The organism is Rathayibacter sp. VKM Ac-2857, assembly GCF_013205025.1.
Classification (GTDB): Bacteria; Actinomycetota; Actinomycetes; order Actinomycetales; family Microbacteriaceae; genus Rathayibacter.
Genome location: NZ_JABMLE010000002.1, coordinates 110,330 through 222,585 on the forward strand (window position 1 = coordinate 110,330; position 112,256 = coordinate 222,585).

Sequence of the window (112,256 nt, forward strand, 5' to 3'; positions counted from 1 at the left end):
GTGTCGGCGAGTACGAGGGGGCCTGGCGGATGGCGTACGTCCGCGGACCGGAGGGCGTCATCGTCGCGCTCAGCGAGCGGCTGGCCTGAGGCGCTCCTCCGCTCGGATCGATCCGTCGCGAAGGGCTGTCTCGCTCGCTTCGATCCGTCGCGGACGGCTCTCTCGCGTGCTCCGGCACGTGCTTCCCCGACGGATCGATCGGTGCCTCGGCGGTGCGGCCGGGTGCGGCCGGGTGCGGGTCGGCGTAGCGTCGGGCCATGGGTGCATGGAGTGGGGAGCCGTTCGGCAACGACACGGCGAGCGACTGGGTCTACGAGCTCGACGAGGCCGGCGACTGGCAGTACGTCCGCGAGGCGCTGGACGCCGCCGTCGCGCCGACGCAGGTGGACGCGGATGCGGCGACCTGCGCGATCGCGGCCGCCGAGGTCGTCGCGCGCGGGCTCGGCCGCGAGGGCGGCCCGCACGCCGACACGATCGCGCACTTCGTGCAGCGGGCCGGGCGACCCGACGACGAGCTCGTGGCGCTCGCCCTCGCCGCGCTGGCCGCCTCCGACTCGCCCGGGAGCGAGCTCACCGAGCTCTGGGAAGAAGCGGACCCGGAGGAGTGGCGCGAGGCCAACGACGCGGTGCGGAGTGTGCTCGAGGAGGCCTGATCGCGAGAGAAGCCCGCGGGCGACGACGCGCGCGCGCGACTAGCGTGGCGGAGGCGACCGCACCCGGTCGCGACGAGAGCGACGAGGGGCCACGATGCCGGACTTCACCACGGACGACGGGGTCCGGCTGAGCTGGACCGAGCAGGGCGACCCGGCCGGGCGGCCGGTGGTGCTGATCGCCGGATTCAAGGCGCCGGCGACGAGCTGGAAGCCGCAGCAGGGGCCGCTCGCGGAGGCCGGCTACCGGGTGATCTCGTTCGACCGGCGGGGGCACGGGCTGTCCGAGCGGACGGAGGCCGGCGCGACGATGCTCCGGCACGGCGAGGATCTCGCGCAGCTGCTCCGGCACCTGGACCTGGAGGGCGCGGCGCTGGTCGGCGGCTCGATGGGCGGCAACTCGATCTGGGCGTTCCTGGCGGGCTCCGCGGGAGGCACGGCAGGAAGCACCGACGAGAGCACCGTCGAGAGCACCGACGCGAGCCGTGTCGACCGCATCGTGATCGTCGACCAGACGCCGCGGATGCTCAACGGCGGCGACTGGCCCTACGGCTTCTACGACTACACCGAGGCGAACCGCGACACCCTCTTCGCGACGACCATCCCCGATCCGGGGCGCTGGAGCATCGCCTCGAAGGGGCCGGTGCGGATCGCGCGGCTGCTGAAGGCGCTCGGCGGCGGCGAGCGCCGGGAGCTCACCGAGACCGAGCGGCGGCTGCTGAACGACCACGCGCGGGCCGACTGGCGGCCGGTGATCGCGCGGACGAGCGTGCCGGTGCTCTTCGTCGCCGGGCGCGAGAGCGAGTTCTGGCCGGCCGAGCACGCGGCGGCCGCGGCCTCGCTCGCCCCGCACGGCGACTCCCTCGTCATCGAGAAGGACGGCCACGCGGCGAACATCGAGCAGCCGAAGGTCTTCACCGAGGCGCTGCTGGAGTTCCTGGGGCGCTGATCCCGGGAGAACCGACAGCGGGGCTTCAGCCCGGGAACGCCTTGCCCGGGTTGAGCACGCCGAGCGGATCGAGCGCGTCCTTGATCGAGCGGTGCATCCCGAGGACGCGCGGGCCGAGCTCGTCGGCCGCCCCCGGCAGCTTGAGCCGGCCCACGCCGTGCTCGCCGGTGACCGTGCCGCCGAGGTCCAGGCAGTCGTCGACGATGCGGTCGAAGGCGCTCTTCGCGCGGGCCTTCGCAGCTTCGTCGCCCTCGGGCGCGATGATCAGCGGGTGCAGGTTGCCGTCGCCGGCGTGCGCGATCGTCGCGATGACCACGTCGTGGTCGGCGGCGGCCGAGCGGATCCGCGCGAGCATCTCGGGGACGGCCCCGCGCGGGACGCAGACGTCCTCGGTGAGCACCGGGCCCAGGCGCTCGAGCGCCGGGTAGGCGAGGCGGCGGGCGAGGAAGAGCCGGTCGACCTCGTCCTGGTCGGTGGCCTGCTCGACGGAGAGCGCGCGGGCGCCGGCCATCAGCGCCTCGACGCGGTCGGCGGCGGTGCGGCCCGCCTCCCCCGGCTCGTCGACCTTGGCGAGCAGCAGCGTGTCGACGCCGTGCGGCAGCCCGAGGTGCTGCCAATCGTCGACGGCGCGCAGGCAGGTGCTGTCGATGATCTCGAGGGCGGAGGGGATGATCCCGGCGGCCGAGATCGCGGCGACCGCGACTCCCGCGTCCTCGAGCGAGCCGAAGGAGCCGACGATCGCGCGCTGCTCGCGGCCGTCGAGCGGGAGCAGGCGCAGCGTCAGCTCGACGATGATGCCGAGCGTGCCCTCCGAGCCGACCATCAGGCCGGTGAGGTCGTAGCCGACGACGCCCTTCGCGGTGCGGCGGCCGAGGCTGACGAGCGAGCCGTCGGCGAGGACGACCTTCATCCCGAGCACGTAGTCGCGGGTGACGCCGTACTTCACGCAGCAGATGCCGCCGGCGTTGGTGGCGGCGTTGCCGCCGATGGTCGAGATGGCGGAGCTGGCCGGGTCCGGCGGGTACCAGAGTCGGGCCTCGGCGACGGCGGCCCGGAGCGCGTCGTTGATCACGCCGGGCTGGGCGACGACGAAGCGCTCGTCGGCATCGATCTCGAGGACGGCGTCCATCCGCTCGAGCGAGACGACGAGGCAGCCGGCGAGCGCGTTGGCTCCGCCGGAGAGGCCTGTACCCGCGCCGCGCGGGACCACGCTGAGACCCGCGCGCGCGGCGACGCGGACGGCGTGCGCCACGTCCTCCGCGCTCTCGGCGAGGACGACCGCGAGCGGCAGGCCGTACGGCGCCCACTCGGCGTCGTCGTGGCTGTACGCCTGGAGGACGTCGCGGTCGGTGACGACGCGCTCGCCGAGCCGCTCGCGCAGCTCGTCCAGAACGCGATCCCTGGCCGGCGGCCCGCCCTGGCTCCGCTCGCGATCCTGGGTCTGCACCGGCACCGTCTCCACGACGGACGAACCTACACCCGGCGCCTGCGGGTGCGCGGATCCGCCTCCCGCCGGATCGGAGCGCCCGAGCGCGACCTTCGGAGCCCCGCGCACGATGGGTGAAGGCGTGTTTCGATCATGAGAAATCACGCAGCGATCTCGCGGAAGGGGTTGCGCTGGTCCCGCGTTCTCGTTGGAATCGCGGGATGACCGAGACGACGAACGCCGCCGCCAGTGCCCCCGCGAAGGGCGGAGGGGCGCTGAAGAAGGTCATCACCGGCCCGCTGCTCTTCGCCTTCATCGTCGGCGACACCCTGGGCGCCGGCATCTACACGCTGGTCGGCACGATGGCCGCCGACGTCGGTGGGGTGATCTGGCTGCCGCTGCTGATCGCGCTCGTCATCGCGCTGCTGACGGCCGGCACCTACGCCGAGCTGATCACCAAGTACCCGCACGCCGGCGGCGCCGCCCGCTACGTGGACCGGGCGTTCGGCAAGCCGTACCTGTCGTTCCTGGTCGGCTTCCTGATGATGGCCTCCGGGATCACCACCGCCGCCTCGCTCGCCAACGCGTTCGCCGGCGACTACCTCGGTGCGCTGCTCGACGTGCCGCCCGTGCCGACCGCGATCGTCTTCATCGCGGTGCTCACGCTGATCAACCTGCGCGGGGTGAAGGAGTCGCTGACCGCGAACCTGGTCGCCTCGGTGATCGAGGTCAGCGGACTCGTGATCGTGATCGTCTGCGCGGCGATCTTCTTCGGCGGGGGCAACGGCGACGCCGGCCGCGTCCTGGAGTTCAACCCCGAGGTCGCCCCGTTGCAGGGCGCCTTCGCCGCCTCCATCGTCGCGTTCTTCTCATTCCTCGGCTTCGAGGCCGCGGCGAACATGGCGGAGGAGGTCCGCAACCCCTCGAAGGTCTACCCGCGTGCGCTGTTCGGCGCGCTGATCACCGCCGCCGTGGTCTACCTTCTGATCGCGCTCGGCGCGGTGATCGTGCTGCCGAACGAGGAGCTCGCGGCGTCGACCGGCCCGCTGCTCGACGTGGTCGCGGCCAGCGGAGTGGCGGTGCCGCCGTGGCTGTTCGGCCTGATCGCGCTCATCGCCATCGCCAACGGCGCGCTGCTCTTCATGGTGATGGCGAGCCGCGTCGGCTTCGGTCTGGCGAAGTCGGGGCTGCTGCCCAGCGCCTTCGGCCGCGTGCTGCCGAACCGCCGCACCCCCTGGGTCTCGATCGTCGTCGTCGGCGGCGTGACGATGCTGCTCAGCCTGATCGGCGACGTCGGCACGCTGGCCGAGACGACCGTGCTGCTGCTGCTCCTGGTCTTCATCTCGGCGAACATCTCGGTGCTGGTGCTGAAGAAGGACCGCGTGGACCACCCGCACTTCTCGGTGCCGCGGGTCGTCCCGATCCTCGCGATCATCACGAGCGTCGTGCTGCTGACGCAGCAGACCGGCGTGGTCTGGCTCGGGACCGCCGGCTACGTGGTGGTCGGGACGCTGCTGTTCCTGGCGACGCGCTTCGGCAAGAAGAAGCACGCGGAGCAGGTCGAGGCGGCGGAGAGCTCGGACCGCTCCTGAGCGGTGTCCGGCGCCGGAGCCGCGCGCAACATCAGCTGAGAGGGGCAAGCCTCCGCTGTGGGGCGAGGGTCCCTCGTCTCAGCTGATGTTGCGCGGCGGGTGTGCGAGCGTGGGGTCATGTCCGTCTCCGTCGCGCCGTTCCCGCCCGCCGAACTCGCCGAGTGGATGTCCCTCCAGCGCGCGACGTACATCGAGGACCGGATCCGCGCCGGCGACGACGAGGCCGCCGCCGTGCGGAACGCCGACGCGAACGACGAGCGGCTGTTCCCGGGCGGCGTCCTCGCCCCGGGCCACGACGTGCTGCGGGTCCTCGACGACGGGCGCCCGGTCGGCGTGATCTGGGTCGGCCCGCACCCGCAGGAGCTCGAGGGCGTCGCCTACATCTGGGACGTCGAGGTCGACCCTTCGGAGCGCGGCCGTGGCTTCGGCCGCGCGGCGATGCTGCTGGCGGAGGAGCACGCCCGCTCGCGCGGCTACCGGGCGCTCGCGCTGAACGTCTTCGGCTTCAACACCGCGGCGCGGGGACTGTACGAGTCGCTCGGCTACGAGCCGACGTCGCTCCAGATGCGCAAGGAGCTCGGCGCCGCGGAGGCGTGACTCACTTCGTCGCGTTCGGATGCCGGGTGTGCACCTGCTCGAGGAACACCGTCCGGCCCACCACGAAGAACCAGAGGCGCGCGTCGCCCTGCCGCGTCGGCTTGTGCTGCCAGCGCTCGTGCACGACGGCGCCCTTCGTCAGGGTGCCGAGCTCGCCCCGCAACCGGTAGTTCAACGGGGTCGTCGCCGCCGGCGTCCGCGTCAGGAAGTCCCACGCCTCCGCCAGGGCGTTCCGGCTGGTGGCGCAGAGGTCGGTCCAGCCCTTCTGCGCCTGCAGCGTCGCGAAGCGGATCTCGTACTCCGACTTCTTGAGAGGCCGCTCGACGCGGCTGTCCCTCGCCACGGCTATGGACGCTCGACGACGATGCCGGTCTCGAGCCAGTCGACCGGCATGATCGCGAGTCCGTCGGCGATCGCCGTGGCCGACTCCCGCCAGGAGACCAGCTCGGCCGCGGCCAGGTGCGCGTGACCGGTGGCGAAGGACGCGCGCGCCGTCGACAGCAGGTCCTTCGCGCACTGCTCCCGGTCCGGGCCGGACAGCGCGAGCATCCAGGGGAAGACCTGCGCCATCCGGTCGCCGAGCGTTCCCCGGTCGTCGGTCGAGACCGCGATGAGCTGGGCGGCCAGCTGCAGCAGCTGCTCGCGCGAATCCGCCTCGCGCTTGGACATCAGCACGAGGTCGTCCCCGTCGCGACGCGTGACGTCGACCGGCTGCTCCTCCGCTGCGGCGAAGACGGCACGGGCGTTCCGGCTCAGCTCGGAGGACTGGAACGTCGGGATCGGGGTGGTGGCCATTCCTCTATCATAGTTCAGAACGAATTCTGAAGTAGAGGAGGCGCGAGACATCGCGTGCACGAGCGCCGTCCGGCGTTCGGTGGACATCTTCGCGCGAGAAGGCTTCGGGAGCACCGCTGTAGGTTGGCTGGCATGCCCGATGACGACGTCCTCGACGCCCTCCGCGCCTTCGTCCGGGAGCGGGAGTGGGCGCAGTTCCACTCGCCGGAGAACCTCGCGAAGAGCATCAGCATCGAGTCGGGCGAGCTGCTCGAGTGCTTCCAGTGGGGCGAGGGCGACCTCCCCGCGGCGGTCGACGAGCTGGCGGACGTGCTGACGTACTGCTTCCTCCTCGCGGACCGGCTCGGAGTCGATCCCGGCGCGATCGTCCTCGACAAGCTCGAGAAGACGCGCGCGAAGTACCCGGTGGAGAAGGCGCGCGGCCGGAGCGAGAAGCATGACCGGCTTTGAGCTCGAGCGCCTGCCCTTCGACGGGGACCGGGTGCGCGCCTGGGGAGCCGCCGACCCCCGGCACCGCAACTGGCCCGTCGTGTACGTCCTCGACAGCGCCTCGGAGGTCTACGTCGGCGAGTCGCTCAACGCGGAGGCGCGACTGCGCCAGCACCTGGACTCACCGATCAAGAGCCGCCTCGATCGTGTGCGGGTGGTCTTCGACGACACGTTCAACAAGTCGGCCTGCCTCGATCTCGAGTCGTTCCTGCTGCGGATGCTCGCCGGCGAGGGTCGCCTGACGGTCCTCAATCAGAACGCCGGCATCACCGACGCCGACTACTTCGACCGCGCCTCCTACCGGGAGACCTTCGACGAGGTCTTCGAGGTGCTCCGCACCCAGGAGCACCTCTTCCAGCGGACGATCCCGGAGATCGTCAACAGCGACCTCTTCAAGCTGTCGCCGTTCAAAGCGCTCAACCACGATCAGGCCGTCGCCGTCGAGGACATCCTCGAGGGGCTGTTCGCCGACCTCGAGACTGGCGAGCGGAGCACCGTCGTCGTGCAGGGCGACCCAGGCACCGGGAAGACCGTCGTCGCGATCTACCTGCTGAAGCTCCTGCAGGACATCCGCCGGCACGATCCGGAGGAGCCGCTGGACGCCGACTCCGTCTTCAGCGAGTTCTTCACCCCGGGGCACGCCGAGCTGCTCGCGACACTGCGGGTAGGCCTCGTCGTGCCGCAGCAGTCGCTGCGCGGGTCGATCTCGCGGGTCTTCACCCTCACGCCGGGGCTGTCGAAGGACCTCGTGCTGACGCCGTTCCAGGTCGGCGAGAGCGAGGAGCCCTTCGATCTGCTGCTCGTGGACGAGGCGCACCGGCTCAGCCAGCGCGCGAATCAGCCGTCAGGGCCGCTGAACCGGAAGTTCATCGACATCAACGAGCGCCTCTTCGGCGCGGACTCGCCGGAGCACACGCAGCTCGACTGGATCCGCGCGCAGAGCCGGCACACGATCCTGATGCTCGACACCGCGCAGACCGTGCGCCCGGCGGACCTGCCCGCCACCGTCACCCGAGCCGTCCTGGCAAAGGCGTCGGCCGCGGGTCGGCTCTACCCGCTCCGCTCGCAGATGCGCATCGCCGCGGACAAGGACTACGTCGGCTACGTGCGCGCCGTGCTGTCCGACGATCCTCCCCCCGCGCGCGAGGACTTCGGCGGGTACGACCTCCGCTTCTTCGACGATCCGAGCGAGCTGCGGCGTGCCGTGGTGCAGCGCGACCGGGAGCACGGCCTCTCGCGCTTGGTCGCCGGCTACGCCTGGAAGTGGGTCACGAAGACGGACAAGAGCGCCTTCGACATCGTGATCGGCGACGAGTCCCTTCGCTGGAATCAGACGCAGCGGGACTGGATCAATTCCCCCGGCGCGATCGACGAGGTCGGCTCCATTCACACGGTGCAGGGCTACGACCTGAACTACGCCGGAGTGATCATCGGCCGGGATCTGCGCTACGACACCGCCTCGGGCCGCATCGTCTTCGATCGCGCGCACTCCTTCGACAAGAAGGGCCGCGAGAACAACAAGAAGCTCGGCATCACCTACAGCGACGAGGACCTGCTCGCGTACGTTCGCAATATTTACACGGTGCTGCTGACGCGCGGGATCAGGGGGACGTACGTGTACGTCTGCGACGAGGCGCTCCGGGCGCACCTGGCGCGCTACTTCTGAGCAGGGGATCGCGGAGCCGCAGACGTTCGGAGTCACATGACACGACGAAAAGCAGTACAGGTATACTAACCCTGTATTGAATTCTGCTGAGGGGAGGGCGAGCGTGGACGCGACGACTGTGCCGGACCTTCTCGACTACCGCGGTCTGGCTGCGCAAGGCCTCACCCGATACGGCCTCGACGGCTTGATCCGGACGGGCGAGTTCGAGCGCATCGCTCCCGGCCTGTTCCTCCGATCTGGGCTCGCCGACGACACGACGGCGGCGTGGATCGCGATCGCGGCGAAGAACGCCGACGCCACGCTGTGCCTCCTCACGGCGCTCTCGCTGCACGAGCTGACCGACGAGATCCCTTCTCGAAGCGACGTCGCTGTTCCACGCGGCGCTCAGACGGTCACCGTGCATCACGCCCTCCTCACCTGGCACCGGTTCGACGCCGGCACGTTCGGCGTCGGTCGCGGTGAACACGCACTCCCCGGCGGGATGTCGATCGGCCTCTACTCGGCCGAGCGCACCCTGATCGACGTCTTCCGGCTGCGGCACGTCTGGGGCGCCGACCTGGCGCTCGGCGCGCTCAAGCAGTGGCTCCGCAGGCGGGGCAGCAGCCCGGGTGCGCTGCTCGCGATGGCCGAGGACTTCCCGATGGCGCGTCCCGCACTCCAGCAGGCCCTGGAGGTTCTTCTGTGAGCCCTGGTCCGCAGCGCGGCACTCCGGAGGGCGACGCGACTCTCGCCATCCGCTCCTTCGCCCGGCGGTCCGGCGCGGACGTGCAGGAGCTGATGACTCTGTACGCGCTCGAGGGGCTGCTGGCGCGGATCGCGCTCTCCGAGTACCGCGAGGACTTCGTTCTCAAGGGCGGTGTGCTGCTCGCCGCGTTCGCTGCGCGCCGCCCGACGAAGGACATCGACCTCCAGGCGACCGGACTCGACAGTGACCCCGAGGAGGTCGCGGAGCGTGTTCGAGCGATCGCGGCGCTGGGGTGCGCCGACGGCCTCGTCTTCGACCCCTCCGCCGTCACCGCGACGACGATCCGCGACGAGGACGAGTACGCGGGCGTGCGAGTGAGACTGACCGCGCGGCTCGGCTCTGCGCGGTTGACCATCGGGATGGACGTGAACTTCGGCGACCCGATCTGGCCCGCACCGCGCCTCGTCGACCTGCCGCGCGTCGTTCCTCTCGGCCTCCCGCCCGTGACGGTGCTCGGCTACCCGCTGACGATGGTGTTCGCCGAGAAGATCGTCACTGCCATCGACCGCGGTGTCGCCAACACTCGATGGCGTGACTTCGCCGACGTCTACGCGCTCACCCGACTCCACTCTGTCGACGCAGGAGAGCTCCGCACCTCGATGACCGCTGTCGCCGAGTACCGCGGGGTCGCGCTGGCGCCCCTCCTGCCCGCGCTCGCGCCCATGAGCGAACGATCGCAGCAGAAGTACCGCGCCTGGCGTACCCGCTCGCACCGTGACGGCGAGGTCCCCGAGGCGTTCGGCGACCTGCTCGGCGCGGTCGCGCGCTTCGCCGACCCGGTGCTGTCCGCCGCCGCAGTGCCAGGTCGATGGAACCCTGTCGTCGCGACCTGGGAGTGAGGGCAAGGCCTCGCTGCCGACCGGCGCGGGGATCCGGGACGACGAGGCTGCACGAGCCCGCGCTCGAGGTCGGTGTCGCCCGACGCGGTCAGGGGCCGGAGAACGTGACGGCGATCGTGCCGCTGGGGACGGCGGCGGCGGCGAGTGCCGCCGCGGCGCGGTCGGCGTCGCTCGTCAGGGTCACGTCGAGGTGGTCGGGGTCGGCGCGGAAGCCCGTGGTGGGGACCGCGGCCGAGATCGCGGTCCAGAGGCGCTGGGCGTCGTCGAGCCAGGGGCCCGGGGTGCCGGTGACGAGCAGGGCGCGGTCGGCGCTCTGGACGCTCACGTGCAGGGGCGGGGTGTCGGGGAGGAGCGCGGGGGCGTCGCGGGCGAGAGCGAAGGCGTCGTCGGCGGTCGCCTCCTCCGACAGGAAGAGACTCAGGCCGCTCACGCGGTCCTCGCTGTCGTCGGCGGCGAGGGCGAGGGACTCGACGCGCGGGTCCTCGCGGAGTGCGAGCGCGGCGGCGATCCGGCCGGATGTGAGGTCCTCGTCGCCGGACACGGGCAGGGTGAGGTCGTCGGCGTCGAGGAGGATCCGCACGTCGCCCGTCGGGCGCTTCGCGGCGAAGTCGCTCAGCCGCTCGGCCAGGGAGGTCAGGTCGGCGTCCGAGAGGTCCTCGCGGGCCACGATCTCGGCGCTGACTCCGCCGCCGAACGGCAGGTCCTCGACGGTGGCGAGTTCGAGGTCGGCGACGAACTCGTCGCGGCCGAAGGTGCGCGCGAAGTCGGCGCGGAAGGAGTCGCCGCTGCAGCCTGCCAGCAGGAGTACCGCCGTCAGGACGACGCAGGCACGGCCGAGCCCGCGCGTCCGACCCTGCCTCATCGGGCCAGCGTACGTTCCGACCGGGGAGCGCACGGGGAGTGGACGGATCAGCCTCCGCGTGCTCGGCGTGCGAGTGGGTTCGTCGATCCGGCGCGGAGGGTCGTGTGGAGACCGTCGAGGCAGCCGTTGGTGACGGATCGATGCGGCGACAGCGGCGGCGGGGCCGGGCCGGGCCGGGGCCGCCCGCGGCGAGGGCGGGCGGCCTCGGGTCGTCAGCTCGTCGAGGGGACGGCGGTGGGATCGGCCGACGGGGCGGGCTCGGCGGCCGAGGTCGAGGCCACGCCCCGGCCGAACGCCTGGCCCTGGAGGATCGCTCCGAGGTCGACGCCGGTCGCGGACTTGACGCTGTCGAACGTGGCCGAGAGGCTCGCCGCCTGCTCGCGGGCGATGTGCGTGGCCGCGGTGTCGCCTCCGATCAGCGTGACGGTTCCGACGTTCTGGTAGCCCTTCGCGAACTCCGCCATGAGGGAGGGGAGCTGTCCGATGAGCTCGCGGCCCAGGATCGCCTCCTGGTTCTCGCGGAGCGCTTCCGCCTCGGCCTGGATCGCGGCCGCGCTCGCCTCACCCTTGGTGCGGATGGCCTCCGCCTCGGCGGAAGCGTTCGCGCGCAGGGCCTCGGCCTCGGCGCCGGCCTTGGCGCGCAGAGCGTGGGCCTCCGCCTCGGCGCGGGCGCTCACCGCTGCCGCCTCGGCCGCGGCGGACGCCTGGCGGGCCTCCGCCTGGCGCTGGACGGCGTAGGCCTCGGCGTCGGACACCTGCTGCGCGACCTGGCGGTCGGTCTCGGCCTTCTTCGCGCGCCCGTAGGCGTCGGCGTCGGCCTCGGTCTGGCGCCGATACTTCTCGGCGTCCGCGACGCGCTTGACGTCGGCGTCGAGCTCGGCCTGCCGGTTCTCGGCGCGCTGGACGAGGACGGCCTGCTCGCGCTCGGCGCGGGCCAGGTTCTCGGCCTGCTCGGCCTCGGCGTTGGCGCGGCCGACCTCGGACTTCGAGGCGGCGGTGTTCTTGTCGAAGGCGGTCTGCTCGATCAGGTTCGCCTCGTCGGTGGCGAGCTGGCGGGCCTTGACCTCGCGGGCCGCGTTGATCCGGGCGACGTCGGCCTCGCGCCGGACGCGCTCGATCTCCTGCGCACCGAGCGCCTCGATGTAGCCGTTGCGGTCGGTGACGCCCTGGATGGCGAAGGAGTCGAGGACGAGGCCCTGGGCGAGCAGGTCGCCCTTGATGCCCTCGGCGATCTCGTCACCGAGCTTCTGGCGGTCCTGCATGACCTCCTCGACGCTGAGCTTCGCGACGACGCCGCGCAGCGCGCCCTCGAGCTGCTCGGTGGTGAAGACGTCGATCGACTGGTCCTGCGAGGCGAACCGCTCGGCGGCGGCGCGCACCTGATCCGGCGTGGAGCCGATCTTGACGAGGGCGACGCCCGCGAGGTGGATCGTCACGCCGTTCTTGGTCTGCGCGACAGGCTCCATCTTGATCTGCCGCGACCGCAGCGAGATGCGGTCGGAGCGCTGGGTCAGCTTGTTGACGAAGGCGCCGCCGCCGGTGATGACGGTCATGTTGGACGTCAGCCCGTCGTCGCCCTTCTGCTTCTTTCCGACGATCACGATGGCCTCGTCGGCCTGCGGGACCTGATACCAGGCCCGGAAGATGAAGAAGCCGATGATGGCGAGCAGCAGGACGACACCGACGGCGATGCCGGCGCCGACGATCCAGAACAGATCAGATTGCATGGACGAGAGACCCCCTTCTCGGAACCCGCGGGGGGCGGGTTTCTGAGCGATGTACAGGTTCATCGTGGCATGGACGGGGTTCCCGGGCGTCGGCCGGACGGCGGATGCGGGGTCGTTCGCGCGGGACGCGCGGCGGTGCCGGACGGAGGGCAGGACCGCCCTCGGGACGCCGAGCAGCCAGCCGGATCGACGCCTTCACAGCGAGCGGAATCGCGGCGGGCGGACGCACAGCCGGCGGGATCGCAGTGAGCGGAGGCGGCGAGAGGAGCCGTCGCGGCGGAGGAGCCGGGCGAAGCTTCGACTCTCGCGAGCACTTCAGTGCTGGGGTACCTGGACTCGAACCAAGAACAACTGAACCAGAATCAGTCGTGTTGCCAATTACACCATACCCCAATGGTCATCCGGCGGTGAGGCCGGGACCAGGCGGCGGCCAGAGCAGAACTCGGCGCCGAGAGACGACAGTACCCTACGGACGCACGCCGCTCAAATCGGCGCCCCGATCGTGCACGGCGAGGGCCTCCGACTCGGGGGCGGCCTCGCCGAGGCGGGCGCGGACCAGGTCGCGGTTGATCGCCGAGGCGACCTGCGCGCCGGAGCCGGCGGCGACGATCAGCTGCTGCGGCCCGGGGGCGGTGACCTCGCCGGCGGCGTAGAGGCCGGGGACGGAGGTGCGGCCGCCCGCGTCGACGCGGAGGAAGCCGTCGGGGTCGACGTCGGGGCCGGCCGGGTCGAGGTAGTCGAGGACGGGCACCCAGACCGGGCGGACGAAGGCGCCGGTGCGCGGGATCACGTCGCCGTCGGCGAGGGCGACGCCGGTCATCACGGCGCGCTCCCCCACGAGGTCTGCGACGGGGCGGCGCTCGATGCGGATGCCGATCGAGTTCAGCAGCGACTCGTCGGTGTCGCTGACGACTCCGACGCCGTTGGTGAAGACGATCAGGTCGGTCGACCACTGCGAGAGGAGCATGGCGCGCTCGGCGAGGTCGGCGGTCTCGCCGATGAGGGCCAGGGGCTCACCGGCCTTCTCGTAGCCGTCGCACTCCATGCAGCTGTGCACGGCGGTGCCGTAGTAGGCGCGGAGGCTGGGCAGCGTCGGGAGGCGCTCGGAGAGGCCGCCCGCGACCACGACGGCGGTCGCCAGCACGGAGCGATCGGCCGAGCCGCGGACGCCCTTCGCGGTGACGACGAACTCGCCGCCGGAGCGCTCGACGGAGGTCACCATCGCGTTGTGCGCTTCCGCCTCCTCGTACTGCTCGAGCTCGGCGCGGCCGAGGCGGCGCAGCTCGAGCGGCGAGACGCCGTCGCGGGTGAGGAAGCCGTGCGAGTGCAGGGTCGCCGCGTTGCGCGGCCGGTTGCTGTCGAGCAGCAGCACGCTGCGGCGCGCGCGGACGAGGTTCAGCCCCGCCGAGAGCCCCGCGGGGCCGGCGCCGATGATGACGACGTCGTAGTGGCCGCCCTGCACCTCCGCCACGATCAGCTCCGAGAGTCGGCGAGTCGGGCGAGGCGGGCGATCGACTCGGACTTGCCGAGGATCTCCATCGACTCGAACAGCGGCGGCGAGACGCGGCGGCCCGAGATCGCGGTGCGCAGCGGCCCGTAGGCGATGCGGGGCTTCAGTCCCAGGTTCTCGATCAGCGCGCCGGCGAGCGCCTCCTGGATCGAGGCGGTCAGCCACTCCCCCTCGGGCACGAGCTCGAGGGCGCCGATCGACGCGGCGAGGACCTCGCCGGCGTTCGCGGGCAGGCCCTTGAGCGCGTCCTCGTCGTAGGAGAGGGCGTCGGCGGTGGTGAAGAGGAAGCCGAGCATGCCGGGCGCCTCGCCGAGCAGGCCGATGCGCTCCTGGACGAGCGGGGCGGCGGCGTCGAGGACGGCGCGCTGGTCGGCGGTCGGCGCGGTCTCGAGGACGCCGGCGGCGATCAGGTAGGGGATCGTCCGCTCGGTGAAGTCGTCGACCGCGAGCAGGCGGATGTGGTCGCCGTTGATCGACTCGGCCTTCTTGAGGTCGAAGCGCGCCGGGTTCGGGTTCACGTCGGCGACGTCGAAGGCGGCGATCATCTCGTCGATCGAGAAGACGTCGCGGTCGTGGGTGAGCGACCAGCCGAGCAGGGCCAGGTAGTTGACCAGGCCCTCGGGGACGAAGCCGCGGTCGCGGTGGTGGAAGAGGTTGGCGGAGGGGTCGCGCTTGGAGAGTTTCTTGTTGCCCTCGCCCATCACGTACGGGAGGTGGCCGAAGCGCGGGACGAAGGTCGTCAGTCCGATGTCGATCAGCGCGTGGTACAGCGCGATCTGGCGCGCGGTGGAGGGCAGGATGTCCTCGCCGCGGAGGACATGGGTGATCTGCATCAGCGCGTCGTCGACCGGGTTCACCAGCGTGTAGAGCGGCTGGCCGTTGGGCCGGACGACGACGAAGTCGCTGAAGGAGCCGGCCGGGAAGGTGATCTCGCCGCGGACGAGGTCGTCGAAGGAGAGGTCGGCGTCCGGGACGCGCAGGCGGAGCGCGGGGCTCCGGCCCTCGGCGCGGAAGGCGGCGCGCTGCTCCTCGGTGAGGTCGCGGTCGAAGTTGTCGTAGCCGTGCTGCTTGGCGCGGCCGGCCGCCTCGTTGCGGGCGTCGATCTCCTCGGCGTTCGAGTAGCTCTCGTAGAGGTGGCCCGAGGCGAGCAGGCGCTGGATGACGTCGGTGTAGACGTCGCTGCGCTCGGACTGGCGGTACGGGCCGTGCGGGCCGCCGACGCCCACGCCCTCGTCCCAGTCGAGCTTCAGCCAGCGGAGCGCGTCGATGAGCTGCTCGTAGCTCTCCTCGCTGTCGCGGGCCGCGTCGGTGTCCTCGATCCGGAAGACGAAGGTGCCTCCGGTGTGCCGCGCGTAGGCCCAGTTGAACAGGGCGGTGCGGATGAGGCCGACGTGCGGCGTCCCGGTCGGGGACGGGCAGAAGCGGACGCGGACGTCCCTCCCGGTCGCGGTCGTGAACGGGTGCGCGTCGTGGGCGCGATCGGAGGGCGGGGTGAGCTCAGACATACCCGGCGATTCTAGCGGCGGGGCGAGGATCGGCGCCCGGACTGGACAGGGGGCCGACTCGGGCGTCGGTCCGGCTCGCGGGACCGATCCGGCTCGCGGGCGGCAGGAGCTCTTAGCGCGAAGCAGTGCTCCGAGTCAACGGACTTCTCGAACGGGAGGAGCAGTGGTGGCCTGTGCTCACTGCTTCTCCCCGGGGCCGCTCGACGACGAGCGTGTCGCACCCTGCCGCCCCGGACGCGTCAGCATGCCCGGAAAGGGGTCCCGATGAGCACGGTCGTTCTCGACACCGCATTCTCAGCGCCCGCCCCTGAGATCGACTCACCGCGCGAGCCCACCTCGCCGCGCGAGGAGAAGGACGCCCGCACGCTCTCGCTCTTCCAGGCGGCGGCGACCGCTGACGACGCCGAAGGGGCGCGGATCCGCGAGCGGATCGTCCTCGACCACCTCGGGCTCGCCGAGGCGATGGCGAACCGGGTGTCCCGCGGCGGCGGCGATCGGGCGGACCTGCGGCAGGTCGCCTACGTCGGGCTGGTCAAGGCCGCCCGCCGCTTCACGCCGGAGCGCGGCGACAGCTTCGCCGCCTTCGCGGTGCCCACGATCACCGGCGAGCTCAAGCGCCACCTGCGGGACCTCGGCTGGATGATCCGCCCGCCCCGCGGCGTGCAGGAGCTGCACCGCCGCTCGGCGGTCGTCGCCGACGAGCTCGCGCAGGAGCTCGGCCGCCACCCCAGCGACCGCGAGATCGCGCGCCGGCTCGGGGTCGAGCCGTCCGAGGTCGCCGACGCGCGCTCGGCCGGGCACCCGCTCTCGCTGGACGAGACGGTCGGCGAGACCGGCGTCCGGCTGGGCGAGACGCTCGGCGGCGAGGACGAGGACCTCGCGGCGATCGACCGTCGGCATGGACTGGCCCAGGCGCTCGCCGAGCTCGAGAACGGCCAGCGCGAGCTGCTCCGGATGCGCTTCGTCGAGGAGATGACGCAGCAGCAGATCGCCGACGCGCTCGGCACCACGCAGATGCAGGTCTCGCGGCTGCAGCGCCGGATCCTGGCGCAGCTCGCCGACCGCCTCGGCGCCCCCTCGCGCAGTCATCAGCCCCGCGGTCATCAGTCCAGCGCGGCCAGGAACCGGGTCGCGACCGTCACGCCCGTTCACCCTGCTGCGCGGCTGCGGACCGCCTGAGGTGCGCGTCGGCGCGCGAGGGCATGGTGGCGAGCGCATCGAGGACGTGCTCGGTCTGCACCGCGAGCAGTGCCGGGTCGGGCTCGGACGAGAAGACGTCGCCGCGGCGGAGCGACGCGTCGGTCAGCACGATGTGCGGTCCGCTGACCGGCGGGCCCCAGGCCTCGGGCGGCGCCGGTCCGAAGATCACCACGGACGGGATGCCGTACGCGGAGGCGAGGTGCGCGGCTCCGGTGTCGACCGTGACGAGCACCTCGGCCGCGGCGACGACCGCGGCGAACTCCGACAGGTCGATCGCCCCGGCGAGCACCTCGCCGGTGCCGGCCCGCTCGGCGACGCGACGGGCACGGTCGGCCTCGTTCGCGCCTCCGGTGTAGACGACGCGGTGGCCCTCGGCGGCCAGCGACCGAGCGACGGCGGCGAAGCGCTCCTCCGGCCACTCGCGCGAGCCGTAGAAGGCGCCGATGTGCACGATCGCGGCGCCGTCGACGGGCGGGGGCACGGCCGGGACGGCGATGCCGACGTCCTCGGGGTCGGCGTCGAGGCCGATCGAGTTGACCAGCCGGGCCCAGCGGGCGCGCTCCAGCTCGCCGTCGAGCCAGAGCGGGCGGGGGTCGTCGTGGCTCGCGTCGGGGTCGAGAGCGGGCACGCGGAACTCGAGGCGGCGCTCCGGCTCGAGCGCGATCAGTGCGTCGCGCGACTCCGGGCCGTTGCCGTGCAGGTTGACGGCCAGCTCGATGCGGCCGGGCACGACCGGCAGCGGATCGTCCAGCCCGCGCAGGGTCGGTACCAGGGCGTCGAGTCCGTCGATCAGGTCGACGATCGGCTCGAGCCAGGGCGTGGTCGCGAGGATCAGCCGGTGCTCGGGGAACCCGCGGCGCAGGGCCTTGAGGGCGGGGACGGCCACGAGGATGTCGCCGAGCTTGAGGGCTCGCAGCGCGAGGATCTCCGGGGTTCCGTCCGGGGCGGTGAGAGCGCGCACGGCGCCTCCTTCCTGTCGGAGGTCCCGTACCCCGCTCCGGCGACCTCAGACGCGCGGATGTCCGGCGCGCGGGGCCGCCGAGGCCGCGGCGGCCCCGACGCGCCCGAGCGGACGACTTCTCCTCCCCCGCGTTTGGAACCCGGACGAGGGGGGTACGAGGGAGAAGTGAACGACTCGATCCAGCCGGGCTCCGCGCACCGCACCGCGGAGGACGCCCCCGTCCCGCGCGCCCCGCGCCTGCGCGGCATCCTCTTCGACCGCGACGCGACGCTCGTGGTCGACGTGCCCTACAACGGCGATCCGGCGCTGGTCGAGCCGATGCCCACCGCGCTGGACGCGGTCGAGCGGGCCCGCGAGGCGGGGCTCGCCCTCGGCGTCGTGACGAACCAGTCGGGCATCGCCCGCGGCATCATCGACCGCGCGCAGGCCGACGCGGTGAACCGCCGGGTGGACGAGCTGTTCGGTGGCTTCGACGCGTGGATGCTCTGCCCGCACGGCCCCGAGGACGGGTGCGCCTGCCGCAAGCCCGCGCCGGGCATGGTGCTGGATGCCGCGCAGACCCTCGGGCTGCCCGCCGACTCCCTCGCGGTGATCGGCGACATCGGCGCCGATGTCGGCGCGGCGGCGGCAGCCGGGGCGCGCGGCGTGCTCGTGCCGACCCCGATCACCCGGGCCGAGGAGGTGGCCGCCGCACCACTGCGCGCGGCGACGCTCCTCGAGGCCGTCGAGCTGCTGCTGGCGATGCAGCCGGACGAGGACGCCGAATGACCCGCCGCGTGCTGGTGGCCCGGCTCGACAGCGCCGGTGACGTGCTGCTCTGCGGACCGGCCGTCCGCGCGATCGGGGCCGACGCCGAGGTGCTGCTGCTCGCCGGCCCGCAGGGGGCGCCCGCCGCGGCGCTGCTGCCAGGGCCGGTGGCCGTGCGCACCTGGTCCTGCCCGTGGATCGGCGACGCCTCGCGGCCGGTCGACGCCGCGCTCGTCGCGGAGCTGCGCGCCATCGTCGAGGAGTTCGCCCCGGACGAGGCCGTGATCCTCACCTCCTTCCACCAGTCGCCGCTGCCGCTGGCGCTGCTGCTGCGCCTGTCCGGCGTGGCGCGGATCTCCGGCGCGTCCGTCGACTTCGCCGGCGCCCTGCTCGACGTCCGGCTGGTGCCCGGCGAGACGCTCGAGGAGGACCAGCCCGAGCCGGAGCGCGCCCTCGCCATCGCGGCGGCCGCGGGCTTCGCGCTGCCCGAGGGTGACGACGGGCTGCTGCGGGTGCACCGGGGAGGCAGCCTCCCCGCTGCGCTCGCGGGCGTCGGACCGTACGTGGTCGTGCATCCCGGTGCAGCGGTTCCCGCGCGGGCCTGGCCCGCCGAGAACGCGGCGCGCGCGGTCGAGCTGCTCGCCGACTCCGGAGTCGCGGTCGCCGTCACCGGCGGCCCCGGCGAGCGCGCGCTCACCGCGCAGGTCGCGGGCAGCCGCGGCATCGACCTCGGCGGCGCGACGGACTTCGCCGGCGCGGCCGAGGTGCTCGCCCGCGCCGAGGTCGTCATCAGCGGCAACACCGGCCCGGCACATCTCGCGGCGGCCGTCGGCACGCCGGTGGTCAGCCTGTTCGCGCCCGTCGTCCCGGCGATCCGCTGGGCGCCGTACGGCGTGCCGGTCGAGCTGCTCGGCGATCAGCACGCGGCCTGCGCCGGGTCGCGCGCCCGCGTCTGCCCCGTGCCCGGCCACCCCTGCCTCGCGGGGGTGAGCGCCGAGGAGGCGGTCGCCGCCGCTCACCGGCTCCGCGCGCTCCCGCGCCGCGACTCCATGACATCCACCACGACACCCTCGGAGGCGCTCGCATGAGGATCCTGCTCTGGCACGTGCACGGCGGCTGGGCGGACGCGTTCGTCCGCGGCGACCACGAGTACCTGCTGCCCACCACTCCCGCCCGCGACGGCTGGGGGCTCGGCACCGGCGGCCGCGACTGGCCGAACACGACCGAGATCGCCCCGGAGGAGCTGCGCGACGCCGACGTCGACGTCGTCCTCCTCCAGCGTCCCGACGAGCTCGCCGAGGCGGAGCGCCTGCTCGGCCGGCGGCTCGGCCGCGAGATCCCCGCGGTCTACGTCGAGCACAACACTCCCCGCGGCGACGTGCCCGACAACCGCCACCCGCTGGCGGATCGCGACGACCTCCTCCTCGTGCACGTCACGCACTTCAACGCGCTGATGTGGGACACCGGATCGACGCGAACCACGGTGATCGAGCACGGGATCAACGACCCCGGCCCGCTCTACACCGGCGAGCTGGCGCGCTTCGGCGTCGTCATCAACGAGCCGGTCCGCCGGCAGCGGGTGACCGGCACCGATCTGCTGCCGCGCTTCGCCGCGGTGGCGCCGCTCGACGTGTTCGGGATGAAGACCGAGGGCCTCGTCGGGACGCCCGGCCTGCCCGCCGACCGGCTGGACGTGCTCGGCGACGTGAAGACCGGCGCGATGCACGCCGAGCTCGCCCGGCGCCGCGTCTACCTGCACCCGTTCCGCTGGACCTCGCTCGGCCTCGCGCTGCTCGAGGCGATGCACCTGGGGATGCCGGTCGTCGCGCTGGAGACCACCGAGGCCGGCCGCGCCGTGCCGCCCGAGGCCGGGGCGATCTCGAACGACCTCGACGCGCTGGCATCAGCCGCCCGTGCGCTGATGGAGGACCCGGAGCGGGCCGCGCTCGCCGGTGCGGTCGCCCGCGAGGCGGCACTCGCGCGCTACAGCCTCGGCCGCTTCCACCGCGACTGGGACGAGCTGCTCGGCGACCTCGCCGCCGCCCCGCGCACCCTCTCCACCGCCGGCACTCCGGAAGGGAGCACCCGATGAGCACCAGCCGTCCCCTCTCGATCGCGATGGTCTCCGAGCACGCCAGCCCGCTGGCCGTGCTCGGCGGCGTCGACGCCGGCGGGCAGAACGTGCACGTCGCGGCGCTCGCCGACGCGCTCGCCCGCCGTGGCCACCGCGTCACCGTCTACACCCGGCGCGACGACCCGTCGCTCCCCCGCCGGGTGCCCTTCACCTCCGGCGTCGAGGTCGTGCACATCGATGCGGGCCCGGCCGCGAAGGTCTCGAAGGACGAGCTGCTGCCGTTCATGGGCGACTTCGCGGTCGACCTCGCGAGCGACTGGCTCGACTCCCGCCCCGACCTGGTGCACAGCCACTTCTGGATGTCCGGGGTCGCCGCGCTCGACGCCTCCGAGCGGGTCGAGCGGGCCACCGGGCGCCGCGTGCCCGTCTTCCACACCTTCCACGCGCTCGGCGTGGTCAAGCGCCGCCAGCAGGGCGCGCTCGACACCAGCCCCGAGGAGCGCGCCTGGCTCGAGCCCGGCGTCGGCCAGCGGGCGGACGGCGTCGTCGCCACCTGCTCCGACGAGGCCTTCGAGCTGAAGGGCCTGGGCGTGCCGACCTCGAGCATCTCGGTGGTGCCCTGCGGTGTCGACCTCGAGCGCTTCACGCCCGACGGGCCGGTCGCCGAGCGCGGCGCGCGCGTCCGGCTGATGAGCATCGGCCGCCTGGTGCCCCGCAAGGGCATGGGCCACGCGATCGAGGCGCTCGCCCGCCTGGTCGGCGACGGCTGCGACGCCGAGCTGGTGATCGTCGGCGGCTCCGGATCGGGCGACGCGCTCGCCGCCGACCCGGAGTACCAGCGCCTGCACGGCGTCGCCGAGGGTCTCGGAGTGGCGGATCGCGTGGTCTTCGCCGGCCAGCTCTCGCAGACCGAGATGCCGGCGATGCTCCGCTCGGCCGACACCGTGATCTGCGCGCCCTGGTACGAGCCGTTCGGCATCACCCCGCTCGAGGCGATGGCCTGCGGCGTCCCGGTGGTCGCCTCCTCGGTCGGCGGGCTGATCGACACGGTCGTCGAGGACGTCACCGGCGTGCACGTGCCGCCGCGCGACCCCGCCGCCCTCGCCGAGGCCCTCGCCGCGCTGATCGCCGACCCCGAGCGCGCGCGCGCCTACGGAGCCGCCGGCCGCGCCCGCGTCGAGTCCCGCTACTCCTGGGACCGCGTCGCCGCGGACACCGAGCGCGCCTACCTGACCACCCTCGCCGGACTCGGCGACGGCGGTGCCGCCATGAGCGGCACCGCTCGCACCTCCCTCTCCTCCACCCCCCGGAAGGCGGCCCCGCGCAGATGAGCATCGACACCGTTCTGGACACCCCGACCGACGCCACGACCGACGCCGCCCGGCGCCTCGTCGACGACCACATCGCCCGCTCGCTCGACGTCGTCGCGCAGCTGGAGCGGCACTCCGACCGGATCGTCGCCTGGGGCGCCGAGCTGGCCGACCGCCTGCACACCGGCGCGCGGCTGCTCGCGGCCGGCAACGGCGGCTCGGCCGCGGAGGCGCAGCACCTCACGGCGGAGCTGGTCGGCCGCTTCGACGGCGACCGCATCCCCTTCTCCGCGATCTCGCTGCACTCCGAGACCTCGAGCCTCACCGCGATCGGCAACGACTACGGCTTCGACCACGTCTTCGCCCGCCAGGTCACGGCGCACGCCCGCAGCGGCGACGTCGTCGTGCTGCTCTCGACCAGCGGCCGCAGCGCCAACCTGCTGCACGCGGCCGAGGCTGCGCGCGCGGCCGGTGCCCGCTCCTGGGCGCTCACCGGCGACGGGCCCAACCCGCTGACCGAGGCCTGCGACGAGTCGATCGCCCTCGAGGGCCACGGCTCGAACGTGCAGGAGGCGCAGCTCGTGCTGGTGCACGCGCTCTGCCGGGCCTTCGAGCACCGGATCCGCGTGCGGACGGGGGCGGCGGCGTGAGCCGCCTGCGGATCGCCGTGGTCGGCGACGTGATGCTCGACGTCGACCTCTCCGGGCCGGCCGAGCGGCTGAGCCCCGACGCGCCCGTGCCCGTGGTCGACGTGTCGACCCGCGGGGTGCGCGCCGGCGGCGCCGGGCTGGTGGCGCGGATGCTGGTGCGCGACGGCCACGAGGTCGTGCTGGTGACGGCGCTGGCCGACGCCGCCGATCCCGATGCGGCCGAGCTGCTCGCCGCCCTCGACGGTGTCCGCGTGGTCGCCGGGCCCTCCGGCGCGCCGACGCCCGTGAAGACGCGCGTCGCCGCCTCCGGCCAGGCCGTCGTGCGCTTCGACCGCGGCTGCGAGCGCCCGCCGGTGCCGGGCGTGACCGAGGAGATGCTCGCCGTGCTCGGCGAGGTCGACGCGGTCGTCGTCGCGGACTACGGCCGCCGGCTCACCGAGGACGCCTCGCTCCGCGCCGCCCTCGACGCGCTGACGGTGCCGCTGGTCTGGGATCCGCACCCGCGTGGGACCGAGCCCGTCGCCGGGACGACTCTCGCGACGCCGAACCTGGGCGAGGCGACCGGCTTCTCCGGGGCGAGTGGCCGCGGCGTCACTCTCGCGGAGACCGCCGCCACCACGCTGCTCGAGCGCTGGGGCTGCGGCGCGGTCGCCGTGACGATGGGCTCCGGCGGCGCTCTGGTCCGCTCGCGCGGCGCCGGCGTGCCGGTGGTGCACCCCGCCGCCGCGGTGCCGCCGACCGATCCCTGCGGAGCGGGCGACCGCTTCGCCGCCTCCGCCGCCGTCGCGCTGGCCGGCGGGGCCACCCCCTCCGAGGCGGTCGGCGCGGCCGTCGCCGCGGCCGGGGCCTACCTGCTCGCGGGCGGCGTCGCCTCCCTCGGCGCTCCGGCCGACACCGCCGCCCTGCACGGGGCGTCGGGCGTGGATGCGCTGCGCGTCGCCGAGGCCGTCCGCGGCACCGGCGGCACCGTGGTCGCGACCGGCGGCTGCTTCGACCTGCTGCACGCCGGTCACGCCCGCACCCTCTCGGCCGCCCGGGCGCTCGGCGACTGCCTGATCGTCTGCCTCAACTCGGACGACTCCGTCCGGAGGCTGAAGGGACCGGCCCGGCCGATCATCCCCGAGGACGACCGGGTCGACCTGCTGCTCGCGCTCGAGTGCGTCGACGCGGTCCTCGTCTTCGGCGAGGACACCCCCGACGAGGCGCTGCGCCGCATCCGCCCGGACGTCTGGGTGAAGGGCGGCGACTACTCCGCCGAATCGCTGCCTGAGACCGCGACGGTCGCCGAGTGGGGCGGCCGCGTCCTGACGGTGCCGTACCACGCAGGCCGCTCGACCACCCATCTCGCCGCCGCGCTCGCGCGCGTCGGCTGACCGCGTCGGCTCCGGCCGACCATCGCCCCGCTGCGCCGATCCTGTCGGCGCTGACGATCCTGGAAGGGACACCCATGACCACCACCCCCACCCCCATCGGCCGCGTCCTGATCACCGGAGGCGCCTCCGGACTCGGAGCCGCCGTCGCCGCCGCCGTCACGGCCGCGGGCGGCACCCCGATCGTCCTCGACCGCGACGTCTCGAACGTCCAGGAGGGCGTCGCCGCCTACCAGGTGGACGTCGCCAGGACCCGCGAGGCCGAGAAGGCCGTCGTCGAGATCGCCCGTGAGCACGGCGGCCTCGACGCCGTCGTCACCGCGGCCGGCATCGACCGCTGCGGCCGCCTCGTCGACGTCGAGCCGGAGGAGTGGGAGCGCGTGATCTCGGTCAACCTGCTCGGCACCGCCGCCGTCGTCCGCGCCGCGCTGCCGTTCCTCACCGAGACCCACGGCCGCGTCGTCACCGTCGCGTCCTCGCTCGCGATCAAGGCCGTCTCGGACGCGACCGCCTACTGCGCGTCGAAGTTCGGCGTGCTGGGCTTCACCCGCGCCCTCGCGGCAGAGACCAAGGGCGAGATCGGCGTCACGACGCTGATCCCCTCCGGCATGAAGACCCGCTTCTTCGACGACCGCGACGCCCAGTACAAGCCGGGCCCCGACGCGCTCCTCAACGACCCGGAGAACGTCGCGAACGCCGTCATGTTCGTCCTCGGCCAGCCCCGCGGCTGCGAGGTCCGCGAGCTCGTCATCACCCACGAGGAGGAGCCCTCCTGGCCGTGAGCCACTGACGCCCCGGGCGTCTGACGCGCCCTCGCGTCCGCCCCCTTCCGCGAGATGCCACTTATGAGCACGACACGCCGGTGTCGCGGCTCATAAGTGGCATCTCGCGGTTGGGGAGGGGGCGAGCAGGTGGCGTGGGCACGGGGGTCAGCGGGTGGCGGCGAGGACTCCGCGGACGTCCTCGAGGACGCGGGCGACGGGGACGTCGTCGACGAAGGACAGCTCGTGCTCGCAGCGCTCGGCGGTCCAGCCGACCTGGGTGACGTCGACGTCGCAGACCGGGCAGCGCGTGGTCCAGCTGAGCTGGAGGCGGTGGCGCTGGCGGCCGAGGGGCTGGGCGTTGATGGCGTTGCCGACCCAGAACACGCCGACCGTGGGCGCGCCGACCGCCGCCGCGAGGTGGCGCGGTCCGCTGTCGTTGCCGAGGACGAGGTCGGCGAGCGAGAGCAGCGGAGCGAGGTCCGGCAGCTCGACCGTGCCGGCCCAGGACACCGCGCCGGGAGCGCCCGCGACGATCGCGTCGGCCGCGGGCGCGTCGGAGTCGTCGCCCACGACGAGCACGCGCGCCCCGTCGGCGAGCAGCGCGCGGGCGACCTCGGCGAAGTTCGCGGAGCTCCATCGGCGCCGGACGTCGGTCGCCCCCGGATGGATCAGCACCAGCGGTCCGCCGGCGGGCAGGGCGGCGGCGAGCCGGTCGCGGCGCTCCGGGTCGACCTGCAGCGACGGCTCCAGCCGCACCGCCGCCGCCCCCGCGAGCCCGACGATCTCGAGCGCGCGCAGCATCTCGTGCTGGTAGTAGACGTAGGGGATCGTGCGCTCGAGCTCGGCCGCGTCGTCGGTGCGCGAGCCGATGGTGTGCCGCGCGCCGAGGCGCTGCAGGAACGGGTTGGAGTAGCGCCCCCCGCCGTGCAGCTGCACCGCGAGGTCGAAGCGCCGCGCGCGCATCCGCTCGGCGAAGTCCTCGACGACCTGCGGATCCTCGCCCTCGCCGTCGCGGACGCCCTGCGCCACCGGCAGGATCTCGACGTCGCTCACCGGCGACTCGACGCCCTGGAGCAGCACGCGGTGCGCCGGAGTGCCGAGCAGCACGATCTCGGCGCCGGGGTAGGCGGCGGCGAGCGCGTCCACGGCGGGCAGCGCGAACAGCAGGTCGCCGAGTCCGCCGCCGCGCAGGACGGCGATCCTCTCGACTCCGTCGAAGCGGTCTCGGAGCGGGGCGATGGCGACCACGGTCGTTCCTCTCGGTGGGGCGGAGTCGCGCGCGGCGGCTCCGGGGAAGGGGCACTCCTCCTCTTCCCCGTCGGGGGCGATCCGAAACCGTCGGCGACCGGTACGAGATCATCGCAACGAGCCGAGAGGCCGTCCGACCCGCCCTGCTGGGGACGGCGGGTCTCGATACGCCCCTGCGGACGGGTCATGCTGATCGAGTAGCCCGCGCAGCGGGCGTATCGAGATCCACCAGCGTCAGAACTCGAGTCTGCAGATCCGCCCTGCCGAGGACGGCGGGTCTCGATACGCCCCTGCGGGGCTACTCGACCAACATGGACATACAGCAAGCAGATGCGGGAATTCCATGCTGATCGAGTAGCCCGCGAAGCGGGCGTATCGAGATCCACCACCGTCAGAACCTGAGTCTGCAGACCCGCCCTGTTGGTGACGGCGGGTCTCGATACGCCCCTCCGGGGCTACTCGACCAGCATGACGCGGCGCAGCCGCGTCCTTCTCCCTCACCACCGAGACGCGAAGCGGCTTCCTCGCTCGATACGCCCCTGCGGGGCTACTCGACCAGCATGAGGAGGGGCGCCGCCGTGGCGCTCTCGGGCGGTCAGTCTGCGGCGAGTGCCCCGCGACGGATCTTGCCCGCGTCGTCGCGGAGCGGTGAGCGCTGGAGTCGCAAGGCCCGCGGCGCCCGCGAGCCGAGGTGCTCGCGCGCGAAGGCGAGCAGCTCCTCCTCCGTCACGTCGCTCTCCGCGATGTCGACGACGGCCTCCACCGCCTGGCCGAGCTCGGGGTCCGGGACGCCGAAGGCGACCGCGCCCCGCACGGCCGGGTGCTGCTCCAGGACGCGCTCGATCTCGGCCGGGTACACGTTCACCCCGCCGCGCAGGATCAGATCGTCGGCGCGGTCGAGCACGGTGAGGAAGCCGTCCGCATCGACGGAGCCGAGGTCGCCGAGGGTGTCCCAGCCGTCGTCGGTCCGCTTCGACTGCCCGCCGAGGTAGCGGTAGGTCGGCTCTCCACGGCGCAGCTGCACGAGCCCGGGCTCGCCCGGCGCGCACTCCGTCCCGTCCGACCGCAGCACCCGCAGCTCCGTGCCGCCGATCGGCCTGCCGACGCTCCCGGGCCGCTCGAGCCACTCGTCGCCGCGGATCATCGTCAGCCCGTTCGACTCGCTGCCCGCGTAGACCTCCACGACCTTCTCCGCACCGAGCCAGTCGATCAGCGCGCGCTTGTCCGCAGGCGGACAGGGCGAGCCGAGGTGCAGCACCGTCTCGAGCGACGACACATCCGCGTCCCGATGCCCGGGCGCGCGCAGCAGCCGGTGGATCATCGTCGGCACCAGCAGGGCCCAGGTCACCCGGTGCTCCGCGATCGCCGCGAGCACCAGCACCTCGTCGAAGCGCGGCAGGATCACCAGCCGCTGCCCGGTCAGCAGCCCGCGGAAGGCGTAGGTGAAGGTCGCGGAGTGGGTGAGCGGCCCGGCGACGAGCTGCACCCCCTCCCGCGGCAGGAACGCCGCGACCGGCTGCGTCGGATCCATCAGCGCGGGCGCCGCCGCGAGCACGATCTTCGGCCGCCCGGTGCTGCCGGAGGAGGCGGGCGCCTTCCACGACGCAGCCCAGAGATCCGGCAGCTCGTCGTCCGGCAGCGCCGGGTCGGGCGTGAAGCCGGCGGGCACGAAGGGCACGCCCTCCAGCTCCACGCCGACGCTCAGCGAGGGCCGCCCGAGCGCGCCGACCTCGGCGAGCTCCCGCGCCGACAGCCCGCGCGAGAGCGGCTGCGGCGTCGCGCCCGCCTTCCAGATCGCCGCGCAGGCCAGCACCAGCTCGGCGCTGTTCGGCAGCGAGACAGCGACCAGCGAGTCCGGAGTGACGCCGCGCGCCGCGTAGGCGCGCGCGAGCCGGTTCGAGGCCCGGTCCAGGGCGCCCGCAGTGAGGATCGCGTCGTCCGCGACGACCACGACGCGCTCGGGATCCCCCTCGGCGAGCGCCGAGAAGCACCGCGAGAACGACCGCCGCATCAGCTGCCGCCGACGTGAGAGAGGTACAGCGCCTCGTGGCTCGCCGCGACGTCGTCCCACGAGTGCGAGAACGCGAGCTCCCGCCCGGGCCCGGGCTCCGGCGCCTCCCCCGCGAGCGCCGCGGCGAGCGCACCCCGGATCCCCGCCACGTCGCTCCCGTACGCCACCGTCTCCCCGAACACCTCGCGCAGCACCGGCAGATCGCGCGCGATGACCGGCACCCCCGCGGCGAGCGCCTCCATCGCCGCCAGCCCGAAGCCCTCCTTGGTCGAGACGAAGCCGAGGACCGCCGCACCGGCGACGAGCGCCGCGAGCCGCTCCTCCGGCACCGTGCCGAGCACGACCGGCACGACACCCAGCTCGGCCGCGCGGCGCTCGAACTCCTCGCGGTAGCCCCGGTAGTCGAACAGCGTCTCCCCGCCGCCGAAGACGAGCGCCGTCCCCGGAGCCAGCCCCGCGAACGCCTCGAGCAGGTCGATGCTGCCCTTCCTCGGCTCGATGCCGCCGAGCGCGAGCACGTAGCGGCCGAGCTCGGCCCGCCACTCCCCCGCCGCGGCACCGCCGGCCGCGGCGGCGAACCGCGCGGCGTCGACGCCGTTCGGGATCACCGCCGGCGCCCGCCCCCAACCCGCCGCCACCTCGTCCGCGACCGCCCGCGACACCGCGAGCAGCCCGGCCGGCCCGGTGATCGCGCGCTCGTGGCAGGCGATCAGCGCGGGCGTCGTGAAGGCGTCGAGATGGTGCACCGTGCGGAGCAGCCCGCCGGCCCCCGCGAAGCCCGCGTCGAGCGCGGCGTTCGCCGAGATGCAGTCCTGCGCATGCACGACGTCCCACTCCTCGCCGTCGTCGCCGAGCGCCGCCGCCATCGCATCGAGCGAGCGGACGATCCGGTCGCCGACGTCCTCCCCGTCGCGCGCCGCGAACGGCACCACCCGGACCGCAACCGCGGGGTCGACCGCGCGGAAGAAGGCGGAGTCGCCGCCGCGGCCGAGCGTCCAGACGGTCACCTCGTGCCCGCGCCGGGCCAGCGCCTCCGACAGCGCGAGCGTGTGCACCACGCCGCCGCGGGGCTTGGTGGAGTAGGTCAGCTGCGCGATCCGCACGGGGTCTCCTTCGGGCGGGGCGGCGCCCACGGGCGGCACCGGTCGGACGGGCGGCGCCAAGTTCAGACGGTGGGAGCCGCGCGGTGGTACGCGTGCTCGGCGCGGTCGCGCAGGTGGTCCATGCTGCGGCGAGCGCGGGCGACGGAGGCGGCGACGTCGTCCGTCGCGACCGCCAGCCCGCCCTTCGCCCAGGTCTTCGCGAGGATCTCGCCGGCCGGGTCCACGACCTTCGCCTGCCCGAGGAAGCGCAGCCCGCCGAGCACGCCGGTCTGGTTCGAGGAGACCAGGTAGACCTGGTTCTCCGCGGCACGCGCGCAGTCGTAGAGGTCGAACAGGTGCGCCTGGCGGTCGTTGCGGATCCGGTCCGATCTGTCGGTGACGCTCGCCGGCCAGGCGCTGAGGCAGCAGAGGATCTCCGCCCCGTCGAGGGCGAGCGAGCGCGCCGACTCCGGGAAGGTCTTGTCGAAGTCGATCATCATCCCGATCCGCCCCACGGCCGTGTCGAACGAGCGGAAGGAGTCGCCCGCCGCGTACGCCTCCGACTCGCCCAGCGGCAGGTGCACCTTGCGGTGCGTCCCGATCACCTCGCCGCCCTGCACGCAGACCGCCGAGTTGTAGCGCCGCTCCTCACCGCCCTCGAGCGCGCGCTCCGCGATGCCGAAGCAGACGGTGGTGTCGCCCGCCATCGCCGCGACGGCCGCGACCTCCGGCCCGTCGACCTCCACGGCCTGCGGCAGGTCGTCCGGGCCGGGGTGGTGCATGTCGAGGAGGTAGCCGCCGAGGGTCGCGTCCGGCAGCACCAGCAGGTCGATCCCGCGCTCCTGCGCGCTCGCGATCATGCCGGGCAGCTTGATCAGGGTGCGCTCGATGTCGCGGCCGAAGTGCGCCGCGACCGCGGCCATCGTGATCGTCGACATGGTCCTTCTCTCCCGCCCTCTGCAGGCGGACGGTGCGCTCGGGCGGACAGGAAGCCGTCGCCCTCCGCTGCCCCGCGCGGCCGGACGGCGCGCCCGCGGCGAGCGCGTGGCCGTCACCGTACCGCGGCGCCCTCGAGACGGTTCAACCGCGCGCCGCCGAGCAGCTGCTGCACCACGTGCTCCGCATCCCGCGCGATCGCCTCGAAGCGCCCGGAGCCCCAGGTGTTCAGCCACGGCAGCCCGAGGAAGTGCAGCCCGGGCACGGCGGTGGCGCCGCGCCGGTGGGTGGGGTGCCCGGCGCCGTCGAAGACGCCGATCTGCATCCAGGAGTAGTCGGCCCGGAAGCCGACCGCCCAGACGATGCTCGTGATCCCGGCGGCCGCCAGGTCGAGCTCCTCGATCTCGCGCTCCGGCCGCCAGACCGGCGTGTAGCGAGCCTCGGTCGGCGCCTGGATCCCCGAGCGCTCGATGTAGGCGTCGATGTCGTTCTTGATCGACTCCGCCACCGAGTCCGCGTAGTCGAGCGACGCCTCCGCCGTCGGCGCGAACCGCAGCGACCCGCCCTCGACGTGCTGCAGCCGGCCGTAGAGCGTCATCCCATCGCGGGCGAACGCCCGCAGGTCGATGTCGCGACCGCCGCCGCGTCCGGTGACATAGTGGTTGGTCGACTCCCGCTTGGAGAGCCCGCCCACCTGCGCGTGCACCGGCACGTCGTAGACGCCCATGTCGGCGAGCCAGGCGACGCAGTCGCGGCCGCGGTAGAACCGGGCGACCCGCGGAGCCGTCCCCAGTGCCAGGTGCACGTCGCGCCCCTCGAGGAAGAGGTCCTCCGCGATCTGCGCGCCGGACTGGCCGGAGCCGACGACGAGCACGCCGCCCTCGGGCAGCGCCGCGGCGGAGCGGTAGTCCGCCGAGTGCAGCTGCACGATCGCGTCCGGGATGCGGTGCGCGACCGCCGGCAGGACCGGCCGGTGGTAGCCGCCGGTGGCGACGACGACCTGGTCCGCCGTGATCGTGCCGCGCGAGGTGACGATCTCGAACGCCCCGTCGGCGCTCTCTCGCAGCCGGAGCACCTCGGTGTCCTCGGCCACCGGCGCGCCGAACGACTCGGCGTAGCGCCGCACCCAGGCGTGCACCTCGTCGCGGGTCATGAACCCGTCCGGGTCGTCACCGTCGTAGGGGTAGCCGGGGAGCCGGCACTGCCAGTTCGGCGTGACGAGCGTGAAGTTGTCCCAGCGGCGGTCGATCCAGTCGTGCGCGATCGTGTCGCGCTCGATCACGAGGTGCTCGACGCCCTGGTCGGTGAGCAGTCGGCTGACCGACAGCCCGGCCTGGCCGGCGCCGATCACGGCGACCGGCAGGTGCCGGCCGTTCTCGAGCGCGGTCATGCGCGCGCCCCCTGCGCGGACGCGGGGACGGAGGACGGAGGGAGCGGCGGATCCATCGCCAGCACCCGCACGCGCCCGCCGTCGAAGCGCGCGGCGGCCGCGAGGATCTCCGACTCCTGCTGCAGCGCGGAGGTGCAGGCGAAGCCGAACTTCGCGCGCACCCGCTCGCTCGCCAGCCGCAGCGCCTCGGTCGAGCGGCCGACGAAGTCCTCGAGCGGGTAGCTCTCGCCCTCGGCGAGGTAGTCGTGCATCACCAGGCTCGGCGAGTAGCAGCGCTCCTCGACGCCGTCCGGCCAGCGGACGTGGAAGGTCATCTCAGGCATGGACCAGCCCTCCGCTCCACACGCGCTCGATGTCGTAGGCGTCCGGCCGGCGGTCGCGGAGGTGGAACATCCCGCCGCGCATCGCCTCGAAGGTGCCCCGCACGTCGATGTCGGCGACCGCCATCCCCGAGCCGAGCAGCGTCGTCGCCAGGATGTTGCCGCCCGGATCGACGACCTTCGCGTTGCCCACGTAGCGGAGCGACCCGAAGGTGCCGGACTGGTTCGACGCCAGCCAGAACACCTGGTTGTCCAGGGCGCGGGCGATGTCGAACTGGTTGAAGCGGTAGGTCCAGCGGTCCTCCTGCAGGTTCTCCGCCGTCGCCGTCCGCGCGGCCGGCCAGGCCGAGAGCGAGGCGATGATCTCCGCCCCGTCCAGCGCCATCGAGCGGGCCGCCTCCGGGAACGCCTTGTCGTAGCAGATCTGCAGCCCGACCCGGCCGACCGGCGTCTCGAAGACCGAGTAGCCGGGCCCGGGCGAGTACGACATGTGCTCGCCGAGCGGCTGGTGCACCTTGCGGTAGCTGCCGTAGATCTGCCCGCCGTCGAGCAGGGCGGCCGCGTTGTAGCGGGTCTCGCCGTCCGCGTCGAGCTCGCAGAAGCCGATCGCGACCAGCAGGTCGCCGGCGATCTCCTGCACCCGGCGCAGCTCCGGACCGTCCAGCGCGATCGCCGGCGGCATCGAGCGCGTGGTCGTCTTGACCGTGTCGCCGTGGTTGCCGAGGGAGGAGAGGTAGCCGCCGATCGCGGCCTCGGGCAGGACGAGGAACTCGACCCGCTTCTCGCGGGCCTCCTCGGCCAGCGCGGCGATGAGCGCGTAGTTCTGATCGAGGTCGCGGGTGAAGTTCGCCGCGACCGATCCGACGACGGTCATGGCGCGCGCCTAGAGGTTGTAGGTCGAGTTGATGATGGCGCCCTTGCGGGCGTAGTGGATGACGGCGTCCTGGACGTCGAGCGGGTGGCAGGGGATGGTGCCCTCGATCAGGTCCTCCTCGCGCAGGCCGTGCAGCGCCATGCCGAAGCGGCAGACGAAGACGCGGTTGCCCTCGTCGATGAAGGTCTTCAGGGCGTCGTTGATGTTCTGCTCGCCCGGGAAGCCGGAGTCGCCGACCGTCGGGAAGCCGCGGGTCGCCATCGCGTTGATCGTGCCGGGGCCGTAGAAGTAGACGGCCGACTCGAAGCCCTTGCGGGCCGCGCGGGTCGCCTGCAGGATCGCGACGAAGCTGACCGAGGACTCGTGCGCGATGCCGTGCACGAGGGTGAAGTAGGACTGGCCGGGCTCGGCCTGGTAGTCGGGGAAGACCTTGGTGGAGCCGTAGAGGTTGCTGCCCTTGGGCAGCGAGGGGTGCGCGATCTCGGAGCGCGACTTCTCGATGTTCGCACTGATCTGCTCTTCGATGCTGGTCTGGTCGTCGGTCATGAGAACCTCCGGGGTTCGGTGAGGAGCGCGCCGGGCGGGGCGCGAGCGAGTGGTGCAGGGACAGGAGTGCCGGGTGGAACGGGCGGTGCTGTGATGCAGAGGCCGGCGTCGCTCGGGGCGGTGCGAGGACGAGCGGAGCGACGGGGCCGGGTCGGGAGCGGTCGTCCCGACTGCGTCCAGTCAAGGCCGCTCGTGTTTCCGAGTGGTTTCGGCCAGAAGAAGCCTGCGTGACGGCGGGCGGGCATCGGGGCCGCCGCCGGATGTAACACGATCGCGTTCCCGATGTCATCGCTCCGAAACACCGCGTTGACCTAATGGAGGCTCACGACGTCGGACTCCGCCGTCGCGCACCGCTCGACTCGAGACTCCGAGGAGCACCATGACCGATCTGCAGACGCCCCGCCTCCGCACCGCCGATCCCGCACCCTCCGACTCCGCCCACTCCTCCTGCGCCGCCGACGCCTGCGGCTCGGCCCCCGTCCGCCGCACCGGCTCCTCCGCTCTGCGCACCCGCGTCGACATCGCCCTGCAGGGCATCCGCGTCGACGCCCCCGTGCACCGCGAGGCCGGCGCCGGCCCGAGCGACGACGGGCACGTGATGCTCGGCGGCCTCGGCGCCGCCATCCCGGTGAACCCGAAGAGCCCCTACGCCGTCACCAACGGCCGCCTCCTGCTCGACGGCGCCGACATCGGCCTCGACGTCGAGCCGGTGAAGCGCCCGCGCTTCTACGACCTCAACACCGCCGACGGCGTCTCCTACGAGAAGATCGCCCGCCTGCACGGCCGGAACATCCTGGCCACCACCGTCGTGCAGACCTGCATGCGCTACGACGAGGCCGAGCGCTGCCGCTTCTGCGCGATCGAGGCCTCGCTCGCCAACGACTCCACCATCGCGGTGAAGACCCCGGCGCAGCTCGCCGAGGTCGCCGAGGCGGCCGCCCGGCTCGACGGCATCCGCCAGATGGTGATGACCACCGGCACCTCGAAGGGCCGCGACCGGGGGGCCCGGCACCTCGCCCGCTGCGTCCGCGCGGTGCTCCAGGCCGTCCCCGGGCTGCCGATCCAGGTGCAGTGCGAGCCGCCGGAGGACCTCGCCGCCCTGCAGGAGCTCAAGGACGCCGGCGCCCTCTCGATCGGCATCCACATCGAGTCGATGGACGACGACATCCGCCGCCGCTGGACCCCCGGCAAGGCGCGCGTTTCGACGGCGAAGTACTGGGAGGCCTGGGACGAGGCGGTGCGGATCTTCGGCCGCAACCAGGTCTCGACGTACCTGCTCGTCGGCCTCGGCGAGGACCCGGACGAGCTGGTCGCGAGCGCCGGCGAGCTGATCGAGCGCGGGATCTACCCGTTCGTGGTGCCGTTCCGGCCGCTGAAGGGCACGCTGGCGACGGAGGTGGACCACGTCCTGCCGCCGGCCGGCTCGCTGCTGGAGAAGGTCAGCGAGCAGGTCGCCGCGCTGCTGATCGCCGCGGGGATGCTCTCCTCCGGGCAGAAGGCGGGCTGCGCGGCCTGCGGCGCCTGCGGCGTGCTGAAGACCGCCGGCGCCTGATGGAGCTCTCGATCCTCGAGGGGGTCCGGGCGGTCGCGCCTGCTGCCCGCGACGCCTTCGTGGTCGTGGTCGCCGATGCGGCCGAGGTGGCCGCCTACCGCGCGCTGCGCCGCGAGGTCTTCGTCGGCGAGCAGGGCCTCTTCGACGCGGACGACCGCGACGCGCTCGACGAGGATCCGCGCACCGTCGTGCTGGTCGCCCGCTCGGCCGACGGCGTGCTGGGCGGGGTGCGGATCGCTCCCGCCCTCGAGCAGGATCTGGGCTGGTGGACCGGAAGCCGGCTGGTCGTCCGCCGCAGCGCCCGCGGCGGCGCCGGCATCGGAGCCGCGCTGGTGCGGGCCGCCTGCGCCGAGGCCGAGGCGCGCGGGGTGATCCGCTTCGAGGCGACCGTGCAGACGCAGAACGTGGTGCTCTTCCGCCGGCTCGGCTGGGACCGGCTCGGCGCCGTCGAGGTCGCGGGTGCGCCCCATGTGCGGATGCGCTGGCCCATCGACCGCTTCGACCGGCTCGCGCGCGGCGCCAAGGCCGCGCTCGGTCCGCTGCTGGACGCCTTCGCCAGCCAGCTCGGCGGCCCGGGCTTCCGCGGCGACGACGGCGCGCCCGTCCCCGGCTCCGACCTCGTCGCCGTCTGCGACGCGATCGTCCCCTCGATGGTCGAGCGGGACCCGGAGTGGGCGGGCTGGTGCTCGGTGCTCGTCAACATCAACGACCTCACGGCCATGGGCGCGGACCCGGTCGGCCTGCTCGACGCGGTCGCCGCGCGCGACGCCTCCTTCGCCGCCCGCATCCTCCGCGGACTGCGCGCCGGCGCCGAGGCCTGGGGCGTGCCGCTGCTCGGCGGGCACACTCAGCTCGGCGTCCCGGCCGCCCTCTCGGTGACCGGCCTCGGCCGCACCGCGCGCCCGGTCCCCGGCAGCGCCCCGGTCGGACACGAGCTGAGCCTGACCGCCGACCTCGCCGGCGGCTGGCGCCCGGGCTACGCCGGGCTGCAGTGGGACTCGACCTCGGGCCGCTCACCGGAGGTGCTGCGGGCGCTCGCAGCTAGTGTCGGCTCCGGCACGCCCGACGGCGCGAAGGACGTCAGCATGGCCGGGCTGGTCGGCACCGTCGGCATGCTCGCGGAGGCGTCCGGCGCCGGCGCCGAGCTCGAGGTCGCCGCGATCCCCCGCCCCACCGCGGCAGGCCTCGCCGACTGGCTCTCCTGCTTCCCCGGCTTCGCGATGCTCACCGCCGACCGTCCCGGCGCCTCCCGGATGGGAACGCCGCACACGACGACCGCCGCCATCGGCCGCATCGTCCCCGGCGAGGGCGTCGCCCTCCGCTGGCCCGACGGCGAGAGCACCCCGGCCATCACGGCCTCCGTCACCCGCCTCGGCCCCGCCTGATGCTGGTCGAGTAGCCCCGCACGGCCGAATCGAGACCCCCCGTCCCCAACAGGGCGAGTCTGCAGACCCGCCCTCTGACGCCGGTGGATCTCGATACGCCCGCTCCGCGGGCTACTCGATCAGCATGGACGTCCCATGACCGCAATCGGAGCCCAGAAGAAACGTCCGCTCACACCAACATGCTGGTCGAGTAGCCCCGCAGGGGCGTATCGAGACCCACCGTCCCCAACAGGGCGGATCTGCAGACCCGCCCTCTGACAACGGTGGATCTACCTGGACGAGTCGCCCGCAGACATGCTGGTCGAGTAGCCCCGCAGGGGCGTATCGAGACCCGCCGTCCCCAGCAGGGCGGATCTGCAGACTCCCGTTCTGACGGCGGACGATCTCGATACGCCCGCTGCGCGGGCTACTCGATCAGCATGGACGTCCCACCCCTCTCAGCCGATGTTGTGCGGGACGTTCCGTTTGAGCCGCCCCGGCGCGGGTACCGGAGGTCTGCACGCGCGTCCGCGACCCCTGCGGACGCCTCCGACCGAGAGGTGACCGTGACCATCGACACCGCGACCCCCGCCGCCGGCACGACCGGCGCCACCGCCGACCTCGCCGCCGAGGCAGTCTCTCGCGCCCGCGCCGCCTTCCCCGCCTGGGCCGCCACCGCGCCCGCCGAGCGCGGCGCCCTCCTGCGCGCCGCCGCCCACCGCGTGGCCGCCCGCGAGCAGGAGCTCGCCGACCTCAACACCGAGGAGACCGGCAAGCCCGCCGGCGACGCCCTCGGCGGCGTCCGCGCCGGCGTCGACACCCTGCTGCAGTACGCCGAGCTCGGCCCGCTACACCGCGGCAAGAGCCTGCGCGGCGGCGCCCTCAACGTCGACCTCGCGCTGCCGCACCCGCGCGGCGTCGTCCTGGCGCTCACCCCCTGGAACGACCCGGTCGCCGTGGCCGCCGGCATGCTCGGCGCCGCGATCGTCTCCGGCGACGTCGTCGTGCACAAGCCCAGCGAGCGCAGCCCCGGCACCGGCGCGCTCTTCACCCGCCTGCTCGCCGACGCCCTGCCCGAGGGCGTGCTGACCCTCGTCGAGGGCGACGGCGCCGTGGGCGACGCCCTGGCCCGCACCGACGGCGTCGACGTCCTCGCGCACGTCGGCTCGACCGCCACCGGCCGCGCCCTGGCCCGGATCGCCGCCGTCACCGGCGCGCACACCATCCTCGAGAACGGCGGCAACGACGCGCTCGTCGTCGACCGCGACGTCGACCCGGTCTGGGCCGCCGAGCAGGCCGCCCTCGGCGCCTTCGCCAACGCGGGCCAGATCTGCACCTCCGTCGAGCGGATCTACGTGCACCGCGACGTCGCCGAGGCCTTCACCGCCGCGCTGGTCGTCGAGGCCGAGCGCTGGCGCGACGGCCCGCTCCCCCGCCTGGTCGACGCCCGGATGCGCGACGCCGTGCACGAGCACGTCACCTCCGCCGTCCGCGACGGCGCCCGCGTCCTGACCGGCGGCGAGCCCGGCGACGGCACCTTCTACCCCGCCACCGTCCTCGCCGACTGCACCGACGAGATGCTGGTGATGACCGAGGAGACCTTCGGCCCCGTCGCCCCCGTCCTCGTCGTCGACGACTTCAACGAGGCGCTCACCCGCGCCGCCGCCGGCCCCTACGGCCTCGCGGCGACCGTCCTCACCGCCGACATGGAGCACGCGCACCGCGCCGCGGCGACCCTCAAGGTCGGCACCGTCAAGATCAACGGCGTCTTCGGCGGCGCCCCCGGCGGCAGCGCGCAGCCCCGCGGCACCAGCGGCTCGGGCTTCGGCTACGGCCCCGAGCTGCTCGACGAGATGACCACCACCACGGTCGTGCACTTCGGCCTCCCCGTCCTCCCGAGCGACGCGCGATGAGCCTCGAGGGCTCCGCGCTCCAGCGGGCGAGCGCGCTGGTCGCGCACGTGCGCGAGCGCCCGCCGGTCGTCGCCGTCGTCGGCGACCTCATCCTCGACTCGTGGTGGCTCGGCGAGGCCGAGCGGGTCACCCGCGAGGCCCCCGCCCCGGTGCTGCGCCTCGAGGACGTCGTCGACGTCGCCGGCGGCGCGGCCAACACCGCGGCGAACCTCTGCGCGCTCGGCGCCGTGGTCCGCACGGTCGGAGTCGCCGGCCGCGACCCCGAGGGCGACCGTCTCCTCGCCGCGCTCGAGCGCGCGGGCCTGGACACGGGCGCGATCGTCCGGAGCGACGCCGCCACCACCATCAAGACCCGCGTCGTCGGCGGCGACAGCGTGATGCTGCGCGTCGACTCCGGCCCGCACCGCCCGTCCGACCCCGAGCTGGCCGAGCTCGCCGAGGCTGCCGTCCGCGCGGCCGACGGCGCCGACGCCGTGCTCGTCTGCGACTACGGCTCCGGGATCCTCCGCGAGGCGGTCGAGCGCGTGCTCACCGTGCAGCGCCCCGGCCTCCTCGTGATCGACGCGCACGAGCTCGCCGACTGGGCCTTCGCGGCCCCGGACCTCGTCACCCCGAACGCGAAGGAGGCGGAGCGCCTCCTCGGCACCCCGCTCGGCCGCGGCACCGAGCGCGCCGCCGCCGTCCGCGCCGCCGCCGACCGGCTGCGCGAGCGCTCCGGCGCCCGCCACGTCGTCGTCACCCTCGACCGCGACGGCTCGACCGCGCTCGACGCCGACGGCACCGTCAGCCGCACCTTCGCGCAGCCCGCGGAGGAGAAGCAGGCGTCGGGCGCCGGCGACACCTTCGCGGCCACCGCGACCCTCGCGCTCGCCGCCGGCCGCTCGCTCGCCACCGCCGTCGACCTGGCGCAGGCCGCCGCCGACGTGGTCGTCCAGCGCCCCGGCACCTCCGTCTGCACCGCGGACGACCTGCTCGCCTCGCTCGCCGCCCCCGGCGCGGTCGTGCTCGGCGAGGACGGCCTGGTCGAGGTGCTCGCCGAGGAGGCCCGCCGCGGCCGCCGCATCGTCTTCACCAACGGCTGCTTCGACGTCCTGCACCGCGGCCACACCGCCTACCTCCGCCAGGCGCGCGAGCTCGGCGACGTGCTGGTCGTCGCGGTCAACGACGACGACTCCGTCCGCCGGCTGAAGGGCGTTGGCCGCCCGATCAACCCCGAGGGCGACCGCGCGGGCGTCATCGCCGAGCTGGGCTGCGTCGACTACGTCACGCTCTTCAGCGGCGACACCCCGATCCCGCTGCTCGAGCGCGTGCAGCCGGACGTCTACGTGAAGGGCGGCGACTACGCCCCCGACATGCTCGCGGAGGCGGTGGTCGTCCGCTCCTACGGCGGCACCGTCACCACCGTCGGCTACGTCTCCGAGCACTCGACCACCGAGATGGTGCAGCGCATCCGGTCGGCGTCGGCGCCGTGAGCAGCCGCCGCTGGTCCGGGCTCTGGGCCCGCGAGATCCCGCCGGAGGCACCCGCCGTCGACGTGCTGATCCCGACAGTCGGCCGCTCGGCCGAGCTGGCGACGACCCTCGCGGGCCTCGCGGCGCAGGACGACCCGCCCTTCCGCGTGATCGTCAGCGACCAGTCGGACTCGGCCGCGACGGAGACCGATCCGACCGTGGTCTCGATGCTGCGCGTCCTCGCGGTCCAGGGCCGCGATCCCCTGGTGCGCCGCCACCTCCCCCGGCGCGGCCTCGCAGAGCAGCGACACTTCCTGCTCTCGCTCGCCACCGCCCCCGCGGTGCTCTACCTCGACGACGACGTCTGGCTCGAGCCGGGGATGCTCGCGCGGCTGCACGAGGCGCTCGAGCGCCTGGACTGCGGCTTCGTCGGCTCGGCCGTCCAGGGGCTCTCCTACCTCGGCGACGAGCGGCCGCACGAGCAGACCGCGTTCGAGCCCTGGGACGAGGGCGTGCGGCCCGAGCGGATCCGGCGGGGCACGCCGGAGTTCGAGCGCTGGCCGCTGCACAACGCCGCGAACCTCAGCCACGTGGCCGCCCGCCTCGACGTGCCGGAGGGCGCCTGGCGCGCCTACCGCGTCGCCTGGCTCGGGGCGTGCGTGCTCTACCGTCGCGAGGCGCTCGTCGCCTGCGGCGGCTTCGACTTCTGGGAGCAGCTGCCCCCGGAGCACAGCGGCGAGGACGTCGCCGCGCAGTGGCGCGTCATGGAGCGCTTCGGCGGCGCGGGGCTCGTCCCCAGCGGTGCCGTGCACCTCGAGACGCCCACGACGGTCACCGACCGGCGCGTCGACGCCTTCGACCGGCTCTTCACCGAAGAGCACCAGCACTGACCGAACGACGAAAGGACAGCACGATGGATGCACCCAACCCGATCCAGGTCCAGAAGTACCTCGCCGGGATCGACTACCCGGCCTCGAAGGACACGATCGTCGAGACCGCCGAGAAGGAGGGCGCCGACAGCGACGTCCTCGACGCGCTCCGCGCCATCCCGGCCGGCGACTACGACAAGCCCACCGACGTGAGCTCCGCCGTCTCGAACGTCTGACCCCCTCCGCGAGATGCCACTTGTGAGCACGACACGCCGTGTCGCCCGCCCACAAGTGGCATCTCGCACGTGGAGGTCGCACCTCCGGTGCGGCTGCCCTTCCATGCTGGTCGAGTAGTCGTCCGCACGACGACGTGAGGTCGCACCTGCGGTGCGGCGCCCGCTTCATGCTGGTCGAGTAGCCCCGAAGGGGCGTATCGAGACCCACCGTCCTCAGCACGACGGTCTGCAGACCCGGTCTCCTGACGCAGGTGGATCTCGATACGCCCGCTGCGCGGGCTACTCGATCAGCATGGAGGCCGCCTCCGGGACGAGACGCTTCCTGCACTGACGACGGTCCCTTCCCTGCCGGTCGAGTAGCCGTCCGTAGGACGGCGTATCGAGACCCGCCCCGCCCGCACTCAGGCCGAGACGGCCTCCCGCTCTTTCAGCACGCCCGACTCCAGCGCCGCGAACGACAGCACCTTGTACCCCTCCGTCTCGAAGAAGATCGTCGCGCGATCGTCCTCGACGCTCATGACGGTCCCGGCACCCCACTCGCGGTGCTCGACGGCCTCGTCGACGCTCAACGGTGCGTCGGAGGGAGCCGCGGACGCCGCCTCGTCGGCCGTCTCCTGGCGCGCCTCGTGCCGCTCGCAGCCGTCGCAGTTGCCGCACCACTCCGGACCCTCGACCCCGAAGTAGTCGAGCAGCACGCGCCGACGGCACTGCGTCGTCTCGGCATACGCCCGCATCATCGACAGCCGCGACTCGGCGATCCGCTCGCGGGAGGAGAGCTCCTCCTTCACCGCGCGCACCGCGTCGTCGCCGCTCGCGTCGCTCACGGCCCGCAGCCCGCCGTCGGTCTCCAGCAGATCCGCCTCGGCGAGGTCATTCACCAACCGCGCGACGGTGCGCGGCGACTTGCCCAGCGCCTCCGCCAGCTCAGCGACCTGCACGCCCGGCTTGTCGGACACGGCCGCCCACACCACGCGCAGCGCGGCCGGCTCGACCCGGCGCTTGGCGAAGAAGCGGCGCAGCCCCAGGTCCTCGAGCCGGTAGTGCAGCGCACCGGTGGCCGGCTCGCCGTCGCGCCCCGAGCGCCCGATCTCCTGGTAGTACGCGTCCAGCGACTCGGTCGTCGTCGCGTGCAGCACGTAGCGCACGTCGGCGCGATCGATCCCCATTCCGAAGGCGGAGGTGGCGACCACCACGTCGAGGTCGCCGTCGCGCCAGCGCTCGTGCACCTCGCGCCGCTCGCTCGTCTTGAGCCCCGCATGATAGGCCGCGACGCTCCGGCCCGAGTCCGCGATCTCCGCCGCATAGGTCTCGGTCTCCTTGCGCGTGGCCACGTAGACGAGCCCCGGCGCCGTCCAGCTGCGCGCCTCCTCGACCACGGCCGCGCGCTTCTCGTTCTCGCTCTCGTGGCGGTGCACCACGAGCCGGATCTCGGGGCGGTCGACGCCGTGCACCTGCACCTCGGGGTCGGTCATGCCGAGCCGCTCGATGATCTCCTCGCGCACCGGACGGGAGGCGGTCGCGGTCATCGCGAGCACCGGCGGCTCGCCCAGCGCGCTGCGGACGTCCTTCAGCCGCAGGTAGTCCGGGCGGAAGTCGTGACCCCAGGAGGAGACGCAGTGCGCCTCGTCGACGACGAGGAGCGAGACGCCGGCCGCGGCGAGCCGCGCGACGTTCTCCTCCTTGGCCAGCTGCTCCGGAGCGAGCAGCACGTACAGCGGTCCGCCCTCGTCGATGCGCTCCCAGGCGCGCGCGACGGCGGCGGCACCCTGAGCGGAGTTGATGGCGACGGCGGGCGGCGCGGCCGGCGCGGCCGCGATCGAGGCGAGCTGGTCGGCCTGCAGCGCGACCAGCGGCGAGACGACGAGCACGACGCCCCCGCGCTCGGCACCGGCGATCTGATACACGGCTGACTTGCCGCCGCCCGTCGCGAGGACGAGCAGCGTGTCGCGGCCGGCCGCGGCGGACTCGATCGCCTCGCGCTGCCCCGGCAGCAGCGACGTCCAGCCGAAGTCCTCGCGGGCGATCCGGTCGACGCTGCCGCGCGTGATCGTCTTCGCGGTCGTCTTCTGGGCTGTAGCGGTCTTCTTCGCGCGGCTCTTCTCGGCGGCGGCGATCTTCGTGGCAGTGGCCTTCTTCGTGGCGGTGGTATCGGAACTGCGGGTCGTGCGGGACGAGCTCATGCTTCGACGCTACGACTCCCTCCTCGCCGAGCGTCTCCGCTTGACAGCTCCGGGGAGCACGGTGAAGCCGTCACCCCGCCTCATGCTGGTCGCAGAGCGCTGGAGTGCCCCCATGGTGGTCGAGTAGCGCCGCTGCCGACCCATGCTGGTCGAGTAGCGCCGCGGGCGCGTATCGAGACCCGCCGTCCTCAGCAGGGCGGGCCTGCAGACTTCTGTTCCGACGCTGGTGGATCTCGATACGCCCGCTCCGCGGGCTACTCGATCAGCATGAAGACAGCCGCTCATCAGCATGCAGGCAACTGCTCGATCAGCATGAAGGCGGCTGCTCGTTCAGCAGTCACCGCGCTCGGATCATGCTGGTCGAGTAGCGCCGGAGGCGCGTATCGAGACCCGCCCACCGCCGGAACGTGTCAAGACCCTGCCGCCCGCGACCACCCGCGTGCTCGGATGGATCCACCGACGAGAGGAGCCCCCGTGCCCGAGAACGTGAACGAGGACCTGCCCGAGCAGGAGTCCGACCTGACCCCGAACACCGGCGGCGCCCAGACCGTGCTGCCCGGCGAGGACGCGACCGACGCCAGCGCCGCGGGCGCCGCTCCCGGTGGCACCGCCATCGACCGCGGCGTCTCCGACACCGTCACGGAGGGCGACAGCGCCGGCGACACCGTCTCCGGCGACGCCGACCTCCCCGACGACACCGACGGCCCCGTCACCGACGACCGCGCCTCCGCCGACTGAGCCGAGCCCGTCACCGCCCGCGAGATGCCACTTGCGTACGCGACACGCCGTGAGAAGCGTGCACAAGTGGCATCTCGCGGAGACGCGTCAGCCCCGGGACACCACCGGGCTGAAGAGCGTGCCGATGCCCTCGATGTCGATCGCGACCGTGTCGCCGTTCGCGATCGGCCCGACGCCCGCCGGCGTCCCGGTCAAGATGATGTCGCCCGGCAGCAGCGTGAACACGCGCGACACGTACGCGATGATCTCGGGCACCCCGTGGATCATGTCGCCCGTGTTCCCGGACTGCAGCCGCCGCCCGTTCACCCGCGTCTCGAGCGCGCTCTCGTTCCAGACGAACTCGGTCTCGATGACCGGCCCGATCGGGCAGAACGTGTCGTAGCCCTTGGCCCGCGCCCACTGCCCGTCCGACTTCTGCAGGTCGCGCGCCGTGACGTCGTTCGCGATCGTGTAGCCGAAGACGACGTCCTCGTAGTCCTCCGCCCGCACGTTCTTCGCGATCGCGCCGATCACGATCGCGAGCTCGCCCTCGAACTCCACCTGCTGGCTGTCCTCGGGCAGCACGATCGCCTCGTCCGGCCCGATCACCGAGGTGTTCGGCTTCAGGAACATCAGCGGCTCGGCCGGAGCGTCGCCGCCCATCTCGGCCGCGTGGTCGGAGTAGTTCTTGCCGATCCCGATCACCTTCGAGCGCGGGATCACCGGCGCGAGCAGCTTCGCCTCGGCGAGCGGGATCCGCTCCCCCGTGGTCTCGAAGCCCGCGAACATCGGGTCGCCGGCGAGCACGACCAGGTCGTCCTCGTCCAGGATCCCGAAGTGGATCGCGCCCCCGTTGTCCCCGGAGCGCTGCGTGGCGAATCGTGCGATCTTCATGCGTCCAACCTCGTCATCCAGCCGTGCGTGTCCTCGCGACGTCCGTACTGGATGTCGGTCAGCTCCTCGCGCAGCGACATCGTCAGCGCGCCGGCCGGCGCGCCCTCGTGGCCCACCGAGAAGCCGTCACCCTTGAGCTCGGCGATCGGCGTGATGACCGCCGCGGTCCCGCAGGCGAACACCTCGACCACGTCGCCGGATTCGACCCCGTCGCGCCACTCGTCGATCGACACCTGGCGGCGCTCCACGCGGTGGCCGCGGTCCTCGGCCAGCTGCAGCACGCTGTCGCGGGTGATCCCCTCGAGGATCGAGTCCGACTCCGGTGTGACGAGCGTGCCGTCCTTCTTCACCAGCACCACGTTCATGCCGCCGAGCTCCTCGATCCAGCGGGACTCCTGCGAGTCGAGGAAGAGAACCTGCGCGCAGCCGTGCTGGTACGCCTCCTGCTGCGGCAGCAGCGACGAGGCGTAGTTGCCGCCGGTCTTCGCCGCTCCCGTGCCGCCCTTGCCCGCGCGGGCGAAGGACGTCGACAGCCAGATCGACACCGGGGCCACGCCGCCGGAGAAGTAGGCGCCGGCCGGGCTCGCGATCACGTAGTAGCCGACCTCCTCGGCCGCGCGCACGCCGAGGAACGCCTCCTTGGCGAACATGAACGGCCGCAGGTACAGGCTCGTCTCCGGCTCGGACGGCACCCACGCGCCGTCCGCCGCGATCAGCTGCCGCAGCGACTCGACGAACAGCTCGGTCGGCAGCTCGGGCAGCGCGAGCCGGCGGGCGGAGCGCTGCAGCCGGCCGGCGTTCGCCTCGGGGCGGAAGGTCCAGATCGAGCCGTCCGCGTGGCGGTAGGCCTTCATCCCCTCGAAGATCTCCTGCGCGTAGTGCAGCACGGCCGCGGCCGGGTCGAGCTGGATCGGTCCGTACGGCTCGACGCGCGGCTGGTGCCAGCCATCGGCGCGCGACCAGCGGATGTCGACCATGTGGTCGGTGAAGTGGACCCCGAAGCCGGGGTTCGCGAGGATGCGGGCGCGCTCCTCGTCGGAGCGGGGCGCGGGGTTGGCGGTCACCTCGAAGGCGAGGTCCTGCGCGGAGAGGATGTCGGTCATGAGGGGTTCTTCCTGGAGTGGCGTGGGGCCCAGGGGCGGGGGCCGGAGAGGAGGGTCAGCGGAGCCGCGAGACGACGGAGTCGCCGATCGCGGCCGTGGAGCGCGGGGTGCCGTCGCGCGACTCGATGTCGGCGGTCACGGCCGCCGTCACGCGGGCGGCCTCGTCGCCGCGACCCAGGTGGTCGAGCAGCAGCGCCACCGACAGGATCGCGGCGGTCGGATCGGCGAGCTGCTTCCCGGCGATGTCGGGCGCGGATCCGTGGACCGGCTCGAACATGCTGGGGAACGCGCCGTCGGGGTTGATGTTGCCCGAGGCCGCGAGTCCGATGCCGCCGCTGATCGCGCCGGCCAGATCGGTCAGGATGTCGCCGAACAGGTTGTCGGTGACGATGACGTCGAACCTAGCAGGATCGGTCACCAGGAAGATCGTCGCCGCGTCCACGTGGAGGTAGTCGACGGCCACGTCCTCGTAGGTGGCCCCCACCTCGTCCACGAGCCGCTTCCACAGCGAGCCCGCGAAGACCAGGACGTTCGTCTTGTGCACCAGCGTCAGCTTCGAGCGGCGCTTGCGGGCCAGCTCGAAGGCGTGCCGGACGACGCGCTCGACGCCGTAGGCCGTGTTCACCGAGACCTCGTTGGCGATCTCGTGCGGCGTCCCCTGGCGGATCGACCCGCCGTTGCCGACGTACGGACCCTCCGTGCCCTCGCGGACGACGACGAAGTCGACCTCGCCGGGCGCCGACAGCGGCGACGGCACTCCCGCGTAGAGGCGGGTCGGGCGGAGGTTGACGTAGTGGTCGAGCGCGAAGCGCAGGCGCAGCAGCAGCCCGCGCTCGATGTTCGCGTCCTTGAGGCGCGGGTCACCGGGCACGCCGCCGACGGCGCCGAGCAGGATCGCGTCGTGCGCGCTGATCGAGGCGAGGTCCTCGTCGGCGAGGACGTCGCCGGTCTCGAGGTACCGGCCGGCGCCGAGCGAGAACGGCGTCTTCTCGATCACCAGGTCGGAGTCGGCGGTGACGGCGTCGAGGACCTTCACGGCCTCGGCGATCACCTCCGGTCCGATCCCGTCTCCGGGGATGACGGCGAGCTTCACGGTGCGGGTCATGGCGGTCCTCAGACGTGCGGGAGCACGGGGTGTGGGCACGGAGCGTGCGAGCACGGGGGCGTGCGGAGCACTCGAGCGTGCGGGGCAGGAGACCAGCCCAGCGTACTCTCGGGCCGCCGCCCGCGCCGGTCGCGCCGCGTCAGCTCCGGCGCAGGCGCCAGGCCGCGACGACACCGGCGAGCAGCACCAGTCCGACGCCGATCCAGGCCGACCAGCCGACGCCCGCGTCGAACGCGGCTCCGGCCGAGGCGAGCAGGCTGGACGCCGACTCGGACGGGATCTCGCCCGCGACCGCGACCGCACCGCCCAGGGTCTCCCCCGCGCGCTGCGCCTGCCCGGCGTCGAGGCCCTCGGGCAGCACGACACCGCTCCGGTAGGCGGCCGTCAGCACCGTGCCGAGCGTCGCCGTGCCGAGCACCGCGCCCAGCTCGTACGCCGTCTCCGACACCGCGGAGGCGGACCCGGCCTTGTCGGCGGGCGCGTTCGCGAGCACCAGCTCGTTCGAGACGGTCTCGGCCGCGCCGATCCCGAGGCCGAGGAAGGCGAACGAGACCGCGACGGTCAGCGCGGAGGCGCCGCCGGGCGCCGCGCTGCCGATCGCGAGCAGCGCGTAGCCGACCGCCGAGATCACGAGTCCGGCCGGCACGACGATCCGCGGCGAGATCCGCCGGGCGATCGGCACCACGCCGAGCCCCGCGCCGATCATCACCACGAGTCCCGGCACCAGCACCAGCCCCGCCTCGAGCGGCGAGAGGCCGACCACGAGCTGGAGGTGCTGCGAGACGAAGAACAGCCCGCCCACCAGCGCGACCACGCTGAGCAGGTTGACCAGGATGGCCGCGCTGAACGAGCCGCGGCGGAAGAGCGAGAGGTCGAGCATCGGCACCTCGCGGCGCTGCTGCCGGCGCACGAAGAGCACGCCGCTGACGACGCCGACCACGAGCGAGAGCACCGCGACCGCGTCGATCCCGTGCTCGGCGGCCGACTTGATCGCGTAGACGATCGGCGCCATCGTCGCGAGCGAGAGCACGATGCTGACGACGTCGACCGGCCCGGGCTTGGGGTCGCGCGACTCCGGCACCAGGATCGGCGCGAGCACCACCAGGGGCAGCAGCACCGGCACCGCGAGCAGGAACACGGAGCCCCAGGGGAAGTTCTCCAGCAGCACGCCGCCGACCAGCGGACCGACGGCGGAGCCGACCGCGAAGCCGGTCGCCCAGATCGCGATCGCCATCCGGCGCTGGTCGCGGTTCGGAAAGAGGCTGCGCAGGAGCGAGAGGGTCGAGGGCATCAGGGTCGCGCCGAAGAGACCGAGTGCGGCGCGGGCGGCGATCAGGGCGCCGGCCGTCGGCGCGAAGGCCGCGGCGACGGAGACGACCGCGAAGCCGACCGCGCCGATCAGCAGGAGCTTCCGCCGGCCGACCCGGTCGCCGAGGCTGCCCATCGCCACCAGCAGTCCGGCGAGCACGAGCGGGTAGGCGTCGACGATCCAGAGCAGCTCGGTGCCGGAGGGCCCGAGGTCCTCGGCGATCAGCGGCAGCGCGAAGTTGAGGACGGTGTTGTCGACCGAGACGAGCAGCACCGGCAGCATCAGCACCGCGAGCGCGAACCAGGCGCGGCGGCCGACGCGAGGTCCGTCGGGCTCGACGGCGGCTCGGCCGGTGGTGGTGACGGTGGCGACGGATGCGGTGCGGGCGGACACAGTGGTGCTCTCTTTCGAACGGAGTGATCGCGACCGAGTATACCGTCCAGCCGGTACAGTAGCCAGGAGCGGAACCGGGATCCGTCCCTAGGATGGAGCCCATGCCCGCCGCCCCCGCCCGCGACCGCGTCCTCGACGCGTTCGAGGCCCTGCTGATCGAGCAGGGCGAGCGCTCGGCCACCCTCGACGCCGTCGCGAAGGCCGCCGGAGTCTCCAAGGGCGGGCTGCTCTACCACTTCCCCTCGAAGGACGCCCTCGTCGACGGACTCGTCGGACGCCTGGACGACCGCCTCGCCGAGGACATCGACCGGATCCGGACGTCCGACGAGGGCGTCGTGCCGTACCTGATCCGCACCTCGTTCGCCGCGGACACCCCCTTCGACCGCACCATCCTCGCCGTCTCGCGCGTCGCCCAGGGCCACGACGAGCGCGCGAGCGCCGGCCTCGCCCGCATCCACGACAGCTGGTACGCCGTCGTCGCCGAGGCCGTCGGCGACCCCCTCGTCGCCCGCGCCATCGTCCTGCTGAGCGACGGCCTGTACTACAACTCCGCCCTGCTCCCCACCGGCGACAGCCCGCGCGGCGAGGCCGCCGACGTCCTCGCCGTCATCGCCCGCCTCCTCCCGAGCTGACCCCCGAGGAGTACCCGTCCGAAGGACGCGGAGCATGCTGGTCGAGTAGCCGTCCGAAGGACGGCGTATCGAGACCCACCACCGCCAGCACGCCGGATCTCGATACGCCCGCTCCGCGGCCTACTCGATCAGCATGAAGCGCGCCCGCCGCAGTCATGCTGGTCGAGTAGCCGTCCGAAGGACGGCGTATCGAGACCCACCGTCGCCAGCACGCCGGATCTCGAGACGCCCGCTCCGCGGGCTACTCGATCAGCATGCAAGGAGCAGCCGCTGCCGCGCCTGCCCAGCGCTGCCACGCCACGCCATGCCATGCCGGCAGACATGCTGGTCGAGTAGCCGGCCGCAGGCCGGCGTATCGAGACCCGCCGCCTACAGCCGCACGGTCCCCTCGATCAGCGTCGCCGTCGCCCCGCCGATCCACACGTCGTCGCCGACGCGCTCCACGAGCACGCGCCCGGCGCGCCCCATCGCCGTCCCCTGCGCCGCGACGTACCGCTCGGGCGCAAGCCCGGCCCCGATCAGCCACTGCGCGATCCCCGCGTTCAGGCTGCCCGTCACCGGATCCTCCGCCACGCCCGCGTCCGGGATGAACGCCCGCACCTCGAACGCGCACTCCGCCCCCGCGGGATGCGGCCCGACGACGCCGACGGCGAGCCCGCCGAGCCGCGCCGACTCCGGCCGGATCGCGAGCACCCGCTCCGCCGACTCCAGCCGCAGCGCCAGCCAGCCCGGCCCGTTGTCGGCCCACTCGTGCCCGAGGATCTCCGCGCGCGCCAGCCCCAGCGCCGCCGCCGCGCGCTCGAGCGTCGTCTCGTCCACCGGCCCGGTGCGCTGCCGCGGCGGCGCCGCGAACGCGATCGCCCCCGGCATCACCCGCAGCCGCACCTGCCCGGCCGCGCACTCCTGCACCAGCACCCCGGCTTCGCGGGGCACTCCGCCGGCCGCGAGCCACGCATGCGCACTGCCGAGTGTCGGGTGCCCCGCGAACGGCAGCTCGCGCCGCGGCGTGAAGATCCGCAGCCGGTAGTCGGCCTCGGGCGTCGTCGGCGGCAGCAGGAACGTCGTCTCCGACAGGTTCGTCCACCGCGCGAAGGCGGCCATCGACGCGTCGGACACGCCGTCGCCGTCGACGACCACCGCCACCGGGTTGCCGAGCAACGGCTCCGCGCCGAACACGTCGACCTGGGCGAATCTGCGCTCCATGCTGCCGTCTCCTCCGCCGCGCTCGGACCTACTCGGTGATGTCGATCTCCTGCATGAGGTCGGCGTCGATCGCGATGCGCACCTTCTCCAGCAGTCCGTCCGGCGCCGGCGAGTCGATCGTGATCACCGAGAGGGCCTTGCCGCCCGCCTCGGTGCGCGCGATCTGCATCCCCGCGATGTTGACGGAGGCGTCACCGAACTCGCGCCCGTACACCGCGACGATGCCGGGCCGGTCGACGTAGCTCATCACCACGTGGTGCTTCGCGAGCGGCACCTCGACGTCGTAGCCGTTGATCGCGACGAGCTTCTCGACCTGCTTGGTGCCGGTCAGCGTGCCCGAGACCGAGATCTGCGAGCCGTCCGAGAGAGCGCCGCGGAGCGTGATCACGTTGCGGTACTCGTCCGAGACCGCGTCCGTGATGAGCCGCACCTCGATGCCGCGCTGCTCCGCGAGCACCGGCGCGTTGACGTACGACACCGTCTCCGACACCACGTTGCTGAAGACGCCCTTGAGCGCCGCGAGCTTGAGCACCTTGACGTCGAAACCGGCCAGCTCGCCGCGCACCTCGACGTCGATCGACGTCACCGGCGAGGACGCGAGGCCGGAGAAGACCTGGCCCAGCTTCTCCACCAGCGGGATGCCCGGGCGGACGTAGGGGTCGATGACGCCGCCGGCCACGTTCACCGCGTCCGGCACGAGCTCGCCCGAGAGCGCGAGGCGCACCGACTTCGCGACCGAGACACCGGCCTTCTCCTGCGCCTCGTCCGTCGACGCGCCGAGGTGCGGAGTGACGACCACGTTCTCGAGGGCGAGCAGCGGCGAGTCGGTCGGCGGCTCCTTCACGAACACGTCGAGCCCGGCGCCGGCGATGGTCTTGGCGACGAGCGCGCGGTGCAGCGCATCCTCGTCGATCAGCCCGCCGCGGGCGACGTTCACCAGGAACGCGGTCGGCTTCATCAGCGCGAGCTGCTCGTCCGAGATCATCCCGGTGGTCTCCGGGGTCTTCGGCATGTGGATGGTGATGAAGTCGCTCTGCGCGAGCAGCTCCTCGAGCGGCAGGAGCGTCACGCCGAGCTGCTGCGCGCGGGCGCTGGTGACGTAGGGGTCGTAGGCTACGACGTTCACGCCGAAGGCCTGCAGGCGCGCGGTGATCAGCGCGCCGATGCGGCCGAGGCCGATGATGCCGACGGTCTTCTCGTAGAGCTCGACGCCGGTGTACTTCGAGCGCTTCCAGAGGCCCTGCGCGAGCGCGCTGTGCGCGGCCGGGATGTGACGGGCGAGGCTCAGGATGTGGCCGACGGTGAGCTCGGCCGCCGAGATGATGTTCGAGGTCGGCGCGTTCACGACCATGACGCCGGCGGCGGTCGCGGCCGTGATGTCGACGTTGTCGAGGCCCACGCCCGCGCGCGCGACGACCTTGAGCGAGGGCGCCGCAGCGATCGCCTCGGCGTCGACCTGCGTCGCAGAGCGGACCAGGATCGCGTCGGCCGAGCCGAGCGCCTCGAGCAGCGCGGGGCGGTCGGTGCCGTCCACGGAGCGGATCTCGAAGTCGGGACCGAGGGCGTCCACGGTGGCGGGCGAGAGTTCTTCGGCGATCAGGACGACCGGCTTAGTCACGAGAGGCGCTTCCTTCGGGGAGGGGACGGAGCGGGCACCGAGCACAGGGGCCGGTGGAGCCCCCGCCACTGTAGCGGAGGGCCGCAGCCGTCCCCGGCCGTGTGACGCCCGCTCTCGGTGGCGAGCGGCGGCGCACTCTGCGACCCCGTCCGAGCCCGGATTACGTCAGCCCAGGTCGAGAAGACTGGTTTCCCCGAACACGGTCTGCAGGTCGAGGGCGATGGCGGCTGAGAGGCAAAGCGCGACCAGCAGCAGACCAGCCCGGACCGCGAGCGGCCGCCGTCTGCCTAGGAGCAGCGCAAGCACGAAGCAGACCACGGGCACGACCAGCTGCAGCGAAAGGACGACCCAGCCGGTGCCACTCAGGTCAGTGCCGAGGCGGGCCGCCGCAATGCGCAGCCCGACGAGGTTGCCGATCCCCTCCCAGACGTCCCAGGCGAAGAAGAGCGCGAAGACCGCGGCGATCACCACCGAGAGCAGAAGGCGCTTGCGCCGGCCGTCGCGCCGGCCGGTGCCGCCCAGGGTCGCCTTCGCCGTGCCGCCCGTCGAGGCGGAGTCAGCGGACGGGGTGGGAGTGGACGGGGTGTCGGTGCCCGGGGTGTCGCTCATCACGCGCCCTTCAGGAACGGGAGGGGTGCCAGCAGGATCAGCCCGGCGATCAGCCAGAGGACCCGGGTCCTCGTCCGTGCGTTCCGCGTGCCCAGAAGCACCGCGGCGAACCAGGCGGCCGGTCCGGCCACCGCGAGCCAGAGCCCGAGCCCGTAGAGCCCGCCGCCGAGCGCGTCGCCCGCGAACGTCGCGGCGATCGTGGCGTTCTGCCGGGTCGCGGTGATCATCCAGCCGATCGTCGAGAGGAGGTACAGGCCCGCCGCGACGCCCATCGCGACCAGCAGCACGGAGGAGGCGGCCGCCGCGTCGGCGGCGTCGCGCTCCTCGTCCGGCTCGTCGTCCCCGAGCTCACCGTCGTCGTCCTCGCGCAGCTCCTCCGGCAGCTCGTCGACGTCGCCCTCGCGCGCCGCCCGCTCCTCCGGGGCCGAGCGGACCGCCCGCGGCGCCTTCCGCCGCACGGTCCCGTCGCCGGCGACCAGCGTCGGGTCGCCGCCCTCGCCCGCCCAGCTGAGCGCGTCGTCGTCCCGGTCGTCCTCGGGTCTGCTGTCGATCACCGCAACACCCTAGCCGCGCGTCCCTCGCAGTCGTCTCGGAGCACCCCGACACCTCCCCGCCACCGCGCGGACACCGCCCGGCCTCCCCCGCGGGCGACCCTTCCGGGATGGGGGAGCATTCCGGCACGGACGCGCGCGCGGCGGACGAGGGCACAGCGGACGAGGGCTCAGCCGACGAGGGCGCCCGGCGCCGCTACGTCGCGATCGGCGACTCCTTCACCGAGGGCGTCGGCGATCCGCACCGGCTCCTGCCCAACGGCGTCCGCGGCTGGGCCGACCGCGTCGCCGACCGCCTCGCCCGCGCCGAGCCCGGCTGGGAGTACGCCAACCTCGCCATCCGCAGCAAGCGGCTCGCGCAGATCACCGCCGAGCAGCTCGCGCCCGCGCTGGAGCTGCGGCCGACCCTGGTGACCCTCTACGCCGGCGGCAACGACATCCTCGACCTCGGCACCGACATGCGCGTCCTGATCGACGGCTACGAGCACCTGGTCGACGCGCTGGCGACGACGGGCGCCTCGCTCGTGCTCTTCACCGGCTTCGACATCCCCGGGCTGCCCGCGCCGCGGATGTTCGTCAAGCGCAACCGCGTCTACAACAGCGCCGTCCGCCGCATCGCCCGCGAGCGCGGCGCCGTCCTCGTCGACTACTGGCGGATGCAGGCGTTCCGGGAGCCCGCGATGTGGTCGAGCGACCGGATGCACCTCTCCAAGCGCGGGCACCGCGTCCTCGCCGCCCAGGTGCTGGACACCCTGGGCGTCCCGCACACGATCTCCACCGGCCCCTGGGACGCTCCCGAGCCGCTGACCCCGCGCGAGCTGCTCCGCGACCAGTACCGCTGGGCGCACGACTGGGTGCTCCCCCTGGTCGGCCGCAAGATCCGCCGGGTGACGCTCGGCGACCACCTCGCGCCGCGCTGGCCCGAGCCCGTGCTCGTCCCGCCGAAGGGCGGCCTGCGCCGCCTCGCCCGCGACACCGCCGCCTGACGCGCGGTCACGGGCGACCCCGCCCCGGCGCACCCCGCGGGGCGGCGCTAGGACAGCAGCGGCAGCACGGTCGCCAGCAGCAGCGCGCACGCGAGCATCACGATCGGCGCCACCCGCGCGGCCGCCGCGCCGGGCGGCACCGCCCTGCGCGAGGCACCCCGCAGCCGGCGCCGGTCGATCGCCGCGACCCCGCCGCGCACCGACAGCGGTCCCTCTTCCAGGTCCCCAGGCCAGAGCTCGACCAGCAGGCGCCGGCTCCGCGCCAGCTGAGCGTCCGAGGAGCGGACGACGGCCAGGAGCAGGCCGTTCCCCTGCGACGAGCCGATCCCGGCCCCTGCTCCGACCGCGATGACGACGGCCGCGGAGACGAGGAGCCCCTCCGAGCCGTCGAACGCGACGGCCGAGAGCAGCAGCAGCAGGCCGACCACCGCGATGACGACGACGACGAGCGAGAGCACCGAGAACAGCGCGGAGCGGGCCCGCAGACCCTGCGCGGCGGCTCTCCCCCGCGCCTCGGACCACGCCGAGCGCGACGGTGCGAGGATCCCCGCCAGATCAGCCGGCGAGAGGGCGTCCTCCGCGAGCCGGACGTCGAAGGGCAGATCAGCGGTCTCGGCGAGGTCGTCCCGGTCGAGATCGGCGGGCACGGGCCAGGCCGCACGCGTGTAGCGCGCCGCCGCCGCCTCGGTCCGCCGGCGCATCGCCGACGCCGTGGCGACCAGCACCGTCCCCGCGATCAGCGCGAGCGCCAGCGCCGTGACCGTCCGCAGCGCGACCGGCGCCGACTCGAGGATCCCCCCGGACGCCAGCGCGAGCGCCGCAGCGAGCCCACCCCCGGCCACCCCGCACAGCACGATCCCCGCCGACACCTCGTACGACAGCCCGTCCCGCGCCGCCGCCACGCCCTCGTCCCACTGCCGCAGCCGCCGTGCCCGTCGCTCCATCCGCCCGACGCTACCCGCGTACCCCGTGAGCTCCCCCGTGGAGCCCACGCAGGCCGCGCATGCTGATCGAGCACCCCGCGCAGCGGGCACATCGAGATCCACCAGCGCCAGAACGACGGCCTGCAGACCACCCGTGCTGGCGACGCCGGATCTCGATACGCCCCTGCGGGGCTACTCGACCAGCATGTCTGCGGGCGTGTCTTCCAAGTAGATCCCCCAGCTTCAGACCACCGTGGATGGAGTGCATCCGAGGAACGCCCCCCTCATGCTGATCGAGTAGCCCGCAGAGCGGGCGTATCGAGATCCCCCAGCTTCAGACGCCGACCCTGCGGACCCGCCCTCACGACGACTTCAGGTCTCGAGACGCCGCTCCTGGCCTGCTCGCCCACCGTGGAGCGAGGCCCGATGCGAGTCGACCCGAGACGGGCTCCGGCCGAGCAGCAGGGCCCGAGACGGGTCGACTCGACTGACGCGCAGGTGTCGAGTGGACGCGGGCAGGGGCCGGCGCCGAGCTCAGCGCCCGTTCTGCGTCCGCTCGCGAATCATGCAGATCGAGTGGACCGCGCAGCGGGCGTATCGAGATCCACCAGCGCCGGAACGAGGGTCTGCAGACCCGCCCTGCGGAAGACGGCGGGTCTCGATACGCCGCTGCGCGGCTACTCGACCAGCATGAGATGCGGCGCCCGACCGGCATGAAGGACGGCGCCCGACCGACACGGACCGCCCCCCTCGGACGCGACGGAGCCCCGGCCCCGCCGACGTCCACCGCAGAAGCGGTGTCCGTCGACGGTCCGGGGCTCCGAACGTCCGTCAGTGCGGGCGACTAGCGCGCGACGCTGCCGTCGGTGTAGTCCTCGTCGGTCTGCTTCCAGGCGAAGAGCTTGCGCAGCTCGCGGCCGGTCTCCTCGATCGGGTGCTTCTCGCCCTTGGCGCGCAGCTCCTGGAACTCGGGCGCTCCCGCGTCCTGGTCCGCGATGAAGCGCTTCGCGAAGGCACCGCTCTGGATGTCGCCGAGCACCGCCTGCATGTTCTGCTTGACGCTGGGGTCGATGACGCGGGGGCCGGACACGTAGTCGCCGTACTCGGCCGTGTCGGAGACCGACCAGCGCTGCTTGGCGATGCCGCCCTCCCACATCAGGTCGACGATCAGCTTGAGCTCGTGCAGCACCTCGAAGTAGGCGATCTCGGGCTGGTAGCCGGCCTCGACGAGGGTCTCGAAGCCGTACTGGACGAGCTGCGAGGTGCCGCCGCAGAGCACGGCCTGCTCGCCGAACAGGTCGGTCTCGGTCTCCTCGGTGAAGGTGGTCTTGATGACGCCGGCGCGGGTGCCGCCGATGGCCTTCGCGTAGGACTTCGCGGTCTCCCAGGCGGTGCCGGTCGCGTCGTTCTCGACGGCGATGATGTCCGGGATGCCGCGGCCGGCGACGAACTCGCGGCGCACGGTGTGGCCGGGGGCCTTCGGCGCGATCAGGATCACGTCGACGCCCGCGGGGGCCTCGATGTAGCCGAAGCGGATGTTGAAGCCGTGCGCGAAGGCGAGCGTCTTGCCCTCGGTCAGCTTGTCCGCGATCTGCTCGCTGTAGATGGCGCGCTGGTGCTGGTCCGGCGCGAGGATCATGATCAGGTCGGCCCAGTCGGCGGCGTCGGCGACGCTCTTGACCTCGAAGCCGTCGTCCTCCGCCTTGGCGGTCGACTTCGACCCCTCCTTGAGAGCGATGACGACCTGGACTCCGGAGTCGCGGAGGTTCTGCGCGTGGGCGTGGCCCTGCGAGCCGTAGCCGACGATCGCGACCTTCTTGGACTGGATGATGGAGAGATCGGCGTCGGCGTCGTAGATGAGCTCGGTCACGTGATGCTTCCTTTTCTGTGGATGGAGTGGGCGGAGCAGGGGGAACGGCGCGGAGCCGTCAGTTCTTGAAGACGCGCTCGGTGATCGACTTCGAGCCGCGGCCGATGGCCAGCAGGCCCGACTGGGCGATCTCCTTGATCCCGTAGGGCTCGATGACCCGGAGGAACGCGGTGGTCTTCCCGGAGTCGCCGGTGACCTCGATCACCAGGGCGTCGGTCGCGACGTCGACCACGCGGGCGCGGAAGAGGTTCACGGCCTCGAGCACCTGCGAGCGGGTGACGTTGTCGACGCGCACCTTCACGAGCAGGTGCTCGCGGTGCACCGACTGGTCCGGGTCGAGCTCGACGATCTTGATGACGTTGATCAGCTTGTTCAGCTGCTTGGTCACCTGCTCGAGCGGGAGGTCCTCGACGTCCACGGCGACCGTGATGCGCGAGAGCCCCTCGAGCTCGGTCGGCCCGACGGCCAGCGACTCGATGTTGAAGCCGCGACGCGCGAACAGCCCCGCGACGCGGGTGAGCAGTCCCGGCTTGTCCTCGACGAGCAGGGAGAGAACGTGGTGGGTCATGCGGTCTACTCCTCGTCGTCCCAGGTCGGGCTGTGGTCTCTGGCGTACTGGACGTAGCTGTTCGAGACGCCCTGCGGGACCATCGGCCACACCATGGAGTCGCGGCTGACCACGAAGTCGATGACGACCGGCCGGTCGTTGGTGGCGATCGCCAGCTCGATGGCCGCGTCGATCTCCTCCGGCTTGGTGACCCGGATGCCCAGGGCGCCGTAGGCCTCCGCGAGCTTCACGAAGTCCGGCACCCGGACGGTGTCGTGCCCCGTGTTGAGGTCGGTATTCGAGTAGCGGCCCTCGTAGAACAGGGTCTGCCACTGGCGCACCATGCCGAGCGAGGAGTTGTTGATCACCGCGACCTTGATCGGGATGTCGTTGATCGTGCAGGTGGCGAGCTCCTGATTGGTCATCTGGAAGCAGCCGTCGCCGTCGATCGCCCAGACCGTGCGGTCCGGCTCGCCGACCTTGGCGCCCATCGCCGCGGGCACGGAGTAGCCCATCGTGCCGGCGCCGCCGGAGTTGAGCCACGAGTTGGGGCGCTCGTACTTGATGAACTGGGCCGCCCACATCTGGTGCTGTCCGACGCCCGAGGCGAAGACGCCCTCGGGACCGGTGATCTCGCCGATCCGCTTGATCACGTACTGCGGGGAGAGCAGGCCGTCGACCGGCTCGGTGTAGCCGAGCGGGAACTCCTCCTGCAGGCCCTTGAGGTAGGTCCACCAGTCGGCCGTGTCGGGCGCGGCACCGTCGATCGCCTTCGCGAACGCGTCGGTGAGGTCCGGCAGGACGTCCTTGAGGTCGCCCACGATCGGCACGTCGGCCGTGCGGATCTTCGAGATCTCGGCCGGGTCGATGTCGACGTGCACGACCTTGGCGTTCGGGGCGAAGAGCGCCGCCTTGCCGGTCACGCGGTCGTCGAAGCGCGAGCCGAGCGCCAGGATCAGGTCCGACTCCTGCAGTGCGAGCACCGCGGGGACGGTGCCGTGCATGCCGGGCATGCCGAGCTGCTGCTCGTGCGAGTCCGGGAACGCGCCGCGCGCCATCAGCGTCGTGACGACGGGAGCGCCGCAGGCCTCGGCGAACGCCAGGAGCTCGGCCGCAGCACGGGCGCGGATGATGCCGCCGCCCACGTAGAGCACCGGCTTCTTCGCCTCGGCCAGCAGCTGCGCCGCGGCCTGGATCTGCTTGCCGTGCGCCTTCGTCACCGGGCGGTAGCCGGGCAGGTCGATCTTCGGCGGCCAGCTGAACGGCGCGGTGTCCTGCTGCGCGTCCTTCGTGATGTCGACGAGCACGGGGCCGGGGCGGCCCGTCGTCGCGATCAGCACGGCGGAGGCGAGCGCCGAGGGGATGTCCTCGGGGCGCGTGACCAGGATGGAGTGCTTCGTGATCGGCATCGTGATGCCGACGATGTCCGCCTCCTGGAACGCGTCGGTGCCCATCAGCGTCGAGAACACCTGGCCGGTGATCGCGAGCATCGGCACGGAGTCCATGTAGGCGTCCGCGATCGCCGTGACGAGGTTCGTCGCCCCGGGACCGGAGGTCGCGATGCAGACACCGAGCTTGCCGGTCGCCGCGGCGTAGCCCTCGGCCGCGTGGCCGGCGCCCTGCTCGTGGCGGACCAGGATGTGGCGGATCTTCGACGAGTCCATCAGCGGGTCGTAGACGGGCAGGATCGCGCCGCCGGGCAGGCCGAAGACGTCCTCGATCCCGAGCATCTCGAGCGAGCGGACGACCGCCTGCGCTCCGGTGAGCGACTCGGCGACGGGCGCGACCGCCGGCGCGGACGCGGCGGTGCGGGGTGGCTGGGGTGTCGGTGCGCTGGGCACGGCGGACGGGTCCGGGGTCATGCGGGTGTCGATTCCTTCGAAGCGTGATGCGGCGGCGGGCACTGGGGGCTCGGAGAACGGAGAGGGAGCGACCGGTGTCCGGGAGGCGCGTGTGCGCGGCCGGCCCGAGCGGGCCGGGATCAACCCGTGGTGGCGCCCTCGGCGGCCGAGCGGACGAGCTTGGCGTACTTGGCGAGGACACCGCGGGTGTAGCGCGGAGGGAGGGGCGCCCAGCCTTCTCGGCGGGCGGCGAGCTCGGATTCGTCGACGAGTAGGTCGATCGATCGAGCGGCGATGTCGACCCGAATCGGGTCTCCGTCGCGAACGAATGCGATGGGACCTGCGTCCACCGATTCGGGAGCTATGTGGCCGATGCACAGGCCGGTTGTGCCGCCTGAGAATCGTCCGTCGGTCAACAGTAGTACATCTTTTCCGAGCCCGGCCCCCTTGATGGCGGCGGTGATGGCCAGCATCTCGCGCATCCCGGGGCCGCCCTTGGGGCCCTCGTAGCGGATGACCACCACGTCGCCCTTCTTGATGACGCCGTCGGTCAGCGCGTCCATCGCGGCGCGCTCGCGCTCGAAGACCCGCGCGGGGCCCTCGAAGACGGAGGCGTCGAAGCCGGCCGTCTTGACGACCGCGCCCTCGGGAGCGAGCGTGCCCTTGAGCACGGTCAGCCCGCCGGTGGCGTGGATCGGGTTGTCGAGGGTGCGGATGACCTCGCCGTCCAGCGGCGCGATGTCCATCGCCGCGAGGTTCTCGGCGACGGTCTTGCCGGTCACGGTGAGGCAGTCGCCGTGCAGCAGGCCCGCGTCGAGCAGGGCCTTCATCACGGCGGGGACACCGCCGTGGCGGTCGACGTCGTTCATCACGTACTTGCCGAACGGCTTGAGGTCGCCGATGTGCGGGATCGTGTCGCCGATGCGGTTGAAGTCGTCGATCGTGAGGTCGACCTCGGCCTCGTTGGCGATCGCGAGCAGGTGCAGGATGACGTTGGTCGAGCCGCCGAAGGCCATGGCCACGGCGATCGCGTTCTCGAACGCCTCCTTGGTCAGGATGTCGCGCGCGGTGGTGCCGTTGCGGAGCAGCTCGACGACCGCCTCCCCCGACTTGCGGGCGAAGTAGTCGCGGCGGCGGTCGGCCGCGGCGGGCGACGCGGAGCCGGGCAGGCTCATCCCGAGCGCCTCGGCGACGCTGGCCATCGTGTTCGCGGTGTACATGCCGCCGCACGAGCCCTCGCCCGGGGCGAAGGCGCACTCGATGCGCTTGGCGTCCTCCTCGGACATGATCCCGGCCTTGACGCCGCCGACCGCCTCGAAGGAGTCGATGATCGTGATGTCCTTCTCGGTGCCGTCGGACAGCTTGACCCAGCCCGGCGCGATCGATCCGGCGTAGACGAAGACGGCGGCGAGGTCGAGGCGCGCGGCGGCCATCAGCATGCCGGGCAGCGACTTGTCGCAGCCGGCCAGCATGACGGTGCCGTCGAGGCGCTCGGCCATCATCACGGTCTCGACGGAGTCGGCGATGACCTCGCGCGAGACGAGCGAGAAGTGCATGCCCTCGTGGCCCATCGAGATGCCGTCCGAGACGGAGATGGTGCCGAACTGCAGCGGGTAGCCTCCGCCCGAGTGCACGCCCTCCTTCGCGCTGCGCGCGAGGCGCTCCAGCGAGAGGTTGCAGGGGGTGATCTCGTTCCAGGACGACGCGATGCCGATCTGGGGCTTCTCCCAGTCGTCATCGCCCATTCCCACGGCGCGCAGCATCCCGCGCGACGTCGTGGCCTCGATGCCGTCCGTGACGGTGCGCGAACGAGGCTTCCAATCGATTTCCGGCATGTGACGAGGCTACCGCCTCGCGCGCGATGCTCCGGCGCTGCCGAGCGCGGCCCGATCCGTCGCGAACGGTCGTGTCAGTCGCCCCGATCCGTCGCGAACGGTCGGGTCCGGAGCCTCGCGCCGACCGTTCGTGACGGATCGACCGGCGCTGTTCAGCCCGCGGTGGCGCGGAAGTCGGCGAGGAGCGACAGCACGTGGGCGATCTGCTCGGGGCCGCGCACGCGGTAGGCGGCGGAGGTCGTGCCCGCGCCGCTCTTGACGCCGACGTCGCCGGTGCCGAGCACCGCGAAGGCGTCCTCGTCGGTGACGTCGTCGCCCGCGTAGAGCACGGCGGTCGCGCCGGTGTAGCGGCGCAGGTGCTGCACGGCCTCGCCCTTGGTGGTCGAGCGGACCGAGAACTCGAGGACGTTCTTGCCCTCGCGGACGGTGACGCCCTCGACCTCGGCGCGCGCCTCCGACAGGGCGACGACGTGCGCGACGCGGCTGTGCCGGTCGGTGGCCAGGCGGGTGTGCAGGGCGAAGCCGGCCGGCTTGTCCTCGATCCAGACGTTGTCGATCCCGCGGGCGATGCCCTTCAGCACGTCCTCGAGCACGCCGACCTTCGCCAGCTCGGTCTCGTCGAGGCGGACGGCGTCGTCGCCCGGGTCGAGACGGATCTCGATGCCGTGCGAGCCGACCAGCAGCGCCTCGTCGGGCAGCTGCGCGACCTCCTCGAGGCTGCCGAGCGCGCGTCCGGAGACCAGCGCGACGCGGGTGCCGGGCAGCGCGAGCAGCCGGAGCACGGCCTCGCGCGCCTCGGGCAGCGCGCGGGCGTGCGCAGGGTCGTCGACCTCGGGGGCGAGCGTCCCGTCGAAGTCGAGCGCCACCAGCAGGCGGCCGGTCGCGGCGAGCTCGTGCAGCGCGGCGACGAGGCGGTCGGGCACACCGGGCAGGTGCTCGCCCGGGGTCGGGGTGACGATGGTCATCGCGTCGCCTCCGCCGTCTCGTGGTGCGCGTCCTCGGCCGCGCGACCGCGGACGCCGTCCTCGTGGTGCTCCGCCTCCTGGCCGAGCGGTGCCTCCTGGCCCCGAGCGGCCGGCCGCACGTCGAGCTGCTGGCCCGCGGCGTGCTCGCTCAGCGCGTCGAGGAAGCTCGCCGACCAGCGCGAGACGTCGTTCTCGAGCACCCGGCGGCGCAGTGCCCGCATGCGGCGGCTACGCTCGGCGCGGGGCATGCGGGCCGCGTTCTCGATCGCGTCCTTGAGCCCGGAGATGTCGTGCGGGTTGATCTGCACGGCCTGCTTGAGCTCGTCAGCCGCGCCCGTGAACTCGCTCAGCACGAGCACGCCGTCGTTGTCGAAGCGGGAGGCGACGTACTCCTTCGCGACCAGGTTCATCCCGTCGCGCAGCGCCGTCACCAGCATCACGTCGGCGGCGAGGTAGAGCGCCACCATCTCCTCGCGCGGGTAGCCGTGGTGCAGGTAGCTGATCGCCGGGTTGCCGATCGTGCCGTAGTCGCCGTTGATCCGGCCGACCTGCAGCTCGATGTCGTCGCGCAGCTGCTTGTACGTCTCGACCCGCTCACGGCTGGGGCTCGCGACCTGCACGAGCACCGCGTCCTTGGTGCTGAGCCGCCCGTCCGCCAGCAGCTCGCCGAACGCCTTCAGCCGGTGGCCGATGCCCTTGGTGTAGTCGAGGCGGTCGACGCCGAGCATGACGGTCTCGGGGTCGCCCAGGTCGGAGCGGATCTGCCGCGCCCGCTCCTGGATCTCGGGGGTGCGCGCCATCGCCTCGAAGGCGTCGGCGTCGATCGAGATCGGGAAGTGCCGGGCGACCACCGGCCGGACGCTGGCACCGCGGCGCGAGCGGTTGACCCGGCGGGTGCCGTCGACCGCGTCGTCCTCGACCGGGACCTCGACGACGGTGCTGCGGGTGTCGTAGCCGAGCAGCCGGCGGACCGCGCGGAGGAAGCTGCCCGCGTCGCCCTGGCGCTGGAAGCCGATGACGTCGGCGCCGAGCAGGCCCTCGACGATCTGCTTGCGCCACGGGAGCTGGGCGAAGATGCCGTAGGGCGGGAACGGGATGTGGTTGAAGAAGCCGATCGTGACGTCCGGCCGCAGCTCGCGGAGCATCTTCGGCACCAGCTGCAGCTGGTAGTCCTGCACCCAGACGACGCCGTCCTGCTCGGTGACCGCGGCGGCGGCCTCGGCGAAGCGGCGGTTCACCCGCACGTAGGCGTCCCACCACTCGCGGTGGTACGTGGGCGGCGCGATCACGTCGTGGTAGAGCGGCCAGAGGGTGTCGTTGGAGAAGCCCTCGTAGTAGTCCTCGAGCTCCTGGGCGCTGAGCGCGACCGGGACGATCAGCACGCCGTCGTTCTCGAACGGCGCGACCTCCTCGTCCGCGACGCCGGGCCAGCCGACCCAGGCGCCCTCGTTGGCGCGCATCACGGGCTCGAGCGCGGTGACCAGCCCGCCGGGCGAAGTCTTCCAGGAGGCGGTGCCGTCGGCGTCGACGACGCGGTCGACGGGAAGGCGGTTCGACACGACCACGAACGCGTTGCGCGCTCCGGCGGCGTGGTCGGCGGCGGCTGGAGTCGTCTCGTCGGCGCTGTCCTCGAGGGGTGCGGGGGCGGAGGCGGAGTGCGGAGGAATGGTGGTCCCGATCGTCGGTCGTGCCCGTCTTCGTACCCGCCGAGGCTACCAGCCGCACTCGAACGGGGGACGGGCTCAGCCCTGGGCGAGGGCCAGCGCGAGCACCGCGCCGCCGACCGTCGGCACCACCGCGACGGCGCCGAGCAGCGCGTACTGCCGCCACGAGATGGTCACGCCGAGCGCGGTCAGCCGCTGGTGCCAGAGCAGGGTGGCGAGCGACGCCCAGGGGGTGATCAGCGGGCCGGCGTTCACGCCGATCAGGAGCGCGACGAGGCGCACCGGGTCCGCGGCGACCGGCTCGAGCGCGAGATAGGCGGGCAGGTTGTCGACGAGGTTCGCGGCCACGACGCCGGACCCGGCGAGCCGGAGCAGGTCGCCCACGCCGCTCCCCTCCCCCGCGACCACGGCGAGCGCCGCGCCCAGGCCGAGCTGGTGCGCCGCCTCCATCACGACGAAGAGACCGGAGGCGAAGACGACCAGCTGCCACGGCAGCAGCGAGACCTTCAGCGCGGACGGCCGCCGGACCGCGAAGAGCACGACGAGGGCGAGCGCCGCGACCGCCGCGGGGATCCACACCTCGAGCCCGGAGACGAGGGCGGGCAGCAGCAGCGCGACGACGACGCCGGCGCCGATCAGCAGGACGCGATCCTCGACCGGGGTCCGCTCCCCCGTCCGGTAGCGGCCGGCCAGCTCGCGCCGGTAGCGGATCGCGAGCACGAGCACCGGGATCACGGCGGCGACGAGAGCGGGTGCGGCGGTCAGCGCGGCGAAGGCGAGCGGCCCGTCGACACCGAGCCGCCTCTCTGCCAGGAGGTTGGTGAGGTTCGACACAGGGAGCAGGAGGGAGGCGCAATTCGCGAGCCAGACGGTCGCCATCGCGAACGGCAGCGGCGACACCCGGACGTGCGCGGCGAGCAGCACGACCACCGGTGTGAGCAGCACGGCGGTGGTGTCGAGCGAGAGGAAGACGGTGCTGACGATCGCCATCGCGACCACCAGGAGCCAGAGCAGAGCGGTCCGCCCGCGGCCCCAGATCGCCGCCCGCTCGGCCACGACCGTGAAGACTCCGGCCTCAGAGGCCAGCTCCGCCACCACGGTGACCGCGACGACGAAGGCGAGGATCGGCGCCGTGCGCTCGACCAGCTCGCCGAGGGCGTCCATCGGCAGGACCCCGGTGAGAGCGGCGATCACGCCGAGCACGAGGAGCACCGCCCCGATCACAGCCGTGCGCATCTCGTACCCGTTCTCCTCGGTCCCTGCCGCGGCCCGGCGCCGAGCAGCGGTTCACCGTAGCGGGCGGGACCGACGACGGAGCCGTCCGATGGCCGTCGGCGGTGTCAACCGTTGGGAGGGAACGGGGCCGGGCCACTAGCGTCGTGGTGAACACAGGAGGCAATCGATGCGCAAGTTCATCCTCAATTCCAGCGTCATCAGCGCGATCGTCGGAGGCTGGTCCATCCTGCAGACGACGCGCAAGGGTCCGCGCGACTGGCGGCTGGCCCTGCAGTGGGTCAGCTGGGCGATCGCGCTCGCGGTCGCCATCGGCTCGGTCTCGTACGACTCGAAGGAGCTCGTCAAGGAGCAGAACGGCAAGAAGCGCGACCGCTGACCGCCTTCTGACACGCCGCGCGCCACCGGCCGCGGCGTGTCAGCGCGCTCCGGTGCCGTCGCCCCTGGACACTGGAGGTCCAGCACGCGGCACGGGAAACGGGGTTCGTCATGAGGTTTCGTCTGAGGCGCCGTCAGCCGGCCCCCGAGGTCGCCGCGGCCCCCGCGCTCACGCAGGACGAGCTCTTCGCCGTCGTGCACGAGCGCCTCTCCGCGTTCGTCGGCGCCGAGGGCGCCTGGGTCGTCACCCGCCGCAGCCAGGACGACCGCGACCCGATCTTCCACGGGATGCTGGCCCGCTCGCTCGCGCACGAGCTGTCCGCAGCCATTCAGGCCGAGCAGCTCCGCGCCGGCGTCGAGGCCACCGCGAACCCGGTCACCTCCGCCATCCCCGTGATGCGCGCCTCCACTCCCCCCGTCACCGCGGAGCCGGCCGCCCCCGTCGCCGAGCCCGCCGCCCTCACGTGGGACCCCAAGCCGATCGCCGTCTGGGCCGAGCCCGACGCCGCCTCGGTCGCGACCCCGGCCGACGCCCCCCGCTGACCCGTCGGCCCCCTGCCTGCTGAGCCCGTCGGGTCTCGATACGCCGCTCCGCGGCTACTCGACCAGCAGAGAATGACACCGCCGCTCAAGCAGACGGCGAAGTCCATGCTGATCGAGTAGCCCTCGCAGAGGGCGTATCGAGATCCACCCTGCTGAACACATCGGGTCTCGATACGCCGCTCCGCGGCTACTCGACCAGCATGTTCGGCGCGGCCCCTTGCATGCTGATCGAGTAGCCCTCGCAGAGGGCGTATCGAGATCCCGCACCCGTCAGAGCACGTCGAGGATGTCGTTCTTCAGCACCTCCGCGCGGGGGCCGAAGACCGCCTGGATGCTCTCGCCCACCTCGAGCACTCCGGCCGCCCCGAGCGCCTTCAGCCGCCCCTGATCGACCAGCGCCCGGTCGCCGACCTGGACGCGCAGGCGCGTGATGCACGCGTCGACGTGGACGAGGTTGCCGCGCCCGCCGAAGGCCGCGATGAGCGACTCGGCCTCGGACTCCGGCGGAGCGTTCGACGTGGAGACCGGCTCCGCCTCGACCGCGACAGGTTCGCCCACGTCCACTCCGGCGGCGACCTCCTCCCGGCCCGGCGTCCGCAGATTCCACCTCCTGATCACCACCCGGAACAGCAGGTAGTACACGCCGAAGTAGACGACTCCCATCACCACGAGCAGCCCCACGTTCCTCGCGGCCGGCGCCGTGCCGTACAGCAGCAGGTCGACGAGCCCCGCGGAGAACGAGAAGCCGAGGTGGATGTCGAGGAGGTCCGCGATCGCGAGGGACAGCCCGGTCAGCACGGCGTGCACGACGTAGAGCGGGAACGCCGCGAACATGAACGCGAACTCCAGCGGCTCCGTGATGCCGGTGAGGAAGGCGGTCAGACCGGCAGCGCCGAGGATGCCGATCGCGGCCGCGCGCTGCGAGCGGTTCGACACGTGGATCATCGCCAGCGCCGCCGCCGGGAGTCCGAACATGAGCACGGGGTAGAAGCCCGCGGTGAGTGCACCCGCGGTCGGATCGCCCGCGGCGAAGCGGGTCAGCTCCCCCGTTACGACACCGCCGTCGTCGCGGGTGTAGGAGCCCTGGAGGAACCAGACGTAGGAGTTGAGGATGTGGTGCAGCCCGAGAGGGATCAGCATGCGGTTCGCGAAGCCGTAGACGAAGGCGCCGAGTGCCCCGGTGCCGCCGATGAAGGCTCCGAGACCGGTGAGGCCGGTCTCGAAGACCGGGTAGAACCAGCTCAGGCCGAACCCGACGACGAGGCACGCGAGCGAGACGACGATCGGGACGAACCGCCGGCCGCTGAAGAACCCGAGGTAGGCGGGGAGCTCGATGGTGTGGAACCGGTCGAACAGCACGGCCGTGAGCAGACCGACCACGATCCCGCCGAAGACGCTGTAGTCGATCTGCACCTGATCGCCGGCGGCCGTCGTCCGCCCCGCCAGGACGATCGGCGACAGGACGGTGAAGACCTTCGCGAGCACGAGGTGGCCGACGACCGCCGCCAGGGCGGTCGAGCCGTCCGGCTTCCTGGTGAAGCCGATCGCGACACCGACGGCGAACAGCAGCGCCAGGTTCTCGAAGAGGGCGCCGCCCGCCGCGCTCATCGCCTGGAAGAACGGACCGAGGACGGGCAGGTCGATCCGCCCGAGCAGGTCAGGCTGTCCGAGCCGGAGGAGGAGCCCCGCCGCCGGGAGCACCGCGATCGGCAGCATGAGGCTCTTGCCGAGGCGCTGCAGACCGGCGAAGCCGGGGACGACGAGTCGGCGGCGGGAGGCAAGCGCGCTCCGAGGGCGGGCGGTCATGCGGAGAGCAGAGGGTCACCGGCGAGGACGGACGCGCCGTCCACCACGAGGACGTCGACGTAGTCCGCGGTCCGCTCCAGCACGACGACGGGGACCACGGACGGGAGTCCCGCGGCGAGGATCGCCGGGACGTCGTAGGCCAGGACGGGTGTCCCGGCCTCGACGCGGTCGCCCTTGGCGGCGAGGACCGAGAAGCCGGCGCCCTTCAGCCCCACCGTGTCGATCCCGAGATGGACGAGCACCGCCCGTCCGCTGTCCGCGACGACCACGAACGCGTGCGGCAGCACCTGGAGCAGGATCCCGCATACCGGTGCGACCACCTCGACGGGCTCCGCGGGAGGCTCGATCGCGACACCGGCTCCCATCACGCCGGCCGCGAAGAGCTGGTCGGGCACGGCCGAGAGGGGCACGGCGCGCCCGGCGAGGGGGGACAGGACGACGACCACGGGGACTCCCTCGAACCGGAGACCGGCGCGTACTCACCACCGGTCGCCGATCACAGTAGGGCGGAGCGGAGCCCGGCCGTGCTGTGGCGCGAAACGCCCCGCGCGGTCACCGCCGGGGTCTCGATACGCCGGTCCGCGGCTACTCGACCAGTATGTCTCCCATGCTGATCGAGTAGCGCTCGCAGAGCGCGTATCGAGATCCACCAGCGTCAGAACCTGAGTCTGCAGACTCGCCCTGCTGATGACGGTGGGTCTCGATACGCCCCTGCGGGGCTACTCGACCAGCATGTGCGCAGGCGTCTCTTCCAAGTAGATCCCGCGCGGTCAGACCGCCGGCCAGCTCTCCGGGCCCTCGCTGCCGGCCGGGTACTCGTCGAGCGGGACGTCGTCGGCGCGCCAGGCGTCGATCGCGGGCTGGACGATCCGCCAGCACTCCTCGGCCGCGTCGCCGGGCACCGAGAGCGACGGGTCGTCGTCGAGGATCCCCGAGATGACCTCGCCGTAGGCCAGCAGCTCCCCCGCACCGAAGGTCGCCTCGAGCGACGCGCGCTCGAGCGTGTACGGGTCGCCCGGTCCGTTGATGTTCAGCTCCAGCGCCATCTGGTCCGGCGCGAGGAACAGCCGCAGCACCGACGCCTCCGCCGTCCCGTGGAACCCGGCGGGCAGGTGCGGCACCGGCTTGAAGCGGATGACGATCTCGCGCCGCCGCTGGCCCAGGGCCTTGCCCGAGCGCAGCGTGAACGGCACGCCCGCCCAGCGCCAGGTGTCGATCTCGACGGTCAGCTCGGCCAGCGTCTCGGTCTTGCGCGACGGGTCGACCCCCTTCTCGTCCGTGTAGGCGGGGAGCTCCCGCCCGTCGACCGAGCCGGCGGTGTAGCGGGCCCGCCGCGAGTTGGCGCTCAGGTCCTCGCCGTGCAGCCGCGTCGCCCGCAGCACGATCCCCTTGGCGTCGCGCAGGTCCGCGGCGCCGAGGGTCGACGGCGGCTCCATCGCGACGACCGCCAGCACCTGCAGCAGGTGGCTCTGGATCATGTCGATCAGCGCGCCCGCACCGTCGTAGTAGCCCGCGCGCCCCTCGAGGCCCAGCTGCTCGTCGTAGACGATCGCCACGCTCTCGATGTGCTCCGCGGACCAGAGCGGCTCGAGGATCCGGTTCGCGAAGCGCAGCCCGAGCAGGTTCATCACCGTCGCGCGGCCGAGGAAGTGGTCGACGCGGTGCACCCGGTCCTCGGGGACCAGGGCGGCGACGCGCGCGTTCAGATCGCGGGCGCTCTTCTCGTCGGTGCCGAACGGCTTCTCGAGCGCGAGCACCGTCCCCTCCGGCAGATCGTGCGCGGCGAGCGCGTCGCAGGCCTTCGCCGCGATCGCCGGCGGCAAGGCGAAGTAGATCGCGACCGGTCCCTCGCAGCTCGCGAGCAGGGCGGCGAGCGCCTCCGGATCCGTGACGTCCACCTGCTGGTAGCGGGTGCCCGAGACGAGCGCGTCGATGCCGTCGCCCCCGGCGGTCTCCGTAGCGAACGACGACGCCACGACCTCGTGCCAGTGCTCCTGCGTCCAGTCCTCCTGACCGGCGCCGACGAGGTGCAGGCGGCGATCGGGCTCGCGGGTCAGGAGCTGACCGACAGCGGGCAGGAGAAGGCGGGCGGACAGGTCGCCCGTCGCACCGAGGATGAGCAGCGTGGAGACCGACTGAGGCATGCGCCACACCCTACGGCGCCCCCGCCGACCGTTTCCCGGCCTTGACGACGGCCCTGCCGGGTCGACCATCAGGAGCGCCCAGCGTTCTGGTGCCAGGATCAGCGCATGGTCTCCCCGATCGAGGACTACGCCGTCCTCTCCGACTGCCGCACCGCCGCTCTCGTCTCCCGCGACGGCGGCATCGACTGGCTCTGCCTCCCCCGCTTCGACTCCGCCTCGATCTTCGGCGCGCTCCTCGGCGGTGACGACCAGGGCCGCTGGTCGCTGCGGCCGGTGGACGCGGACGCGACCGTCGAGCGGCACTACCTCGGCGACACCCTCGCGCTCGTCACCATCTGGACCACCGCGACCGGCGTCGTCGAGGTCACCGACGTGATGCCGCTGCGCGACGACCGCGCCGAACTGGTGCGCCGCGTGCGGGGCGTCTCCGGCTCGGTGCGGATGCGCCAGGAGCTGCGGATCCGGTTCGACTACGCCCGGACGATGCCGTGGGTGCGCCAGGAGGGGTCGGACGAGGATCCGCTGCTCGTCGCCGTCGCCGGCCCGGACGCGGTCGTCGTCCGCGGCGTGCGCCTCTCCGCCACCGATCACGTGCACTCCGCCGAGTTCGACGTCGCGCCCGGCGAGACGGTCGACCTGTCGATGGCCTGGTTCCCCTCGCACCAGCGCGCCCCGAAGGTGCTCGACGTCGACAAGGCGATCGAGCGCACCGTCCGCTGGTGGACCGACTGGGCCGGAGCGATCCGCTACGACGGCCCGTACCGCGAGGCCGTGGTCCGCTCGCTGCTCACCCTGCGCGCCCTCACCGACGACCAGACCGGCGGCATCGTCGCCGCCGCGACCACCTCGCTCCCCGAGGAGTTCGGCGGCAGCCGCAACTGGGACTACCGCTACGTCTGGCTCCGCGACGCGTCCCTCACGCTCGAGGCCCTGCTCGCGCACGGCTTCGAGAAGGAGGCGCAGAAGTGGCGCGCCTGGCTGCTCCGGGCGGTGGCCGGCTCACCGGAGGACGTGCAGATCATGTACGGGCTCGCCGGCGAGCGCGACCTCGCCGAGCGGGAGATGCCGAGCCTGCCCGGCTACGACGGCGCCTCGCCCGTGCGGATCGGCAACGCGGCGGTCGACCAGTACCAGGCCGACGTGATCGGCGAGGTGATGGTGGCGCTGCACGAGGCGCGCGTCGCCGGCGTCGACGAGACCGAGTTCTCCTGGCCGCTGCAGCGCGCACTGCTCGGCTTCGTCGAGAGCAACTGGCAGCGGCCCGACAACGGCATCTGGGAGATCCGCGGCGAGCCGAGGCACTTCACCCACTCCCGGGTGATGATCTGGGCGGCGCTGGACCGCGGCGTCCGCGCCGTCCGCGAGCACGGGCTCGACGGCCCCGTCGAGACCTGGGAGCGGCTGCGCGACACCGTCCGCGCCGAGATCGAGGAGCAGGGCTTCGACGCCGAGCGCGGCCACTACCTGCAGTCCTACGGCTCGAGCGAGGTGGACGCCTCGCTGCTCGTGCTGCCGATGGTCGGCTTCGTCGCCGCCGACGATCCGCGGATGCTCGGCACGGTCGCCGAGCTGGAGCGCGCTCTGATGCACGACGGCCTGCTGCACCGCTACCGGACGGAGTCCTCGGTCGACGGCCTGGCCGGCGGCGAGCACCCGTTCCTCGCCTGCTCGTTCTGGCTGGTCCGGCAGTACGCGGCGTCGGGCCGTCTCGAGGACGCCCGGACCCTGATGGACCGCCTCGTCGGACTCTGCAACGACGTCGGGCTGCTCTCGGAGGAGTACGACGTCGAGAACCGCCGCCACGCGGGCAACACCCCGCAGGCGCTCTCGCACCTCGCCCTGGTCCAGGCCGCCGACGCGATCGCGGCGCACCGGTGAGCGCGCGCACCGCCGCACCGCGTCGGCGCCGCCCGCTCCGGATCGTCCTGCTGAGCCTGGGCGCGCTCGTGGCGGTCGCCGTCCTCGGCTTCCTGACCTGGTCCTCGATCGTGATGGGCCCCGATCCGGAGGCGCTCGCCCGCGTCGACGCGGACCCGGCGGTCGCCGTCGAGCGCACCGACACCGCGATCGTGCTGACCCCGACCGAGGACGCGGGCTCGGACCTCGACGGCGTCGGACTCGTCTTCGTCCCCGGCGCCAAGGTCGACGCCGCCTCCTACGAGGCCACGCTCGCTCCGCTGGTCGAGGCCGGCGCGAGCGTCGTGATCACCCGGCCGATCCTCAACCTGGCGTTCTTCGACCTGCGCTCGCTCGAGAGCTTCACGACGCAGGCCGACGGCGTCGACGAGTGGCTGGTCGGCGGGCACTCCCTCGGCGGCGTGAAGGCCTGCCAGTGGGGCGAGGACCCGGTGGTCGCGGGTCTCGTGCTCTTCGGCAGCTACTGCGCGAACGACCTCTCCGCGTCGGGCCTTCCGGTGCTGAGCGTGAGCGGCTCGGAGGACGGCCTGAGCACCCCGGCGAAGGTCGCGGCGGCGAGCGATCAGCTGCCCGCCGACGCCAGCTTCGTCGAGATCGACGGGTCCAACCACGCCGACTTCGGCTGGTACGGGCCGCAGCCGGGCGACGGCACCGCCACGATCAGCCACGAGGAGGCCGACGCGCAGATCGCCGAGGCTCTGCTCGCCTTCGCAAGCGAGCAGCGCTAGGCGGGGTCGCGCCCGCGGTCAGTCGCGCGGGCGGCCGTCGCGGTCCGGGGTCTCGCGCAGGTCGATCAGGCCGGTGAAGAGCGCGCCGCGCTCGTTCGAGGCGCGGTCGCCCGAGAACAGGTTGTCCGGCGCCGAGCGCGTGTGGCTGCGCGGCGCGGGCGCGGTGCCCGCCTCCTCGTGCTGCATCTCGACGCGCTGGCGCGGCAGGGCGATCGGGTCGCTCTCGTGCAGCCAGGTGACCAGCCGCTCGCGGACGTAGCAGCGCAGATCGAACAGGGTCGGCGCGTCCTTCGCGGTGACGAGCACGCGGATGCGCACGTAGCCGCCGACCGCGTCGGTGACCTGCAGCACGCTGACGCGCTGATCCCACAGGTCCGTCTCCTCGAGGATGCGGTGCAGCTCGGTGCGCATCTCCTCGGGGCGGACGCGCCAGTCGAGGTCGAGCTCGACGGCGCCGAGCAGCTCGGAACCGGTGCGGGTCCAGTTCTGGAACGGCTGGGTGGTGAAGTAGTTGGTCGGGAGCACCAGGCGGCGGTCGTCCCAGAGGTGCACGACCACGTAGGTCAGTGTGATCTCCTCGATCCGGCCCCACTCGCTCTCGACGATCACCACGTCGTCCAGGCGGATCGCGTCGCTGAAGGCGAGCTGCATCCCCGCGAAGATGTTGGTGAGGCTCGACTGCGCGGCGAGACCGGCGACGATCGAGAGCACACCGGCCGAGGCGAGCAGGCTCGCGCCGGCGGTCCGCGCCTCGGGGAAGGTCAGCAGCGAGGCGCCGATGGCGATCACGACGACGGCCGCGACGGCCACCCGCCGGATGATCGTCATCTGCGTGCGGAGGCGGCGGGCACGCCGGTTGTCGGCGGTGTCGGTGCGGTAGCGCTCGGCGCCGAGGTCCTCGAGGAAGACGAAGGTCGCGCCGACCAGCCAGGCCGCGGCGCCGATCGTGGCGATCTGGAAGACCCGGTCCACGAGCCCGGGCCAGGTCTCGCCCGAGACGGTCGCGGCGAGCGCGGCCCAGACGGCGATCGTGAGCAGCAGCACGCGGAACGGGATGCGCACCCGGCGGATGAGCAGCCGGGCCCAGGTCTTGCGCTTGCCGATCGAGCGCACGATCAGCGCCACGACCGCGGTCACGACGACGGCGATCACGACGGCGATCAGCACGGCGAGGGCGATGGAGCCGACTTCTTGCAGGGCGTCTTCGGGCACGGCGGTCCTTTCGGGAGGGGAAGGGCGCGCACCATCGAGCGGATCGGACGAAGAGGGCAGCCTCCCACGGACACGGCGGGGAGCGCACGCGGCGGCGCCGCACGTTGCGGGGATGCCCAGGCGGAGCGCGCCCACACGGGGCGTCCGCCGAAACGACGAAACGCCCGCCGGAGTGGCGAGCGTCTCGATGTGGTGCACCCCCTCGGACTTGAACCGAGAACCCACTGATTAAGAGTCAGTTGCTCTGCCGATTGAGCTAGAGGTGCGTGGCGACCGGCGAATCGTGCGTGCCGAACCGAGGGATCACATTACCAGCGCCCACCCCCGTTTCGTCAAATCGACACTCGCGCCATGCTGATCGAGTAGCCCGCGCAGCGGGCGTATCGAGATCCACCAGGTCCGGACTGCTAGTCGCCAGAGCTCCTCCTCCGGGAGGCGGAGGGTCTCGATACGCCCCTCCGGGGCTACTCGACCAACATGCACGACCAGCATGCAGTGCGCCCCTCCGGCGCCGCTCGACCGACTGGGAGACCCGCGCGCGGCGGAGTCGCTCAGTATCGTGGACGCGTGACCCTCGACGACGACCTCCGCCTCGCCCTCCGCCTCGCCGACGCCGCCGACGCGATCTCGCGCGAGCGCTTCCTCGCCCTCGACCTCGTCGTGGACACCAAGCCCGACAGCACGCCCGTCTCGGACGCAGACCGCGCCGTCGAGGAGGCGATCCGCGCGATCCTCGCCGCCGAGCGCCCCGATGACGCGATCCTCGGCGAGGAGTTCGGCACCTCCGGCGAGGCCGCTCGGCAGTGGATCCTCGACCCGATCGACGGGACGGCGCACTTCGTCCGCGGCGTCCCGATCTGGGCGACCCTGATCGCGCTGGCGATCGACGGCGTCCCGGTGGTCGGCGTCGTCTCGGCCCCCGCCCTCGGCAAGCGCTGGTGGGCCTCGAAGGGATCCGGCGCCTGGGTGGACGAGAGCCGCGCTCCCCTGGGCAGCCTCGATCTGCCGGACGGTCTGCGGGGCGTGCTGGTCGCCCCCGCCGCCGAGGAGCCGCGCCGCCTGCAGGTCTCCGGCGTCGCCTCCCTCGCGGACGCCACCTTCAGCTACAACAGCATCCAGCAGTGGGACGGCGCCGGCCGGCTCGAGCAGCTGCTGGAGCTCGCCCGCACGGTCTGGCGCGACCGGGCCTACGGCGACGCCTGGCCCTACATGCTCGTCGCCGAGGGCCTCATCGACGGCGCGGGCGAGTTCGACGTGAAGCCCTACGACCTCGCCGCGCTCGTCCCCATCGTCGAGGAAGCGGGCGGCCGCTTCACCTCGGCCGACGGCGAGGACGGCCCGTGGGGCGGCAGCGCCCTCGCCACCAACGGCCTGCTGCACGACGACGTGCTCGCGATCGTCGCGCTCCGATGAGCCTGCGTCGCGCGGCCCTGCTCGCGGCGGTCCTCGCCGGCTCCGCGCTGTCGCTCGCGGCGTGCTCCGCCGTCGTCGGTGCCGACGGGCCCGAGGCGGTGCGCGACGAGACGGGAGTGGTCGTGACCGCGGGCACCGTCGACCCCTTCTCGGTCGTCAAGGGCGACTGCCTGCAGGAGCCGGACGACGACCGGGTCGCCGACGTCGAGGCCGTCCCCTGCGCCGAGCCGCACGCCCTCGAGGTCTTCCACGTGTTCGCGCAGCCCGGCGACGACTACACGAGCCGCAACACCCTCCTGGCGCAGGCGGACGCGGGCTGCGAGCCCGAGTTCGGCGCCGTGATGAGCATCGCCTACGGCGACTCCGCCCTCGAGTACCGCAGCTTCGTCCCGTCCGAGGTGAGCTGGCGGCACGGCGACCGCGCGATCGTCTGCGCCGTCTTCGACCCGGCCGCCGACACCACGACGGGCAGCCTCTTCGGCGCCGCACGCTGATCGCTGAGCCGCGGCTCGATCTCGGGCGGCGGCGCGCCGGCGGTCGGGGATCTCGATACGCCCGCTGCGCGGGCTACTCGATCAGCATGGAGGGGCGCACACCCCTCGCTGGTCGAGTAGCCCCGCAGGGGCGTATCGAGACCCGCCGTCCTCAGCAGGGCGGGTCTGCAGACGCGACTTCTGACGCTGATGGATCTCGATACGCCCGTTGCACGGGCTACTCGATCAGCATGGAGGGGGCGCACCCTCGCTTCGCTGGTCCAGCAGGCCCGCAGGGGTGCGCCGGGACCGCCGCCGACGAGGTCAACCCCTCCCCCGCTCGATTGACAGGGAAGCGGGGCGCGCGCATCGTGGGGGGACCGTCCCGCACGACGGACGAACGGCTCGGGGGTGCCGCGAAGCGCTTCAGGAGTCGACGATGCACGAGCCCACGGGAGACACCCCGGAGAGCACCGACCCGGAGCGCTCGGCCACGGCGGAGCACGAGTTCCGGCCGGCGGACACCCTCTTCACCCGGCTGCAGCGGCAGTGCGCGCTGCTCAGCGCCGCCGAGACGCTGGCCGATGCGGCGGACGACACCGTCCGCCGCTGGTCGCGGCTGATCCACGACTACGCGCTGACCTCCGACAGGGTCGTGTCGGTGCACGGCGACGCCGAGGCGGCCGTGCTCGGCTGGCTGAAGCCGCGCGGTGTCGTCGCCCTGCTCGTCACGGAGGACTGCGACGACGATCACGCGGTCGAGCACCTGGCCGCGGCCCTGGCGGCCATGAACGCGGTGACGCTGACCGTCGACGGCGAGCGCGCCGAGCGCCTCGCGCCGCTGACGAACACCCTCGCGCGGCTTCTGCCGGGCGCGTTCGCCGACCTCCCGGTGGACGCGCACGCGCACTACCCGGAGGGAGCGGTCGCCGCGATCCTGACGCCGGAGATCCTCTACCGCGGCTGGACGCCCCCGGAGACGCTGCGAGCGCTCGAGAGCGGCGAGGAGCGCGACGACGACGAGCGTCTGGCGCTGCTGACCCTCTACGGCCGCATCCGCCAGCTCGACGTCCGCCCGGAGTGACCGCCGGCGCGAGTGACCGCTGGCCCGAGTGACTCGAGCGGAGCGGTGGCTCCCAGTGTGCGACGACGACCGGTGGTGGAGATGGGGGGAATCGAACCCCCGTCCATCGCTGTGATTCTGCGCCTTCTACGGGTGTAGCCAGTGAGAGCGTTCTACTCGGCCCCGACCGTTACCACTGGCGCATCGGTCGACGGGCCCAGCCCGAGTGCAAGTCCCGCGTCGCCCTCAGGCGTAACGACGCAGCAAGTCCTCTAGATGACGCCAGGATCCGGGGCGAGGACGCACCCACGGGCTGACGGACTATCTACTCTGGCTTAGGCAGCGAGAGCGAAGTCGGTGCGCTTCTGTTCGGCACCTGTGTTTTTCAGAGATCGTTAACGAGATAACCCTGAATCCTCGACCCGCTTCTCGCAGTTTCGCAGGCAATGTCGAAACCGATCATCCCCGCGAGCACTCACCGGCACTGAGCCTTAGCCGGCACTGGGCCGGGTGGAGTGGGTCGTCGTCGCACACTGTGGAGTTACAAGGAGACAGTCTACCTCGTCGCGCGCTCCGTCACCCGTCGACGGCGCAGATCGAGCAGTCCGAGCACCAGCGCCAGCGCGATCAGCCCGAGGGTGACGAAGTAGCCGTTGCGGAAGGCGTCGTGGTACTGGTCGAGCCCCTCGGCCATCCCGGCCTCGCTGGCGAGAGTGGCGAAGAACACCGCCGAGGCGCAGGCCGTGCCCACCGCCGTGCCGACGCGCTGCCCGAGCTGGCCGACCGAGCCCGCGACGCCGCCCTGCTCGGGCGGGATCTCGGCGAGCGTCAGCGTCTGGTTCGGCGAGACGACGAAGCCGCCGCCCGCTCCGGCGACGAGCATCGCCGCGCCCATCCCGTAGGCGGCCGTCTCGGCCGGCAGCAGCTCGGCCGCCAGCAGCACCAGGGTGAAGCCGATCACGACGAGCGCGATGCCCAGCACGACGAGGGCGCGGCCGTAGCGCTGGACGAGCTTGCCCCCGTACCAGGCGGTCACCGCGGAGGTGAGCGCGAACGGGATGCTCACCATGCCCGCGAACACCGGCGCGAGGCCGAGCCCCTGCTGGAGGAAGAGCGTCGTGAGCAGGAAGGTCGCCGGGATCGCGGCGAAGTAGGACGTCGCGACCAGGATCCCGTTGCGGTACGAGCTGGTGCGGAAGATCCGGAAGTCGATGACCGGCGTGCGGTCCTTCGCGGCGTAGTGCGCCTCCCACTTGACGAAGGCGTACGCGGCGACCACCGCCAGCAGCAGCCAGAACCAGCGGAACGGCGAGTCCGTCGAGGCGCCGGTGGTCAGCAGGAACGGGAGCATGAAGGCGAAGATCGTCACGCCCAGCAGCAGCAGGCCGACCGGGTCGAGCGAGGTGTCGCCCACCGGGGTCCGCTGGACCTTCGGCAGCAGCTTCCAGGCGAAGACGAGTGCGGCGATGCCGAGCGGGATGTTCATCCAGAACAGCAGGCGCCAGCCGTCCTGCTCGCCGCCGATCGCGATCAGCAGACCGCCCAAGGTCGGCCCGAACGCGGTGGAGAGGCCGATCACCGCGCCGAAGACGCCGAAGGCACGGGCCCGCGCCGCACCGGTGAACAGCTGCTGCACCAGGCCGAGCACCTGCGGCATCTGGATGCCCGCGGCGATGCCCTGGACGAAGCGGGCGACGACGAGCAGCTCGATGGTCGGCGCCACGGCGCAGAGCAGGCTCGCCAGCGTGAACGCGGTCAGCCCGACGAGGAACAGCAGGCGCCGCGACTTGATGTCGCCGAGCCGGCCGGACGGCACGAGCGAGAGCCCGAAGGCGAGCGCGTAGCCGGCGACGATCAGCTGCAGCTGGCTCGGGTCGGCCGAGAGCGACTTCTCGATCGAGGGCAGCCCGACGTTGACCTTGGAGAGGTCGAGGATCGTGAAGGCGGCGACGGAGACCGCGACGGCGAAGGCCCGCCAGCGCGTCCTCTCCTCCGCGGCGGAGGGCGGCGCGTCGGGGGCGTTGTCGGGAGAGGTCACGTCCTCCAGTCTCTCAGGACCGGAGCGCGCGCCTCCCCCGCTCGCGGGACATCGGCGCGGACGGCCTACTCGCCCATGCGACGTCGGGTGGACATGGCGCGGTCGGCCTCGCGGCGGTCCTGGCGCTCGCGGAGCACCTGGCGCTTGTCGTAGTCCTTCTTGCCCTTCGCGACCGCGAGCTCGACCTTGGCCTTGCCGTCGCTGAAGTAGAGCGAGAGCGGGATCAGCGTGTACCCGCCCTCCTTCACCTTGTTGTGGATCTTGAGGATCTGCGCCTTGTGCAGCAGAAGCTTGCGCTTGCGACGCGGCGGGTGGTTGGTCCAGGTGCCCTGGGCCCACTCGTTGATGTGCACGGCGTCGAGCCACGCCTCGCCGCCGTCGACGAAGGCGTAGCCGTCGACGAGCGAGGCGCGGCCGTTCCGGAGCGACTTGACCTCGGTGCCGGAGAGCACGAGTCCCGCCTCATAGGTGTCCTCGATGAGGTAGTCGTGGCGCGCCTTGCGGTTGGTCGCGACGACCTTCTGTCCCTGTTCCCTGGGCACGGCTGCTCCTTCGGTCCGAGAGCGATGGTGGGCCGCCCCGATCGGGGCAGCCCACCAGTATACGGCCGCACGCGGCCGGTCGAGCCGGGCGGTCTAGACCCGCAGGTACCGCGCGATCGCCACGTTGGCCGAGATCGCCGCCAGGATGATCCCCACCACGATCAGGATCGGCACGACGATCAGTGCGTCGTCGACGCCGACGAACGACGTCAGCGGGATCCGGTAGGCGAGGAAGCCCTGCACGAAGAAGACCACGATCGCCACGACCGCGACTCCCGCGAGGATCGAGCCGAGCAGCGCCGCGAACACGCCCTCGAGGATGAAGGGGGTCTGGATGAACCGGTTCGAGGCACCCACGAGCCGCATGATGCCCAGCTCCCGTCTCCTCGAGAACGCCGACAATCGGATCGTCGTGGCGATCAGCAGCACCGCCGCCACGAGCATCAGCACCGCGATGCCGATGGCCGTGTAGCTGGCCGCGTTGAGGATCGAGAAGATCTGGTCGAGGTACTGCTTCTGATCGGTGACGCTCTCGACCCCCGAGACGCTGGACAGGCTCTCCACGAGCACGTCCGATTGCGTCGGGTCCTTCAGGTTGATCCAGAAGGTCTGGTTGAGCAGGTCGGGGGTGACGTACTCGGCGACCGGGTTGCCGGCGAACTGCTCCTGGAAGTTCGCGTAGGCCTGGTCGTGGTCCTCGAAGTAGGAGCGGTCGATGTACGGCGCCAGCGTCGCGCCCGCGAGCTGCGTCTCGACGGTGTCGATCTGCTCCTGGGTGGCGTCGGAGCCGCTGCAGTTCGCGCCGCCGGAGGTGGCTGTGCACATGTACACCGCGACCTGCGCCTTGTCGTACCAGAAGTTCTTCATCTGGCCGATCTGCATCTGCAGCAGGATCGCGGTGCCGACGAAGGTGAGCGAGATGAAGGTCACCAGGATCACCGAGACGACCATGGAGACGTTGCGCCGGAGGCCGCTCGAGACCTCCGACCAGATCAGTGCGTATCTCACTTGACGGGTCCTACATCCTGCTGGTCGTCCCCGGACTCGTCGCCCTCGCCCGCGTGGGCGCGCAGCCCCAGGCGGGCCGCGAGAGACTCCTCGGGGAGGGCCCCGGTGTCGGCGGGGAGATAGATCGGGCCGGTCTGGCTCTGCAGCTCGACCACGCGCGGCGAGGCGGGCGCCTCGGTCGGCGCGGGGGGCGGCGGCGGGACGACCGGGTTCGACTGGGTGGTGGGGCGGGCCGGAGCGACGTGGGTCTCGGGAGCGGCGGCCGAGCGGCGGCCCTCCGGGACGCGGGGCTGCGGTGCGGTCTGCTGCAGGCGCGGGCGGGCGAACGCGGCGCCGTGCTCGGGGAGCTCCGGCGCGGCGGCGGCGGGCGCCGGGGCGCGGCGCAGGTCGACCTCCGGAACCTCGGCGGGCGCGAGGGCGCTCTCCGTGATCACGGGCACCGCGATCGAGGACGTGGTCGTCGGGTGGTCGTCGGCCGCGACGACCACGACGCCGTCGTGCACGACGGTGATGCTCTCGGTCTGGCCGTAACCGCCGCGGCTCTCGTCGCGGACGATGCTGCCGGCCGAGAGCTCGATGACGCGGCGCTTCATCTGGTCGACGATGCCGGCCTCGTGGGTGGCCATGATGACGGTCGTGCCGCCGGCGTTGATCCGCTCGAGCAGCGCCATGATGCCGGCGCTGGTCGTCGGGTCGAGGTTTCCGGTCGGCTCGTCGGCGAGGAGGACCGCCGGCTTGTTGACCACGGCGCGGGCGATGGCCACGCGCTGCTGCTCACCGCCGGAGAGCTCGTGCGGCAGGCGCGCGGCCTTGCCGGCGAGGCCCACCATCTTGAGCGTGTCGGGGACCGCCTCCTGGATGTAGCCCTTCGACTTGCCGATCACCTGGAGGCTGAAGGCGACGTTGTCGAAGACGGACTTGTTCGGGAGGAGCCGGAAGTCCTGGAACACCACGCCCATGTTGCGGCGGAAGTAGGGGACCTTGCGGCTCGAGATCTTGCCCAGGTTCTGCCCGAGCACGTGGATCGAGCCGGAGGAGGGCCGCTCCTCCTTGAGGATCAGGCGGAGGCAGCTGGACTTGCCGGACCCGGAGGCGCCGACGAGGAAGACGAACTCGCCCCGGAGGATCTCGAGATCGATGGCGTTGAGGGCGGGTCTCGTGCCACCCCGATACTGCTTGGAGACGTTGTCGAAGCGAATCATGTCGGTACGAGGGTAAGCGACGATTCCGGAGAGTGACCCGTCCGGCCGCCCGGCGCGCCGAGCGGACCGCTCGTCACCGCCCTCGGCGCCCGGCGGGTCAGGCGGACTTGCGCCAGCGGATGCCGGCGGCGATGAAGCCGTCGAGGTCGCCGTCGAAGACGTGCGAGGGGTTGCCGACCTCGTGGTCGGTGCGGAGGTCCTTGACCATCTGGTACGGCGCGAGGACGTAGCTGCGCATCTGGTCGCCCCAGCTCGCGGTGATGTTGCCGGCCAGCTCCTTCTTGGTCGCCGCCTCCTGCTCCTTCTGCAGCAGCAGCAGGCGCGACTGCAGCACGCGCATGGCGGCAGCGCGGTTCTGGATCTGGCTCTTCTCGTTCTGCATCGAGACGACGAGGCCGGTGGGGAGGTGGGTGAGTCGCACCGCGGAGTCGGTCGTGTTGACCGACTGGCCGCCGGGGCCCGAGGAGCGGAAGACGTCGACGCGGATGTCGTTGTCCGGGATCTCGATCGCGCCGGCCTCCTCCATCAGCGGGATGACCTCGACCGCGGCGAAGGACGTCTGGCGCTTGCCCGCAGCGCCGAAGGGGCTCATCCGCACGAGGCGGTGCGTGCCGGCCTCGACGGAGAGGGTGCCGAAGGCGTAGGGCGCGTCGATCTGGAAGGTGGCCGATTTGATGCCGGCCTCCTCCGCGTAGCTCGCGTCCATCACGGTCGCGGGGTACTTGTGCTTCTCGGCCCAGCGGAGGTACATCCGCATCAGCATCTCGGCGAAGTCGGAGGCGTCGACGCCGCCGGCTCCCGCGCGGATCGTGATGACGGCGGGGCGGTCGTCGTACTCGCCGTCGAGGAGGGTCTGCACCTCGAGGTCGCCCATGGTCTTCTGCAGCGCCTCGAGCTCGGCGATCGCCTCCTGCTCGGACTCCGCGTCGTCGGCCTCGTTGGCCATCTCGACCAGGACCTCGAGGTCGTCGAGGCGGCGCTCGATCGCGGTGATCCGGGCGAGCTCGGACTGCCGGTGGCTCAGCGCGCTGGTCACCTTCTGCGCGTTGTCGGTGTCGTCCCAGAGGTCGGGGACGCCCGCCTGCTCGTTCAGCTCCCCGATCTTCGCGCGGAGCTCGTCGACGTCGATGACGGCGAGGATGTCGGAGAAGGTGGAGCGGAGAGCAGTGATCTGCTCGGTGAAGTCGTTGTCCAGCATGGTGACCCCAGACTACCGGGGGCGCCCGGGGTCACCGCTGGGCGCCGTCGGGGCGGCGCTTAGGATGGGGCTGGTGAGCAGCACCGCCGAGCGCCCCTTCCCCGTCGGGCCGCTCCTGCTCTCCACTTTCCTGCCGACCCTGCTCTTCTCGGTCGGCGAGGGCGCGATCATCCCCCTCCTCCCCGCCGTCGCCGGTGACCTCGGTGCCACGCTGGCGATCGCCGGTCTCGTCGCGGGAATGATCATGATCGGCGAGCTCGCGGGCGACATCCCGAGCGGCTGGATCGTCTCGCGGATCGGCGAGCGCGGCGCGATGCTCGGCGCGTCCGGTGCCTCGATCCTCGGGCTGGTGATCTGCCTGGTCTCGACCTCGTGGGTGACGCTCACCGTCGGGGTCTTCCTGATCGGCCTCGCGACGGCGGTCTTCGCGCTCGCCCGGCACGCCTTCATGACCTCGTTCGTGCCGATCAGCCACCGGGCGCGGGCGCTGTCCTCGCTCGCAGGGGTGTTCCGCGCGGGCTGGCTGATCGGCCCGTTCCTCGCGGCGGGGGTCGTGCACCTCAGCGGCTCGGTCGAGTCGATCTTCTGGGTGCACATCGTCTGCTGCGTCGCCGCGGTGGTCGTGCTGCTGCTCGTGCCGGACCCGGCGACGGTGCTGCGCCGCGCGGCGGCCGCCTCCGCCGCCGCCGACCCCGCGCTCGACGACGCCGCCGAGGCCGCGGCCGTGCCGGGGTCCTCCCCCGGCCTCGTCCGCACACTCCGCGCGCACCGCGGGGTGCTCGCGCGGATGGGCTCGGGCGCCGCCGTGATCGGCGCCCTGCGCGCGAGCCGGACGCTGATCCTCCCGCTCTGGGCGGTCAGCCTCGGCCTCGCCGAGACCGACACCGCGATCATCATCGGCATCGCCGGGGCCCTCGACTTCGCCCTCTTCTACGCGGGCGGGCAGGTGATGGACCGCTTCGGCCGCGGCGCCACCGCGATCCCGTCGATGATCGGCCTGGGCCTCGGGCACCTGCTGCTGGTGGTGACGCTCCTCGCCGCGGACCCGGTGCCGTGGTTCGTCGCGGTGGCCTGCGTCCTCGCCGTGGCGAACGGGATCGGCTCGGGCATCCTGATGACGATCGCCGCGGACCTCGCGCCGCCGAAGGATCCGGCGCCCTTCCTCGGCGCCTTCCGCTTCACCGGCGACGCGGGCAACGCCGCGGCGCCGATCGTCGTCTCCGCGCTGACCGCGGCCGTCTCGCTGCCGTTCGCGGCGGGGGCGATGGGCGTGCTCGGGCTGGCCGGCGCCGCCGCGCTCTCGCGCTGGATCCCGCGATACCTGCCGCACCGGCGCCCGCGCGGCTGAGCCTGCGCACGGGGCCCTCCTCGCCGTCCCCTCCTACACTGGAGGCCGCACGCGGGAGTGGTGGAATGGCAGACACGCAGGATTTAGGTTCCTGTGCCGAGAGGCATGTGGGTTCGAGTCCCACCTTCCGCACGAGAATTATTCACGTTTACCCAGCGCGGGTCGATCATTGACGCGAGTGACCGAAGGGACTCTTTTGCGGCGCTAGAGAACATGCAAAGATCCTCACATGTCGCAAATACCCTTCGCTGCCTTGCGCGCAGCCCTCAGCGGTTCCAAAGTTACCGGCACCGGCTCCGAATACCTGTCGGTCCCGAGCGACGACACGTTGTTTGTAGAGCCGACGCTGCTGGTCAAGGAATCTCTCGGAGACTTGAGTGCAGACGTCATCCTAGTTTCCGCGCGAGGGGCTGCTGGGAAAAGCCGGACCGCAACACAATTGGCAGCAGATCTGAATGCACCGCTCTGGCGGTTAGAAAAGGACTCTGCCGTGAGTCGGACCGCGCTTAGCTTTAATCTCGACAGATACACCTCAAGTGCCAACTACTTGGCGCAAGTGTCGGCCCTCGCGGCAAAGCCGGTTCTGCTGATTGACTCGCTCGACGAAGCTCGAGCACGCGTCTCGGCTCGCTCATGGGACGAATTCCTCGACTCGATCATCGAGGCTGCAGCGAAGGGCCTGCGTTGCGTGATTTTCGGACGTGAACGTACTCTCGAAGAAGCGTGGGTCAAACTTGCAGACTCTGGAGCGAAGATCGCATGGCTGGAGGTCTCCCATTTCGAAAAATCGTCCTGGACTACCTACATAGATGGTCGGGTGATTGCGCGAGACAGATCTTCAGCAACAGAGGGAACCTACTACGTATCAGCGCGAGACTCAATCCTCAACGCTCTCAGCGACTCACTCACGCCCGAAACGGCAGAAAACTTTGTCGGATATGCCCCGGTTCTTGATGCTGTGGCAACAACGCTCCTTGATGAACAGAACCACTACTCGCTTTCGCAGGAATTCGCAAGCACCACCGGAAGCGCTCGTCATATCGACGTGCTGAAGCAGATTCTAAAAGGCTTGCTGATCAGGGATCAGGGCAAGCTTGCCCCCCTTGCGCGTGAATTGAGGCTTCCAGAGGACCAGATCTTCAGTCCGCAGGAACAGCTTGAGTGGCTTTGGCACGTACTAGGGGGCTCGCAGGAGCCGAGCCTCGGCTACATCGATGATGAAGCGAAGCAACATGAATACACGCAAAAAATAGGAACCTTCATCGAGGACCATCTTTTCCGGTCCGATAAAATCGTGGGCAAGCGCGGTCTTCGAGGCGTACGCAGCCGCGGAGATGCTCACTTCGCTTCCGGAAGATTTGCTGGTCGACGTTGGGAATCGGTCTGGCCTACTCTTCGACTTCACCACGAGCGTGAACACCAGTCTCGTCGTCAGTGAAGCACAATTTGCAGCTCTACATTCCTCCCTCCTCGAGGGAGGATCGCGGGAAGACTCGGCCGCAGTGACTCTCCTCCAATTAGCGGACTCGACTTATACAGGAAGCATGCGAGCAGATCGCGCAAGTGGGACGCTGTCAATAGAACTCTCGGTGATTCCTTCATCTGATGAAACCATCTCGATCACCGGCCCGCTGGAAGCCCTGACTTTGTCCACAAAGTCAGATGTCGAAATTGTAGGCGCCACTAATGGCGCAATTTTCGGTCCTGATCTTTTCGTTGCCTGCCGCAATCTTTCATTTATAGGCGAGGAGATTTCTTTCTCAAAAACAACCAGCGGTGCGGCAGACGAGTCCACCGGCGTGAGATTCGAAGTCCGAGGAGGCAGCCTAACACTGCCCTCGACGATAGGCACGCCGCCCGCAGAAAATACGTTTGAGCTCGGCGTAATGGAGTCCACGGTCGTTCGCTATCCTTGGACTTCTTTCCGATTCCCGTTGGAAGATGATGAAGATCGCGTCGACCCCAACTCCCGCGCAATCCGCTTCCTGCACAAGCTACAAAGCTTGGCCCGAACCCATGGCCACTCAGGCAATCGCGCTACCTATTATATGAAGCTTCAGGGAAGGCAGCAGATAAAATCTGATCGCCTACGCGCAGTTCTTAGCATCCTCGAAAACCGAGGGGCGATACAAATGGACGGAGAGATGATTTTCATCACTAGTGCGGCCGATCTACACCGATTCAGCGGCAAGAAAGTTTCTGGCCAACGAGCAATCGATCAGGAGTGGAACTACTGGGGACCAATCGTGAATGATATTGAGGATGTCCTTTAGAGCGCCGCCGCTTAGTCCGAAGGTTGGTGTCCGTGTCGCCTGATCGTGCGCCACACATCCCTCGCCCACCGATCGCCGGTACAGTGAGCGCGGTCGAGCCGCTGGCTGCAGCATCGACCAGACCGTACGGCACTGATCGACTGGAGACCCGTTGAACCACGCCGCCCTGATCCCCTGGCTGGATCCCGAGACGATCCTCACCTCGTTCGGGCCCTGGGGCGTGCTGGTGGTCTGCCTGATCGTCTTCGCCGAGACCGGCCTGCTGATCGGCTTCCTCTTCCCCGGCGACACCCTGCTCATCATCACGGGCCTGCTCGCGCACGAGAACGCCTCCAACGGCGGGCTCGGCGTTCCGATCTGGGTGATCTGCCTCGCGGTCGGCTTCTCGGCGTTCGTCGGCGGCGAGGTCGGCTACCTGATCGGGCACAAGGCCGGGCCGCGCATCTTCGAGCGCAAGGAGTCGGGCCTCTTCAGCGTCGAGAACGTCAAGCGCACCAACGCCTTCTTCGAGCGCTTCGGCGGCCTCGCGGTGATCCTCGCGCGATTCGTGCCGATCGTCCGCACCTTCGCGCCGATCGCCGCCGGCGTCGCCCACATGAACTACCGCAAGTACAGCCTCTACAACCTGATCGGCGCCCTGATCTGGGGCAGCGGCGTCACGCTGATCGGCTGGCTTCTCGCGTTCATCCCGCCCGTCGCCGACTTCGTCTCGCACTACATCGACGTCATCCTGATCGGCGCGGTGGCCCTCGCGATCATCCCGACCGCGTTCCACTTCTTCCAGCAGCGCCGCAAGGCCAGGCTGGCCGCCGACAAGGACACCGATGCGGCCGAGGCGAGCGCCCTCGTCCTCGACCCGACCGCCGTCGACGACGAGCGCCGCAAGCACTGACCCCCTGGGAGCAGGCCCCTCCCGCGAGATGCCACTTGTGCGCGCTCGACACGGCGTGTCGCGTGCACAAGTGGCATCTCGCGGTCGGGAGGCTGCGCCCCCGATCAGGAGAGGGTGGTCGCCAGGGACGTCAGCTCGGCTCGGAGGGCGGTGAAAGCCCGGGCTCGGTGGCTGCGGGCGTTCTTCTCGGCGGGGGCGATCTCGGCGGCCGAGAGAGCTGAGCCGGAGGGGACGAAGACCGGGTCGTAGCCGTGGCCGTTGGTGCCGCGAGGGCCCGTGGCGATGCCGCCGTCCCAGCGGCCCTCGACCACGATCTCGCGACCGCCGGGCAGGACGGACTCGGGGACGACCAGCGCGATCGTGCAGACGAAGTGCGCGCCGCGGTGCTCGGGCTTCACGTCGGCCAGCTGGGCGAGCAGCAGCTCGTAGTTCGCGACCGCGTCGTGCGGCCGGCCCGACCAGCGCGCCGAGAAGATGCCTGGCGAGCCGCCGAGCACGTCGACGCAGAGGCCGGAGTCGTCGGCGAGCGCGACGAGGCCGGTGTGCGCCGCCGCGGCACGCGCCTTGATCAGCGCGTTCTCGGTGAAGGAGACGCCGTCCTCGACCGGCTCCGGCCCGTCGTAGGCGCGGACGCCGACGCCCGGCAGCGCGCCGGCCAGCATCGCGCGGAACTCCTCGACCTTGCCCGCGTTGTGGGTGGCGAGGACGAGGTCGAGGCTCACGCGTCCTGCCCGGAGGCCAGTGCCTCGGCCTGGAAGCGGGCGAGGTCGGCCGCCCCGCCGACGGCGAGGTCGAGCAGCGCGTCGAGCTCGCGGCGGTCGAAGGGGGCGCCCTCGGCCGTGCCCTGCACCTCGACGAAGAGGCCGCGGCCGGTGACGACGACGTTCATGTCGGTCTCCGCGCGCACGTCCTCGACGTAGGCCAGGTCGAGCATCGGGACACCGTCGATGATGCCGACGGAGACCGCCGACAGGCTGTCGATCAGCGGCTGCGCCTTCTGGCCGACGTACTTCTTGCCGCGGGCCCACTCGATCGCGTCGACCATCGCCACGTAGGCGCCGGTGATCGCCGCGGTGCGGGTGCCGCCGTCGGCCTGGAGCACGTCGCAGTCGATCACGATCGTGTTCTCGCCGAGCGCCTTGGTGTCGACGACCGCGCGCAGGCTCCGCCCGATCAGGCGCGAGATCTCGTGGGTGCGCCCGCCGACCTTGCCCTTGACGGCCTCGCGGTCCATCCGGGAGTTGGTGGCGCGGGGCAGCATCGCGTACTCGGCGGTGACCCAGCCCTTGCCCTTGCCCTGCAGCCAGCGCGGGACGCCGTTGGTGAAGGAGGCGGTGCAGAGCACCTTCGTGTTCCCGTACGAGATCAGGGCGGAGCCCTCGGCCTGGGTGCTCCAGCCGCGCTCGATGGTGATCGCGCGCAGCTCGTCGGGCGCGCGGCCGTCCTTGCGCTTGACGGTCGGCTGGGCGGCGGTGCTGTCGGTCACTCGGGTCTCCCTGGAGTCGTGCGTCGCGCGGCCCGGTCGAGCTCGCGCAGGTTGATCGTGCCGGTCTCGACGAGGTCGACGCTCGAGACCTCGGGCCCGAGGAAGCGCCGGGCGAGGCGGACGAAGTCGCTCGATCCGGTCTCCTCCCAGCGGTAGGTCGGCGGGGCGGCGGCGGTGCGCTGCAGTCCGTGCGCCACGAGCGTGCGGTAGACGTCGAGCGCGGTCTCCTCGGCGCTCGAGACCAGCCGGACGTCGGGGCCCATCACGTAGGCGATCGCGCCGCGCAGCAGCGGGTAGTGCGTGCAGCCGAGCACGAGCGTGTCGACGCCGGCCTGCTTGAGCGGGGCGAGGTACTCCTCGGCGAGCGCCAGCAGCTCGTCGCTCCAGGTGATGCCGGCCTCGACGAACTCGACGAAGCGCGGGCAGGCGGCCGTGACCAGCTCGAGGTCGGGCGCGGCGACGAAGGCGTCGTCATAGGCGCGCGAGCGGATCGTGCCGACGGTGCCGATCACGCCGACCCGGCGGTTGCGGGTGTCGCGGACGGCGCTGCGGACGGCCGGCTGGATGACCTCGATCACCGGGATGCCGCGGCCGATCGTGTAGCGCTCGCGCGCGTCCCGCATCATCGCGGCTGAGGCGGTGTTGCAGGCGATCACGAGGAGCTTCGCGCCCTGATCGACCAGCGTGTCGAGAGTGTCCAGGGCGTAGGCGCGGACGTCGGCGAGCGGCTTGGGCCCGTACGGCGAGTGCGCGGTGTCGCCGAGATAGACGATCGACTCGTTCTGCAGCTGGTCGATCACCGCGCGGGCGACGGTGAGTCCGCCGACGCCGGAGTCGAAGATGCCGAGGGGTGCGTCCGTCACGGAGGAAGAGCCTACCCGCGCCCGGGGAGGGGGCCCCGTGCGGGGAACCGTGCATGGAAGACTGGACGGATGGATGCCACGTCCTTCCTCACCGACCGCTACGAGCTGACGATGGTCGAGGGCGCTCTCGGCAGCGGCACCGCCGACCGGCGCTGCATGTTCGAGGTGTTCGCCCGCAGCCTCCCGCCGGGCCGCCGCTACGGGATCCTCGCCGGCACCGGGCGCCTGCTCGAGCTGATCTCGCACTTCCGCTTCGGCGACGCCGAGCTCGACTGGCTGCGGGAGAACCGCGTCGTCGACGCCCGCACCCTGGACTGGCTGGCCGACTACCGCTTCCAGGGCGACATGTGGGGCTACCGCGAGGGCGAGGTCTACCTCCCCGGCTCCCCCGTGCTGATCGTCGAGGCGCCCTTCGCCGAGGGCGTGCTGCTCGAGACGCTGGTGCTGAGCGTGCTCAACCACGACAGCGCCGTGGCGAGCGCTGCGGCCCGGATGGTCTCGGCCGCCGACGGCCGGCCGCTGGCCGAGATGGGCTCACGCCGGGCCGGCGAGCGCTCGGCGGTCGCCGCTGCTCGCGCGGCGCACATCGCGGGCTTCGGCGCGACCTCGAACCTCGAGGCGGGTCGCAGCTGGGGCGTGCCGACGATGGGCACCTCCGCGCACGCGTTCACGCTGCTGCACGACTCCGAGGAGGACGCCTTCCGCGCGCAGGTCGCCGCGCTCGGACCGGGCACGACCCTCCTCGTCGACACCTACGACGTCACCGCCGCCGTCGACCTCGCGGTCCGGGTGGCGGGCACCTCGCTCGGCGCCGTGCGGATCGACTCGGGCGACCTCCCCCAGCAGGTCGCCGCCGTCCGCGCCCAGCTGGACGGGCTCGGCGCCACCGGCACGAAGATCACCGTCACCAACGACCTGGACGAGTACGGCATCGCGGCGCTGGCCGCCTCCCCCGTCGACTCCTACGGCGTGGGCACCTCGGTCGCGACCGGCTCCGGCCACCCCACCGCGGGCATGGTCTACAAGCTCGTCGCGCATGAGGACGACGCGGGCGAGTGGGTCTCGGTCGCGAAGAAGTCGGCGGCCAAGGCCTCCATCGGCGGCCGCAAGTCCGCGGGCCGGCTCCTGACCGAGGACGGCGTCGCCGTCGAGGAGGTCGTGCACGTCGGTGCGGGCCCCGAGGGGGCCGTCGGCGAGGACGAGCGCGCCCTCCTGGTGCCGCTGATCGAGGACGGGCGGATCCGCGAGGAGCACCTCGGCGCGGCGGGTGTCGTCGCCGCCCGCGAGCACCGGGCGAACGCCGTGCTCGAGCTGCCCCAGGACGCGCTGCGCCTCGGCCGCGGCGACCCGGTGATCCCGACCCGCTACGCCTGAGCGCTCGGCCCCGGGAAAGGCTCGGCCCGGCTCCCGATGCAGGAGCCGGGCCGCGCGCCCTACTTCATCCGGGCGTAGATCTCCTTGCAGGAGGGGCAGACCGGGAACTTCTCCGGGTCGCGGCCCGGCAGCCACTTCTTGCCGCAGAGGGCACGGACGGGCTTGCCGGTCATCGCGCTCTCGAGGATCTTGTCCTTCGGGACGTAGTGGGAGAAGCGCTCGTGGTCGCCCGGCTCGATCGTCTCCTGGTTGAGGAGCTCCTCGAGTTCGCGGTCGAGGGTGGCGGTTCCTCCGCCTCCCTCGAGGGGGTCGGTGCTGCTGTTCTCGAATCGGGACGTCATGGCTCCGATCCTACGCTCGGAGCGCGGGAGCGGGCGGGGCTCCGCGAGGCTCAGTAGCGGCTGGTGAACGAGACCAGCTCGGCCGCCCGGCGGTCGAAGAGGAAGCCGCCCAGCAGCACGCCGAGCGCGAAGACGCCGACCGCGCTGGCGAGACCCGCGAGGATCGCCTGGTCCCGGTCGCCCTCGTAGAACAGCGCCTGCACCGCGAGCACGACGGCCGGCGCCGCGAGCAGCAGCCCCAGGCCGAAGGCGAGCGCCTGTGCGCCGGCACCGCTCGCTCCGGGTGCCTGCGGCTGCACGAAGGCGCTGTCGCCCGGCCGCGGCGCCGGATAGGCGAGCCGCGCCGAGAGCGCACTCGCGACGCCGGCGGGCACCAGCAGGAGCGCGGCGTTGACCGCGAGGAGGATCGGCAGCGCGTCGTCGAGCCCGGAGGTCGCGCTGCTGACGAGCGAGCCGAGCACGACGATCGGGAGTCCGAGCAGCAGCGTCGGGAAGGCGCGTCCCAGTCGGTCCGACCAGCCGCGCACTCCGGCGGCGGCGTGCAGCCAGAAGGCCGAGCCGTCGTAGGCCACGTCGTTGTGCAGGAACCAGCCGAGGAAGAGCGCGACGAGCGGCACGGGCAGCAGCGAGAGCAGCGGGAACGGCACGCCCACCACGGCGAGCAGCAGCACGGCGAGCACGGGGAGCAGCGGCACGGCGACGAGCGAGGCCTGGTAGCGGGGATCGCGGAGCCAGTAGGTGGTGCTCCGCGCCGCGATCGCGCCGGTGCGGGTGCCGCCGAGGACGTCGAACCAGCCCAGGCGGAGCCCGCGCGGCGGCCGCGAGGTGCGCTCCGGACGCTCGGTCAGCGCGCGGACCACCAGCCACCAGAGCGCTGCGGCGCCGGCGAGGGTGAGCAGTGCCGTCAGCAGCGGGCCTGCCACGGATCCGGTTGCGGCGCTCGGGGCGATCGCCCACGCGGCACCGAACGGCGTCGGGGTCAGGACCTCGGCGAGGCCCTCCAGCGCCCCGGAGCCCTGGCTGCCCCAGTCGAGACCGGTGGACAGGGCGAGGGCGACCGGGACGGTGAGCAGGAGGACGAGGCCGAGCACGGCGAGCAGCTCGCGCGCGGTGCGCGAGGGCACCAGCGCCGTGGAGGCGGCGAGCCCGATCCTGCCGAGCAGCGCGGCGGTGAGGACGCCGAGCAGCGGGCCGACGACCGCGAGGACCCCGGCGTCGGGGAACAGCCGGATCGTCGCCGCTCCCACGACGACGAGGCCGAGCACCGGCACCGAGACGAGGCCGGCCAGCGCGAGGGCGGCCGCGAGCCGGCCGCTGGGGAGGCCGAAGAGCCGGAACGCCCGCGGGTCCATCGGATCCTTCGGCCCGAGCAGGAACGGGAGGACCAGGAAGCCGAGGGTCAGGACCGCTCCGCCGGCGCCGACGGCGTCGCGGGCGAGCCAGGAGCCCGGCTCGATCGTGCCGAGGCAGGCCAGGAGCGCCGCCGTCGAGAGCACGACGACGAGGAGACCGAGCAGGGCGCCGCCCGTGTGCCGTGCGCCCGAGCGGAAGGCGCCGAGCAGGACGTCGAGCCTCAGCCGGAGAAGTCGTGCAACCACTGCAGCCCCTCGGCGATCTGCTTGCCGCCCGCGAGCTCGAGGAAGCGCTCCTCGAGCGTCGCGGTGCCGGCGACCTCCTCGACGGATCCCGAGGCGAGGACCTTCCCGCCCACGATCACCGCGACGTCGTCGCAGACGCGCTCGATGAAGTCGAGGCCGTGGCTGGAGAGCACGACGGTGCCGCCACCGGCCACGAAGCGGCGCAGCACGGTGATCACGGCGGCCGAGGAGACGGGGTCGACCGACTCGAACGGCTCGTCGAGGACGAGCACGCGCGGCGCGTGGATCATGGCGCCGGCCAGCGCGACCTTCTTGGCCATGCCCGCCGAGTAGTCGGAGATGAGGCGCTCGAGGGCGTCGGTCAGGCCGAGCGCCTCGGCCAGCTCGATCGTCCGCTGCTTCGCGGTCTTCCGGTCGATCCCCCGCAGCGCGGCGGAGTAGTAGAGGAACTGCGCGCCGGTGAGCCGGTCGAACAGGCGCAGGCGGTCGGGGAGCACGCCGATCAGCGGCTTGGCGGCCCGCGGGTCCTTCCAGACGTCGACGCCGTGCACCAGCACGCGGCCGGTGTCCGGGCGGAGGAGCCCCGTCATCATCGAGAGCGTCGTGGTCTTGCCCGCGCCGTTGGGGCCGATGATCCCGTAGAAGGTGCCGGCGCGGACGGCGAGGTCGATGCGGTCGACCGCCACCGTGCGGCCGAAGGTGCGGGTGAGCGCGTGCAGCTCGAAGACGACGGGGTGCTCGGGGTCCGCTGCGGGCTGCTCGGGATCGACGGGCTCCGTGGGCTCAGCGACCGCCTGCGCGGGCTCCGCGGCGACCGCTTCTGCGGGAGTCGGCGACTCGGCGGGCGGAGCGTCGTGGCGCTCGGATTCCTCGGCGTTCGTCGCGGACGTCATCCGGCTACGGTACCAAGTCGCCCCGGACGGCGACGGGGCGCGCCGGGCCCCTCGGGGCAGAGCGCCGGATCCGCCCCGCCGACACGGCTCCTGGCAACCCCTGGCCTTCGAAGGCGTGCACAGTACACTAAGTCTCGACCCAGGAAGCGACCAGGTCGCCGCACATCGGTTAATGATCGCTACGCGACGGTGAACACCTCGCTCCGCGGCCACTCGACTCGAGGAGAACACATGACGAGCAAGCCCTTCCAGGCCGCCCCCACCGGCGGTTCCACCGGCACGCCCGCCTCCGTGGTCATCCTCGCCGCGGGCATGGGGAGCCGGCTCGGTCGCTCCCTGCCGAAGCCGCTGACGCCGCTGAGCGACGGCCGCACGATCATGCAGCAGCAGTTCGACAACATCCACCACGCCTTCGGCACGAAGGTCCCGGTGAGCATCGTGGTCGGCTACAAGCTCGAGCACATCATCGAGGCGTTCCCGTCGGCGACGTTCGTCTACAACGAGCAGTACGACCAGACCAACACCTCCAAGAGCCTCCTCCGCGCCCTGCAGGCCTCGGGCCAGGGCGGCGTGCTCTGGATGAACGGCGACGTGGTCTTCGACCCGCGCATCCTCGACCGCACCGCGGACCTGATCGCGAAGGACGTCTCCTTCGTCACCGTCAACACCGCGAAGGTGTCGGACGAGGAGGTCAAGTACACGACGAGCGCCGAGGGCTACATCGACGAGCTGTCCAAGACCGTCAAGGGCGGTCTCGGCGAGGCCGTCGGCATCAACTACGTCTCGGCCGCTGACAAGCCGGCGCTCATCCGGCAGCTGGCCCGGGTCGACGCCCAGGACTACTTCGAGCGTGGAATAGAGTTGGCGATCGAGCAGGACAGACTGCTCGTCGAGCCGATGGACATCTCCGACCTCTACGCCGTCGAGGTGGACTTCGCCGAGGATCTCGAGCGGGCGAACCTCTTCGTCTGAGGCTCGCGACTCGTCCGGCTCGATCCGAGCCGGTCGAGAGGAGTCGCCTGCCGTGAGCAGTCCCGCACGCGTCGACGCCGGCGCGACCGCCCTGCGCCCGCACCGCTCGCGGGCCTGGCGCTACCGGCACTCACTCTGGCTGCTGACCAAGCGCGACCTGACGGTCCGCTACGCCACCAGCGCGCTCGGCTACGTCTGGTCGGTGCTCGACCCGCTGGTGATGTCCGGCATCTACTACTTCGTCTTCACCGTCGTCTTCCAGCGCACGGTCGGCGAGGACCCGTACATCGTCTTCCTGCTCGCGGGCCTGCTGCCGTGGATGTGGTTCAACCAGGCGACGTCGGACGCGACGCGCGCCTTCCTCCGCGAGGCGAAGCTCGTGCGCTCCACGTCGATCCCGCGGACCATCTGGGTCGGCCGGATCGTGCTCTCCAAGGGCATCGAGTTCGTGGCGAGCCTGCCGGTGCTGGTGCTCTTCGCGGTGGTCGCGGGGGCCGGAGTGACGCCCGCGATCCTGCTCTTCCCCGTCGCGATCCTGCTGCAGGGCGTGCTGACCCTCGGGGTCGGGCTGCTGGTCGCCCCCCTGGTCGTCTTCTTCCGCGACCTCGAGCGCGCGATCAAGCTGGTGCTGCGCTTCCTCTTCTACGCCTCGCCGATCATCTACTCGACCGCGAACCTGCCCGATGCGATCCGGCCGTGGGCCGCGCTCAACCCGCTCAGCGGGATCTTCGCGCTCTACCGCTCCACCTTCTTCGCGAGCGAGCTCGACCTGCCGCTCATCCTCACCTCCGTGCTGATCTCGTTCCTCGTGCTCGGGCTCGGCCTGATCGTCTTCCGCCGCTCCGAGCGCGCGGTGCTGAAGGAGCTGTGAGTGGCCTCCGCCGACCAGCACCCCGCCGGTGACGCCCCCGTCGTGATCGAGTGCCGGGGTCTCGGGATCCGGTTCCGGCGGAACCGCCGCGGCCGTCGCTCCTTCAAGGACCTCTTCGCCGGCGGCTCGCGGCGCTCGCGGCCCGGCGAGTTCTGGGCCCTGCGCGGGCTCGACGTTCGAGTCCACGCGGGCGAGGCGATCGGCGTGGTCGGCCGCAACGGCCAGGGCAAGTCGACGCTGCTGAAGCTCGTCGCCGGCGTCGTGCTGCCCGACGAGGGCGTGGTCGAGGTGCGCGGCGGAGTCGCGCCGCTGATCGAGATCACCGGCGGGTTCGTCGCCGACCTCAGCGTCCGCGAGAACGTGTACCTCACCGCCGGGCTGCACGGCATGTCCAAGCGCGAGGTCGACGACCGCTTCGACTCGATCATCGAGTTCGCCGAGATCGGCGACTTCCTGGACACCCCCTACAAGCACCTCTCCAGCGGGATGAAGGTGCGGATCGCGTTCTCGGTGGTGTCGCGGCTCGAGGAGCCGATCATCCTCGTCGACGAGGTCCTCGCCGTCGGCGACAAGGCCTTCCGCGAGAAGTGCTACGCCCGGATCGAGGAGCTCCTCGCCGCCGGCCGGACACTGTTCTTCGTCTCGCACAACGAGCGCGACCTCCGCCGCTTCTGCACCCGCGGGCTCTACCTGGACAAGGGCTCCCTGGTGCTCGACGGACCGATCGATCAGGTCCTCGCCCGGTATTCTGAGGACTACGCGCCGAAAGCGCAGCCCGCCGCGGAGTGACCGGCAGGCCGAGCCGCGAGCGGTCGGCGCCGCGCTCCGCGGGTCACCATGACGCAGGAGTGCAGCCATGTCCTCGAAGAAGGACCGCAAGGACCGCGACGAGCTCGAGCAGGCGGGCACTCCCGCTGTCGAGAACGCGCAGCTGGCCCGGATGCTCGACCGCGTCCTCGCCGTCCAGCGTCCCGCGGTGCTCGCGAACATCCGCGCCCTCCGACGCCGCCGGCCGAACGCGACCCCCGAGCAGCTGATCACCTCGCTCGAGCGTCAGTACCTCTCCAGCGTCGCCGCCGGCGGCGCGGCCATCGGCGCGACCGCGGTCGTCCCCGGCATCGGCACCGCCGCCTCCGTGGCCCTCTCCGGTGCCGGCGCGATCGGCTTCCTCGAGGCGAGCGCCCTCTTCGCGCAGTCGGTGACGGAGGTGCACGGCATCCACGTCGAGGACCCGGACCGCGCCCGCGCGCTCGTCCTGACGCTGATGATGGGCTCCTCGGGCAGCGAGCTCGTGCGCCAGGTCGCCGGGCAGGCCACGGGGTCCGGTGCCGGGATGAACCAGTACTGGGGTTCGGTGGTGACCAAGGGGCTGCCGTCGTTCCTCGTCGGCGAGCTCGCCGACCGGGCCAAGAAGTCGTTCGCGAAGCACTTCCTCGCGCAGCAGAGCGCCGGGCTCGTCGGCCGGGCGATGCCGTTCGGGATCGGCGCCGCGCTGGGCGGCGTCGGCAACGCGATGCTCGGCCGCAAGGTCGTCCAGAGCGCGCGCGACGCCTTCGGGCCGGCCCCGCGCGAGTTCGGCAACGTCTTCGTGCTCCCGCCGACGAAGGCGGAGCGGAAGGCGCTGGCGGCGGCCGTCGAGCCGCTCGAGCTGTACGTGCGCGACTACGGCGGAACCGGCGAGAAGGTCGCCCTGCTGCTGCACGGGCTCGGCTCGGACTCGCGGGTCTGGTACGCGCTGGTGCCGACGCTGCACGAGCACGGCTACCGGGTCGTCGCGCCGGATCTCGCCGGGCACGGCGGCTCGCCGAAGTCGCCGGCCTACTCGGTCGAGCACTGGGCGGAGGACGTGCGCGCCTCGGTGCTGCAGTCGCCCGACCTGATCGTCGGGCACGGCCTCGGCGCGGTCGTCGCCGCGCGGCTCGCCCCGGACTACGGCGCCGAGCGGCTGATCCTGCTCGACCCCGCCTTCTCCGACGCGAAGGGGCTGACCAGCGCCCTGCGCCGCGGCGGCTCGATCGCGCACGTCGAGAAGGGCGACGCCGACGAGCTGCGCCACCGCCACCCGATCTGGACCGACGAGCAGATCGAGCTCGACGTCTCGGCGCACGCGCTGTGGGACCCGGAGTCCGCGGCCGGCCTGACGGCGCGCGGCGCGGCCGACGCTCCGGACGCCTTCCCCGTGCCGACGCTCGCCGTGCTCCCCGAGGACCCGCTGGGCCACTCCTCGCTCGGCGGCGTCCTCGCCGACCACGGCGCGGAGGTGCGCACCGTCCCCGGCGCCGGCGCCTCGATCCTCCGCGAGGACCGCTCCGCGCTCGTCGCGGCCCTCGCCGACCGCCTGTAGCCCCGGCATGCCGAATCGCATCGCCGAGGCGATCCGGTTGCCCGGGTCTCGATACGCCGCTGCGCGGCTACTCGACCAGCATGGAGGGCCGCGGTCCGCGCAGGCCGACGAGCAGCGGCAGCAGGCGTAGCAGCAGGCGTAGCCGCAGCCGCAGCCCAAGCCCAAGCCCAAGCCCAAGCCCAAGCCCAAGCCGAAAGTGAAGCATGTCGATCGAGTAGCGCCCGCAGGGCGCGTATCGAGATCCACCCACCGAAAGACGCGGGGGCTCGACGCGCCGCCGCGCGGCCACTCGACAGTGAGGACGGTGGAGTGATGCGGCGGGGTGTCTTATCCCTCCCCCGACGGACCACCTCACGGACTGTGCCCACTGCTGCATCTGTCGGCATCGCATCGCGCCGCGCCCAGACGGTTCGGAGGGCCGGACCGGGTGGGGGAAGTGACCTGAAAGGACACTGTCCGACGACCGTTCGGTCGTGACCACCCGGCCCGGTGAAGTCATCCAACCGAATCGCGAGATCCGGAAGGAGACACCGACATCGTAACCACCACCGAGGGGGTCGGACCAGGGGGCGCGGGGATCGGCACGCAGAGCAGCTGCGTCACGTCGGGTCCTCGATCTCACGGGTCGAGTACGGCAGGAGAGCGCGGAGCCGTTGCCTCCCTGCTGATGGAGCAGCTGCCGGGGCGCGTAGAAAGATCCGCCCTCCAGGCGATCGTGGGTCTCGATACGCCGCTGCGCGGCTACTCGACCAGCATGGAGGGGCGCGGTCCGCTCAGCATGCCGGTGAGCACGCGCAGCAGATGTAGCAGGCGTAACAGCTCCGGCCGCAGCATGCTGATCGGGTAGCGGCCGCAGGGCGCGTATCGAGATCCACCGACCGGACGACCCCGGTTCTCGATACGCCGCTTTGCGGCTACTCGACCAGCGTGGAGGGCGCGGTCCGCTCAGAAGCCGGGGTGCAAGCGGCGATGCACTACTTCTTCGCCTTCGCGGCGGCCTTGGCCGCCTGCTTCGTGGCGCGGACCTTGGCGAGGGACTCGGGCGAGACGATGTCGGCGACCGAGCGGAACGAGTCCTCCTCGCCGTAGGCGCCGGCGGCCTCGCGCCAGCCCGCGCCCTCGAAGCCGCGGCGCTTGCCGAGCAGGGCGACGAAGATCCGGGCCTTCTGGTCGCCGAAGCCGGGCAGCGCCTTGAGGCGCGCGAGCACCTCGCGGCCGTCGGGGTCGTCGCGGGTCCAGATGGCCGAGGCGTCGCCGTCCCAGTCGTCGACGATCGCGCGGCAGAGGGTCTGCACCCGGCCGGCCATGTTCGCCGGGTAGCGGTGGATCGCCGGCGGCGTCCGGGACAGCTCCGAGAAGCGGTCCTCGTCGAAGTCCGCGATCGCGGCCGCGTCGAAGGACGACCCCTCCTCCGCCAGGCGCTCCGAGAGCTTCAGCGGCCCGGAGAACGCCGTCTCCATCGCGACCTGCTGATCCAGAAGCATCCCGATCAGCAGGGCGAGCGGGTCGCGGGTGAGCAGCGCATCGGCATCGGCGTCGTCGGTGATGTGGAGGGCGGAGTCGGCGGTCATCCTCCAGGGATACCACGGACGGCGGGACCGCCGCCGAGCAGCGCCCGGACCGTGCGGTCGATCGTGCCGAGCGCCGCACCCAGCTCGAGGTCGCTCGCGCTGCCGTAGCCGAGCACGAGTGCCTCCTCCTCCGCCCGGTCGGCGAGCGCGTAGTCGTCGAGCGGAGCGACGAGGAGCCCCTCTGCCGCGAGAGCCGCCACGACCACCCTCGCGGTGAGCGGCGACGGCAGCCCGAGCACCACGTGCAGCCCGCCGTCGAGACCGCGCGCCGAGCCCCAGTCGATCGCCTCGGAGAAGTCGCGGACCAGCCCGCGCCGATGCGCGTAGCGCCGCCGGGAGCGGGTGAGGTGCCGCCGGAAGCCGCCGCCCGCCATGAAGGCGGCGAGCGCCTCCTGCGTCGGGCCCGAGACGGAGGCGTCGCGCTCGGCGTCGACCTGCCGCACCGCCCCGTGCAGCCAGGACGAGGGCGGCAGCGCCAGGTACGCCACCCGCAGCCACGGCGAGACCGTCTTCGAGAACGAGCCGACGTGCGCCACTCCCCCGCCACCGTCGAGCGAGGCGAGCGCGGGCAGTGGCGCGCCCACGTAGCGGAACTCGCTGTCGTAGTCGTCCTCGATCACCAGGAGCCGCTCCGTCGCCGCGCGCCGCACCAGCTCGAGCCGGGCGGCGAGCGCCAGGCGCCCGCCGGTCGGGTACTGGTGCGACGGAGTGACGACCACGACATCCGCGCCGCTCACCGCGAGTGCGTCCAGATCGATCCCATCGGCGTCGACCGACACCCCGACGAGCTCGTGCCCCTCCGCCCGCAGCCGCCGCCGCACCGCCGGATAGCCCGGGTCCTCGACGGCGACCCGCACCGGGCGCGCGAGCGCCGCGGCGGCGGCCCGCACCAGCAGAGCGACCGCGTCCGCGGTCCCGCTCGTCACGAGGACGTCCTCGGCCTCCACGTCGATCCCGCGCGAGCGCCGCAGCTGCTCGGCGATCTGCGTCCGGAGGCCCGCGTGCCCCGCTGCCGTGGGCAGCTCCGAGGGCGGAGCCGAGAGCGCCGGGCGCCAGGCGGCCCGCCACTCCGGCCCGTCGAGATCGCGCGTGTCCGGGCGTCCCGGCCGCAGATCCAGCCGGACCGGCAGCGGCACCGCCGCGGACTCCGCCCGCTCGACCCGTGACCGGATCGGCACGACGACCCCGTCGGCCGCCACCGTCACCGCCGCGCGCGGATGCGCCACGAGGTAGCCCTCGCCGACCAGCTGATCGACCGCCGCGACGACCGACCCGCGCGACACACCCAGCTGCTGCGCCAGGACCCGGCTGGACGGGATCGCCTCCCCTGCCGCGTAGCGCCCGTCGAGCACCGCGACCCGCAGCGCCTCCGCCAGTCCGGAGCGGACCGATCCGCGCTCAGGCAGGCGCAGCAGCAGCGGCACCTCGAGATCACCGGACGCCATGGACTCCCCCACTCTGGACCACTCGACCCGTGGCTCCCTGGCATTCTCGCAGATCCAGCTCGCCCGCGATGCTCAGAGCATGGACACCCTCGACACCACCGACCGCACCCGCGTCACCCGGCTCCGCGACCGCCAGGTCGTCGACCGCGGCGCCCTCGACGCCCTGCTGGACGAAGCGCTGATCGCGCACGTCGCCGTCGTCCGCGACGGCGCCGCCATCGTGCTGCCGATCCTCTTCGCCCGCGACGGCGACGACCTGCTGCTGCACGGCTCGAGCGGCGGCGGGCTCCTGCGCGAGGCCGCCCGCGGCTCCCTGCTCACCGTCGCCGTGACCCTGGTCGACGGCCTCGTCGTCGCCCGCTCCGCCTTCGACAGCTCGATGAACTACCGCTCCGCGATGATCCTCGGCCGCGCCGAGGCCGTCGAGGGCCCCGGCAAGGCCCGCGCCCTCGACCTGCTCACCGAGCGCTTCCTGCCCGGCCGCCCCGCCGAGACCCGCCCGAGCACCGCCCGCGAGATCGCGGCCACCCTCGTCCTCTGCCTCCCCCTCGCCGAGGCCAGCCTCAAGATCCGCGCCGCCGGCCCCTCCGACGACGCCGACCAGACTCCGGGCGTCTGGGCCGGCACCGTCCCCCTGGTCACCCGCACCCTCGCCCCGGTCCCCGCCCCCGGCTCCGCGCCCGAGCTCCCGGCGTCCGCGACCGCCTTCACCCGCGCGGTCGACAGCACGGTGCCGCCCTTCCGCTGACCCCGCGCCTGCATCAGGGGACGAGTCCGCAGACCCGCCCGGTCGACGACGGCGGGTCTCGATACGCCCCTCCGGGGCTACTCGACCAGCATGAAGGGCCGCCCCCCCCTGCTGATCGAGTAGCCCGCGCAGCGGGCGTATCGAGATCCACCCGAGTCAGCAGGCGAGTCTGCAGACCTGCCCTGCTGACATCGCCGGGTCTCGATACGCCCCTCCGGGGCTACTCGACCAGCATGCTGGGGCCCCCCGCCGAGCACGAGGAGCGGGTGCGGTGCCTCGTCGCGGCTCCTGGCTCGGGTCTGGCGGGCGCGCCGCAGGCGCGCGGGAAGGAGCCGCGGCGAGGTACCGCACCCGCGCCGTCACGCAGTGACGCGCCCCGAGCCGTACCCGCGCCGTCGCGCAGCGACGCGCCGAAGTGGACCCTACTTCGTGTCCTGCCTCGGGAACACGACCTTCTGCACCACGATGATCACCGACGCCGCCACCGGGATCGCCACGAGCGCCCCCAGTACCCCCGCGAGCGTCCCGCCCGCGACGGCCGCGATGACGACGACCGCACCCGGCACGGACACTGCGCGGTTCATGATCCGCGGGCTGAGGATGTACGCCTCGACCTGCATGTAGACGAGGTAGTAGATCGCCGCGACCAGCGCCGTCACCGGCGACGCGAGCAGGCAGGCGAGCGAGATGATGACGGCGCCCGAGATCGTCCCGACGAGCGGGATCAGCGACCCGAGGAAGGCCACGCAGGCCAGCAGCGCCGGCACCGGGCCGCCGATGATCAGCAGCAGGATGAAGGTCAGCACGCCGTTGACGGCTGCGAGCGAGACCTGGCCCACGACGTAGCGGCCGACCGCGCCGGTGATCTCCTCGCCGACCTCGCGCGCCTTCGGGCGGTGGGAGGCGGGTGCGAAGCGGTACGCGACCGACTTCATCGAGCGCAGCGAGGCGAGGAAGTAGAGGGTGAGGATCAGCACGATGATCGCGCCGGTCACGCCGCTCGCGATGCCGCTGCCGACCGCGAGGATGCCGCCGCCGAGCGAGAGCAGGTTGTCCGGGTTGCCGATGAAGCTCTGCACGTTGCCGATGAGCGAGTCGACGTCGACGACGCCGCTGAGCTGCCGCTCCAGGTCGAGCACCCACGGCTGCGAGGCGATGTCGGAGACGATCCGGGGAGCGCTGGTCACGAAGATCGTGAGCTGCTCGATCAGGATCGGGATGATGTAGAGGAGCAGCCCGGCGAAGATCAGCAGCACCGAGGCCAGCACGATCGTGATCGCCAGGGCGCGCGGGATCTTCTTGCTCTCCAGCCAGGAGACGAGCGGGTCGAGGCCGAGCGCGAAGAACAGCGCGACGAAGACGTAGGTCAGCACCGTGCTCAGCGAGACGACCAGTCCGCCGACCACGAGCGCCACCAGCACGCCGAGGCCGCCGAAGAGGCCGATGCGGAACGAGCGGATGGTGAACTGCGGCCGCTCGGGGTCGCTCGACACCACGATGTCGGGCTCCACCGCGGGCTGGGCGGGCGCGGCGGCACGCCGGCGAGAGCGGGCGAAGGCGCGCGGGGTGATCATGCGTCGAGCGTAGCGGGGCGCGGACGGCCGCCCGCGCCGCCCGGGAAGGCTTGACGAGGAGCCGCGGCGGGGGCGCTCGCCGGGTGCTCAGCGCTCGGGATCGTGCTCGTCGACGGCCGGGTCGTCGCGGTGCAGCTCGGCGTGCCGGTCCCACTCGCCGAGCAGCTGCTCGACGGCCGCGTGGAAGCGGGCGGTCGCGGCTCCGGGGCTCGTGTCACCGAAGTAGTGCGCGACCCAGCGCTCGAGCCGCTCGACGGCCGCGTCGTCGTGCTCGACGCTCTCGAGCCGCGTGACGACCGCGCCCGCGTCCTCGGCGCGGAGCCACTCCGCGTCGCCCAGGTAGCCGGACTCGTCGACCTCGGCCAGCGAGCTGGTCGGCCGCGTCACCAGCAGTGGGCGGCCGGTCGCGAGCCGGTCGTAGACCATGGCCGAGACGTCGAGCACCGCGACGTCGGCGGTGAGCTGCCAGCCGAGCTCGGCGGAGGTGTCGTGCACGTGCCGGGCGCTCGGGTCCGCCGCGTTCGCCGCCGCGATCAGGGCGACGATCTCGCGGTCGGCGGCCCCGTAGGCCGGATCGACGGCGCCGCTGCGCGGGTGCGGCCGGTAGACGAGGCGGTAGCGGCGATCGGCGAGCAGGGCGCGGGTCAGCGCGACGCCGTGGGTTCGGACCGAGCCGTAGCCGGCGGCCGGGCGGTCGCCCTCCCAGGTGGGGGCGTAGAGCACGACCCGGCGCTCGTCCGCGGGGTACGGGGTGCGGCCCGAGACGTGGTCCGCCTGCGGGCGGCCGATGGCGATCGCGCGCTTGTCGAAGTCGAAGTCCCAGAGTACGCGGCGCAGGCGCGCGAGCGCGGCGTCGCCGGCGACGAAGCTGTAGTCGTACGCCTTGAACTGGTTGGTCGTCATGTACATCTTGTCGCTCTCGCCGTGGTTGACGAAGACGTGCCAGCGGCGTCCGTAGCGCATCATCTGGAAGTTGCGCGCGTTCTGGTTGACGTAGAGGACGACGCGGAGCGGCTGCTCGTCGATGGCGGTCTCGAGGTCGGCGACGGAGCGCACGTGCGCGACCGGGACCGGGCTCTCGCGCAGCAGCGCCCGGGTCGCGGATGCGTTCCGGGAGAGGATCACGACGGGGTGGGTCTTCGCGAGCTCCTGCAGCGGGGCGTACCACTGGCGCAGCTGGTAGAGGTTGATGTCGCCGTCGGCGAAGTAGACGCCGATCTCGAAGAGGCCGGGCGTCAGCGGTGCGCGCTCGGCGAGCTCGCGGGCGACGTCGCGGCGAGCGCGCCGGGCGATGAGCAGGTCGCGGGCCACTCCGCGCGCCAGCGTCGCATCCCGGAGCAGACGGGAGAGGACGGCGCGGGGGGCGGGAGTCATCCGTCCAGGCTACAAGCCGGGGTTCTGTCTGCTGATCGAGGAGCCCGCAGAGCGGACAGCATGCTGATCGAGTAGCCCGCGCAGCGGGCGTATCGAGATCCACCGACGTCGGAAGACGAGTCTGCAGACCGCCGTGCAGACGAGGGCGGGTCTCGATACGCCCCTCCGGGGCTACTCGACCAGCATGTGTGCGGGCGTTTCTTCCAGGTAGATCGACCGGCGTCAGAAGACGAGTCTGCAGACCCACCCTGCTGAGGACGGCGGGTCTCGATACGCCCCTCCGGGGCTACTCGACCAGCATGTGTGCGGCGTCTCTTCCAAGGAGATCCATGCTGATCGAGTAGCCCGCGCAGCGGGCGTATCGAGATCGACCGGCGTCAGAAGACCAGTCTGCAGACCCACCCTGCTGAGGACGGCGGGTCTCGATACGCCCCTCCGGGGCTACTCGTCCAGCTTGTGGGGCACCGGGGTGACCCGGAGCCAGACGAACTGCAGGGGGGCGAGGCGGAAGCCCTCGCGGAGGTCGACGGCGATCTCGGTGACCAGGTCGAGCGCCGCCGGCGCGAAGCCGCCGAAGCGCTCGGGCGCGATCTCCTGCGCCTCGTCCGAGACGTTCGCCAGGACGAGCACCGCCTCGCCGTCGCCGGGGCGCTGGTAGCCGAGGACGTGGTCGTTCACCGCGTCGAAGACGGTGAGGGCGTTCCCCGCGAAGAGGTCGGTCCGCTTGCGCACCGCGATGAGGTGCAGGAGCCCGCCGAAGATCTCGGCCGCATCGGCCCCCGGGGTCTCGCGCTCGGCGTAGCGCTCCGCGGGCCGCCGCGGGCGGTTCACCCAGCGGGAGTCGCCCGCGGTGCTCGGATCGTCCAGATAGCCGTGGTCGTTCAGCTGTCCCACCTCGTCTCCGAGGTAGAGCAGCGGCAGACCGCCGGTGCTGAGCGCGATCGAGTGCGCGAGCAGCACCCGGTCGATCCCGTACGGGTCGCCGGCCTCGACGCCCGCGAGCGACGCGGTCGTGCCGGACACCCGCCGGTCGCCCGTGCGCGGGTTCTCCTGGAACGGCACGCCCCGGGCGAAGGTCCCCTCGAAGCGGTCGGTGTAGAAGTCGTTGAGGAAGCGACGGTGCCCGGCCGCGTCGATGCCGAGCTCGGCCGCGTCCTCGTCGGCGAAGGTCCAGCCGATGTCGTCGTGCCCGCGGACGTAGTTGACCCACGCCGTGCCGGCCGGCAGCGCGTGGCGCCGCTCGAGCGCCTGGGCGAGCAGCCGGACGTCGCGCGTCGCGAGCGCCTCCCAGGTCAGGGCCATCTGCAGCGGATTGTAGGAGAGCTGGCACTCCTCGAGGTCGATGTACTCGATCACCTCGTCGGGGTGCACGATCGCCTCGGACTTGAAGAGCAGCGACGGCGCCGCGAGCCGGCAGACCTCGTTGAACGCACGGAGCAGCAGGTGCGCCTCGGGCTGCGACTCGCAGGTGGTGCCGAGCTCCTTCCAGATGAAGGCGACCGCGTCCATCCGCAGCGCGTCGACGCCCTGGTTGGCGAGGAAGAGCATCTCGCCGGCCATGGCGCGGAAGACCTCGGGGTTCGAGTAGTTGAGGTCCCACTGGTAGCGGTGGAAGGTCGCCCACACCCAGCGGCCGTCCTCGAGCTGCACGAACGAGCCGGGGTGGTCGTCGGGGAAGATCTCGCGGGTGGTGCGCTCGAAGGCGTCCGGCTGCTCGCGGTCCGGGTAGATCCAGTAGTAGTCCTCGAAGCGCTGCTCGCCCGCGAGCGCCTTCTGCGCCCACTCGTGCTCGTTCGAGGTGTGGTTGAAGACGAAGTCGACGACCAGCGCGATGCCGTGCTCGCGCAGCTCGGCCGCGAGCCGGCGCAGGTCGTCCATGTCGCCGAGGTCCGGGCGCACGCGGCGGTAGCTGGACACCGCGTAGCCGCCGTCCGACTCCCCCTCCGGCGCGTCGAAGACCGGCATCAGGTGCAGGTAGTTGAGCCCGATCTGGCGGAAGTAGGGGATCTCGGCGCGCAGCCCCGCGAGGTCGCCGGCGAAGCGGTCGACATAGCAGACGCCGCCGAGCGCCTTGTTCGAGAGGAACCAGTCCGGGTGCTGGCCGCGGGCGCGGTCGAGCGCGCGGAGGTCCTCCGGGCGCTCCTGCCACGAGGTCGCGGCGAGCTCGACCAGGGCGACGATCTGCTCGACGAGGTCGTCGCGTCGGGCGTAGACCGCGGAGAGCAGGTCGACCAGCCGCGGGAGGCGCGCATCGAGTCGGGTCTGGACCTCCGGATCGGCGACCGCGCCGCCGAGGGCGTCGACCCGCGAGCGGACCACCGCGATGAGGTCGCCAGGCAGGGGCACCGGCTCGTCCTGCACTGCACCGGGCAGCACAGAACCGGGCAGCGCAGAGGGGAGCTGCGTCGAATCGAACACCGTCGTCCTTCCGAAGGGCTTCCGCCCGGCGGGGGGCGGATTCCCCGATGCTAGACGATCGGGGGACGCCCGGCGACCGTCATGCGCAGCAGCGTCCGACCTGCCAGAATGCGGCGCTCCCCCGGGTCGGCGGTCCAGCCCTCGCGCCAGCCGGCGAACCAGGCCCGCAGTGCCGGGCGGTCGCTCCGCCAGCGCAGGCACTGGATCGCGGTCCACGAGGCGACGTAGGCGAGCGCGAGCGGAGCCGGCAGCGAGCGGCGGGCGAGCCACACCCGGTTGCGGGCGTTGAGGCGGTAGTAGTCGGCGTGCCGGGTCTGCTGGATCACCGGGTGCTGCGCGACGAGCTCGCCCGCGTACCAGGTGCTGCGGCCGGTGTCCCAGACCCGCCAGGCCAGTTCGATGCCCTCGTGCGCGTAGAAGAAGGGAGCGGCCCAGCCGCCGGTCTGCTCGAAGACGTCGCGCCGCAGCACCACCGCGCCCTCCCAGACCGAGAAGACCGGTCCGGAGCGGCGCGGGTCGCCCTTGAGGATGCGCGGGGTCCAGCGCCGGGGCGCGGGCGTGCCGTCGACGCTGTCCACGCGCGGCTGCACCATCCCGATCCGGCGCGGCGAGGCGAGCAGCGCGATCGCGTCGCGGAGGAAGCTCGGGGAGGGCACGCGCGCGTCGTCGTCGAGGAAGAACAGGTACTCCCCCGCGACGGACGGAACACCGGCGTTGCGGCCGGCCGGGATGCCGAGGTTCTCCGGCAGCGCGAGCGCGCGGACGCCCTCGGGCAGTCCCTCGGGCACCCAGCCGTTGCCGACGCAGACGACGTCGAGCTCGACGCCCTCCTGCGCGAGGACGCTGGCGAGCCCGGCCGCGAGGTCGTCGGGGCGCGTGCCCTGGGTCAGGACGACGACGCCGACCCGCGGCATCGCGCCCGGCTCAGGAGCGGACACGCTTGGACGCCATGATCGCGACGAAGTGCCCGACGAGCGCGAGGAGCGCGAGCGGGAGCAGCGCCGAGACGAGCACGCGATCGGCGGTGCCGGCGCCCACCAGCAGCCCGACCAGGCTCGCGGCGAAGGCCAGCATGGTCAGCTCGACCGAGTGGTAGAGCCGGTGGAACGGCAGGAACCGCGCGGCGCGGCGCAGGCGGGCGAGCGCGGAGGAGGACGGCGTCGCCTCCCCCTTCGTATCGGCGAGCTTCGTCAGCCCGGCGTTCGCCCGGGCGACGTGCACCATGTCGTTGAGCGCCTTGTTCAGCACGATCACCAGCGCCAGAGCGAGGCCGATCGTCGTCCAAAGGAAGTCCTCGGGAGCGTCGAAGGGGAGGCCCGCGGCGCGCAGCCCGAGCGCGATCGGGATCAGCGACTCGGTCGTGTAGTGGCCGACCTTGTCCAGGAAGACGCCGGCGGGCGACGAGGTCCGGCGCCAGCGCGCGACCTCGCCGTCGCAGCAGTCCACGAGCATTTGCAGCTGCCCGAGGATCAGCGCGAGGGCGGCGCCAGCGATCCCCGGGATCAGCAGCGCGGCGGCGGCGCTCCAGCCGACCAGGATCATCAGCCCGGTCACGCCGTTCGCCGAGATCGAGGTGCGCAGCAGCAGCATCGTCAGGTACGGCGAGAAGCGGCGCAGGTAGAGCGAGGCGGTCCAGTGCTCGGCGTTCCGGCGCCCGCGGACCTCGGGCGGCTGGGCGACGGCGCGGAGCTCGGCGATCGATCGCGGTCTGGCGGTGCTGGTCATGCGTCCCTCGCGGAGTCGGCGGCGGGGTCGGCCGCGGGGTGGTGGCGGTGCGCCGCGATGTTGCTGGTGAAGCCCGCGAAGCCGAGCACGAAGCCGGTGCCCCACGCGACGTGGATCGAGGGGATCACGACGAGGAACCACAGCATCGCGCGCGGTCCGTCGGCGCGCGCCACGGCGACGGTCGCCGCCGCGACCAGCAGCAGGTAGCCGACCGGGACGACGAGGCCGAGCAGCAGCCAGGGCGCCGCACCGAGCAGCGCCTGCACAGCTCCGGCGATCCCCAGGAGCACGCCGAGGGCGAGAAGCGCCACGAGGACGGGGGGTGCGAAGTAGCGGACGGAGCGCGAGGCCGGGAACAGCCGGGTCAGCTCCCCGCGCCACATCCCGGTGGAGAGGAACTGCCGCAGCAGCGCCCGCATCGACGGCCGGGGGCGGTAGGTGACGGTGAGCCGCGGGGTGAACCAGACGAGGCCGCCCGCCTCGCGCAGCCGGCGGTTCAGCTCCCAGTCCTGGCCGCGCTTGAAGCGCTCGTCGAAGAGGCCTGCACGCTCGAGGGCGGAGCGGCGGAAGACGCCGAGGTAGACGGTGTCGGCCGGGCCCTCCTCGCCGCCGACGTGGTGCGGGGTGCCGCCGAGGCCGATCCGCGAGCCGTAGGCGCGGGCGACGGCGCGCTGGAACGGCGTCAGCCCCTCGGCCGCCATCACTCCCCCGACGTTCGCGGCGCCCGAGCGCTGCAGCGCCTCGACTGCGATCCGCGCGTAGTCCGGCGGGAGGACCGAGTGCGCGTCGACGCGGACGACGACCGGGTGCCGCGACGCGCGGATCGCCGCGTTCAGCCCGGCGGGAGTCGAGCCGACGGAGTTGGCCACCACGCGGATCCGCTCGTCGGCCGCGCTGAGCTCGGCGACGAGCTGCTCGGTGCCGTCGATGCTCGGCGCCAGCGCGAGGACGACGTCGAACGGCCCGGTGTAGTCCTGGGCCAGCAGGGAGTCGACCGCCGCCCGCACGTGGGTGACCTCGTTGAGCACGGGCATCACGTAGGAGACGCCGGGCAGATCGGGGAGGTCGTCCGTCGGGGTCTCGGGCTGCATGGGTCCAGTTCGTGAGGCGGGGCCGGGCGTCCTGGCCGGACGCGGGCGCCCCACACTACCAGCGGGCCGCACGCCGCCCCGCGGACGCGGAGCAGCCCCCGAGGACGGATCCCCGGGGGCTGCTTCTCGGTGGTGCGACGGTCAGCTGGTGGCCATGGTGCCCAGCGTGACGTCGATCTCGAAGGTCTTGCCGCTGCGCACGTAGGTCATCGTGACGTCGGCGCCCGCGGCCTGCGCGCGCACCTGGGCCGTGAGGTCGGAGGCGCTCGTGATGGGCGTCCCGGCCACTCCGGTGACGATGTCGCCTGCGGCCAGGCCGGCGGCCTGCGCGGCTCCGCCGCTGGTCACCTCCTGGATCTTCGCGCCGAGGACGTCCTGGGTGGAGTCCGAGACGCTCGCGCCGAGGAGGCCGTGCGTGGCGGAGCCGTTCGCGATGATCTCCTTCGCGACGCGCTCGGCGATCGCGCTCGGGATCGCGAAGCCGACGCCGATGTTGCCGGACTGCCCGCTCGAGCTCGAGGACTGCCCCGCGCTCGCGATCGCCACGTTGACGCCGATCAGCTCGCCGTCGCTGTCGAGCAGCGCGCCGCCCGAGTTGCCGGGGTTGATCGCCGCGTCCGTCTGGATGACGGGCAGCGAGATGGTGCTGGTCGCCGGCGTCTGCTGGGTCTGGCCGGGGATGTCGAAGTTGAACGGGCTCTCGGTGCTGCCGCTCGAGCTGTCGCCCGAGTCGTCGGGGGCGGCGGAGGAGGCGACCTGGATGCTCCGGTTGAGCGCGCTCACGATGCCGTCGGTGACGGTGCCGGAGAGGCCGAGCGGCGCGCCGATCGCGACGGCGGTGTCGCCGACGTTGACCTCGGACGAGTCGGCGAAGGTCATCGGCACCAGGTCGGTCGCGTCGGCCAGCTTGATCACGGCGAGATCGAGGGTCGGGTCGGTGCCGACGATGGTCGCGGTGAAGATGCGGCCGTCCGAGGTGGTCACGGTGACCGCGCCGTCGGAGATCTGACCGTCGAGGGTCACGACGTGGGTGTTGGTGAGGACGTAGCCGTCCTTGGAGAGCACGATGCCCGAGCCGGTGCCGGACGAGGAGCTGCCGGCGACGGCGATGGTCACGACGCTCGGGGTCGCCTTGGCGGCGACGGCGGTCGCGGTGGTCGCGTCCTCGGCGTTGTTCACGGTGATGGTCTGCGAGCCGCTGGAGGACACGACCCGGGTGCCGGCTCCGTTGGACGCGGACCAGAGGCCGAAGACGCCGGCCCCGGCGACTCCGCCGACGACCGCGCCGATGGCGAGGGCGGCTACGACCCCGACTCCGGCGCGGCGCTTGGTCGCGGTGGGCCCGACCGGGGGCTGGCCGCCGCCGAACGAGCCCTGCTCGCCGACGGGCGGCTGCTCGGTGCTCTGCACGGTGTGCGCGGCGGGAGGGGCGAACTGGCCGTAGCGCGGGGTCGGCGCAACCGGCTGCGCCTGGTTCCCCTCCGCCGAGTTGGAGGTGTAGGACGGGAGGGGCTCGGTGGGCCCGGTGGACGACGACGGCGCTCCGGTGCCCGAGGGGTACGTGGGCTGTCCGGGGGTGTGCTCGCCGGAGATGGGCTGGTTCGCCTCGTGGCGGCGATCCTCCGGCGTGCGGGGATCCTCCGGCTGACGAGGACCGTCGTGACTCTCGGTCATGGGTGGTGCTCCTTCCAAGCGGGGATAGCTTGACCAGCGAACCTGTGCGTTCCTTATGACGGGCCTGCGAGCGGCACGCCAAAGCGGACGCGCTGCGCGGGCGCGCCTTCAGCCGCCAGACTGACAAGGTGAGCATCCCCGGATCCTGGACCCGCGCCGCCGCCGGCGCCGGCCTTCTCGGCCCGAGCGGCGAGGTCGCCGCCACCGTCTTCAGCGAGATGAGCGCGCTCGCCGCGCGGACCGGGGCGATCAACCTCGGTCAGGGCTTCCCGGACGAGGACGGGCCGCAGGAGGTGCTCGAGGCGGCGCGCGCGGCGATCTCGGCCGGCCTCAACCAGTACCCGCCCGGGCCCGGCTTCCCGGTGCTGCGCGAGGCCGTCTCGGCGCACCAGCGGCGGTTCTACGGTCTCGAGGTCGACCCGGACGGCGAGGTCCTGGTGACGACCGGCGCCACGGAGGCGCTCGCGGCGACACTGCTCGCGCTCCTCGAGCCCGGCGACGAGGTCGTGACCTTCACTCCGCACTACGACGCCTACGGTGCGCTGATCGCCCTGGCCGGCGGTGTGCACCGCACGGTCCCGCTGCGGGGAACCGACTTCCACGTCGACCACGAGGAGCTGACGGCCGCCGTCACCGACCGCACTCGCGTCATCCTCGTGAACGACCCGCACAACCCGACCGGCTCGGTGCTGCCCGCCGAGACCCGAGAGCTGATCGTGCGGCTGGCGCACCGGCACGACGCGCTGGTCGTCACCGACGAGGTCTACGAGCACCTGCGCTTCGACGGCGGCCACGTGCCGATCGCGACGCTGCCCGGGGCTCGCGAGCGCACCCTCACCGTGTCGTCGGCGGGCAAGACCTTCAGCACCACCGGCTGGAAGATCGGCTGGATCACCGGGCCGCGAGAGCTGATCACCGCGGTGCTCGCAGTGAAGCAGTTCCTCACCTACGTCAGCGGCTCGCCGTTCCAGGGAGCGGTCGCCATCGGCCTCGGGCTGCCGGACGCCTTCTTCACCGGCATCGCGGCGACGCTGGAGCGCAAGCGCGACGTGCTCTCCGCGGGACTCGCGGCAGCCGGCTTCACGGTGTCGCCGTCGGCGGGATCGTACTTCGTCGTCGCGGACGCCGCTCCGCTCGGCTGGGACGACGGGGTCGCCTTCTGCCGGGCGCTGCCCGGGCTGGCCGGAGTGGTCGCGGTGCCGGTCTCGGCGTTCTGCACCGCGGCGGACGCGGACGCCTACCGCTCGCTCGTGCGGTTCGCGTTCTGCAAGCGCTTCGAGGTGCTGGACAGCGCGGCGGAGCGGTTAGCGGGACTCGC

General features: G+C 72.4%; 102 protein-coding genes, 3 tRNA genes and 1 other RNA gene (3 of these 106 only partly in view). 45 read left to right on the top strand and 61 right to left on the bottom strand.

The window, feature by feature from the left end; all coding sequences use genetic code 11:
* The 3 genes from HQQ86_RS08040 to HQQ86_RS08050 all read left to right on the top strand — a co-directional run.
* A protein-coding gene (locus HQQ86_RS08040; protein ID WP_173287644.1) for a VOC family protein crosses the window boundary here: on the top strand, positions 1–89 show its 3' end. 352 nt of this gene lie to the left of the window's left edge; the window shows 89 of its 441 coding nt (coding positions 353–441); its start codon lies beyond the left edge, outside the window; its stop codon occupies positions 87–89.
* 168 nt (positions 90–257) lie between these two features.
* Entirely contained in the window at positions 258–653 is a 396-nt protein-coding gene (locus tag HQQ86_RS08045) for a DUF4259 domain-containing protein (RefSeq protein WP_173287645.1), read from the top strand.
* A gap of 94 nt (positions 654–747) precedes the next feature.
* Positions 748–1,599 (top strand): alpha/beta fold hydrolase, encoded by an 852-nt coding sequence (locus HQQ86_RS08050; RefSeq protein ID WP_173287646.1) that lies wholly within the window; start codon positions 748–750, stop codon positions 1,597–1,599.
* Between the two features lie 25 nt (positions 1,600–1,624).
* Here the strand turns inward: HQQ86_RS08050 and HQQ86_RS08055 are convergent, their stop codons facing one another.
* Positions 1,625–3,046 (bottom strand): FAD-linked oxidase C-terminal domain-containing protein, encoded by a 1,422-nt coding sequence (locus HQQ86_RS08055; RefSeq protein ID WP_173287647.1) that lies wholly within the window; start codon positions 3,044–3,046, stop codon positions 1,625–1,627.
* A gap of 200 nt (positions 3,047–3,246) precedes the next feature.
* On the opposite strand from HQQ86_RS08055, the gene HQQ86_RS08060 reads away from it, so the two are divergent.
* Positions 3,247–4,617: an APC family permease gene (locus HQQ86_RS08060; RefSeq protein ID WP_173287648.1), complete on the top strand. Its 1,371-nt coding sequence runs from the start codon at positions 3,247–3,249 to the stop codon at positions 4,615–4,617.
* A 117-nt stretch (positions 4,618–4,734) separates the two neighbouring features.
* A complete protein-coding gene (locus HQQ86_RS08065) occupies positions 4,735–5,214 on the top strand; it encodes a GNAT family N-acetyltransferase (RefSeq protein WP_173287649.1) in 480 nt (159 codons plus the stop codon).
* Between the two features lies 1 nt (position 5,215).
* On the opposite strand, the gene HQQ86_RS08070 is transcribed toward HQQ86_RS08065, so the two are convergent.
* Both HQQ86_RS08070 and HQQ86_RS08075 read right to left on the bottom strand, forming a co-directional pair.
* Positions 5,216–5,557: a hypothetical protein gene (locus HQQ86_RS08070; RefSeq protein WP_173287650.1), complete on the bottom strand. Its 342-nt coding sequence runs from the start codon at positions 5,555–5,557 to the stop codon at positions 5,216–5,218.
* Between the two features lie 2 nt (positions 5,558–5,559).
* Positions 5,560–6,009 (bottom strand): prevent-host-death protein, encoded by a 450-nt coding sequence (locus tag HQQ86_RS08075; protein WP_123737238.1) that lies wholly within the window; start codon positions 6,007–6,009, stop codon positions 5,560–5,562.
* A gap of 132 nt (positions 6,010–6,141) precedes the next feature.
* Here HQQ86_RS08075 and HQQ86_RS08080 point away from each other — a divergent pair, with 132 nt between their 5' ends.
* From HQQ86_RS08080 to HQQ86_RS08095, 4 genes are all read left to right on the top strand, one after another.
* On the top strand, positions 6,142–6,459 hold the full coding sequence (locus HQQ86_RS08080; RefSeq protein WP_173287651.1) for a nucleotide pyrophosphohydrolase: 318 nt from the start codon (positions 6,142–6,144) through the stop codon (positions 6,457–6,459).
* The gene (locus HQQ86_RS08085; RefSeq protein ID WP_173287652.1) at positions 6,446–8,164 is read left to right on the top strand and encodes a DUF2075 domain-containing protein; all 1,719 of its coding nucleotides are present in this window, start codon (positions 6,446–6,448) and stop codon (positions 8,162–8,164) included. The genes HQQ86_RS08080 and HQQ86_RS08085 overlap by 14 nt, the downstream gene beginning before the upstream one ends.
* 103 nt (positions 8,165–8,267) lie before the next feature.
* Entirely contained in the window at positions 8,268–8,849 is a 582-nt protein-coding gene (locus HQQ86_RS08090) for a hypothetical protein (protein ID WP_173287653.1), read from the top strand.
* Complete coding sequence (locus HQQ86_RS08095) at positions 8,846–9,748, top strand: nucleotidyl transferase AbiEii/AbiGii toxin family protein (RefSeq protein ID WP_367948590.1); 903 nt, start codon at positions 8,846–8,848, stop codon at positions 9,746–9,748. Before HQQ86_RS08090 ends, HQQ86_RS08095 begins: the two co-directional genes overlap by 4 nt.
* 88 nt (positions 9,749–9,836) lie before the next feature.
* Here the strand turns inward: HQQ86_RS08095 and HQQ86_RS08100 are convergent, their stop codons facing one another.
* The 5 genes from HQQ86_RS08100 to gltX all read right to left on the bottom strand — a co-directional run bounded on the left by HQQ86_RS08100 (position 9,837) and on the right by gltX (position 15,352).
* Entirely contained in the window at positions 9,837–10,610 is a 774-nt protein-coding gene (locus tag HQQ86_RS08100; RefSeq protein ID WP_173287654.1) for a hypothetical protein, read from the bottom strand.
* Positions 10,611–10,822: 212 nt separating this feature from the next.
* A complete protein-coding gene (locus HQQ86_RS08105) occupies positions 10,823–12,337 on the bottom strand; it encodes an SPFH domain-containing protein (RefSeq protein WP_173287655.1) in 1,515 nt (504 codons plus the stop codon).
* A gap of 321 nt (positions 12,338–12,658) precedes the next feature.
* A tRNA-Gln gene (locus HQQ86_RS08110) sits at positions 12,659–12,730 on the bottom strand.
* Positions 12,731–12,803: 73 nt separating this feature from the next.
* A complete protein-coding gene (locus tag HQQ86_RS08115; RefSeq protein ID WP_173288722.1) occupies positions 12,804–13,799 on the bottom strand; it encodes an NAD(P)/FAD-dependent oxidoreductase in 996 nt (331 codons plus the stop codon).
* 11 nt (positions 13,800–13,810) lie between these two features.
* Positions 13,811–15,352, bottom strand: a complete 1,542-nt coding sequence (gltX, locus tag HQQ86_RS08120; RefSeq protein WP_173287656.1) for a glutamate--tRNA ligase — start codon at positions 15,350–15,352, stop codon at positions 13,811–13,813.
* A 264-nt stretch (positions 15,353–15,616) separates the two neighbouring features.
* On the opposite strand from gltX, the gene HQQ86_RS08125 reads away from it, so the two are divergent.
* Positions 15,617–16,531: a sigma-70 family RNA polymerase sigma factor gene (locus tag HQQ86_RS08125; RefSeq protein WP_173287657.1), complete on the top strand. Its 915-nt coding sequence runs from the start codon at positions 15,617–15,619 to the stop codon at positions 16,529–16,531.
* Here the strand turns inward: HQQ86_RS08125 and HQQ86_RS08130 are convergent.
* On the bottom strand, positions 16,491–17,513 hold the full coding sequence (locus HQQ86_RS08130) for a glycosyltransferase family 9 protein (protein ID WP_173287658.1): 1,023 nt from the start codon (positions 17,511–17,513) through the stop codon (positions 16,491–16,493). The genes HQQ86_RS08125 and HQQ86_RS08130 overlap by 41 nt on opposite strands.
* A 165-nt stretch (positions 17,514–17,678) precedes the next feature.
* On the opposite strand from HQQ86_RS08130, the gene HQQ86_RS08135 reads away from it, so the two are divergent.
* The 7 genes from HQQ86_RS08135 (at position 17,679) to HQQ86_RS08165 (ending at position 24,446) form a co-directional block, all read left to right on the top strand.
* Positions 17,679–18,281, top strand: coding sequence for an HAD family hydrolase (locus tag HQQ86_RS08135; RefSeq protein WP_367948591.1), 603 nt, complete (start codon positions 17,679–17,681; stop codon positions 18,279–18,281).
* Complete coding sequence (locus HQQ86_RS08140; protein WP_173287660.1) at positions 18,278–19,348, top strand: glycosyltransferase family 9 protein; 1,071 nt, start codon at positions 18,278–18,280, stop codon at positions 19,346–19,348. The genes HQQ86_RS08135 and HQQ86_RS08140 overlap by 4 nt, the downstream gene beginning before the upstream one ends.
* Positions 19,345–20,352 carry a glycosyltransferase gene (locus tag HQQ86_RS08145; RefSeq protein WP_173287661.1) on the top strand — a complete coding sequence of 336 codons (1,008 nt, stop codon included), beginning with the start codon at positions 19,345–19,347 and terminating at the stop codon, positions 20,350–20,352. The genes HQQ86_RS08140 and HQQ86_RS08145 overlap by 4 nt, the downstream gene beginning before the upstream one ends.
* On the top strand, positions 20,349–21,665 hold the full coding sequence (locus HQQ86_RS08150; RefSeq protein WP_216845269.1) for a glycosyltransferase: 1,317 nt from the start codon (positions 20,349–20,351) through the stop codon (positions 21,663–21,665). The genes HQQ86_RS08145 and HQQ86_RS08150 overlap by 4 nt, the downstream gene beginning before the upstream one ends.
* Positions 21,662–22,294 (top strand): SIS domain-containing protein, encoded by a 633-nt coding sequence (locus HQQ86_RS08155; protein ID WP_173287662.1) that lies wholly within the window; start codon positions 21,662–21,664, stop codon positions 22,292–22,294. Before HQQ86_RS08150 ends, HQQ86_RS08155 begins: the two co-directional genes overlap by 4 nt.
* 5 nt (positions 22,295–22,299) lie before the next feature.
* Positions 22,300–23,667 carry a PfkB family carbohydrate kinase gene (locus HQQ86_RS08160; RefSeq protein WP_173288724.1) on the top strand — a complete coding sequence of 456 codons (1,368 nt, stop codon included), beginning with the start codon at positions 22,300–22,302 and terminating at the stop codon, positions 23,665–23,667.
* Positions 23,668–23,741: 74 nt separating this feature from the next.
* Entirely contained in the window at positions 23,742–24,446 is a 705-nt protein-coding gene (locus tag HQQ86_RS08165; protein WP_123705034.1) for an SDR family oxidoreductase, read from the top strand.
* Positions 24,447–24,593: 147 nt separating this feature from the next.
* Here HQQ86_RS08165 and HQQ86_RS08170 read toward each other — a convergent pair whose 3' ends face one another.
* From HQQ86_RS08170 to HQQ86_RS08205, 8 genes are all read right to left on the bottom strand, one after another.
* A complete protein-coding gene (locus HQQ86_RS08170; RefSeq protein ID WP_173287663.1) occupies positions 24,594–25,676 on the bottom strand; it encodes a glycosyltransferase family 9 protein in 1,083 nt (360 codons plus the stop codon).
* A gap of 595 nt (positions 25,677–26,271) precedes the next feature.
* A complete protein-coding gene (locus HQQ86_RS08175; protein WP_173287664.1) occupies positions 26,272–27,687 on the bottom strand; it encodes an AMP-binding protein in 1,416 nt (471 codons plus the stop codon).
* The gene (locus tag HQQ86_RS08180) at positions 27,687–28,790 is read right to left on the bottom strand and encodes an MSMEG_0565 family glycosyltransferase (protein WP_173287665.1); all 1,104 of its coding nucleotides are present in this window, start codon (positions 28,788–28,790) and stop codon (positions 27,687–27,689) included. The genes HQQ86_RS08175 and HQQ86_RS08180 overlap by 1 nt, the downstream gene beginning before the upstream one ends.
* Positions 28,791–28,852: 62 nt before the next feature.
* Positions 28,853–29,707, bottom strand: coding sequence for a carbon-nitrogen hydrolase family protein (locus tag HQQ86_RS08185; RefSeq protein WP_173287666.1), 855 nt, complete (start codon positions 29,705–29,707; stop codon positions 28,853–28,855).
* A gap of 113 nt (positions 29,708–29,820) precedes the next feature.
* Positions 29,821–31,095, bottom strand: a complete 1,275-nt coding sequence (locus HQQ86_RS08190; protein ID WP_173287667.1) for an MSMEG_0569 family flavin-dependent oxidoreductase — start codon at positions 31,093–31,095, stop codon at positions 29,821–29,823.
* The gene (locus HQQ86_RS08195; RefSeq protein ID WP_173287668.1) at positions 31,092–31,418 is read right to left on the bottom strand and encodes an MSMEG_0570 family nitrogen starvation response protein; all 327 of its coding nucleotides are present in this window, start codon (positions 31,416–31,418) and stop codon (positions 31,092–31,094) included. Before HQQ86_RS08195 ends, HQQ86_RS08190 begins: the two co-directional genes overlap by 4 nt.
* Positions 31,411–32,289 (bottom strand): carbon-nitrogen hydrolase family protein, encoded by an 879-nt coding sequence (locus HQQ86_RS08200; protein WP_123737256.1) that lies wholly within the window; start codon positions 32,287–32,289, stop codon positions 31,411–31,413. The genes HQQ86_RS08195 and HQQ86_RS08200 overlap by 8 nt, the downstream gene beginning before the upstream one ends.
* A 9-nt stretch (positions 32,290–32,298) precedes the next feature.
* Positions 32,299–32,835, bottom strand: a complete 537-nt coding sequence (locus HQQ86_RS08205) for an MSMEG_0572/Sll0783 family nitrogen starvation response protein (protein WP_173287669.1) — start codon at positions 32,833–32,835, stop codon at positions 32,299–32,301.
* Between the two features lie 379 nt (positions 32,836–33,214).
* Between HQQ86_RS08205 and HQQ86_RS08210 the strand changes: the two genes are divergently transcribed.
* The 6 genes from HQQ86_RS08210 (at position 33,215) to HQQ86_RS08235 (ending at position 40,220) form a co-directional block, all read left to right on the top strand.
* Positions 33,215–34,387 (top strand): MSMEG_0568 family radical SAM protein, encoded by a 1,173-nt coding sequence (locus tag HQQ86_RS08210; RefSeq protein ID WP_173287670.1) that lies wholly within the window; start codon positions 33,215–33,217, stop codon positions 34,385–34,387.
* Positions 34,387–35,772 (top strand): MSMEG_0567/sll0787 family protein, encoded by a 1,386-nt coding sequence (locus tag HQQ86_RS08215; protein ID WP_173287671.1) that lies wholly within the window; start codon positions 34,387–34,389, stop codon positions 35,770–35,772. The genes HQQ86_RS08210 and HQQ86_RS08215 overlap by 1 nt, the downstream gene beginning before the upstream one ends.
* A 551-nt stretch (positions 35,773–36,323) precedes the next feature.
* The gene (locus HQQ86_RS08220; protein WP_367948654.1) at positions 36,324–37,664 is read left to right on the top strand and encodes an aldehyde dehydrogenase; all 1,341 of its coding nucleotides are present in this window, start codon (positions 36,324–36,326) and stop codon (positions 37,662–37,664) included.
* A complete protein-coding gene (gene rfaE2 / locus HQQ86_RS08225) occupies positions 37,661–39,136 on the top strand; it encodes a D-glycero-beta-D-manno-heptose 1-phosphate adenylyltransferase (protein WP_173287673.1) in 1,476 nt (491 codons plus the stop codon). Before HQQ86_RS08220 ends, rfaE2 begins: the two co-directional genes overlap by 4 nt.
* Positions 39,133–40,005, top strand: coding sequence for a glycosyltransferase (locus tag HQQ86_RS08230; RefSeq protein WP_367948592.1), 873 nt, complete (start codon positions 39,133–39,135; stop codon positions 40,003–40,005). Before rfaE2 ends, HQQ86_RS08230 begins: the two co-directional genes overlap by 4 nt.
* A 23-nt stretch (positions 40,006–40,028) precedes the next feature.
* On the top strand, positions 40,029–40,220 hold the full coding sequence (locus HQQ86_RS08235) for a DUF2795 domain-containing protein (RefSeq protein WP_173287674.1): 192 nt from the start codon (positions 40,029–40,031) through the stop codon (positions 40,218–40,220).
* Positions 40,221–40,621: 401 nt separating this feature from the next.
* Here the strand turns inward: HQQ86_RS08235 and HQQ86_RS08240 are convergent, their stop codons facing one another.
* A complete protein-coding gene (locus HQQ86_RS08240) occupies positions 40,622–42,400 on the bottom strand; it encodes a RecQ family ATP-dependent DNA helicase (protein WP_173287675.1) in 1,779 nt (592 codons plus the stop codon).
* A 474-nt stretch (positions 42,401–42,874) separates the two neighbouring features.
* On the opposite strand from HQQ86_RS08240, the gene HQQ86_RS08245 reads away from it, so the two are divergent.
* Positions 42,875–43,138 carry a hypothetical protein gene (locus HQQ86_RS08245; RefSeq protein WP_123447966.1) on the top strand — a complete coding sequence of 88 codons (264 nt, stop codon included), beginning with the start codon at positions 42,875–42,877 and terminating at the stop codon, positions 43,136–43,138.
* 87 nt (positions 43,139–43,225) lie between these two features.
* Here HQQ86_RS08245 and HQQ86_RS08250 read toward each other — a convergent pair whose 3' ends face one another.
* From HQQ86_RS08250 to HQQ86_RS08265, 4 genes are all read right to left on the bottom strand, one after another.
* The gene (locus HQQ86_RS08250) at positions 43,226–44,011 is read right to left on the bottom strand and encodes a fumarylacetoacetate hydrolase family protein (RefSeq protein ID WP_173287676.1); all 786 of its coding nucleotides are present in this window, start codon (positions 44,009–44,011) and stop codon (positions 43,226–43,228) included.
* Positions 44,008–45,114: a branched-chain amino acid aminotransferase gene (locus HQQ86_RS08255; RefSeq protein WP_173287677.1), complete on the bottom strand. Its 1,107-nt coding sequence runs from the start codon at positions 45,112–45,114 to the stop codon at positions 44,008–44,010. The genes HQQ86_RS08250 and HQQ86_RS08255 overlap by 4 nt, the downstream gene beginning before the upstream one ends.
* A gap of 55 nt (positions 45,115–45,169) precedes the next feature.
* A complete protein-coding gene (locus tag HQQ86_RS08260; protein WP_173287678.1) occupies positions 45,170–46,219 on the bottom strand; it encodes a 3-isopropylmalate dehydrogenase in 1,050 nt (349 codons plus the stop codon).
* Positions 46,220–46,358: 139 nt separating this feature from the next.
* Positions 46,359–47,921 (bottom strand): MFS transporter, encoded by a 1,563-nt coding sequence (locus HQQ86_RS08265; protein ID WP_367948593.1) that lies wholly within the window; start codon positions 47,919–47,921, stop codon positions 46,359–46,361.
* A gap of 101 nt (positions 47,922–48,022) precedes the next feature.
* On the opposite strand from HQQ86_RS08265, the gene HQQ86_RS08270 reads away from it, so the two are divergent.
* Entirely contained in the window at positions 48,023–48,553 is a 531-nt protein-coding gene (locus HQQ86_RS08270; RefSeq protein ID WP_123447970.1) for a TetR/AcrR family transcriptional regulator, read from the top strand.
* A 369-nt stretch (positions 48,554–48,922) separates the two neighbouring features.
* On the opposite strand, the gene HQQ86_RS08275 is transcribed toward HQQ86_RS08270, so the two are convergent.
* The 4 genes from HQQ86_RS08275 to HQQ86_RS08290 form a co-directional block, all read right to left on the bottom strand.
* On the bottom strand, positions 48,923–49,756 hold the full coding sequence (locus HQQ86_RS08275; protein WP_173287679.1) for a PhzF family phenazine biosynthesis protein: 834 nt from the start codon (positions 49,754–49,756) through the stop codon (positions 48,923–48,925).
* A 28-nt stretch (positions 49,757–49,784) separates the two neighbouring features.
* Positions 49,785–51,374 (bottom strand): phosphoglycerate dehydrogenase, encoded by a 1,590-nt coding sequence (serA, locus tag HQQ86_RS08280; RefSeq protein ID WP_173287680.1) that lies wholly within the window; start codon positions 51,372–51,374, stop codon positions 49,785–49,787.
* A gap of 165 nt (positions 51,375–51,539) precedes the next feature.
* On the bottom strand, positions 51,540–51,983 hold the full coding sequence (locus HQQ86_RS08285) for a hypothetical protein (RefSeq protein ID WP_173287681.1): 444 nt from the start codon (positions 51,981–51,983) through the stop codon (positions 51,540–51,542).
* A complete protein-coding gene (locus HQQ86_RS08290) occupies positions 51,983–52,537 on the bottom strand; it encodes a hypothetical protein (RefSeq protein ID WP_173287682.1) in 555 nt (184 codons plus the stop codon). The genes HQQ86_RS08285 and HQQ86_RS08290 overlap by 1 nt, the downstream gene beginning before the upstream one ends.
* A 107-nt stretch (positions 52,538–52,644) precedes the next feature.
* Here HQQ86_RS08290 and HQQ86_RS08295 point away from each other — a divergent pair, with 107 nt between their 5' ends.
* Entirely contained in the window at positions 52,645–53,520 is an 876-nt protein-coding gene (locus HQQ86_RS08295; protein WP_173287683.1) for an SGNH/GDSL hydrolase family protein, read from the top strand.
* 47 nt (positions 53,521–53,567) lie between these two features.
* Here HQQ86_RS08295 and HQQ86_RS08300 read toward each other — a convergent pair whose 3' ends face one another.
* The 8 genes from HQQ86_RS08300 to HQQ86_RS08335 all read right to left on the bottom strand — a co-directional run bounded on the left by HQQ86_RS08300 (position 53,568) and on the right by HQQ86_RS08335 (position 64,401).
* Complete coding sequence (locus tag HQQ86_RS08300; RefSeq protein ID WP_173287684.1) at positions 53,568–54,464, bottom strand: hypothetical protein; 897 nt, start codon at positions 54,462–54,464, stop codon at positions 53,568–53,570.
* 823 nt (positions 54,465–55,287) lie between these two features.
* Complete coding sequence (gene ilvC, locus HQQ86_RS08305; RefSeq protein ID WP_173234962.1) at positions 55,288–56,313, bottom strand: ketol-acid reductoisomerase; 1,026 nt, start codon at positions 56,311–56,313, stop codon at positions 55,288–55,290.
* Between the two features lie 58 nt (positions 56,314–56,371).
* Positions 56,372–56,881, bottom strand: a complete 510-nt coding sequence (ilvN, locus tag HQQ86_RS08310) for an acetolactate synthase small subunit (RefSeq protein ID WP_123447978.1) — start codon at positions 56,879–56,881, stop codon at positions 56,372–56,374.
* A 5-nt stretch (positions 56,882–56,886) separates the two neighbouring features.
* The gene (locus tag HQQ86_RS08315; RefSeq protein WP_173287685.1) at positions 56,887–58,722 is read right to left on the bottom strand and encodes an acetolactate synthase large subunit; all 1,836 of its coding nucleotides are present in this window, start codon (positions 58,720–58,722) and stop codon (positions 56,887–56,889) included.
* A 119-nt stretch (positions 58,723–58,841) separates the two neighbouring features.
* Positions 58,842–60,536, bottom strand: a complete 1,695-nt coding sequence (ilvD, locus tag HQQ86_RS08320; protein ID WP_173287686.1) for a dihydroxy-acid dehydratase — start codon at positions 60,534–60,536, stop codon at positions 58,842–58,844.
* A gap of 152 nt (positions 60,537–60,688) precedes the next feature.
* Entirely contained in the window at positions 60,689–61,501 is an 813-nt protein-coding gene (gene otsB, locus HQQ86_RS08325; RefSeq protein ID WP_173287687.1) for a trehalose-phosphatase, read from the bottom strand.
* The gene (locus HQQ86_RS08330) at positions 61,498–63,066 is read right to left on the bottom strand and encodes a trehalose-6-phosphate synthase (RefSeq protein WP_367948594.1); all 1,569 of its coding nucleotides are present in this window, start codon (positions 63,064–63,066) and stop codon (positions 61,498–61,500) included. The genes otsB and HQQ86_RS08330 overlap by 4 nt, the downstream gene beginning before the upstream one ends.
* A 177-nt stretch (positions 63,067–63,243) precedes the next feature.
* A complete protein-coding gene (locus tag HQQ86_RS08335) occupies positions 63,244–64,401 on the bottom strand; it encodes an SLC13 family permease (RefSeq protein WP_173287689.1) in 1,158 nt (385 codons plus the stop codon).
* A 166-nt stretch (positions 64,402–64,567) separates the two neighbouring features.
* Between HQQ86_RS08335 and HQQ86_RS08340 the strand changes: the two genes are divergently transcribed.
* Positions 64,568–64,777 (top strand): hypothetical protein, encoded by a 210-nt coding sequence (locus HQQ86_RS08340; RefSeq protein ID WP_123447985.1) that lies wholly within the window; start codon positions 64,568–64,570, stop codon positions 64,775–64,777.
* A 110-nt stretch (positions 64,778–64,887) separates the two neighbouring features.
* Positions 64,888–65,319: a hypothetical protein gene (locus HQQ86_RS08345; RefSeq protein ID WP_173287690.1), complete on the top strand. Its 432-nt coding sequence runs from the start codon at positions 64,888–64,890 to the stop codon at positions 65,317–65,319.
* 270 nt (positions 65,320–65,589) lie between these two features.
* Here the strand turns inward: HQQ86_RS08345 and HQQ86_RS08350 are convergent, their stop codons facing one another.
* From HQQ86_RS08350 to HQQ86_RS08360, 3 genes are all read right to left on the bottom strand, one after another.
* A complete protein-coding gene (locus HQQ86_RS08350) occupies positions 65,590–67,125 on the bottom strand; it encodes a PTS transporter subunit EIIC (protein ID WP_173287691.1) in 1,536 nt (511 codons plus the stop codon).
* Complete coding sequence (locus HQQ86_RS08355; protein ID WP_173287692.1) at positions 67,122–67,571, bottom strand: PTS glucose transporter subunit IIA; 450 nt, start codon at positions 67,569–67,571, stop codon at positions 67,122–67,124. The genes HQQ86_RS08350 and HQQ86_RS08355 overlap by 4 nt, the downstream gene beginning before the upstream one ends.
* Positions 67,572–67,895: 324 nt before the next feature.
* Positions 67,896–69,269: a glucose-6-phosphate dehydrogenase gene (locus tag HQQ86_RS08360; RefSeq protein WP_173287693.1), complete on the bottom strand. Its 1,374-nt coding sequence runs from the start codon at positions 69,267–69,269 to the stop codon at positions 67,896–67,898.
* A 105-nt stretch (positions 69,270–69,374) separates the two neighbouring features.
* Here HQQ86_RS08360 and HQQ86_RS08365 point away from each other — a divergent pair, with 105 nt between their 5' ends.
* Both HQQ86_RS08365 and HQQ86_RS08370 read left to right on the top strand, forming a co-directional pair.
* Positions 69,375–71,147: a glycoside hydrolase family 15 protein gene (locus tag HQQ86_RS08365; protein WP_173287694.1), complete on the top strand. Its 1,773-nt coding sequence runs from the start codon at positions 69,375–69,377 to the stop codon at positions 71,145–71,147.
* On the top strand, positions 71,144–71,914 hold the full coding sequence (locus HQQ86_RS08370) for an alpha/beta hydrolase (protein WP_173287695.1): 771 nt from the start codon (positions 71,144–71,146) through the stop codon (positions 71,912–71,914). Before HQQ86_RS08365 ends, HQQ86_RS08370 begins: the two co-directional genes overlap by 4 nt.
* 18 nt (positions 71,915–71,932) lie before the next feature.
* On the opposite strand, the gene HQQ86_RS08375 is transcribed toward HQQ86_RS08370, so the two are convergent.
* Positions 71,933–73,126 carry a mechanosensitive ion channel domain-containing protein gene (locus tag HQQ86_RS08375; protein ID WP_173287696.1) on the bottom strand — a complete coding sequence of 398 codons (1,194 nt, stop codon included), beginning with the start codon at positions 73,124–73,126 and terminating at the stop codon, positions 71,933–71,935.
* Between the two features lie 190 nt (positions 73,127–73,316).
* A tRNA-Lys gene (locus HQQ86_RS08380) sits at positions 73,317–73,392 on the bottom strand.
* Between the two features lie 301 nt (positions 73,393–73,693).
* Between HQQ86_RS08380 and HQQ86_RS08385 the strand changes: the two genes are divergently transcribed.
* From HQQ86_RS08385 to HQQ86_RS08395, 3 genes are all read left to right on the top strand, one after another.
* On the top strand, positions 73,694–74,539 hold the full coding sequence (locus tag HQQ86_RS08385; RefSeq protein ID WP_367948595.1) for an inositol monophosphatase: 846 nt from the start codon (positions 73,694–73,696) through the stop codon (positions 74,537–74,539).
* Positions 74,536–75,033 (top strand): septum formation family protein, encoded by a 498-nt coding sequence (locus tag HQQ86_RS08390; RefSeq protein ID WP_173287698.1) that lies wholly within the window; start codon positions 74,536–74,538, stop codon positions 75,031–75,033. Before HQQ86_RS08385 ends, HQQ86_RS08390 begins: the two co-directional genes overlap by 4 nt.
* 418 nt (positions 75,034–75,451) lie before the next feature.
* Positions 75,452–76,096 carry a hypothetical protein gene (locus tag HQQ86_RS08395; protein WP_173287699.1) on the top strand — a complete coding sequence of 215 codons (645 nt, stop codon included), beginning with the start codon at positions 75,452–75,454 and terminating at the stop codon, positions 76,094–76,096.
* Between the two features lie 73 nt (positions 76,097–76,169).
* Here HQQ86_RS08395 and ssrA read toward each other — a convergent pair.
* From ssrA to prfB, 6 genes are all read right to left on the bottom strand, one after another.
* Positions 76,170–76,542, bottom strand: a transfer-messenger RNA (tmRNA) gene (gene ssrA, locus HQQ86_RS08400).
* 89 nt (positions 76,543–76,631) lie between these two features.
* Positions 76,632–78,113 (bottom strand): MFS transporter, encoded by a 1,482-nt coding sequence (locus HQQ86_RS08405; RefSeq protein WP_173287700.1) that lies wholly within the window; start codon positions 78,111–78,113, stop codon positions 76,632–76,634.
* A gap of 65 nt (positions 78,114–78,178) precedes the next feature.
* Positions 78,179–78,655 carry an SsrA-binding protein SmpB gene (smpB, locus tag HQQ86_RS08410; RefSeq protein WP_123447996.1) on the bottom strand — a complete coding sequence of 159 codons (477 nt, stop codon included), beginning with the start codon at positions 78,653–78,655 and terminating at the stop codon, positions 78,179–78,181.
* Between the two features lie 93 nt (positions 78,656–78,748).
* Positions 78,749–79,663: a permease-like cell division protein FtsX gene (gene ftsX, locus HQQ86_RS08415; protein ID WP_160090372.1), complete on the bottom strand. Its 915-nt coding sequence runs from the start codon at positions 79,661–79,663 to the stop codon at positions 78,749–78,751.
* Positions 79,660–80,865: a cell division ATP-binding protein FtsE gene (ftsE, locus tag HQQ86_RS08420; protein ID WP_123737282.1), complete on the bottom strand. Its 1,206-nt coding sequence runs from the start codon at positions 80,863–80,865 to the stop codon at positions 79,660–79,662. Before ftsE ends, ftsX begins: the two co-directional genes overlap by 4 nt.
* Before the next feature lie 97 nt (positions 80,866–80,962).
* Positions 80,963–82,063, bottom strand: a complete 1,101-nt coding sequence (gene prfB / locus HQQ86_RS08425) for a peptide chain release factor 2 (protein ID WP_173287701.1) — start codon at positions 82,061–82,063, stop codon at positions 80,963–80,965.
* 73 nt (positions 82,064–82,136) lie between these two features.
* On the opposite strand from prfB, the gene HQQ86_RS08430 reads away from it, so the two are divergent.
* From HQQ86_RS08430 to HQQ86_RS08450, 5 genes are all read left to right on the top strand, one after another.
* Complete coding sequence (locus HQQ86_RS08430) at positions 82,137–83,411, top strand: MFS transporter (RefSeq protein ID WP_367948596.1); 1,275 nt, start codon at positions 82,137–82,139, stop codon at positions 83,409–83,411.
* A gap of 51 nt (positions 83,412–83,462) precedes the next feature.
* A tRNA-Leu gene (locus HQQ86_RS08435) sits at positions 83,463–83,543 on the top strand.
* 97 nt (positions 83,544–83,640) lie between these two features.
* Positions 83,641–84,849 (top strand): hypothetical protein, encoded by a 1,209-nt coding sequence (locus tag HQQ86_RS08440; RefSeq protein ID WP_173287703.1) that lies wholly within the window; start codon positions 83,641–83,643, stop codon positions 84,847–84,849.
* 106 nt (positions 84,850–84,955) lie between these two features.
* Complete coding sequence (locus HQQ86_RS08445) at positions 84,956–85,684, top strand: hypothetical protein (protein WP_173287704.1); 729 nt, start codon at positions 84,956–84,958, stop codon at positions 85,682–85,684.
* Positions 85,685–85,835: 151 nt separating this feature from the next.
* Positions 85,836–86,576, top strand: a complete 741-nt coding sequence (locus HQQ86_RS08450) for a DedA family protein (RefSeq protein ID WP_173287705.1) — start codon at positions 85,836–85,838, stop codon at positions 86,574–86,576.
* A gap of 104 nt (positions 86,577–86,680) precedes the next feature.
* Here HQQ86_RS08450 and rdgB read toward each other — a convergent pair whose 3' ends face one another.
* From rdgB to murI, 3 genes are read right to left on the bottom strand one after another with little or no spacing between them, the layout of a single operon-like run.
* On the bottom strand, positions 86,681–87,298 hold the full coding sequence (gene rdgB / locus HQQ86_RS08455) for an RdgB/HAM1 family non-canonical purine NTP pyrophosphatase (protein ID WP_173287706.1): 618 nt from the start codon (positions 87,296–87,298) through the stop codon (positions 86,681–86,683).
* On the bottom strand, positions 87,295–88,062 hold the full coding sequence (gene rph, locus HQQ86_RS08460) for a ribonuclease PH (RefSeq protein WP_173287707.1): 768 nt from the start codon (positions 88,060–88,062) through the stop codon (positions 87,295–87,297). The genes rdgB and rph overlap by 4 nt, the downstream gene beginning before the upstream one ends.
* Positions 88,059–88,925, bottom strand: coding sequence for a glutamate racemase (gene murI, locus HQQ86_RS08465; protein WP_173287708.1), 867 nt, complete (start codon positions 88,923–88,925; stop codon positions 88,059–88,061). Before murI ends, rph begins: the two co-directional genes overlap by 4 nt.
* A 69-nt stretch (positions 88,926–88,994) precedes the next feature.
* Here murI and HQQ86_RS08470 point away from each other — a divergent pair, with 69 nt between their 5' ends.
* Entirely contained in the window at positions 88,995–90,299 is a 1,305-nt protein-coding gene (locus tag HQQ86_RS08470) for a nicotinate phosphoribosyltransferase (RefSeq protein ID WP_173287709.1), read from the top strand.
* Positions 90,300–90,358: 59 nt separating this feature from the next.
* On the opposite strand, the gene HQQ86_RS08475 is transcribed toward HQQ86_RS08470, so the two are convergent.
* The 3 genes from HQQ86_RS08475 to HQQ86_RS08485 are packed head-to-tail and all read right to left on the bottom strand — an operon-like array spanning position 90,359 to position 93,131.
* Positions 90,359–90,640, bottom strand: a complete 282-nt coding sequence (locus tag HQQ86_RS08475) for a DUF3039 domain-containing protein (protein WP_123448008.1) — start codon at positions 90,638–90,640, stop codon at positions 90,359–90,361.
* 50 nt (positions 90,641–90,690) lie between these two features.
* On the bottom strand, positions 90,691–92,238 hold the full coding sequence (locus tag HQQ86_RS08480; protein WP_173287710.1) for an ABC transporter permease: 1,548 nt from the start codon (positions 92,236–92,238) through the stop codon (positions 90,691–90,693).
* Entirely contained in the window at positions 92,214–93,131 is a 918-nt protein-coding gene (locus HQQ86_RS08485) for an ABC transporter ATP-binding protein (protein WP_173287711.1), read from the bottom strand. Before HQQ86_RS08485 ends, HQQ86_RS08480 begins: the two co-directional genes overlap by 25 nt.
* Positions 93,132–93,362: 231 nt before the next feature.
* On the opposite strand from HQQ86_RS08485, the gene HQQ86_RS08490 reads away from it, so the two are divergent.
* From HQQ86_RS08490 to HQQ86_RS08505, 4 genes are all read left to right on the top strand, one after another.
* Positions 93,363–94,103, top strand: coding sequence for a phosphocholine cytidylyltransferase family protein (locus HQQ86_RS08490; protein WP_341850310.1), 741 nt, complete (start codon positions 93,363–93,365; stop codon positions 94,101–94,103).
* Positions 94,104–94,194: 91 nt separating this feature from the next.
* A complete protein-coding gene (locus HQQ86_RS08495; protein ID WP_173288728.1) occupies positions 94,195–94,974 on the top strand; it encodes an ABC transporter permease in 780 nt (259 codons plus the stop codon).
* 42 nt (positions 94,975–95,016) lie between these two features.
* Complete coding sequence (locus HQQ86_RS08500; protein WP_173288729.1) at positions 95,017–95,763, top strand: ABC transporter ATP-binding protein; 747 nt, start codon at positions 95,017–95,019, stop codon at positions 95,761–95,763.
* A gap of 67 nt (positions 95,764–95,830) precedes the next feature.
* On the top strand, positions 95,831–97,318 hold the full coding sequence (locus HQQ86_RS08505; RefSeq protein ID WP_173287712.1) for an alpha/beta fold hydrolase: 1,488 nt from the start codon (positions 95,831–95,833) through the stop codon (positions 97,316–97,318).
* Positions 97,319–98,292: 974 nt separating this feature from the next.
* On the opposite strand, the gene HQQ86_RS08510 is transcribed toward HQQ86_RS08505, so the two are convergent.
* Positions 98,293–98,889, bottom strand: coding sequence for an HhH-GPD-type base excision DNA repair protein (locus HQQ86_RS08510; RefSeq protein ID WP_173287713.1), 597 nt, complete (start codon positions 98,887–98,889; stop codon positions 98,293–98,295).
* A complete protein-coding gene (locus HQQ86_RS08515) occupies positions 98,886–100,334 on the bottom strand; it encodes a PLP-dependent aminotransferase family protein (RefSeq protein ID WP_173287714.1) in 1,449 nt (482 codons plus the stop codon). Before HQQ86_RS08515 ends, HQQ86_RS08510 begins: the two co-directional genes overlap by 4 nt.
* Before the next feature lie 79 nt (positions 100,335–100,413).
* Between HQQ86_RS08515 and HQQ86_RS08520 the strand changes: the two genes are divergently transcribed.
* Entirely contained in the window at positions 100,414–101,082 is a 669-nt protein-coding gene (locus HQQ86_RS08520) for a pyridoxamine 5'-phosphate oxidase family protein (RefSeq protein WP_173287715.1), read from the top strand.
* A gap of 422 nt (positions 101,083–101,504) precedes the next feature.
* Here the strand turns inward: HQQ86_RS08520 and HQQ86_RS08525 are convergent, their stop codons facing one another.
* The 7 genes from HQQ86_RS08525 to HQQ86_RS08555 form a co-directional block, all read right to left on the bottom strand.
* Positions 101,505–102,656, bottom strand: coding sequence for an AI-2E family transporter (locus tag HQQ86_RS08525; RefSeq protein ID WP_173287716.1), 1,152 nt, complete (start codon positions 102,654–102,656; stop codon positions 101,505–101,507).
* Positions 102,657–102,743: 87 nt separating this feature from the next.
* On the bottom strand, positions 102,744–104,030 hold the full coding sequence (locus tag HQQ86_RS08530; protein ID WP_254071979.1) for a CDP-glycerol glycerophosphotransferase family protein: 1,287 nt from the start codon (positions 104,028–104,030) through the stop codon (positions 102,744–102,746).
* 441 nt (positions 104,031–104,471) lie between these two features.
* Complete coding sequence (locus tag HQQ86_RS08535) at positions 104,472–106,376, bottom strand: amylosucrase (RefSeq protein WP_173287717.1); 1,905 nt, start codon at positions 106,374–106,376, stop codon at positions 104,472–104,474.
* A 122-nt stretch (positions 106,377–106,498) separates the two neighbouring features.
* Complete coding sequence (locus HQQ86_RS08540) at positions 106,499–107,362, bottom strand: glycosyltransferase family 2 protein (RefSeq protein WP_173288731.1); 864 nt, start codon at positions 107,360–107,362, stop codon at positions 106,499–106,501.
* Positions 107,363–107,372: 10 nt separating this feature from the next.
* Positions 107,373–108,173 carry a CDP-alcohol phosphatidyltransferase family protein gene (locus tag HQQ86_RS08545; RefSeq protein ID WP_173287718.1) on the bottom strand — a complete coding sequence of 267 codons (801 nt, stop codon included), beginning with the start codon at positions 108,171–108,173 and terminating at the stop codon, positions 107,373–107,375.
* Positions 108,170–109,264, bottom strand: a complete 1,095-nt coding sequence (locus tag HQQ86_RS08550; RefSeq protein WP_173287719.1) for a glycosyltransferase family 2 protein — start codon at positions 109,262–109,264, stop codon at positions 108,170–108,172. Before HQQ86_RS08550 ends, HQQ86_RS08545 begins: the two co-directional genes overlap by 4 nt.
* A 141-nt stretch (positions 109,265–109,405) precedes the next feature.
* A complete protein-coding gene (locus HQQ86_RS08555; protein WP_173287720.1) occupies positions 109,406–110,938 on the bottom strand; it encodes a S1C family serine protease in 1,533 nt (510 codons plus the stop codon).
* A 128-nt stretch (positions 110,939–111,066) separates the two neighbouring features.
* Here HQQ86_RS08555 and HQQ86_RS08560 point away from each other — a divergent pair, with 128 nt between their 5' ends.
* Positions 111,067–112,256 carry the 5' portion of a pyridoxal phosphate-dependent aminotransferase gene (locus HQQ86_RS08560; RefSeq protein WP_173287721.1) on the top strand. It continues 13 nt past the right edge of the window, so the window shows 1,190 of its 1,203 coding nt (coding positions 1–1,190); the start codon lies at positions 111,067–111,069; its stop codon lies beyond the right edge, outside the window.
* Positions 112,243–112,256, bottom strand: partial view of a carbon-nitrogen hydrolase family protein gene (locus HQQ86_RS08565; protein WP_173287722.1) — the final stretch only. The gene runs 880 nt beyond the window's last position; only the last 14 of its 894 coding nucleotides appear in the window; its start codon lies off the right edge, out of view — the gene reads right to left on this strand; the stop codon is at positions 112,243–112,245. The genes HQQ86_RS08560 and HQQ86_RS08565 overlap by 27 nt on opposite strands.

What these genes read in the sequence shown, in the direction of transcription:
- HQQ86_RS08250 (WP_173287676.1), bottom strand. Translation starts at nt 44,011, where the DNA reads ATGAAGATCGCACGATTCGCCACGCAGCGCTCCGGGGACAACGGGGGC.
- ilvN (WP_123447978.1), bottom strand. Translation starts at nt 56,881, where the DNA reads ATGACCCACCACGTTCTCTCCCTGCTCGTCGAGGACAAGCCGGGACTG.
- HQQ86_RS08285 (WP_173287681.1), bottom strand. Translation starts at nt 51,983, where the DNA reads ATGAGCGACACCCCGGGCACCGACACCCCGTCCACTCCCACCCCGTCC.
- HQQ86_RS08490 (WP_341850310.1), top strand. Translation starts at nt 93,363, where the DNA reads ATGACGAGCAAGCCCTTCCAGGCCGCCCCCACCGGCGGTTCCACCGGC.
- HQQ86_RS08360 (WP_173287693.1), bottom strand. Translation starts at nt 69,269, where the DNA reads ATGCCTCAGTCGGTCTCCACGCTGCTCATCCTCGGTGCGACGGGCGAC.
- HQQ86_RS08545 (WP_173287718.1), bottom strand. Translation starts at nt 108,173, where the DNA reads ATGACCAGCACCGCCAGACCGCGATCGATCGCCGAGCTCCGCGCCGTC.
- HQQ86_RS08390 (WP_173287698.1), top strand. Translation starts at nt 74,536, where the DNA reads ATGAGCCTGCGTCGCGCGGCCCTGCTCGCGGCGGTCCTCGCCGGCTCC.
- HQQ86_RS08525 (WP_173287716.1), bottom strand. Translation starts at nt 102,656, where the DNA reads ATGATCACCCCGCGCGCCTTCGCCCGCTCTCGCCGGCGTGCCGCCGCG.
- HQQ86_RS08340 (WP_123447985.1), top strand. Translation starts at nt 64,568, where the DNA reads ATGCGCAAGTTCATCCTCAATTCCAGCGTCATCAGCGCGATCGTCGGA.
- HQQ86_RS08240 (WP_173287675.1), bottom strand. Translation starts at nt 42,400, where the DNA reads ATGAGCTCGTCCCGCACGACCCGCAGTTCCGATACCACCGCCACGAAG.
- HQQ86_RS08270 (WP_123447970.1), top strand. Translation starts at nt 48,023, where the DNA reads ATGCCCGCCGCCCCCGCCCGCGACCGCGTCCTCGACGCGTTCGAGGCC.
- HQQ86_RS08300 (WP_173287684.1), bottom strand. Translation starts at nt 54,464, where the DNA reads ATGGAGCGACGGGCACGGCGGCTGCGGCAGTGGGACGAGGGCGTGGCG.
- HQQ86_RS08395 (WP_173287699.1), top strand. Translation starts at nt 75,452, where the DNA reads ATGCACGAGCCCACGGGAGACACCCCGGAGAGCACCGACCCGGAGCGC.
- HQQ86_RS08190 (WP_173287667.1), bottom strand. Translation starts at nt 31,095, where the DNA reads ATGACCGCGCTCGAGAACGGCCGGCACCTGCCGGTCGCCGTGATCGGC.
- HQQ86_RS08550 (WP_173287719.1), bottom strand. Translation starts at nt 109,264, where the DNA reads ATGCAGCCCGAGACCCCGACGGACGACCTCCCCGATCTGCCCGGCGTC.
- HQQ86_RS08195 (WP_173287668.1), bottom strand. Translation starts at nt 31,418, where the DNA reads ATGCCTGAGATGACCTTCCACGTCCGCTGGCCGGACGGCGTCGAGGAG.
- HQQ86_RS08530 (WP_254071979.1), bottom strand. Translation starts at nt 104,030, where the DNA reads ATGACTCCCGCCCCCCGCGCCGTCCTCTCCCGTCTGCTCCGGGATGCG.
- rfaE2 (WP_173287673.1), top strand. Translation starts at nt 37,661, where the DNA reads ATGAGCCTCGAGGGCTCCGCGCTCCAGCGGGCGAGCGCGCTGGTCGCG.
- HQQ86_RS08510 (WP_173287713.1), bottom strand. Translation starts at nt 98,889, where the DNA reads ATGACCGCCGACTCCGCCCTCCACATCACCGACGACGCCGATGCCGAT.
- HQQ86_RS08260 (WP_173287678.1), bottom strand. Translation starts at nt 46,219, where the DNA reads ATGACCCGCACCGTGAAGCTCGCCGTCATCCCCGGAGACGGGATCGGA.
- HQQ86_RS08100 (WP_173287654.1), bottom strand. Translation starts at nt 10,610, where the DNA reads ATGAGGCAGGGTCGGACGCGCGGGCTCGGCCGTGCCTGCGTCGTCCTG.
- HQQ86_RS08255 (WP_173287677.1), bottom strand. Translation starts at nt 45,114, where the DNA reads ATGACCGACATCCTCTCCGCGCAGGACCTCGCCTTCGAGGTGACCGCC.
- HQQ86_RS08485 (WP_173287711.1), bottom strand. Translation starts at nt 93,131, where the DNA reads ATGACGTCCGCGACGAACGCCGAGGAATCCGAGCGCCACGACGCTCCG.
- HQQ86_RS08235 (WP_173287674.1), top strand. Translation starts at nt 40,029, where the DNA reads ATGGATGCACCCAACCCGATCCAGGTCCAGAAGTACCTCGCCGGGATC.
- HQQ86_RS08440 (WP_173287703.1), top strand. Translation starts at nt 83,641, where the DNA reads ATGTCGCAAATACCCTTCGCTGCCTTGCGCGCAGCCCTCAGCGGTTCC.
- otsB (WP_173287687.1), bottom strand. Translation starts at nt 61,501, where the DNA reads ATGACCATCGTCACCCCGACCCCGGGCGAGCACCTGCCCGGTGTGCCC.
- HQQ86_RS08295 (WP_173287683.1), top strand. Translation starts at nt 52,645, where the DNA reads ATGGGGGAGCATTCCGGCACGGACGCGCGCGCGGCGGACGAGGGCACA.
- HQQ86_RS08150 (WP_216845269.1), top strand. Translation starts at nt 20,349, where the DNA reads ATGAGCACCAGCCGTCCCCTCTCGATCGCGATGGTCTCCGAGCACGCC.
- HQQ86_RS08445 (WP_173287704.1), top strand. Translation starts at nt 84,956, where the DNA reads ATGCGAGCAGATCGCGCAAGTGGGACGCTGTCAATAGAACTCTCGGTG.
- HQQ86_RS08145 (WP_173287661.1), top strand. Translation starts at nt 19,345, where the DNA reads ATGAGGATCCTGCTCTGGCACGTGCACGGCGGCTGGGCGGACGCGTTC.
- HQQ86_RS08210 (WP_173287670.1), top strand. Translation starts at nt 33,215, where the DNA reads ATGACCGATCTGCAGACGCCCCGCCTCCGCACCGCCGATCCCGCACCC.
- HQQ86_RS08075 (WP_123737238.1), bottom strand. Translation starts at nt 6,009, where the DNA reads ATGGCCACCACCCCGATCCCGACGTTCCAGTCCTCCGAGCTGAGCCGG.
- HQQ86_RS08165 (WP_123705034.1), top strand. Translation starts at nt 23,742, where the DNA reads ATGACCACCACCCCCACCCCCATCGGCCGCGTCCTGATCACCGGAGGC.
- HQQ86_RS08275 (WP_173287679.1), bottom strand. Translation starts at nt 49,756, where the DNA reads ATGGAGCGCAGATTCGCCCAGGTCGACGTGTTCGGCGCGGAGCCGTTG.
- HQQ86_RS08315 (WP_173287685.1), bottom strand. Translation starts at nt 58,722, where the DNA reads ATGACCCCGGACCCGTCCGCCGTGCCCAGCGCACCGACACCCCAGCCA.
- HQQ86_RS08045 (WP_173287645.1), top strand. Translation starts at nt 258, where the DNA reads ATGGGTGCATGGAGTGGGGAGCCGTTCGGCAACGACACGGCGAGCGAC.
- ilvD (WP_173287686.1), bottom strand. Translation starts at nt 60,536, where the DNA reads ATGCCGGAAATCGATTGGAAGCCTCGTTCGCGCACCGTCACGGACGGC.
- HQQ86_RS08350 (WP_173287691.1), bottom strand. Translation starts at nt 67,125, where the DNA reads ATGACCGCCCGCCCTCGGAGCGCGCTTGCCTCCCGCCGCCGACTCGTC.
- HQQ86_RS08105 (WP_173287655.1), bottom strand. Translation starts at nt 12,337, where the DNA reads ATGCAATCTGATCTGTTCTGGATCGTCGGCGCCGGCATCGCCGTCGGT.
- HQQ86_RS08475 (WP_123448008.1), bottom strand. Translation starts at nt 90,640, where the DNA reads ATGACGTCCCGATTCGAGAACAGCAGCACCGACCCCCTCGAGGGAGGC.
- HQQ86_RS08050 (WP_173287646.1), top strand. Translation starts at nt 748, where the DNA reads ATGCCGGACTTCACCACGGACGACGGGGTCCGGCTGAGCTGGACCGAG.
- HQQ86_RS08185 (WP_173287666.1), bottom strand. Translation starts at nt 29,707, where the DNA reads ATGTCGACGATCACGATGGCCGCGGTCGCGGCGCACTTCGGCCGCGAC.
- HQQ86_RS08060 (WP_173287648.1), top strand. Translation starts at nt 3,247, where the DNA reads ATGACCGAGACGACGAACGCCGCCGCCAGTGCCCCCGCGAAGGGCGGA.
- HQQ86_RS08125 (WP_173287657.1), top strand. Translation starts at nt 15,617, where the DNA reads ATGAGCACGGTCGTTCTCGACACCGCATTCTCAGCGCCCGCCCCTGAG.
- HQQ86_RS08080 (WP_173287651.1), top strand. Translation starts at nt 6,142, where the DNA reads ATGCCCGATGACGACGTCCTCGACGCCCTCCGCGCCTTCGTCCGGGAG.
- HQQ86_RS08085 (WP_173287652.1), top strand. Translation starts at nt 6,446, where the DNA reads ATGACCGGCTTTGAGCTCGAGCGCCTGCCCTTCGACGGGGACCGGGTG.
- HQQ86_RS08155 (WP_173287662.1), top strand. Translation starts at nt 21,662, where the DNA reads ATGAGCATCGACACCGTTCTGGACACCCCGACCGACGCCACGACCGAC.
- HQQ86_RS08200 (WP_123737256.1), bottom strand. Translation starts at nt 32,289, where the DNA reads ATGACCGTCGTCGGATCGGTCGCGGCGAACTTCACCCGCGACCTCGAT.
- HQQ86_RS08540 (WP_173288731.1), bottom strand. Translation starts at nt 107,362, where the DNA reads ATGCCGCGGGTCGGCGTCGTCGTCCTGACCCAGGGCACGCGCCCCGAC.
- HQQ86_RS08140 (WP_173287660.1), top strand. Translation starts at nt 18,278, where the DNA reads ATGACCCGCCGCGTGCTGGTGGCCCGGCTCGACAGCGCCGGTGACGTG.
- HQQ86_RS08365 (WP_173287694.1), top strand. Translation starts at nt 69,375, where the DNA reads ATGGTCTCCCCGATCGAGGACTACGCCGTCCTCTCCGACTGCCGCACC.
- HQQ86_RS08555 (WP_173287720.1), bottom strand. Translation starts at nt 110,938, where the DNA reads ATGACCGAGAGTCACGACGGTCCTCGTCAGCCGGAGGATCCCCGCACG.
- ftsE (WP_123737282.1), bottom strand. Translation starts at nt 80,865, where the DNA reads ATGATTCGCTTCGACAACGTCTCCAAGCAGTATCGGGGTGGCACGAGA.
- HQQ86_RS08345 (WP_173287690.1), top strand. Translation starts at nt 64,888, where the DNA reads ATGAGGTTTCGTCTGAGGCGCCGTCAGCCGGCCCCCGAGGTCGCCGCG.
- HQQ86_RS08175 (WP_173287664.1), bottom strand. Translation starts at nt 27,687, where the DNA reads ATGCGGCGGTCGTTCTCGCGGTGCTTCTCGGCGCTCGCCGAGGGGGAT.
- HQQ86_RS08520 (WP_173287715.1), top strand. Translation starts at nt 100,414, where the DNA reads ATGGACACCCTCGACACCACCGACCGCACCCGCGTCACCCGGCTCCGC.
- HQQ86_RS08515 (WP_173287714.1), bottom strand. Translation starts at nt 100,334, where the DNA reads ATGGCGTCCGGTGATCTCGAGGTGCCGCTGCTGCTGCGCCTGCCTGAG.
- HQQ86_RS08335 (WP_173287689.1), bottom strand. Translation starts at nt 64,401, where the DNA reads ATGCGCACGGCTGTGATCGGGGCGGTGCTCCTCGTGCTCGGCGTGATC.
- HQQ86_RS08065 (WP_173287649.1), top strand. Translation starts at nt 4,735, where the DNA reads ATGTCCGTCTCCGTCGCGCCGTTCCCGCCCGCCGAACTCGCCGAGTGG.
- prfB (WP_173287701.1), bottom strand. Translation starts at nt 82,063, where the DNA reads ATGCTGGACAACGACTTCACCGAGCAGATCACTGCTCTCCGCTCCACC.
- HQQ86_RS08505 (WP_173287712.1), top strand. Translation starts at nt 95,831, where the DNA reads ATGTCCTCGAAGAAGGACCGCAAGGACCGCGACGAGCTCGAGCAGGCG.
- gltX (WP_173287656.1), bottom strand. Translation starts at nt 15,352, where the DNA reads ATGTCTGAGCTCACCCCGCCCTCCGATCGCGCCCACGACGCGCACCCG.
- HQQ86_RS08205 (WP_173287669.1), bottom strand. Translation starts at nt 32,835, where the DNA reads ATGACCGACGACCAGACCAGCATCGAAGAGCAGATCAGTGCGAACATC.
- HQQ86_RS08215 (WP_173287671.1), top strand. Translation starts at nt 34,387, where the DNA reads ATGGAGCTCTCGATCCTCGAGGGGGTCCGGGCGGTCGCGCCTGCTGCC.
- HQQ86_RS08470 (WP_173287709.1), top strand. Translation starts at nt 88,995, where the DNA reads ATGGATGCCACGTCCTTCCTCACCGACCGCTACGAGCTGACGATGGTC.